Genomic DNA, 112,498 nt, shown 5'->3' with positions numbered 1-112,498 from the left:
CGTTCATGCGCGTCAAAACCAATTGCAAAATAAAATCAGTCGACCTAACCTAGACCGATTGCACAACGCAATCAGATCGCGCGAATCCATGTGAGGAGCAGGCAATGGCCAAGCTCGTGTTCGGAATGAACCAGTCGCTGGACGGCTATGTCGATCATACGGCGTTCGGGCCAAGCCCCACGCTCTTCCGCCACTTCATCGCGGAGGCTGAGCGGCAGTCGGGCAGCGTCTACGGTCGCCGCATGTACGAGATCATGCGCTATTGGGACGACGAGCATCCCGAGTGGGATGCCGAGCGGCTTGCCTACGCGGCGGCGTGGCGGCGCCAGCCGAAATGGGTCGTCTCGCGCTCGTTGAAGTCTGTAGGTCCCAACGCCACGCTCGTCGAAGATGATCTTGAGGGCGCAATGCGGAAGCTGAAGGCCGAGCGCGACGGCGAGATCGAAGTCGCCGGCCCGGACTTGGCGCGAAGCCTCGCCGAACTGGGCTTGATCGACGAATATCGGATCTACCTGCACCCGGTCGTGCTTGGTCACGGCAAGCCCTATTTCGCCGGACCCCGACCACCGCTCCGCCTGATGGCGCATGATCGGATCGGCGAAGATGTGATCAGGTTGACCTACGCTCCGGCCTGATCTCGCGACGTCCGGCGCGCCTCCGCTTGTCGAAAATTCGTAAGGTCTCAGCTCGCGCGCGGCGCCGTTCGGGCCTGCACGAGCAGCCAGCGTTCAAACCCCCACAAAAGCGTCGGACAGGCCATAAGTGCCGCCGAGCCGAGGCCGAGGGCTGCGCCTGCGTGGCCAGTCCAAAGCGCCAGCCTGCCGCCGAGCCAGGGCGCGATCAGCATCGTGGCGTAGTAGACCGTGTAGAAGAGTCCCATTCCCAGCGCTCGCGTCGCCGGCGCCAGCACCCGCGCCGGCAGGCTCATGATTGATCCGGCTGGGAGCCCGCAGACGAGGCCGAGCGCAACCAATGTGGGCGGCACCGGCGAGCCCCGCCACAACAGCACAATCAGCGCAGCGAAAGCCAGGCAGCTTGCGGCAAGCAGCGTATTGCGGCTTCCCGCGCGGTCCGCGAGGTAACCTCCAAGGGGAACGGATAGGGCCGCGAGCCACAGCACGATGCTGACGGCCGAGCCGGCGGCGGCCGTCGACCAGCCGCGCTCGACCAGCATCGACGGCGCGAAACTGAAGATCATGGCGAAGCCGACATTGTAGAAGGCCCATATCAAGCCTGCCAGCAGCACGGCCCAGACGGCCGGCAGCCCCAGTCGCGCGTCTTGCGCCGAAACCGGAGCGGCGGACTGGCCTGGCGGCCGGTAGAAAAGCCCCACCAGCGCCAGGGCTGTGCCGATAAGCGCCATGACCGCGATCTGCGCGCCCGCAATTCCGAATTCAGCCTGGATCAGCGGCAGCGCGACGAGCGTGAGGGCAATGCCCAGCGGCCATGAGTTGATGAAGATCGCCATCGCCGTGGCGATCTGCCGGCCCGCGAACCAGTCGACCATCATCTTGGTCATGAGCACGTTCAACAGCACGCCGCCTATGCCCGCGATCAGCCGGCCGGCGATTTGCACGCTCCATGAAGTCGAGATGCAAAGCAGCGCCTCGCCCGCCAGCATCATGACCAATCCGGCAAGCACGGTCGCCTTGTCGCCAAAGCGCCGTCCGATCGCACCGCCCGGCAGCGCCAGCGCGATGCCCGGCGCGAAATAGAGGCCTATGAGCACGCCTATATCGGCGAGATTGGCGTTCAGTGTCTTCCCCAGCTCCGGCGCGATGGCCGCGATACTCTGGAATTGCACCGCCATTGCGGCGCGAGCGGCAAAGAGGACTGCAAGGATCGTCCAGCGGCCACGCATGACGATCAGGTCCGGCGCGGAGGGCATGCCTGCCGGCGCATCGGTTGGCTCGTGCAAAAAGACCTGCTTTCGCCCGGCCTGCGCCGCCCGGCGGTCCGGCACTGCGTGCAGGCCAACGCCAACCCTGGCCATACGGCCGAACTGCCCCCTCCCATCTTTTGCCCCACCAAATCTGCGGGCGGCCGCTACGGCCGGCCTGCTGCCTGCGCAATCGAGCTTCTCGAATTTTGCGGCCCGGACCTCTCTTCGAAATCCTAGCACGGCTCGGCTCGCACTGAAAATGCGATTGCCGGGCTCGTCGTCTCCGTCAGCTGCGGGCGCCCGCCTTGCCGTCGAGCAGCGCGATCAATCCCTTGAGGATCTCGATCGGCGCCGGCGGGCAGCCTGGAATGTGCAGGTCGACGGGCACCACGTCCGCCACGCCGCCGACGACCGCGTAGCTGCCGGCGAAGCAGCCGCCGTCCCTGGCGCAGTCGCCGAGCGCGACCACCCATTTCGGGTTGGGGGTCGCGTCGAAAGTCCGCTTCAGCGCCTCGCGCATGTTTTTCGTGACGGGCCCGGTGACCAGAAGCACGTCGGCATGGCGCGGCGACGCGACGAAGCGGAAGCCGAAGCGCTCGATGTCGTAGAAGGCGTTGTTGAGCGCGTGCATTTCAAGCTCGCAACCGTTGCAGGAGCCGGCGTCCACGGCGCGGATCGACAGACTCCGGCCGAGCCGCTTGCGGGCAAGCCCGTCGAGGGCGCGTGCCAGCTCGTCGACGGCCGCGTCGCTCGATTGCGGCGGGCGCTCGGTCAAGGGCGGGCGGATCAGGCTTTCGAAGAGCAGTTTTCGCATGGCGGTGTGCCTTGGCCCGGCTTAGAGGTCGTGGCCGGAATAGGAGCAGTTGAACGATTTGTTGCAGAGCGGGAAGTCGGCGACGATGTTGCCTTCGACCGCCGCTTCCAGCAGCGGCCACTGGAACCATGAAGGGTCGCGCAGGTGGCAGCGCTCGATCGTGCCGTTCTCGCCGATGCGCAGCCAGGCCAGTATGTCGCCGCGGAAACCCTCGACCAGCGCCATGCCCTCACGCGGTCCATCCGCAATATCGCCCGCTGCAGCGATCTCGACGCCGATCGGGCCGGCGGGCAGCCGCCCGAGGATCTGCTCGACCAGCGACAGGCTCTGCTCGACCTCGCGCACGCGGATCCAGACGCGCGCGTTGACGTCGCCCTCCCGCAGCACCGGCACATCGAAGGCGAGCTCGTCATAGGGTGCGTAACCCGGGGCGCGGCGCGCGTCGAAATCGCGGCCCGACGCCCGCCCGGCATAACCGCCGGCGGCATATTGCCGGGCAAGCTCGACCGTGAGCCGGCCGGTCGCCACCGTGCGGTCCTGCAGCGATGCCGTGTTGTCGTAAAGTTCGGCCAGATGCGGGAAGCGCTGCCTGATCTCCGCGACCAGCGACCGAATGGCGCTCGTCCCCGCCTCGTCCAGATCGCTCGCCGTGCCGCCGGGTACGATACGGTCGCGCATCAGGCGATGGCCGAAGGCAGCGTCGGCGGCGCGCAGCACGCGCTCGCGCAGCACGCCGCAATGCGCGTGCATGATCGCGAAGGCGGCGTCGTTGCAGATGGCGCCGATGTCGCCGAGATGATTGGCAAGACGCTCCAGTTCGGCCATCAGCGCCCGCAGCCAGATTGCACGCGCGGGAACCTCGAGCCCGAGCGCGGCTTCGACGGCGCGGCCAAAGGCCAGCGAATAAGCGACCGTGCTGTCGCCCGACGTCCTGCCCGCGAGTTTTGCGGCCCGGTCGATCGGCGCGCCTGCCATCAGGCCCTCGATGCCCTTGTGCACATAGCCCAGCCGCTCTTCCAGCCGCACCACCGTTTCGCCGCCGGCCGTGAAGCGGAAATGCCCCGGCTCGATGATGCCGGCATGCACCGGCCCGACCGCGATCTGGTGCAGGCTTTCACCCTCGGCCGCGAGGAACCGGTAGGAGGCGGCGGTCGCCGGTCCGCCGGGCCGCACGGCCAGCGGATGCGAGACGCCCCATTGGCCATGATCGAGCCAGCGGCGGGTGTCGGGCAGGCCCTGCGGCGCCAGCCCGAACAGGTCCGCGGCGGCGCGTTCCAGCCGCAAGGCCGGCGGATGGTGCTGGCCGACCGACGGGTAGCGGCCGCCGCGGCAATCCAGGCTGACGACGCCGACGGTCTGCGCTTCGTCGAGAAGCGCCATATGCACCTTGTCCGGCTCCCCCCACAGGCCGAGCAGGCTCCAGCGACCATTGGCGAGCTGCTCGACCGCGAGGTTCCAGGCCTTCGCGGTCACCACGGCGCGCGGCCAGGGAACGTGATGCTCGATCCGACGACCGGCTTCGATGACATCGGCGAGCACGGGCGTTTTTTTCCTCACCATGCGCATCACCCCAGAATCCCGGCGACGTGCTGGAACCACGCCACCAGCGGCGCCGGCAGATAGATGCCGGCGGCAAACACCAAGGCGAGGTGCGAGTACATCGGCACGTAGGACGCCTCGACCGGCGCCATGCCGCCGCGCGGCTCGCCGAAGGCAAGCCCCGTCAGCCGCAACAGCAGCGCGCCGAAGGCGATCAGCAGCCCGAACACCAGCGGGATCGCCAGCCACGGATGCCTGGCGAAGGTCGAGCTGACGACCAGGAACTCGCTCATGAAGATGCCGAGCGGCGGCAGGCCAGCGATCGCCACGACGCCGATGACGAGCGCCCAGCCGAGGCCGGGATGGCTTTCGGTCAGGCCCCTGATCTCGGAGATCTTCTGCGTCCCCTTGACCTGCGCGATATGGCCGACGGCGAAGAAGATCGCCGACTTGGTCAGGCTGTGCATGACCATGTGCAGCAGGCCGGCGAAGTTGGCGAGCGGGCCGCCCACGCCGAAGGCGAAGACGATGATGCCCATATGCTCGATCGAGGAATAGGCGAACAGGCGTTTGATGTCGCGGCGGCGGTAGAGCATGAAGGCCGCGAAGATCAGCGAGGTCAGTCCCATCGTGACCATCAGCGGTCCGGGGCCGATCGCCTGCGGGCTTGCCGCGAGCAAAAGCTTGAAGCGCAGCACGGCGTAGAGCGCGACGTTGAGCAGCAGGCCCGACAGCACCGCCGAGATTGGCGTCGGGCCCTCGGCATGCGCATCGGGCAACCAGGCATGCAGCGGCGCGAGACCGACCTTGGTGCCGTAGCCGAGCAGCAGGAAGATGAAGGCGACGCTGAGCAGCGCTGGGTCGAAATGCGCCGCCTTCTCGATCAGCACCGACCAGACCATGGCGTTGGTGCCTTCGCCGACGACCGGCTGCGCGGCCATATAGACGAGGATGGTGCCGAACAGCGCCAGCGCGATGCCGACGCTGCCGAGGATGAAGTATTTCCAGGCCGCCTCCAGGGCCTCATGCGTGCGATAGATGCCGACCATCAGCACGGTGGTCAGCGTGGCGAGCTCCACCGCGACCCACATCAGGCCGATATTGTTCGACACGAACGCGAGGTTCATGCCGAACATCATGATCTGGTACATCGCGTGGTAGAATCTGAGGTTCGGCGCGGTCAGCCGGCCGGTCTCCAGCTCATGCGCGATATAGGAGGCGCTGAACACGCTGGTGGTGAAGCCGACGAATGTGTTGAGCACGATGAAGACGATGTTGAGATCGTCGACGATGAGATATTGCCCCGGCGCCGGCCGCTCGGTGACGAACAGCGACAGCGCGGCGAGCAAGGTGAGCAGGCTCGCTATCACGTTCACGATCGCCGTCATGCGGTAGTTCGGCAATGCCGCCAGAATGGCCGCGGCGGCGGCCGGAATGAAAAGGATCGCGGCCACGGCGTCGAAGGAGAACCCGCTCACCGGCGTTCTCCCCGATAGTCGTCGAGCGCGCCGACATCGACCGAATCGAACCGTTCCCGTATGCGGAACAGGAAGACGCCGATGACGATGAAGGCGATCAGGATCGAGAAGGCGACGCTGATCTCGACCACCAGCGGCATGCCCTTGGCGCCGGTGGCGGCCAGCACCAGGCCGTTCTCCAGCGACATGAAGCCAACGACCTGGCTGACGGCGTTGCGCCTTGTCACCATCACCAGCAGCCCCAGCAGGATGATCGACAGCGCGAAGGCGAGGTCCTCGCGGGCGAGCGGGTCGGCCTCGGGCGTCACCCGCAGCATCAGCACCATGGAGAGCGTCACCAGCCCGATGCCGGCGAGCATGGTCGGGCCGATGCCGACGGCGGTCTCGATGTCGCGGTGGATGCCGAGCCGCTGGATGATGCGATGCAGCCCGACGGGAATGACGATCGCCTTGAAGACCAGCGCGATGGCCGCCGTGATATAGAGATGATGCGCGTCCTGAATGTAGGCCTGCCAGGCCACCGAGAGCGCCAGCACCACCGCATGCAGCGCAAAGACGTTGATCAGCGCGAACAGCCGGTCCTGGTAGAGCATCATGAAGGAGATCAGCACCAGGCTGCCGGCGAGCAGATGGGCGATGTCGAAGGTGAGACCGTTCATCACAGGCTCCGTGAGACGAACAGCAGGAGCGTGCCGAGCAGCGCCAGCATCAGCGCAGCACCGAGGAAGTCCGGCACGCGGAAGACGCGCATCTTGGCGACCGCCGTCTCGAACACGGCGAGCAGGATGGCAAGCACGGCGAGTTTGCCGAGATAGGCGGCGGCGCCGATGGCCAGCGCTTGCGGCCCCGTCCCGGCGCTCGCCAGCCCCCAGGGCAGGAAGACGCAGGAGATCAGCGACATGTAGAGCAGCAGCTTGAGGAAGCTGGCGAGCTCGATCATCGCCAGATGGCGGCCGGAATATTCCAGGATCATCGCCTCATGCACCATGGTGAGCTCCAGATGCGTGGCGGGATTGTCGACCGGTATGCGCGCGTTCTCGGCGATCGCCACCATCACGAGCGCGATCAGCGACATGCCGAGCGACACCCGCAGCCCGACCTGCGGCGAACCCATGAAGGCGGCGACAGTCGAAAGCTGCGTGGCGCCGGCCACCAGTGCCAGGCTGAAGACGATGAGCAGCATCGCGGGTTCGGCCAGCGACGCGATCATGACCTCGCGGCTGGCGCCGATGCCGCCGAAGCTGGTGCCGACGTCCATCCCCGCCAACGCCAGGAAGAAGCGCGCGCTGCCGAGCAGCGCCACGATGACGATGAGATCGGCCGCCCAGCTGAACTGGAGGCCGGAGGCGAAGGTCGGAACGAGCGCCGCCGCGACCCATGTGGCGGCGAAAATCAGGTAGGGCGTCACGCGAAACAGCCAGGATGCGTTGTCCGCCAGCACGACCTCCTTGCGCATCAGCCTGACGAGATCGCGATAGGGCTGGATCACCGAGGGTCCCTGCCGCCGCACCAGCCTCGCCTTCACCTTGCGCACGAAACCGATCAGAAGCGGCGCCAGCAACAGCACCGAAAACATCTGCGCGCCCTGCACGGCAAACACCAGGATCACGGCCATAGCGCAAGCACCAGGAGCAGGATGACGAGGTAGAGGAAGACCAGCGTCAGATAGCGGCGGATGGTCAGGAACTGCAGGTGGTTCAGGCGCCCGGTGGCGAAATCGATCGCGCCGGCGATCGGCTGGTAGAAGATCTCCCAGGCCAAATCATGCATATCCACCTTGAGGCGCGCCGGTTCGAGGGAACCCGGCGCCGGCATGTCCACCGTCTCGCGGGCGCGGAACGCGAAGCTGCCGAAGACGCGGCGGATGGGCTGCGCGAAGCTGACGGCGGTGTATTGCGCGGCCGGCACCGGGTCGGCGAAGCCGCACCCCCATGCAATGCCCCTGCGCAGCGCATGCGAGGCGAAGCGGTGGATGAAGAAGGCCGCGAGCGACGCCGAAATGGCGATGAAGGCGAAGACCAGCAGGCCGTTATAGGAGCTGCGGCTCTCGGCGATCGGCACGATCGACAGCCAGGGCTCGGCCATCTGCACCGGCATGCGGTCGCCGATGAGCGAAAGCGTCACCGGCGACAGGCCGTCGATGACCAAGCCGGGCAGGATGCCGGCGAGCAGGCAGAAGGCGGCAAGCACGGCCATCGCCGCCAGCGACCAGCGGTCGACCTCATGCGCGCGTTCCACCACCGCCGATCGCGCCCGGCCAAGGAAGGTGATGCCGAATGCCTTGACGAAGCAGGCCGCGGCCAGCGCCGCCGCCAGCGCCAGCATGCCGCCGACCGCGGGCACGATGACCTTCAGCCCCCATTGCGGCAGTTCGGGGCTGCGCAATATGGCCTGGAAGACCAGCCATTCGGAGGCAAAGCCGTTGAAGGGCGGCAGCGCCGAGATCGAGACGCAGCCGACGAGAAAGACGAAGCTGGTGACCGGCAGGCGATGGATGAGGCCGCCGAGCTTTTCCATGTCGCGTTCGCCGGTTGCCGTCAGCACCGCGCCGGCGCCGAAGAACAGCAGGCTCTTGAAGAAGGAATGGTTGAGCACATGGAAGAGCGCCGCGGTGAGGGCCAGCGCCGCGGCCGAGGGCATGGCGTTCGCCTTGAAGGCGAGCGCAAGGCCGAGGCTGGCAAAGATGACGCCGATATTCTCGATGGTCGAATAGGCGAGCAGCCGCTTCAGGTCCTTTTCCATCAGCGCGTGAAGGATGCCGAGCACTGCCGTCACGCCGCCGATGAGGAGCACGGCGACGCCCGACCACCATGCCGGCGCGCCAAGCAGGTCGAACACCACGCGGATGAAGCCGTAGATGGCGACCTTGGTCATGACGCCGCTCATCAGCGCCGAGACGTGGCTGGGTGCCGCCGGATGGGCAAGCGGCAGCCAGGCATGCAGCGGCACCAGGCCGGCCTTGGAGCCGGCGCCGAGCAGCATGAGAACGAGCACCGCGCCTGCCGCGAATGGGCCCGGATGCGCCGTCCGCATCGCGTCGAACGCATAGGTTCCCGCCGGTCCCGCCAGCAGGCCGAAGGCAAGCAGCAGCGCCATCGTGCCGAAGCTCGCCATCATCAGGTATATGGTGCCGGCGCGTCGGTTGGCGTCGTCGCGGTGATGCGCCATGACCAGCGCCCAGGAGGCGAGCGACATGAACTCCCAGGACAAGAGGAAGCTGAAGGCGTCGTTGGCCAGCACCACGAGGTTCATGCCGGCGAGGAACGCCGGATAGAACGGCAGCACGCGATGTGGCGCGGATTCGTGCCGGCCGTAGCCAAGGGCATAAAGGCTGGTGACGGCGCCGCCTAGATTGACGACGATGAGGAAGAACGCCGACAGGCCGTCGAGGCGGAACCGGGCGCCGGTCCAGGGCAGGCCGAGCGGCAAGGTGGCGGACGCGTCGCCGGAATTGCCGGCGAGATGGCTGGCAACGATCACGATCAGGGCGGCTGAAATGGCAAACGCGGCGCCGTAGACCAGACGCGTCGCGGTGGTGTGCCGGCTGACGACCGCGGCAAGGATGGCTGTTGCCAGAAGCGCGGCAGGACCGCACAGCAGAAGAGCCACGGTCGAGATCACGGCAGGCTCCCGCCAGGCTCGACATCGCCGGCATCGGATGCCCTGGCCGGATCGAACCCGCTCTTCAGCCGCACGCCGCGACCGCCGCCCTGGCTGACCGCGCCTTCGCCGATCAGTTCGATGCCGGCCGCCTCGAGCGCGGCGATCAGCTTCATCAGCGAATCGACATTGCCCCGGATGATCGAGCCGCTGGCTTCCATGCGCTGGATCGTCGGCACCGACAGGCCGGACAATTCGGCAAGCCGGCGTTGATCGATGCCGAGCAGCGATCTTGCGGCGCGCAATTGCGGTGCGGTTATCACCGACGACTCTCTCGTTCAGTTCTGAGATATGAGGTGTCGGTGCTGCAGCCTACATTAAAATGTTCTATCGTCAAGGATTGATGTATAAAACATATATGTTGATGGCAACCGCAGCCGCAGGTCGGCTATGGGCATTTGCCAGCGGAAGATCGATTGCGAAGTAGCAAACGCGGTCCGGAGCCGTCATGCCCGCTCGCCAGAGGCGAGGAGAATATCCGCCTCCGCGACGCAATAAGGCGCGTGGCGGAAATCGCGGATGCGGACGACTTCATCGCCGCGCCAGTCGATCAGCACGAAGCCGCGCACCGTATCGCCGGCTCGCGGGTTGCGGATCAGGATCGCCGGCCGGGCCTCGACGAAGCCGAGTGACAACGCCCAGTCGCTCATGCGGTCGTAATTGCCGAAATAGGTCGAGGCTTCCTTCTTGCCGTTGAGGCGGGCGCGGTTGACGACGTCGACCTGGATGTCCTCGGCGATCAGCATCCTCACCCCATCGAAATCGCGCGCGTTGAACAGGTCGACATAGCGGCGCAGCCGACGCTCCTCCTCCGGGTCGAGCTTCGGCATGGTCATGTCGTCCGGCAACGCGGCCAATGCCTTCAACTCCGCCCGGCCGCGATGCAGCGCTGCCTTGACGGCGGCAAGCGTCGCGCCCGTCACCTCGCAGGTCTCATGCAGGCTGAGGCCGAGCACGTCGACCAGGATCACGGCGCTGCGCTGCGCCGGCGTCAGCCGCATGAAGCTGCGCAGGCTCATGGCAGTCGCGAGCCTCGTCTCGGCGCTGGCGGAGAGGTCCGCTACCGCGGTCATGTCGGCCTCGCTCATTCGCGAACGCTCCCGCTGGCGGCGGCGCAGATGATCCTGCGCCGCATTGTGGGCGATGCGGAACAGCCATTGCTCGGGACGCTCGACGCGCGCGCCGCCATCATGGGCGGCAAGCGCCTTCACCACCGCCTCCTGCACGATGTCCTCACCGTCGATCGCCGAGCCGGCCATGCGCGCCGCATAGCGGTGCAGTTTCGGCCGCAGGCCGACGAGCATGGCTTCAAGTTCCGCGCGGCCGAACCCTGCTGAGCTCATCGTCCTCTTTCTCGCCTCGCCGATCACAAGCCGTGCCCGGGTCAGGCGGGCACGGCTTCACCGGCTTTGGCCAGCATACGATAGTTGCCGACGATCTTCGCCGGCGACCTCGCCAGCGGCGTCGAACGCCGCCCGGCATGATCGGCGCCGAACGCCTTGAACGCGTCCAGCTCGGTCAGCGCCGAACTGTCCTTGTCGTAGCCGACGAGGTGGACGAATTCGCCATTCTCAAGTTCCAGCACCAGATAGCGCACCGATTGCGGCTGCGTTTCATCCAGCGCCTCGAACACCTTTGCCACCAGCGCCCGGTTCTCGGCGGTGCTGGCGTCCTTCACGCCGTAGCGGATGAGATTGTAGGTCATGGTCGTCTCCTGTTTGCGGATCAGCGTGAGGAAGACGTTCCATGGGCTCGAAAGGATTCCCGGGCGGGTTACTATCTTTCGATTCGTCTCCTGCGATCAGCCGCTTCCGCCGATCATGGAGACGATCGTGTCGTCGCCGGCCGATTGCGGTCGCATCCGGCCGCTGGCCAGCTCGATCGACAGTTTGCATAAGGCCGAGTTGACGGGTGTCGCCATGCCGTTGAGCCGCCCGAGAAGGACGATCTCGCCATTGAGGAAGTCCGTTTCGAGGGACCCAGTCCCGCGCACGATGCTTTGCAGCGTCGACGACCCGACGCGCACGCGGCCCGGGACCGTGCCGATTGTCAATTCTTCACGGGCCATGGCGTCGTTTTTGTCCCAGTCGATCCCGGCCGCGCTCAGCACGGCTTCGGCTTCGGCTCGCGCCTTCGCATACCATTTCCGCTGCAGCTCGGTATCCCCGAGCGCGGCGTCGATGATGTTTCGAAGGTTGGCCAGCAGCTTGCGATATTTGCTGCTCATCACATTGTCCCTGGGGTCGACGATGAAACCGGACGCGCTCAGAACCCCGCACAGTTTCTCGACTGTACCGTCGATTCCGGAAGGATAGCGGCCGATATCGAAGGCGCCGATCCTGGGCGCGAAATAGGCCGCTACCTGGCCAGGCGTGTCGTAATCGGCCGGCAGCATCACCGTCGCGCCATAGACATTGGCGAAGAAACGCAACGCCAGCGGCTCGTTGGCAACGCCGTTCTGGAAACAGAATACGGGTTGCGCCGTTACGCCGGCGGCGTTGAGCCGCTGCAGTGCGCCGAGTGTGTCGGGGGTCTTCATCGTCAGGAGCACGACATCGTCCGGCCTGAAGGAAATCTCCGTCGGGTCGGCATGGACGGGAAAGCGCGCGATCCTGGTGCCTTGCGGGGTGGAAAGCGACAGCCCCGCAGCGCGGATGGCATCGAGCTGCCTGCCGCGGGCGATGCCGATGACCACATGGTCGGAAAAGCTGAGCTGGGCCGCGATAGCGCCGCCGACCGCGCCGATGCCATAGACGATGATGCGCATTCTGTTCCCGCTGTGATTGGAGTTGGGACTTCGGTCGACAACGATTGACCGAAAAAGCCTACAGCTTTGTCGCTGAACCGGCGATCACCCTGGCGCTGCGTTCACGCAATCGTGGCTGCCGCCGCCCGCCCCGCGCTGCGCCCCGAAAAAATGCAGCCGCCGAGGAAGGTGCCTTCCAGCGCCGCGTAGCCGTGCACGCCGCCGCCACCGAAGCCGGCCACTTCGCCCACCGCATAGAGACCCGGCACCGGCTGGCCGGCGGCGTCGAGCACCCGGCTGTCGAGATCGGTCTGCAAGCCGCCCAGCGTCTTGCGGGTCAGGATGTTGAGGCGCACCGCAATCAGCGGGCCGTTCGCCGGATCGAGCATCTTGTGCGGCCTGGCTGTGCGGATCAGCTTGTCGCCGAGATAGGCGCGGGCGCCGCGCAGCGCGGTAATCTGCGCGTCCTTGGAGAATGGATTGTCGAGTTGCATGTCGCGGGCGCGGATCTCGCGCTCGACCTGGGTGACCTCCAGCAGCGGCGCGCCGCCGGCCAGCGCGTTCATGCGCGCCACCAGCTTTGCAAGGTCAGCCTCGACGATGAAGTCTTCGCCCTTTTCCATGAACGCCTTCACCGGCCCGGGAATGCCGCTTGTTGCGCGCCCCAGCACCTGCCGCCAGCTTTTCCCCGTGAGGTCGGGGTTCTGCTCGGAGCCCGACAGCGCGAACTCCTTCTGGATGATTTTTTTGGTCAGGATGAACCAGGAATAGTCGAAGCCGGTGCCCATGATGTGGCTGAGCGTGCCGAGCGTATCGAAGCCCGGGTAGAGCGGCACCGGCAGCCTTTTGCCGCGTGCGTCGAGCCAGATCGAGGAGGGGCCGGGCAGGATGCGGATCGCGTGATCCGTCCAGATCGGCGCCCAGTTCTTGATGCCCTCGACATAGTGCCACATGCGGTCGCGGTTGATGATCGAGCCGCCGGCAGCCTTGGTGATCGCCAGCATGCGCCCATCGACATGGTCGGGCACGCCGGTGATCATGCGCTTTGGCGGCGCGCCGAGGCGCTCAGGCCAGTTCCTGCGCACCAGCTCGTGGTTGCCGCCGATACCGCCGGAAGCCACGATCACCGCTTGTGCATGGAGCTCGAAGTCTCCGGTCACGGCGCGCGAGCTTTTGTGGCCGCGCTCGACGCTGCTCTGCTCCAGCACGTCGCCGCGCACGCCGGTGACGGTGTCGCCAGTGCGGACGATCTCGTTGACCCGGTGGCGGAACCTGAACTCCACCAGCCCCTTCTTCTGCGCCTCGCGCACGCGCAGCACGAAAGGTTCGAGCACGCCGGGCCCGGTTCCCCAAGTGATGTGGAAGCGCGGCACCGAATTGCCGTGGCCGGTCGCATTGCCGCCGCCGCGCTCGGCCCAGCCGACCACGGGGAAGAATTTCAGGCCGCGCTCGATCAGCCATGAGCGCTTCTCGCCGGCGGCGAAGCCGACATAGGCCTCGGCCCATTTGCGCGGCCAGAAATCCTCCGGACGGTCGAAGGCGGCCGTGCACATCCAGTCCTCGAGCGCGAGGTCGTGGGAATCGCGGATGCGCATGCGCCGCTGCTCGGGCGAATCGACCAGGAACAAGCCGCCGAACGACCAGAAGGCCTGGCCGCCCAGCGACTGCTCCGGCTCCTGGTCGACGATGACGATCTTCTTGCCGGCGTCAGCCAGCTCGGCCGCGGCGACGAGGCCCGCCAGCCCCGCGCCGACAATGATCACGTCCGCGTCAGCCATTTTTCCTCCGTGGCCGGCAAAGCAATTCCAGGAAAGGCGGTTTTCCGTCCGGAATTGCGTCAAACAAAAGAGCTAGACGTTCTCCCAGCCGTCCTTTTCTCCGGCGCGGAAAATAGCGTCGATGACTTTCTGGTTGAGCACCGATTCCTCCAGCGTGAAGACGCGGTCCTTGCCACCCTGCGCGGCACGCACGAAAGCCTCGCATTCCAGCCGGTACTGCTGCGTGCCCGGGAAGCGGAACACCTGCGCTTCGGTGTGGTTCTGGTTGTGCAGCTCGATGCGGTGATGCTCGTAGAGCCCGGCATTGAACGGGCCAAAAACCTCGATGAAGCCCTTCTCGCCATGGAACACCATAACCTGGCGGGCCGCCATCTGCGTCGACAGATAGAAGGACAGCTCGAAGTCGCCGAAATCCGCGCGGATCGAGGAATAGATGTCGGTTCCGAAGGTCTTGTCGCGCTCGATCGTCGCCTGCACGCGGATCGGCTCCTTGCCGGTCGAAAAGCGCGTCGACACCGTCGGATAAACGCCGATATCGGGCAGCGCGCCGCCGCCGAGATCGAGCTGGTTGCGCATGTTCTTGGGGTCGACATTGTAATAGGAAAACGCGCCCTGCACATGCCGCAGCCGGCCGATGGCGCCGCCGGCGATGAGGTCGCGCACCTTGATCCATTGCGGATGGTAGACGACCATGAAGGCCTCGCAGACCAGCACTTTCTTTTCGTCGCGCAGCTTGATCAGCGGCGGGATGTCCTTGGCGTCGAGCGCTAGAGGCTTCTCGACCAGCACATGCTTGCCCGCTTCGATCGCCTTCGCCGTCCATTCGACATGCTGCGATGTCGGCAGCGGGATATAGACGCCGTCGACGTCCTTGGAGGCGAGCAGCTCCTCGTACGAGCCGAAGGCATGGCGGGCGCCGAAACGCTCGCCCAATGCCTTGGCCTTCGACAGGTCGCGGCTGGCGATCGCCGACAGGACGCCGTTCTCCGAATCCACGATTGCCGGCAAAAGCTGCTCGCGGCCGATCTTTGCCGTCGACAGAACACCCCATCGGAACATCACGCTTCTCCATGTCGGTTTACAGGTAACGAGGTTTGCCCGAAATCGACGGAAAAGCCAATCGCAGACGCGGGCCACAAAACGCCTTCGTCATCCTCGGGCTTGACCCGAGGATCCATTCCGTAACCCTTGACGTAAAGTGCAGCGGCGCAGAATTCTGTAACCGTTGCAATGCTTTAGCGTCACGGAATGGATCCTAAGGTCTGCGCGCGTCGCTTCGCTCCTTGCTTCGCCCTAGGATGACGAACTCGAGGACGTGGGGCTTGGAACTACCCCCTTCTCCCCATCAGCGTCATGTCGAAGTCGACGATGTTGGAATAGAGCGGCGTGCCGACATCCATCCCGTAGCGCGACCGCAGCACCTTGCCGGTGACATGGAACCTGATGGTCCCACCCTTCAATCCACCGAGTTCAGCCGTGAATTTTTCCGAAAACGTCTTGCCGCGCGCCGTCAGCCGGCCGGTGACAAGCGCCGTCGTGTCGCCGGTGCGGGTGACGCTGGTCGAGCGGAACTGGATCTCCGGATTGTTGGCCGCGTCGAACACCGCGTCGGAGCGCAAGCTTCCGCCGGTGGTTTCGCTAATCTCAGAAGTCGCAGGAAAGGCGCCGGCCTGGCGACCAGCCCCTTCTCCCCGTTCAACGGGGAGAAGATGCCGGCAGGCAGATTAGGGGCGGTGCCGACGGTTGAAAATTTGCTTATCAACCTTGAAGCGTGATCTTGCCGCGCTCCTACCCGCTCACCTTGAAGAAATCCACGAACGCCCTCAGCGCCGGCCGCATCTGCCTGCGGCTCGGATAGTAGACGAAAAAGCCCTCGAAGGTCGGGCACCAATCCTCCAGCACGCGGATCAGCCGGCCGTCGGCGAGCGGCGCCCGCACATAGGGCTCGAAGACGAAGGCAAGCCCGGCGCCGTCGACCGCCGCCTGGGCGATCAGGTGATCTTCGTCGAGGATCAGCGGCCCCTCGGCCGCGATCTCGATTTCCTCGCCGTCCTTCTCGAATTCCCAGCGGTAGAGGATACCGCTGGAGAAACGGAAGCGGATGCAGCGGTGGTCGGCCAGCTCGCTCGGATGGCGCGGCTTCGGCATCACCGCGAAATAGGATGGCGCTGCGACCACCGCGCCGCGGATATTCGGCCCGATACGCACCGCGATCATGTCGCGCTGCAGGCTTTCGCCGAGCCGCACGCCGGCATCGAAACCGCCTTCGACCACATCGGTGAAGCGATCCTCGATGACGATCTCCAGCACGATGTCGGGATAGGCGGCGGCGAAGTCGGCAAGCCGTGGCGTCAGCACCAGATGCGCGGCGGTGCGCGGCACGGTCAGCCGCAGATTGCCAGCCGGCCGGTCGCGCGCCTCGACCGCCGTCTCCAGCGCCAGATCGATCTCCGACAACGCCGGCCGCAGCCGTTCGAGCAACTGTGCGCCTTCCTCGGTCGGCGCGACACTGCGGGTGCTGCGCGCCAGCAACCGCACGCCGAGCCGTGCTTCCAGGGTCGATACGGCATGACTGACCGCCGACGGCGCGATGCCGAGCTCGCGCGCCGCGCGGCGGAAGCTGGCGCATTGGGCGACGGTGGCGAGCACCGCGAGCTGGGAGAGGTTGGTTCGGTTCATTGTTCTATTTTATAGAGCAAGCCGTGCGAAAGAGAACCAATTATCGAACGGAGTGCAAGGCGTTATCTCCCTCCCATTGCAACAAGGAGACGCGTGATGAAAACCCGCAAGCTAGGAACTGAACTCGAAGTCTTCCCCGTCGGCCTCGGCTGCATGGGCATGAGCTTCGGCTATGGCGGCCAGCCGGAGGCGGAAGCCATCGTCACGCTGCGCCGCGCCGTCGAGATCGGCGTCACCTTCTTCGACACCGCCGAAGTCTATGGTCCGTTCGAGAACGAGATCCTGCTCGGCAAGGCGCTGAAGCCGGTGCGCGATCATGTGACGATTGCCACCAAGTTCGGCTTCAAGATTTCCGAGCACGGTTCGGGCATGGACCGCATGATCGGCGTAGACAGTCGCCCCGAGCACGTCAAGGCAGTGGCCGAAGCCTCGCTCAAGCGGCTCAATACCGACGTGCTCGACCTCTACTATCAGCACCGCGTCGACCCCAACGTGCCGATCGAGGACACGGTCGGCGCCATGGCCGAGCTGGTGCGCGAAGGCAAGGTGCGGGCGCTCGGTCTGTCGGAGGTGAGCGGCGCGACGCTGCGCCGGGCGCATGCCGTGCATCCGATCGCTGCGGTGCAAAGCGAATATTCGCTGTGGAGCCGCGATCCCGAGGACGAGATATTTGCCGTCTGCCGCGAGCTCGGCATCGGTTTTGTCCCCTACAGCCCACTCGGCCGCGGTCTGCTCACCGGCACGATCGGCAAGCCGGACGCGCTCGGCGCAGGCGACTGGCGCCGCACCCTGCCGCGCTTCAAGGCCGAAGCGATGGCAGCCAACAATGCGGTCATCGCCGTGCTGGAAAAGCTGGCGGCTGAAAAGGGCGTGACACCGGCGCAACTGGCGCTGGCCTGGGTGCTGCACCAGGGCGATTTCATCGTGCCGATCCCCGGCGCAAGGAAGATACGCCATCTGGAGCAAAACACGGCGGCGGCCGGCATCGAGCTGAGCGCGGCGGAAGTAGCGGCGATCGGCGATGCGCTGTCGCCCGACAAGGTGGTCGGCAAGCGCTACACGGAGGAACTGCTGGCGCTGGTGAATGGGTGAAGGTGGCAAGGGCGCTTCGGCGCCTCCTTCTCCATAAGCCGTGCAGTGCGAGAGATTTCGCGACGTTAGCGCGAGGCACCCCCCTCTGGCCTGCCGGCCATCTCCCCCGCAAGGGGGGAGATCAGATGTCGTCTGGCCTTTCGCCAATCACCAGCGCTGCAAGAAGGGGTGCCGCCGACGAAACTGCCAATCTCCCCCCTTGCGGGGGAGATGCCTGGCAGGGCAGAGGGGGGTGCTGTCCCGCCAGCGTCTCTCACCACGCCACCACACTAATCTCCGGCCAGTACTCCCGCGCCCTTTTCCCCTTGGCTTCATGCGTCCGCTGATTGTCCAGCACCCTGTTCGGCGTAATCCGAAACGAAAAAATGTCGTCGAGCCCGAATGGCGCCACCAGCTCCAACGCACCGTCCCGTCCGAACCGCACCCCGACCGCATGCGTCTTCGAGGCAAAATAGCTCACCGGCTCGCTCGCGCTCGCATAGCGCGGGCACTCCTGCCCGAATTTCTGCGGATACCACAGATGCACCCGTGCCTGGTTGCGCACCTCGACCGGCAGAGCCAACCCCGCGAAATGCTTCGCCGCCCGGCGGATCACCGCATCCTCGGCCTCGTAGGACAAATCGGCGTCGTCGAAATAGAACAGGTCGATATCCTTGATGCCGTATCCAGGCGGCTTGCCGGTCAGATGGTTCCAGACGCTGTTGTAGAGCGCGCCGGAAACCACCAGCCAATCCGGCAGCGCAAGCTGGCGCACCCGCGCCAGCGTCTCGCTGAGCAGCGGGTCGGCCGCAACGATCCTCAGGAACGCCGCGTGCTGTTCTTCAAAAGGCAGGCCGGAATAGCGGAGATGGTGCATCGCCCTTTGGAGGGCGATTCGCCATGCTCGGGCAATCCCGGAAAGCGTTAAGCCCTCAGCACGCCGCCCGTCTGCTTGTTGACGTTCTCGACGATGCGCTTTGCCAGCGCCTCGAAATCCTCGTCGGTCAGCGTCTTTTCGACCGGCTGGATCGACACTTCGATGGCGATCGACTTCTTGGCCGCCCCCAGCGAGGCGCCTTCGAACACATCGAACACCGAAACGCCGGTGACCAGCTTCTTGTCGGCGGCCAAAGCCGCACGCACCAGCGTGCCAGCCTCGACCGTCCGGTCGACGACGAAGGCGAAATCGCGCTTCACAGCCTGGAAGGGCGAGAGCTCCAGCTTCGGCTTGGTGCGCGTCGGCTTGGCCTTCGGCTCCGGCACGGCGTCGACGAAAACCTCGAAGCCGCAAAGCGGACCGGACACGTCCAGCCCGTCCAGCGTCTTCGGATGGAATTCGCCGAAGGTGCCGAGCACGGTCTTGGGCCCGAGCTTGATCGTACCCGAGCGTCCGGGATGATACCAGGCGGGACCGCCCGGCTCGATCTGCAGCCGGTCGACCGGCGCGCCGCAGGCCTCGAGCGCCGCGATCGCGTCCGCCTTGGCGTCGAACACCCCGACCGGCCCGGCATTGCCGGCCCAGCTGCGCCCCGAACCGTCGAGCTTGGCGGTGCCGCGCCTGACACCAGCGGCGACGCGCCGCTGCTGTTCGGGCGCATCGCCTTCATAGGTGCCGGAGACCTCGAACAGCGCCACGTCGCCGATGCCGCGGTCGGCATTGCGCTGCGCGGCCGCGATCAGCCCCGGCAGCAGCGACGGCCGCATGTCGGACATGTCGGCGGCGATCGGGTTGGCGAGCTTGAGCGCTGTCTGGCCGCCGCCGAACAGCTCGGCGTGTTTTGCCGGAATGAACGACCAGGTGACGGCCTCCATCATGCCGCGCACGGCCAGCGCGCGCTTGGCCGCGCGGGTGCGCACCTGCAGCGTGGTCAGGATCCTGCCGTTGACCGCGTCATGCGAGGTAAGCGGCTGGGCCAAGATGTTGTCGACGCCATGGATGCGCATCACCTCCTCGACCAGGTCGGCCTTGCCGTCGACATCCGGCCGCCAGGACGGCACCTCCACTTTGACGACGTCGCTCAGTCCTTTCGGCTCGAAGCCGAGCCGGGTCAGGATGCCGAGGGCTTCCTCTCTCGGCACCTCGATGCCGGTCAGCCGTTTCACTTCCGACAGCGGGAACGAGACGATCTTCGGCTTGTGGCCGGCATAGCCGGCCACCTCGATTTCAGAAGGCGTGCCGCCGCAGAAATCGAGCACCAGCTTGATCGCGAGCTCCACGCCCGGCACCATGAATTCCGGGTCCACGCCGCGCTCGAAGCGGTAGCGCGCATCGCTGATGATGCCGAGCGCGCGGCCGGTGCGGGCCGTGGTGATCGGATCCCAGAGCGCCGATTCGATCAGCACGTCGGTGGTGTTCTCGTCGCAGCCCGAATGCTCGCCGCCCATGATGCCGGCGATCGATTCCACGCCATTGTCGTCGGCGATCACGCACATTTCCGGCGTCAGCGTGTATTCGCGCCCGTCGAGCGCCAGCACCGTCTCGCCGTCCTTGGCGCGGCGCACCACGAGGTTGCCGGCGACCTTGGCGGCATCGAAGACATGCAGCGGCCGGCCGCGGTCGAAGGTGACGTAGTTGGTGATGTCGACCAGAGCGCTGATCGGGCGAAGCCCGATGGCGATCAGCCGCTGCTGCAGCCATTTCGGCGACGGGCCGTTCTTGACGCCCTTCACCAGCGTCAGCGCGAAGCCGGGGCAGAGCTCAGGCGCCTCGACCGTGACCTTGACCGGGCACAGGCCATCGCCGGCATGCGGCATGATCCCGCCACCGGTGAGCCGGCCAAGCCCGCTCGCCGCGAGGTCGCGCGCGATGCCGTAGACGCTGGTGGCGTCCGGCCGGTTCGGCGTCAGGTTGATCTCGATCACCGGATCGTCGAGATGCGCGTAGGCGGCGAAGCTGGTGCCGACCGGCGCATCCTGCGGCAAATCGATAATGCCGTTATGCTCGTCGGAGATTTCCAGCTCGCGCTCCGAGCACATCATGCCATGGCTTTCGACGCCGCGGATCTTGCCGACCGAGAGCGTCACGTCGATGCCGGGAACATAGGTGCCGGGCGCCGCGAAGGCGCCGATCAGCCCGGCGCGGGCGTTGGGCGCGCCGCACACCACCTGCACCGGCGGCTTGCCGTCGCCGGTGTCGACGGTCAGCACGCGCAGCCGGTCGGCGTCGGGATGCTGCACCGCCGTCAGCACCTTGGCGATGACGAAGGGCTTCAGACCGGCCTTGTCGTCGACATGCTCGACTTCGAGGCCGATCGCGGTCAGCCGCTCGACGATTTCGGCCAGAGAGGCGTCGGTCTCGAGATGGTCCTTGAGCCAGGAGAGGGTGAATTTCATGGTTCTGTTCCGTTTGGTCCTTGCCCGTCCGACCCTTGTTGGTTGGGGCGGGGCACGCTGGTCTTCAGATGTCTGGGCAGATCGTCCGGCATGTGCAGGAAGGGCAGCTGCTCACGCACATAGGCATGCAGCGTCGGCCTGAAATAAGCCGGCATGTCCATGGCGCCGAGCATCAAATAGATCTGGTTGTCGAGCCGTTGGTCGATATAGGCGATCGGCGAGCCGCAGATGCCGCAGAACGAGCGCTCCACCGGACCGTTGCGGTAGCTTTTCAGCGATTTGCCCTCGAGCGCGACCTTGTCGGCCATGAAGCCGACAAAGGCCGACACCGGCGCGCCCGTGGCGCGCCGGCAATCGCCGCAATGGCAATAGCTGATGTGGTGCGGCTCGGCCGAGGCCTCGAACCGTACCGCGCCGCAGCGGCAACCCCCGCTGTGGGGTGCGGTCATGTCGACAGCCCCCCGAACAGCGTCGGCAGGTCGAGCGGCCTGAAGCCGTAATGCGAAAGCCAGCGCACGTCGGCGTCGAAGAAAGCGCGCAGGTCCGGCATGCCGTATTTCAGCATGGCAATGCGGTCGATGCCCATGCCCCAGGCGAAGCCTTGATATTCGTCGGGATCGAGCCCGCCGGCGCGCAGCACGTTGGGGTGGACCATGCCGCAGCCCAGGATCTCCATCCAGTCGGAGCCTTCCCCGAAGCGCACTTCGCCCGGACGCGAACGGTCGCACTGGATGTCGACCTCGAGGCTGGGCTCGGTGAACGGGAAGAACGACGGGCGGAAGCGCATCTTAACCGACGGCACCTCGAAGAAGGCCTTGCAGAACTCCTCCAGCACCCACTTCATGTTGGCGACGTTGGCCGACTTGTCGACCACCAGCCCCTCGACCTGGTGGAACATCGGCGAGTGGGTGGCGTCGGAATCTTGCCGGTAGGTCTTGCCGGGGATGACGATGCGGATCGGCGGCTTCTGCCGCTCCATGGTGCGGATCTGCACGGGCGAAGTGTGCGTGCGCAACAGCTTGCGCTCGCCCTTCTCGTCCGGCTGGAAGAAGAAGGTGTCGTGCATTTCGCGCGCCGGGTGCCCCTCGGGGAAATTCAGCGCGGTGAAATTGTAGTAGTCGGTCTCGATATCCGGGCCTTCGGCGATGGCGAAGCCGAGGTCGCCGAAGATCGCCGCGATCTCGTCGATCACCTGGCTGATCGGATGGATGCGGCCGCGCTCGGCCGGCGACTGGCGCACCGGCAGCGTGACGTCGACCGTCTCGGCCGCAAGCCGTGCGGCGATTGCCACATCCTTCAGCTCTGCCTTGCGCGCGCTCAGCGCTTCGGTGATGCGGTTCTTCAGGCCGTTGATCGCCGGGCCCTTCACCTGGCGCTCTTCCGCGCTCATCGCGCCGAGCGTCTTCAGCATTTCGGAGACCGAGCCCTTCTTGCCCAGCGCAGAGACGCGCACTGCCTCGATCGCGGCCTCGTCCGCCGCCGAAGCGATTTCGGCCATCAGAGAATTTTCGAGTGTATCAAGGCCTGTATTTGCGTCGTTCACGATCAAAGCTCGCTACGTTGGAAGTCACGCTAAACGTGAAAGTCACGTCTAAAGTGAAAGTTCAGGCACAAAAAAGAACCCGCGCCAGCCGTGCCAGCGCGGGTTCCCCAAATCAGTACTAAAAATGCTTGGGAAGCGCTGGCTTAGGCGACAGCGCTCTCAAAAGCATTCGGCGTGGTGTTCTTCAGATATTCGAGCGCGACCTTGGCCTTCGCGACCAGCGCGGCGAAAGCCTGCGGCTCGTGGATGGCCATGTCCGAAAGAACCTTGCGGTCGATCTCGATGCCGGCCTTGTTGAGGCCGTCGATGAAGCGGCCATAGGTCAGGCCGTGCTCATGCGTCGCGGCGTTGATGCGCTGGATCCAAAGCGCGCGGAACGAGCGCTTGCGGTTCTTGCGGTCGCGATAGGCGTACTGCAGCGACTTCTCCACCGCCTGCTTGGCGATGCGGATGGTGTTCTTGCGGCGGCCGTAGAAACCCTTGGCGGCTTTTAGGACCTTCTTGTGCTTGGCGTGGGCGGTGACGCCTCTCTTTACGCGTGCCATGTCATGATCTCCTTAAAAAGCAATTCCAGGAAAAGTGTCTAGCGGTTTTCCGTTCGGAATTGCGTCAAACAAATGCGTCCAGGCCGAATGCTCAGAGGCCGTTCGGCAGAAAATTCTTGATGACCTTCTTGCCGTCCGGTTCAGCCAGAACCATCGTGCCGCGGGCATCGCGAATGAACTTGTTGGAACGCTTGATCATGCCGTGGCGCTTGCCGGCGGCAGCCGACAGCACCTTGCCGGTGGCAGTAATCTTGAACCGCTTCTTGGCGGCCGATTTGGTCTTCATCTTGGGCATTTTGCTACTCCGTATTGGTGGCGCACCATCGCGCTTCTTTTTTCGCTTCGAGCCGACCAAAGCCCGAAAAGCAAATGAAACCGCCACGGCATGCCCTGCCGGGCGGTTTTCTTGGAACGGCGGTCCTATAGATCAAAGACGGCCTGTACGCAACACCTCAAGCCATGCGACGCGCTGTCCTGGCTGCGCGCCGTTCCTACGGCAGCGTGAACCACACCGGCAGCATCCCCGACTGCTGCATGCCGTCGATCAGCTCGAAGGCCGGCAGCGCCACCAGGAACACCAGCCCGTCGAGCAGCGTGTTCAAGAGCAGGCGGGGCTTGAAGCTGCCGGTATCGCCTTCCTGGTAGAGCGAAAGGTTCGGGAAGAAGCGCGGCACCCTGGCGAGATAGGCCTGGTAGGGCGCGCCGAGCACTTCCTTGAGATACCGCTCCTCGCGCAGGATGACGATGTGGAAGGCGCCGGCGCAGAGCAGCGAAAACAGGACGATGCCGCTGAACGAGCCGATCTGCGCGCCGACGCCAGCGGCAGCGACGGTCGAAAACAGATAGAGCGGGTTGCGGGTGATCGAATAAGGCCCGCCGGTCACCACTTCGGCCGACTTGCGCCCGCCGATATAGAGCGTCGACCACAACCGTCCGACAATGCCGAGGAAGATCAGAAGCACGCCGAACATCTCGATCGACTCGTGCATCGAGGTCTCGGGCGGAAAGCTCGATTGGCCGAACAGCAATGCGCAGAACAGCACCACGATCAGCACCGCCAGCACGATCCGGCGCATGTGCTGATAGCCGCCCAACCCTTCATTCTGGTTGTCGGCCGGGACCTTCACTTCATCGACCATGACCCATCCGATCGTCGATTGGTTCGCGATCGGCAAAAGCCGATCGTCGATTGCTCGCGATCGCGAGTGATCGTCGAGGTGGCTGGCGATCGGATGGAAAACAGGCGCCCCGCCGATCGCCGGGACGCCGTGCCCGGCAATTCGGGCGGATTTTAGAGCGGGATACGAAGAGCCCGGCAACTCTCGAAACCGTGATGGACGCGACGCTTTGACGGCCGCGCCTTTCCCGGTCAGCGCGGCGCCAGCACCATCATCATCTGGCGGCCTTCGAGCTTCGGCTCCGCCTCGACCTTGGCGATCGTCGCAACTTCCTCGCGCACCTTGTTCAGAAGCTGCATGCCGAGTTCCATATGCGCCATCTCGCGGCCGCGGAAGCGCAACGTCAGCTTGACCTTGTCGCCTTCCTCGAAGAAGCGCCGCACGGCCTTCATCTTGGTCTCGTAGTCATGGCTGTCGATGTTCGGGCGCATCTTGATCTCCTTGATCTCGATGACCTTCTGATTCTTGCGCGCTTCGGCCGCCTTCTTCTGGTTGGCGTATTTCAGCTTGCCGAGATCGAGGATCTTGACGACCGGCGGTACCGCGTTGGGCGATATCTCGACCAGATCGAGCCCGGCCTCTTCGGCCAGCAGCAATGCGTCGTTGATGGAAACATCGCCTCGGTTCTGGCCGTCGGCGTCGATAAGCTGAACCCGGGGCACCCGGATGTCTCGGTTGGAGCGCGGCCCGTCCTTGGTGGGTGCCGCTGCTTTGAAAGGTCTGCGAATGGTCGTGGTCTCCTCGGCCGTTTCGTTCTGGGTTCTTTAGACAAAAAATAGGTGGACGCGCCTATGTGGTGAGCGCGGGGCGTGAGTCAATAGCATAGCCCCGCCGGAAAATCACCTGCCGCCTGGCAATTGTCTGCACCAAGCAAAGAAATGCCGCGAGCACTTTTCGTTGAACCACCGCCTGTGCCAAAAGACCGGCCGAGAGGACAAGCTCATGGCCGCCAGCGCTCCGGTTTTCATCGATGTGGACGGGTCGGACATCGCCGTCAGGCAGGCGCTTGGCGCTGCGCCCGGCGTGGTCTGGCTCGGCGGCTACAAGTCCGACATGCTGGGCACGAAGGCGGAGACGCTTGCCGCCTGGGCCGCTCGCGACGGCCGTGCCTGTCTGCGCCACGACTATTCCGGCCATGGCGAATCGGGCGGCGCGTTCGCCGACGGCACGATCTCCAGATGGCTGGCCGAGAGCCTTGCCGTCTTTCGCCGGTTCAGCCAGGGCAAGCAGATCTTGGTCGGCTCCTCGATGGGGGCGTGGATCGCGCTGCGCATGGCGCAGGAGCTGCGCAAGGCGGGCGACACAAGGGTTGCCGGCCTCGTTCTGCTTGCCCCGGCGCCTGATTTCACCATCGAGCTGATCGAGCCGATGCTGACCGACGCGCAGCGCCGCGATCTCGAGGAAAAAGGCTTCTTCGCTGAGCCGTCCGACTATTCGGACGAGCCTTATATCTACACGCGCGCGCTGATCGAGGATGGCCGCGCCAACCGGGTGATGACGGGGCCGATCGACACCCATTGCCCGGTGCACATCCTGCAGGGCCTGGCCGATCCGGACGTGCCTTCTGGCCATGCGCTGAAGCTGGCCGCGATGCTGCCCGCCGACGACGTGACGCTGTCGCTGATCCCGGACGGCGACCATCGCCTGTCCCGCCCCGAGGATCTCGATATGCTCAAGCGAGCTGTAGGCGACATGGTCAAGCGGGCCGCGGGATAATGCGCATCTCCATCCCGATATCCGCCTTCGTCGCGGCGATCGTCGGCTTCGGCGGCACGCTGGCCCTCGTCATCGCCGCCGCCAAGGCGGTCGGCGCCACCCAGATCGAGACCGCAAGCGGCGTGACGGCGATCTGCCTGGCCATGGTCGTGGAATGTCTGTGGCTATCCTGGCGCACCAAGATGCCGGTGATCACCGCATGGTCGACGCCCGGCCTGGCGCTGATCGCGGCCTCCAGCGGTTTTACCATGCCGCAGGCCGTCGGCGCCTTCATCGTCACCGGCATCCTTTTGATCGCCACCGGCCTGTTCGGACCGCTGACCCGGTTGATCGCGAAGATCCCGGCCTCGGTCGCGTCCGGCATGCTGGCCGGCATCCTGGTCAGCTTCGCCGTCAATGCGGTGAAGGCCATTCCAGCCGACCCCTGGCTGATCCTGCCCTTGATCGCCGCCTTCTTCGTCATCCGCCTGTTCAACCCGGCCTTATCGGTGCTGGTGGTGCTGATCGGCGGCGGCCTCGCCGCCTTCCTCACCGGCCGCGTCGGCAGCCTGCCGGCGCCGGAACTGTCGACATTGACGTTCATTGCGCCGCAATTCACCGCCTCGGCGATCATCGGCCTTGCCCTGCCGCTCTATCTGGTCACCATGGCATCCCAGAACCTTTCCGGTCTCGCCGTGCTGCGCGCCGCGGGCTATCATCCGGAGCCCGGTCCGCTGATCGGCGTCACCGGTCTGTTTTCGCTGCTCTCGGCGCCGTTCGGCGCCGCTACCACCAATCTTGCGGCGATCTCGGCCGCCATCTGCACCGGCCCCGATGTCCATCCCGACCCGGCCGAGCGCTGGAAGACCGGGCCGTTCTACGCGCTCGCTTATCTCATCTTCGCGATCTTCGGCGCCTCGCTCGTGGCGATCTTCGCCGTTCTGCCGCAAAGCCTGATCGTGCTGGTCGCGGGGCTTGCCTTGACGGCGCCCTTGGCCAACGCGCTGTCGATCGCGCTGAAGGACGAGGCCGAACGCATGCCGGCCACCGTCACCTTCGCCGTGACGGCTTCGGGGCTCACGCTCTTCGGCGTCGGCGCCGCATTTTGGGGGCTAGTCGCCGGAATGGCAGTGCTTTTCCTCGAGAAGCTCAAAAAGCGATAATCATTTCAGATGCTTCGCCGGTTTTGGCTGGGTTTGCCTTGAATAGCCGATTTCGCCTTCCCATTTCGATTCCACGCAGCCGGTTTGGCTGTCTCCAATGGAAGGATTGGGAGAAAATGAACACAAGTGCATTGATCCGTCCGGCCTGGACGCCGGCCACCATCGCGCTGATGGTCATCGGCTTCATGGTGTTCTGGCCGCTCGGCTTCGCCATGCTCGCCTACATCATCTGGGGCGATCGGTTGGAAGGCTTCAAGCGCGACGTCAACCGCGCCACGGACGGCATCTTCGCCGGCTGCCGCCGCGGTTCCGACAAGGCGGCCCGCTGGGGCCACGGCTCGGCCCGCACCGGCAACGTCGCCTTCGACGACTGGCGCGAGAAGGAACTCGAGCGCCTCGCCGAGGAGCGCCGCAAGCTCGACGAGATGCTGACCGAGTTCGACGACTACGCCCGCGAACTGCGCCGCGCCAAGGACCAGGACGAGTTCGACCGCTTCATGGCGAACCGCAACAAGTCGACCGCGCCGACCCCCACCGGCTCGACCGACAAGACCGCTCCCAAGCGCGGCAAGGGCACGACCCTGCTCGACGACTAAGATCCGGCGACAGGTCTTAGGCTGATAAAACGGCGTCGCGCGAGCGGCGCCGTTTCTTTTTTGTTCTCCATGTGCCTTCCCTCCACTGGCCGTTTTTTTCGAATCGCGTATCGTCCAGCCATGACCCTCGGCTTCTTTCGCAATCTGACCAAGCCAAAGCCCACGCCCGTCGTGGAGCGCGAACATTGCGTCGCCGGCCGCACGCTGCCGCTGAAAATCGTCGAAAGCGCCAGGGCCCGGCGGCTCACGCTGCGCATCGATTCGGGCGGCCAGGGCCTGCGCGTCACCGTGCCGCCGGGCCTGCGCCGGGGCGAGGTGGAGAAATTCCTCGACCGCCACCAGGACTGGCTGGAACAGCGGCTGGCCAAGGTGCCGACGAGGCCGCAGGTGCGCCCGGGCATCAGGATCCCGATCCGCGGCGTGCCGCACCGTATCGTGCATGAGTCTTCGAGGCGCGGCACCGTCACCGTCGCGCGCGACGAGCGCGGCCCGCTCCTGATCGTCCATGGCGAGCGCATCCACCTGCCGCGCCGCATCGCCGATTACCTCAAGCGCGAAGCCAAGAAGGAGATCGAGAAGCTGGTGGTGAAGCACACCGAGGCGATCGGCAAGCGCGCCAAGGCGATAAGGTATAAGGATACCTCCAGCCGCTGGGGGTCATGCACCTCGGAGGGCAATCTCTCCTTCTCGTGGCGCATCATGATGGCGCCGCCGGCGGTGATAAACTACCTGGTGGCGCATGAGGTGGCGCATCTGAAAGAGATGAACCACGGCCCGAAATTCTGGAAACTGTGCGAAAAACTCTGCCCCGACACCGATCGCTGCAAGGATTGGCTGAAGCGGAATGGTGGGGCGTTGCAGGCGATTGTTTTTGAGTAGCTACTCTGATGTTGCGCGCGGATGCGCGCGCAACATCTAGACGCTGAGTTCCTTCGCGCCCCCCTCTGCCCTGCCGGGCATCTCCCCCACAAGGAGGGAGATTGGCAGCTTCGGCGCCCCGCTCTTCCTGCCGCGCTGGTGATTGGCGAAAGCCGGCGTGACGTCTGATCTCCCCCCTTGTGGGGGAGATGTCCGGCAGGACTGAGGGGGGCGCTGTCCCGCCGACCTCCTGCTATTTTGCGCTTATACCCACGCCGGCGTTGATCGCTCAATCGTCATTTGCCGCATTCAGCTCCTCCGGCCGCAGTCCTTCCTCGGAATGCGGCCAGGGCAGGAAATTCCGATCGAACGCGTCGCCGCTGAAATACTCCAGCGCCCGGTGCGCCTCGGCGCCGTTATAGGCGGCCTTGTCCATCAGATGCGCGATCACCTCGCGCGCCTGCGCGATCTTCTGCTTGAGTTCGGCGACGGTCCGGTCGGCCATGCTTATCGTTCTCCCGCCTGTGGTTCCTATATCAACGTAGTGTTTTCCGCAGAACCGGCAACAGCATGCTTTTTCTCGACTCTTTGGCCGTTTCGTGCCAATCCCGCGCCATGACGCTCGACATCAAGATCTGCGGATTGAAGACCGACGCCGCGATGACCGCCGCGCTTGCCGGCGGCGCCAGCCATGTCGGCTTTATTTTCTTCGCCAAGAGCCCGCGCTATGTCGAGCCCGCCGAGGCCGGGCGCCTGCGCGAAGCGGCGCGCGGCAAGGCCAAGGCGGTCGCCGTCACCGTCGATGCCGACGATGCCTTCCTCGACGAGATCGTCGCCAAGATGCAGCCGGACATGCTGCAGCTGCATGGTTCGGAGACATCCGAGCGCGTGGCGGAGCTCAAGGCCCGCTATGGCCTGCCGGTCATGAAGGTGTTTTCCGTCAGCGAGGCAGCCGACCTCGAGCGGATAAAGCCGTTCGTCGGGATTGCCGATCGTCTCATGTTCGACGCCAAGCCGCCGAAGGGATCGCAGCTTCCGGGCGGCAACGGCGTCGCCTTCGACTGGCGCGTCCTTGCCGGCCTTGACGCCGGGCTCGATTACATGCTTTCCGGTGGGCTAAACGCCGCCAATGTCGGCGATGCCCTGAGACAGGCCAATCCGCCCGGAATAGACGTTTCGTCCGGTGTGGAAAGTGCTCCGGGCGTCAAGGATCCGGCGCTGATCGAGCAGTTTTTCCGGGCCGTCAGGGCCGCGCGCGACGACCGCGCCGCCTGAAGCACAATTCACACTAGGAGATCGGCGATGAACAAGCCGGCAATGCCCAATTCCTTCCGCACCGGCCCCGACGAGCAGGGCATGTTCGGCATTTTCGGCGGTCGTTTCGTCGCCGAAACGCTGATGCCGCTGATCCTCGATCTGGAAAGGAACTGGAACGAGGTCAAGAACGATCCAGAGTTCAAGGCCGAATTGCAGAACCTGTCGACCCATTATGCCGGGCGGCCATCAAAGCTCTATTTCGCCGAAGGGCTGACGAAGCATCTCGGCGGCGCCAAGGTCTATTTCAAGCGCGAGGACCTCAACCACACCGGCTCGCACAAGATCAACAATTGCCTCGGCCAGATCCTGCTCGCCAAGCGCATGGGTAAGAAACGCATCATCGCCGAGACGGGTGCGGGCCAGCACGGCGTGGCTTCGGCAACCGTCGCCGCGCGCTTCGGCTATCCGTGCGTCGTCTACATGGGCGCCACCGACGTCGCCCGCCAGAGCCCCAACGTCTTCCGCATGAAGCTGCTCGGCGCCGAGGTGCGGCCGGTCACCGCCGGCCACGGCACGCTGAAGGATGCCATGAACGAGGCGCTGCGCGACTGGGTCACCAATGTCGAGGACACCTATTACCTGATCGGCACCGCCGCCGGCCCGCATCCCTATCCGGAGCTGGTGCGCGACTTCCAGTCGGTGATCGGCACGGAAGCCCGCGCCCAGATGCTGGAGCAGGAAGGCCGGCTGCCTGATGTCATCATCGCCGCCGTCGGCGGCGGCTCCAACGCCATCGGCCTGTTCCACCCCTTCCTCGACGACAAGGATGTGCGCATCATCGGCATCGAAGCCGGCGGGCGCGGTCTCGACGGCATCGAGCATTGCGCCTCGATGAATGCCGGCAAGCCAGGCGTGCTGCATGGCAACCGCACCTATCTGTTGCAGAACTCGGACGGCCAGATCCTCGACGGCCACTCGATCTCGGCCGGCCTCGACTATCCGGGCGTCGGCCCCGAGCATTCCTGGCTGCGCGATTCCGGCCGCGTCCAGTATGAGCCGATCCTCGACGACGAGGCGCTGGAAGCCTTCCAGCTCACCACCCGGGTCGAAGGCATCATCCCGGCGCTGGAATCGGCGCATGCCATCGCCCACGCGATGAAGATCGTGCCCAAGATGGACAAGGACCAGATCGTCATCGTCAATCTGTCCGGCCGCGGCGACAAGGACGTGCACACGGTGGCGAACATGCTGGGCATGGAGATCTGACAATGACCACCCGCATCGACCGCCGCATGGCCAAGCTCAAAGCCGAAGGCCGCCCGGCTTTGGTCACCTATTTCATGGGCGGCGATCCGGACTACGATACCGCCTTGGCCATCATGAAGGCGCTGCCGGGCGCCGGCAGCGACGTCATCGAGCTGGGCATGCCCTTCTCCGATCCGATGGCCGATGGCCCGGCGATCCAGGCGGCGGGTCTTCGAGCGCTGAAGGGCGGCCAGACGCTGGCCAAGACGCTGAAGCTGGCGTCCGAGTTCCGCGCCGGCGACGACGAGACGCCGATCGTGCTGATGGGCTACTACAATCCGATCTACATCTATGGCGTCGACCGCTTCCTCGCGGATGCCAAGGCGAGCGGCATCGACGGCCTGATCGTCGTCGACCTGCCGCCGGAGATGGATGAGGAGCTTTGCATTCCGGCGCTGAAAGCCGGCGTCAACTTCATCCGCCTGGCGACGCCGACCACCGACGACAAGCGCCTGCCCAAGGTTTTGGAAAACACTTCCGGCTTCGTCTATTACGTCTCGATGACGGGCATCACGGGCTCGGCCTTGGCCGACACCGCCAAGGTCTCGGCGGCTGTCACCCGCATCAAGGGCCATACGGCGCTGCCGGTCTGCGTCGGCTTCGGCGTCAAGACCGCCGAGCAGGCGCGTGTCATAGGCGCCTCGGCCGATGGCGTCGTCGTCGGTACGGCGATCGTCAACGCGATAGCCAATGTGCTTGGACCGAAGGGCGAGAAGACCGCCGATCCGGCCGAGGCCGTCGCCACTTTGGTCAGCGGTCTTGCCCAGGGCGTCCGTTCGGCCCGCCTTGCCGCCGCCGAATAGCCTGACTATTTGTTCTTGAGCAATTCCAGCCGGAAAACCGCCACAGACTTTTCCTGGGATAGCTTGAAGTCCTTTCCAGGACAGGAGCCGAAGCCATGAACTGGATCACCAATTACGTCCGCCCGAAGATCAATTCGATGCTCGGCCGGCGTACTGACATGCCGGAAAACCTCTGGATCAAGGATCCCGAGACCGGCGAGATGATCTTCCACAAGGATCTCGAATCCAACCAGTTCGTCATCCCGGCTTCCGGCCACCACATGAAGATCTCGGCCAAGGAGCGGCTGAAATACTTCTTCGACGACGGCAAATACGAGGTGCTGGAAAACCCCAAGGTCGTCCTCGATCCGCTGAAGTTCCGCGACGAGAAGCGCTACACCGATCGCCTGAAGGAGGCGAAGGCCAAGACCAGCCTCGAAGACGCGATCCTCAACGGCGCCGGCACCATCGACGGCCTGCCGGTCATCGTCACCGTGCAGGATTTCGCCTTCATGGGCGGCTCGCTTGGCATGGCCGCCGGCGAAGCCATCGTGCATGCCTTCGAGGTCGCGCTGCAGCGCAAACGGCCGCTGATCCTGTTCGCCGCCTCCGGCGGCGCCCGCATGCAGGAAGGCATCCTGTCGCTCATGCAATTGCCGCGTACAACGGTCGGCGTCGACCGGCTGAAGGAAGCCGGCCTGCCCTATATCGTCGTGCTGACCAACCCGACCACCGGCGGCGTCACCGCCTCCTACGCCATGCTGGGCGACGTCCAGATCGCCGAACCGGGCGCGCTGATCGGCTTTGCCGGTCCGCGCGTCATCGAGCAGACCATCCGCGAAAAGCTGCCCGATGGTTTTCAGCGCGCCGAATATCTGATGGAGCACGGCATGGTCGACATGGTCGTCTCGCGCCTCGAGATGCGCCAGACCATTTCCCGGCTGTTGAAGATGCTGCTCAAGATGCCGGAGGCCGAGAAGCCGCTGGCGCCGGAGATCCTGCCGCCGGCGGTAGTCAATGCCGAGGCGCGGCCGCAAGCCTGACGCGATATCGGCCTGACGCGACATCGCTCGCCGCGAACCGCGATTTGCGCCGCCCGTTGCGTGCTGTAGCCTCTGATTTGCGCATGGCCGTTCTGAAACCGATTCCCGGTTTCGGGACCGTGCGCTAGGATCCATCATGACAACGCTTTCCGCCGAACGCGAAATCGAACATCTGATGACGCTGCATCCGAAAGGCTTCGACCTTTCGCTGGACCGTGTCACGCGGCTTCTCGAGCGCCTCGGCAATCCGCAGGACCGGCTGCCGCCGGTCATCCACATCGCCGGCACCAACGGCAAGGGCTCCTGCGCCGCCTTCTCGCGCGCGCTGCTGGAGGCGGCCGGCCATCTCGTTCACGTCCACACCTCGCCGCATCTGGTGAACTGGCACGAACGCTACCGGCTGGCGGACGAAGGCGGCGGCAAGCTCGTCGATGACGATATCTTCGCCGAGGCCATCGCGCGTGTCGCCGAGGCCAATGGCGGCCAGAAGATCACCGTCTTCGAGATCCTCACCGCCGTCACCTTCATCCTGTTTTCGGAGCACCCGGCGGAGGCGGCGATCATCGAGGTCGGCCTCGGCGGCCGCTTCGACGCCACCAATGTCATCAAGCGGCCGGCGGTTTCGGTGATCATGCCGATCTCGATGGACCACGAGGCCTATCTCGGCGACCGCGTCGAGCTGATCGCCGCCGAAAAGGCCGGCATCATGAAGCACGGCTGCCCGGTGGTGATCGGCGCCCAGGAAAGCGACACCGCGCTTCAGGTGCTGATCGAGACGGCCGAGCGGCTGGATTGCCCGACCGTGGTCTATGGCCAGGATTTCCTCGCTTTCGAGGAGAATGGCCGTATGGTCTATCAGGACGGGGACGGGCTGATGGACCTGCCCTCGCCGCGCCTGCCGGGGCGCCATCAATACGCCAACGCCGCCGCGGCGATCGCCGCCGTCAAGGCGGCCGGCTTCGAGATCGGCCACCGCGCCGCCGAGCGGGCGATGACCCAAGTCGCCTGGCCGGCACGCATGCAGAAGCTGACGCAGGGCAAGCTCGTCGACCTGGCGCCGAAGGGCGCCGAGATCTGGCTGGACGGCGGCCACAATCCAGGCGCCGGCATCGTCATCGCCGAGGCGCTGGCCGAGCAGGAGGAAAAGAACCCGAGGCCGCTGGTCCTGATCTCCGGCATGATCAACACCAAGGACCAGACGGGCTATTTCAGCGCCTTCAAGGGGCTGGCCCGCCATGTCTATACCGTGCCGGTGAACAACAGCGACGCCGGCGTGCCGAATGACGAGCTGGCCCTGCGTGCCGAAGAGGCCGGGCTGTCGGCCGAGCCGGTCAGCTCCGTCGCCAGCGCGCTGATGCTGTTGCGTGACAGTTGGGACGGCCCGGCGCCGCGCATCCTGATCGGCGGCTCGCTCTATTTCGCCGGCGCCGTGCTGGCCGAGAACGGCACGCCGCCGACCTGAAGCGATCGGCATGGCGCATTGGATTTCGGCGGGGGTCGAAAGGAACCGGCCATGATCAAGGTGAAGCAGCTTGCCCATGTCTGCATCTTCGCGCATGACTTGGAGGAGACGCGCCGCTTCTATCGTGACGTGCTCGGCATGGACACGCGGTTCAATTTCCTGCGTGACGGCAAGATCTTCGGCTTCTACCTCGATTGCAGTGGCCGCAGCCACGTCGAGGTGTTCGAGAAAAGTGAAGCCAGCTACAGCGACGCAAACCAGATCAACCACTTCTGCCTTGAGGTGGAAGACATCGATGCGGCGATCGTTCACATCCGGTCGAAAGGCGTCGCGGTGACGCCAAAGAAGCTTGCCTGCGACGACACGTTCCAGGCCTGGATCGCCGATCCCAACGGCGTGAAGATCGAGCTGTTCGAATACACCGCCAAGAGCGCGCAATTCGCCGGCGGCGACCGCATCGCCGACTGGTGATGGAGCTATGCATCGCCGGCGTGAGCAATTGAACTTAGACGGCAAGATGCATCGCGGCGGGCAGCGCCAGCGAGAGCCCTGACAGGAAAAGCAGAACAAAGACGATCTTTCGCATCGTCCCTTGCGACAATGACGGTGGCCAGCGGCGCGCGGCATAGGTCATCAGCATTACGGCCGGTATGGCGAGGACGAGCGCGACAGGCGACATGGTCGGGAGGTTGCCGCTTGCCATCACCAGGATGAGCCGGACCACCTGCGCGGCACCGAAGGCGGTGACGAGCGTTTCACGGACACGTATGTGCGCCATTGGCTGGCGAAAGAGATGATAAACGAGCGGTGGGCCGCCGGTCGCAAACAGCCCACTCATCAGGCCCGAAACGACACCGAAGCCGACGAAACTCGCATCCGACGACCGTTTTGCCAAGCCGGCGGGCCTGATGGCCAGTTGCAGGCTGGACACCATGATGACCAGGCCGAGTCCGATTTTCAGCAGGTCGGCCCGCGTGTCCGCCAGCCATTCCAACAGGGCATACCCCAAGAGCAGCGAAGGCAGGCTTGCTACCAGGATAAGCCGCAGCTCCCGGCGCGCAATCTCGCGCCAGCCGCCCTGGATCAGCATCTGCGTGGCGTTGACCAGGGTCAGCATGCCGACCATTGCGGCTGCGTCGGGCAGCGGCAGCAAGCCGACAAGCGTAATCGCGCCCATCATCACCAGGCCGAAGGCGAAGCCTGTCAGGGTCTGGACATATGCGGCCACCGCCGCAAAACCGGCAAAGGCGAGGAGAGATGCTACAGTCACGACATCCCGCACGGGGCCGAAATGGAACCGTGCAAGCCGGCAACCACGGCCGGCCTACTTCAGCTCGATCTCGATGAAAGCATACTCGCCGTCATTGGCGTTGATGACGTCGTGCTCGACGCCTTCCCGCCGGAAATAGGGCGCGCCTTGCTTCATCTCGGCAAAGGACTCGCCGTCCTTGGTCACCAGCTTCACCTTGCCGTCCATCAGCGGCACGACGACATAATCGTGGCCATGGCGGTGCCAGCCGGTGTTGGCGCCGGGCGCGAAGCGGTATTCGGTGACGATGACGCGCTCGTTGTCGACGTGCACTGTGGCCTTGGCTGTTCCGGTCATGGCGCTCTCCTTTTTCTGAAGCAGAGAGTATGACGTGCTCGCGTGCGAGGGCCAGAGCGCGCCGAGCCATGACGCCAAAGAAAAAGCCCGGCGCGATCGGCCGGGCTTGTTCTTGAACTTTTCGGATTGGCTCAGGCGAGGCTGCCGTTGATCCAGTGCGACAGCGCGGTCTTCGGCGCGGCGCCCACCTTCATGTCGGCCACTTCGCCACCCTTGAAGATCATCAGCGTCGGGATCGAGCGCACGCCGTACTGCGCGGCTAGCTCGGGATTCTCATCGATGTTGAGCTTGGCGACCTTGATCTTCGCGCCGAGCTCCTTGGCGATGTCTTCCAGCGCCGGGGCGATCATCTTGCAGGGGCCACACCATTCCGCCCAGAAATCCACCACGACCGGCTCCTTGGCGTTGAGCACATCGGCCTGGAAATTGCCCTTGTCGACCTTGACGGTGGCCATGCTGAAATCCTTTCGAAAACTCGGGTTGCACCAAATGTGGTGGTTGTGGCGGCGATGTTCAAGCAGTTCTTGTGTCACGCTGCCGTGAGTCGGGCAAGGGCGTCATCCATGGCGGGGGCGGGCAGCTCGATCAGTCGCGGCGCCTCGGTGAACAGCAGCGCCGCCGTCACCTCGCGGCCCGGATAGAGCGGTTGGAGCAGAGCGCGGTAGAGCGCAAGCTGCAGCACATAGGCCGGCGGCACCTCCGCCAGGTTCCCAGGCGCCGGTCGGTTGGTCTTGTAGTCGATGATCGACACCTTTTCGGGCGTGACCGCCAGCCGGTCGATCTTGCCGGAGATCGAGCGCAGCCTGCCCTTCACCTCAAGGCTGCCCATGACGGCGACCTCGGCGCGCGAGGACGACGAGAACAGCGTGCCGAAGCGGTCGTCGGACAGGATCGACAGCACCGCGTCCAGCGCCCGGTCGCGCTCGCTTTCCGGCCAATCGACACTGGCGCGTGCCAGATAGCGCTCCGCCGCGCCGCGCCTTTCATCTTCGGCGATCCTGGGCAGCATCTGCAGCAGTTTGTGCAGGGCCAGGCCGCGCATCACCGCAAAGCCGGGCTCGGCGGCGGCATCGAGCACCGGCGAGCGTGTGTCGGGCGCGGCATCTTTCGCCTCGTCGATCAGCGCCGAGGCGCCGGAAGGCGAAAGCGGCCGCGGCAGCTCCTCATAGGGCGGCAGCGGCCGGAACAGGCCGTCCGGCAATGGCGCGGTATGCTCGAACAACCCCGCCTTGTCGACGCCGGTCAGCGCCACCGGCGGCAATTTGGTCATGTGGAAGCGGTGCACGGCCACATCGTTCGTTGCCGGATGCCGGCGCTCCTCGCTTTCCGGCGCACCAAGCAGCGCGCGGCTGACGATCGAATGCCACGTGCCGGGGCTGGGCTGACGCTTGCCGTGATAGCCGCAGACGATCAGCCGGTCCTCGGCGCGCGTCATGCCGACATAGAGCAGCCGTCGGTATTCGTCGTCCGCCAGTTCGCGCGCCCGGATCGAAGCCGCCTTTGAGACGCCATTGGCGACATCGCTGGCCGAGCGCCACAGATAGCCCTTGCCCTTCCAGTGCGCGCCCGAGCCCTCGAACGGCATCAGCCGCGGCAGATGCTGGTCGCTGAACGGCGCCGAGCCGCCGTCGACCAGGAAAACCACCGGCGCCTCCAGGCCCTTGGCGGCGTGCACGGTCATGACGCGGACCTCGTCGCGCGTCTGGTCCATCTCGCGCTTGATCTCGGGACCGGCATTTTCCAGCGTCGACAGGAAGGACTCCAGCCCCGGCAGGCCAGTGCGTTCCTCGGCCAGGCAGAAACTCAGGAATTCGTCCAGGATGTCGCCGGCTTCGGGCCCCAGCCGCGCCGTCATCTTGCGGCGCAGGCCGTCACGCGCCAGCACCGCGGCATAGAATTCGAACACCGGCTTGAACGCCACTTCGCTCGCCCAGGCGTCGAGCCGGCTAACGACAGCGGTGAGCGCGACATCTTCCGCCGCATGGTGCCGCAGCGAAGCGATCAGCGACTGGCCTTTCGGCCTCGAGCCAGCGAGTGCCAGCAACGTCTCCTCAGAGACCTCGAAGATCGGACTGCGCAGCACCGCGGCCAAGGAAAGATCGTCTTCCGGCTGGATCAGGAAATGTCCGAGCGCGATCAGGTCCTGAACGGCTATATGGCCGGGCAGGCTCAGCCGATCGGCGCCGGCAACCGGGATTTGCCGGTTCTTCAGGCTGCGCGACAGCGCATGGACGAAGCGGTCGCGCTTGCGCACCAGGACGAGGATGTCGCCGGCAGTCAGTTTCCTGCCCTTGCCTTCGATCACCTCGCCGCTGCGCAGCCAGGTCTGGATGGTTGTAGCCACATGCTCGGCCAGGCGCACGGCCGGCGCGCTGGCATGGTTGACCGGCAAAGTCCAATCGTCGGGCTCCTCAACCATTTCGGCGCCGATCGAAGGCCACACCTCGACATAGCCCGGCGCATCGTTGCGGATCGCCTTGTGGCTCAGCGGATCGGGATCGTGGCTGATGCCGCGCCTTACACCCGGTTCTGCAAAGACGCGGTCGACCGCGGCAAGCACATCGTCGCTCGAACGGAATGACCAGGTGAGCTTGAGATTGGCGAAGGCGGCTTCGGCGCCGCGCACGCGGCCGGCGAACAACAGCCGGCTTTCGGCGAAGGAATCGGGTGCTGCTCCCTGGAAGGAGTAGATCGACTGCTTCTCGTCGCCGACGGCAAAGACAGTTCGGCGCACCGCTTCGCGCTGGCCAAGCCCGGCAAAGAATTCTTCCGTCAGCTTCTTCACCACCTCCCATTGGTCGGGGCTGGTGTCCTGCGCCTCGTCGAGCAGGATGTGGTCGATGCCCTGGTCGAGCTTGAACTGCACCCATGGTCCGGCATCCGGCCGCGACAAGAGACCGACCGTGCGTGTGATCAGATCGTTGAAGTCGAGAAAACCCCGCCCGCGCTTCAACTGCTCGTAGCGCGCGATCAGCCAGCCGGCGACGGTGAGCGCCGCCGCTGTCCCTTCCAGCATGCGGAACAGCGCCAGCCGGTCGGTTACCTCTAGGATCGTCTTGGCCGCGGCCAGATAGCGATCGGCCAAGTCCGGCAGCCGGTCGACCAACGCCTTCTTGAAGACCTTGGGCGGCTCATAGGGATCGCCGTCGGCCTTCAGGAAGGCCTTTGCCAGCAGCCGCAGCCGGCGGATCGGGTCGGTTTCGCCGAAGGCGCCCCGTGCATAGGGGATGACATTGTTCAGCACCTGCCGCGCGTCGGCGGTTTCGGCGGCCTGCGCGAATTCGGCAAATTGGCCGGGGGCGAAGCCAGGCAGCGGCCACAGCGAAGCGGCGATGCCCTCGGCCGTCTGTCCGGGCCTGAAACCGAATTCGGCGAACAACGGCCGGAAATCCCGATCCCTGCCGAGCTTGGCGATGAAATCGCGCAATTCGTCGCGCTTGCCGACGATTTCGCCAAGCAGCGTGTCGAGCCCGAACTCGCCGCCGCGTTCCAGCACGGTGGCGAAGGCCTCCGCCAGGCCTTCGATGCCGGCGCCCGCCCCCGAAATCATGTCGCGGCGGGCGTCGGCGAACAGTGAGGCCTCCATCGGCGGATCGAGCATCTCGAAACGCGCCGGGATGTTGGCTTCGAGCGGGAACTGGTGCAGCACCGATTCGCAGAAGGCGTGGATGGTCTGGATCTTCAGCCCGCCCGGCGTCTCGAGCGCCTCGGCGAACAATCGCCGCGCACGCCGCATCGTGTCGCGGTCGGCGCCGCGGCCGTCCAGCGCCGCGATCCTGACCACCAGCTCCGCATCGGGCAGCGCCGTCCATTCCGACAGGGTCGAGAACACGCGGTTCGACATGTTGGCGGCGGCGGCCCGCGTATAGGTGAGGCACAGGATCTTCGATGGGTCGGTGCCGTTGAGCAGGAGCCGGATGACGCGCTGCGCCAGCACATGCGTCTTGCCCGAGCCGGCATTTGCCGACACCCAGGCGGAATAGGCCGGATCTGAGGCGCGCGCCTGGCTGGCCGCGGTATCGGAGGGGATCGGATATTTCATCCGTCCGCCTCGTCTTCGCTGGCGCCGCCGGCCGACCATTCGAGCACACGCGCCAGATGGTCGTAGTCGCCGTCGGCTTCGCCCTCGCGGAATGGCAGGGCGCGCGACAGATAGCCGGCGGTCGGGTCTGCATAATGGAAAAGCAGCCTCTCCAGCCGCGCCCAGGCTTCCTCGGAAAGGTCGTTGGCGGTACGGGGCTTGCGGTTGTATTCGAGGATCGATTCCTCGAACACCTCGCCATTCGGTTTCAGCCGCACGAAGGCGAGTTGCGAGGGCTCGCGAATGCCGAGTTCCTTGAAGGCGCCGCGTCTCAGCAGCGCGCCCTCCAACGCAAGCTGCGGCGACAGCAGCGTGTGCGCCTGCGCTTTCGAGGGTGAGGAGCCGGTCTTGTAGTCGAGGATGTCGGCCATGCCGCCGGCAAGCAGGTCGACGCGGTCGGCATAGCCGGAAAGCGTCACGCCGGTGCGGCCGACCACTGTCTTCTCCGCGCGTTCCTCGGCATAGCGCCTCGCCACCGCATCGGCGCGGCCATGCTCCCATTCGATGATGTTTTCGGCGAGCTTTTCGAAGCGCGGCCACCAGATCGCCTCGATATCCGCCGGAAGCTTTGCCTCGGCAAAGCAGGCACGACCCGCTTCGATGAGGCTTTGCAGCGCGTTTGGTGCCCGAGGGTTTTCGACGCGGCGCGAAAACAAATGCAGGATTTCGTGGAACAACGTGCCGCGTTCGGCGGCGCCCGGATCGCGGATAAGCGGCTCCAGCGGCATCAGGCCGAGCATGCGCCGTGCGTAGATCGCGTAGGGGTCGCGGCGCAGCGTCTCGATCTCGGTGACCGAGAAATGCTGCGGGCGCATGCTGAGCGGCGGCTTCGGCTGCGGGCGGGAGGCAAAATCCTTCTTCTCGCCGGCATCGAGCGCGCGCGCCCAGGCAAGCAGCGCGTCGCCGCGCCCGCGAAGTGCTGCCGCCGGCTCCTTGCCGATGAAGGTCAGGATGCGCTGCAGCCAGCGCGACGGCACCGCCGGCGCGTCGCCGGAGCGCGCCGACCGCGTCAGCACCACTTCAGGGGCGCCCATCGCCATCTGGAAATCATGCGCGGCTAGGCCAATGCGCCGTTCCGGCGGTTCGAGGTCGATGCCGGTCTTCATCAGCCGCGACATGAAGCGGTCGCTCTCGGGTTTGCGCGGCCAGACACCTTCATTGAGTCCGCCGATGACCAGCGTGTCGACGTTCTGCAATCGGGCTTCCAGCGCGCCCCAGATGGCGATGTTGCGGTCGGTGCCTTGCGCCGGCTTCACCGTCTCCGGCGCGATTAGCGCTTCCATCACGTCGGGCCATTCCGAAGCGGCGAAGGTGAAGGGCGAGGACGCCGCCACCAGTCCGCGCAACAGCTCGGCGAGTTTTTCGCCGGCGTCGCCGGCATAGAGTTCCGCCAGACCGCCATCGGCCGCGCGGCCCAGATCCTCCAGCGCGACAACGCTCGCGCGCGTCAGCGTCGCGATGTCGGCGTCCTTCTCGTCGCGCATCGCGGTGAGCGGCGAGAGCGCCTTGGTAAGTCGGCTAAGCATCTCTTGCGCCTGCTCGATGCCGCGCACGGTCAGGCGCGAAAACCAGAAAGGCTGCCTGGTGTCGCCGCTCAGCTCCGCGAGTCGTGTCTCGAAAAGCGCGCCGAGCGAGGCGACATCGGGGCGCCCCGTGCCGCCGCGCAGCGCCACCAGTTCGACGAGCTCGGCCGCCTTGCGCACGCTCCGGCGTTCGAGACCGAGTCCAAGCAGCGGATGCTTGAGCAAGGACAGGAGGCTTACCGGATCGCCGGGCCGGAAAGCGGTGCTCAGCGCGAGCCTGAGCAGGCTGGCGGCAGGCGTGTTGACGAGCGGCGCACCGCCGGAATCGTCGGCGACGACACCGAAGCGCAGAAGCTCGGCCGAAACCCGCCGCGCCAGCGCCCGGTCGCCGGTGACGAGCGCCGCGCGCTTGCCTGGGATCTCCACCGCGCGCTTCAACGCGATGGCGATTGCCGCCGCCTCATCGCGTTCGTTCGCCGCTTCCACCAGCGTCACGCCGGCAAGCGCCTGTTCGATATCGTGCGCCGTGAAGCGCGGCCGCGTCTCGGTCCAGTACTCGGTGGTTTCGGCCGGCCGCAGCGCCTCGCCGACAAGGGCGGCGCGCAACGCAAGCGGCGGTGGCGCGGCGACGATATCCTCGACGTCGCGGCGCGGAATGCCAATGCCGCCGATCAGCTTGGCGAGGCCGTATTGCGGGTGGCCGAGCGTTGCCGGGCGCGCGCCGGGCGCCGTGATCGCCGCGAAGGATGCGTCGTCCAGCTCGCGGTCGAGCCCGGGCAGCACGACCGCGCCGTTGGGCAGGCCGGCGATGACGCCAAGCAGTTCGGCGGTGGCGGGAATCGAGCCGGTCGAACCGGCGACGATCACCGGTCCGGCCGGCGGATTGCGCTTCAGCCGCGCCGCTTCAAGCCGGATCAGCGCGCTGCGATGGGCGGCAGGATTGGAACGGTCGCGCTCCTTGAGCAGTGCCGGCCAGTTGTCGGTGACGATGCCGAGGAAATCGAGCGTCACCTGCCACCAGCCGGCAAGGTTGCCGGTGACCAGCGTCGCGAGTTTCGCCCAATCCGTGCCCTCGGTCTCGATCTCGTCCATCAGCCGGGCAAGGTCGCGCGCCAGCCAGATGGCGTCGGCGGCCGAGGTCGGCACGACGAATTCCTCGTTGAACCGGGCTCTGACATGCGCCGGGAGGCTTTCCTTCCAGGCGCGCACCAGCGGCGCCAGCAACAACAGCCGCTCCTGCGCGGCGATCGGCGGTGCGAGCTCGATGGCCGGCGCCGCCTCGGCGTCGAAGGCGGCCTCGTCCTCGTCGAATTCGCCGAGCGGCCGCACCGTCGGCAGGATGGCCGAGCGTCTGCCCCCTCCCGATTCAGCAAGCATGTCGACGAAGGCGCCGCGCAGCGCACGCGCCGCACGGCGCGTCGGCACATAGATGGTGGCGTCGGCGAGCGCCAGCGGATCGCCGTCGAAGCGGAAGCCGGGGATCAGGCGTCCATCGAGCAACGCTCCAGCCAGCGTCGGCAGGAACGGCGCTCCGGACGGGATGGAAAGGACGCGGCGCGCGCCGCTCATACCGCATTAGATCGCCGTGCGCCCGTTTGGGCGCACAAAGGACGATCTAACCCTTTGACTCTACGCATCGTGCTTTCCGAAAATCGGAGCCGATTTTCGGGCCGATGCGGATGCGAGCGCGCCGGCCACGGCTGCCTCGGCGGCTGGAATGGCGTCCGGGGTGCCGACGGTGATCCAGCTTCCGTTCATCTTCATGCCGAACAGGCGGCCGGCGGCGATCGCCTTGTCGAAATAGATGTTGAGCGAATGCGAGCCTGTGGGAGCATCCTTGAAGATACGCGGATGGATGATCGCGGCACCGGCATAGATCAGGCCCGTCGGATCACCCTTCGAGCGCCTGAGCGCGCCGTCATGCGCGATCAGGAAATCGGTGCCGACGCAGTGCCCGGTCGCTGAGTCGAGATCGGTAAGCATCAGCAGAATATCCATTCTGGCGGCGTCCCATGCAAGGGCAAGGCACTCGAGGCTGGGTTGGCCGCTGTCGATCCAGAACGTATCGGCGTTGATGATATAGAAGGGCTCGCTGCCCAAAAGCGGCAGCGCCTTGACGATGCCGCCCGCCGATTCCAGCAGCGCCTCGCGCTCGTCGGAGATGACGATCTTCGGTGCGCGCCTATGGGCGACATGGGCGACGATCTGCTCGGGCAGGTAGTGGACATTGACGACGGCCTTGGCGACGCCGGCGGCTTCCAGGCTGTCCAGCCCCCAGTCGAGCAAGGTCTTGCCGGCGATCTTCACCAGCGGCTTCGGCATCGAATCGGTAATCGGCCGCATGCGCTTGCCGAGCCCGGCCGCCAGCACCATCGCCGTCGTCGGCTTCATGGGACCCGTTCCTCGAGCAGGCCATGGGCCATGTAGAAATCCTTCAGGCCAGCCAGCGCCGGATGCGCCATCGCCCGCCTCAGATAGTCGCGGATGCGCGGCAGGTGCTTCAGATAGTAAGGCTTGCCGTCGCGCTTTTCGAGCCGCACGAAGATGCCGAGGATCTTCGAATTGCGCTGCGCGGCCATGATCGCATAGGCCTCGGCGAAGCCGGCCTCGTCGAAAGCGCCGGCGGTGCGGCGCGCCGCGACATAGGCCGCGACCGTCCGCCGCTCGATCTCGGGCGGGACGGTGACGCGCGCATCCATGGCCAAGGAGGCGACGTCATAGGCCGCCGGCCCGATCAGCGCGTCCTGCACATCGACGATGCCGAGCCGGTCGAGGCCGGAACGCTCCGCGCGCCAGATGATGTTGGGCGAATGGAAATCGCGCAGCATCAGCGTGTATTCGCTGCCTGCCAGGCGATCGAGAAGCGCGTTCCATACCTTGTGGTAGCCTGCCCGCAACTCGTCGTTTGCCGGTTCGCCGGTGATCCATGGCACATACCAGTCGACCAAAAGGTCGGCCTCGATCAGCATGGCTTCCCGGTCGAAAGGCGGCACGTCGTGGAATGCGCCCGGCGCCGCTTCCATGCGTGTGGGCCAGGTCTTGCCGTGCATCATGGCCAGCAACTCGGCCGCCGCCTCGTAGTGTTGAGCGATGGGCTGGCCGTCGTGACCGAGGAAACCTTCCGAGCCGAGATGCTCGATGAGCAGAAAACCCTGGTCGAGATCCTGGGCATGGATCGCCGGCACGCTGACGCCGGCCGCAAGCAGCGCCCGGTCGATGGCGACGAAGGCGGTGACGGACTGGGCCGTATGGGCGATCACCGCATAGGGCTTGCCGTCGCGCACGGGCGGCCCGAGCACGAGGCGCGGCGAGTTCATCAGCACGCGCGGCGCCTTGCCGGGCAGCGAGACGATCTCATAGGAGCGGGCGGAGGCGTCGCCGACGAAATGGCGGCGGCTGGCTTCGCCCCATCCGGCCGAGGCCAGGAAATCGCGCATCGCCAGCGATCGCGCCACGCGATCATAGACCGGCCCGTTTCCGGACAGCCTTGCCACGCGGCCCTCGCCATGTTCGGCAAGATCGACCCACAGCGCGCCTGCCGGCAACCGGTCTCCGGCCCGTTCCGGCCATTCGATCAGCGCCGCGCCCTGCGTCAGCGCGTCGTCGAGCCCGAGTTCGTTGAGCTCGTCCGGTGAGGAGAGGCGGTAGAGGTCGAAATGATGCACCGGAACGCGCGTCTCGTAGCTCTGCACCAGCGTGAAGGTCGGGCTCGGCACTTCGAGGCCGGTATCGTCGGCAAGCGCCCGGATCAGCGCGCGGGCCAGCGTCGACTTGCCGGCGCCGAGATCGCCTTTCAGCGCGATCGCGTCGCCGGCGCGCAATGCCATGGCGAGGTCCTCGCCAAGCCTTGCCGTTGCCGCCTCGTCGGCGAGAAAACGCTCCAGCGCCATCCCTGTCATATAGGCCGCGCTACTCGGCCGCGTCGCGGATGCCCGCCGGCGTATCCGGGATTCCGGAAGGCTTGTCCGGGAAGGTGCAGATGACAGTCGTGCCCCTGTCCTGGCCGGTCTCGATGCGCACGGTCCCGCCATGCAGTTCGACGAAGCTCTTGACGATCGAGAGTCCAAGCCCGGCGCCGCGCCGGCGTCCGCCATTGGCGCGTGGCTCGAAGCGGCGGAAGACCGATTCCAGCACGTCCGGAGGCATGCCCGGGCCGTCATCATGCACCGAGAACTCGACGCTGTCGGCCAAGCGGCGGCAGGTCAGCCGGATCGTGCTTGCCTCCGGCGCGTAGTTCGCCGCGTTGCTGAGCAGGTTGTAGAGAATCTGGCGGATGCGGATTTCGTCGCCATGGAAGCTCGCCGGCGCCTCCGCCGCGTCGATCTCGAGCTTGATCCGGTGCTCGTCCAGCCGGTCGGCGACCAGTTCGGCGGCGGCGGCGATCGTCCGGTCGATGTTCATTTCGGAGATGTCGAGCTGCATGATGCCGGCATCGACGGTGGCCAGGTCGAGGATATCGTTGACGATGGTGAGCAGCACCGAGGACGATGAGCCGACATGCTCGACATATTCGCGCTGTTTCGGCGTCAGCGGTCCGGTCGCGGGCAGCGACAGAAGCTCGGTGAAGCCGATGATGTTGGTCAGCGGCGAGCGCAGCTCATAGGACACGTGCTGAACGAATTCGTTCTTCAGCTGGTCGGATTTCTCCAGCGCCTCGTTCCTGTCCTTCAGCGCCCGTTCGACATTGACGGTGTCGGTGACGTCGACGAAGGTGATCATCACCTGGCCGTTGGGCAGGTGGATCACCGCGTAGCTCAGCACCGTGCCGTTGACCAGCTCGATCTGGCCGCGGCGGTCGCGGCGCTCGTCGTCGAAGCCGGTGACCGCGGCGACGAAGCCGCCCCACGGGCTGTTCGCGGCGCGCTGGTCGCAAAAGTCGCGGATCGCCGAGACATGGACTTTCGGCTTGACTGCTTCCACCGTCAGCCCCCACAGCGCGACGAAGGCTGGATTGGACAGGCGCAGCCGACCGTCCGGACCGAACACGACCACGCCTTCGGCGAGGTTGTCCAGCGTCTCGCCCTGCACGCGCACGGCGGTCTGGTAGCGGCTTTCGAGATCCATCTTCTCGGTCAGGTTCTCGAACACCCAGGTGACGCCGCCCTTCGGCTGCGGGTTCGCCACGACGCGGATCGTCTTGCCGTCCGGCAGATGCCACCAATGCTCCTGCGATTCGACGGCGCGATAGGCGCTGAGCAAGTTTTCCTTCCAGCGCCGCCATTCCGGCTGCTCGGCGATCCTGCCTTCGCTGCGCAGCCTGTCGAGCAGCAACGTGTTGGAGGGAGCGCTGAGCAGGAAGCCCGAGTCGAGACCCCACAGCTTCTGGAAGGCCTGGTTGAAGAAGCGCAGCTTTTCCTCGGTGTCGAAGATCGCTACCGCTGTGTTCAACTGGTCGAGCGTGTCGGCATGGCTGCGCACGGTCCGCTCATATTCGGCGCGGATCGTCTCGGCGGCACTGGTGTCGCAGGCAAGTCCCGCCGAACCGTCGGTGCCGGCGAAATCGGTGACCGCGAACATGCGGCGGTCGCCCTCGATCACGGTGGAAAGCGTCTGCTCGAAGACCGGGCGCGACTTGTGCTGCTCGGCGATCTGCTCGCGCGCCTGGCCGCCGAGGAATTCCTTCGCGTCGCGCACGGCCGCGGCCGTGCTTTCCGCCTCCACCGCCTCGGCATAGGCGCGGTTGACCCATTGCAATCGCCCGTCCGCGCCGCGCAGCCACGCCGGCATCTTCAACGCGTCGAGCAGGCCGACCATGGTGTCGTAGTCGGCGCTGAGCCGCTGGTTCTCGATCTTCAGCCTGGCCTGGTTGCGCAGCGTCTCCGACAGCGAGACGAAGCGCACCAGCACATGCGCCGCGCTCTTGCGGCCATGCACCTCCAGCGGCACGCCGGCCTGCGTTTCGATGACGAGATCGAAGGCCCTAGCCTGTTCGCGCAGCGCCGCGACCGCGTGCTCCAGCGCCGCCGCCGAGCGCGGCATCAGCCAGCGGCCGAAGGCGAGGAAAGCGGACCTGTCGTCGGGCGCGCCGCTTTCCAGCGGCAGGCTGCCGATGAGTTCGGGTTTCTTGTTGTCCGTGGTCCACACCACCAGGCGCTGGTCGCGCAGGTTGAGCAGAGCCTCGGAGCGCTGCAGCGCCGCGTTGACGTCCGCGATGCGGGCCCTGAGCTGTAGATTCTGCGAGGCGGTGCGTGCGCGCTCGCGGATCAGGAAGATGGCCGAAACCAGCGCCGCGCCCATGACGCCGACGAACATGGCGAGCTGCATGACCTCGACGGTGCTGACCGGCGCCGCGGCCTTTCCCGGAATGCCTGTCTCGGCGTGGGCGGCAAAGGCGAGCAGCGGGCCTGCAAGCGCCGAGGTGGCAAGCAGCGACGCCAGCCGCAAGCCGGCACCAAAACCGCCGCCGCTCACGGCGGGGCCGGCCTCGTTCGAATCCTCATGGCCGCCGGAAACGGCCTTTCCCGCGCGTGGCGGGTAATCCCCCGGCATGTCTTGGTCCTCTTCGCCGCTTGAATGCAAGACCGCCCTGAATGCGTCCCCGGCCCAACATGTCCCCGGACCGCGAATCACAACAATAACGCTTGCCGGAATCGACGTGAAGAATCATTGGCGCAAAAAATAAAGCCGGATGGAAAGTCAACCACCCGGCTTCAATATATGGTAGATAATTTCGTTTTGGTTAATAGCGGTAGTGTTCGGGCTTGTACGGGCCCTGCGGCGTCACGCCGATATAGGCGGCCTGTTCGCCGGACAGCTCGGTGAGCTTGGCGCCGAGCTTGTCGAGATGCAGCCGCGCGACCTTCTCGTCGAGGTGCTTGGGCAGCACATAGACCTGGTTCTCGTACTGGCCGTGCTTGCTGAAAAGCTCGATCTGCGCCAGCACCTGGTTCGTGAACGAGGCCGACATGACGAAGCTCGGATGACCAGTGGCGTTGCCGAGGTTGAGCAGGCGTCCCTCGGACAGAAGGATCATCCGCTTGCCATCCGGGAAAGTGATAAGGTCGACCTGCGGCTTGACGTTGGTCCATTTCAGGTTGCGCAGCGACGCCACCTGGATCTCGTTGTCGAAGTGGCCGATATTGCCGACGATCACCATGTCCTTCATCGACCGCATATGGTCGAGCGTGACGACGTCCTTGTTGCCGGTGGTGGTGATGACGATGTCGGCGTTGGGGGCCGCGTCTTCCAGCGTTACCACCTCATAGCCGTCCATCGCCGCCTGCAGCGCGCAGATCGGGTCGACCTCGGTGACCTTGACACGGGCGCCGGCGCCGCGCAGCGAGGCCGACGAGCCCTTGCCGACGTCGCCATAGCCGCAGACCACCGCGACCTTGCCGGCCATCATCGTGTCGGTGCCGCGGCGGATGCCGTCGACCAGCGATTCCTTGCAGCCGTATTTGTTGTCGAACTTCGACTTGGTGACGGAATCGTTGACGTTGATCGCCGGGAAGGGCAGCAGGCCCTTCTTCTGAAGCTGGTAGAGGCGGTTGACGCCGGTGGTGGTCTCCTCGGTGACACCGCGGATCGCTTCCCGCTGCTTGGTGAAGAAACCGGGCGAGGCCTTCAGGCGCTTCTTGATCTGCGCGACGAAGTATTCCTCCTCCTCGCTCTGCGGATTGGACAGCACATCCTCGCCGGCCTCGGCGCGCGCGCCGACCAGAATATACATGGTGGCGTCGCCGCCATCGTCGAGGATCATGTTGGAGAGGCCGCCATCGGCCCACTGGAAGATCCTGTCGGTGTAATCCCAGTAGTCCTCCAGCGACTCGCCCTTGACCGCGAACACCGGGATGCCGGCCTCGGCGATCGCCGCGGCCGCATGGTCCTGCGTCGAGAAGATGTTGCAGGAGGCCCAGCGGATGTCGGCGCCCAGCGCCTTCAGCGTCTCGATCAGCACCGCCGTCTGGATGGTCATGTGCAGCGAGCCGGTGATGCGCGCGCCCTTCAGCGGCTTCTTGGCGCCGAACTCCTCGCGGCAGGCCATCAGGCCCGGCATTTCGGTTTCGGCGATCTCGATCTCCTTGCGGCCCCAGCCGGCAAGCGAGATGTCGGCGACCACATAGTCCTTGCTACCCGTCATGGCAGTGCTCCGGTGTGATTTTTTCTCAAAGACGCGCCGGCGCCGGGAGGCGCGTGGAAGGGCGCGGTTGCCGGCTTGACTAGCAGATCGGCCGTCGCCCGACAATGGGATATAAAGAAATCTTTATGCGCGCATGTCTCTGCGGGCGGTGCATGTCGCCCAAAAAGTGCGCAGCGGTTTTGGGATCACGACATGCACAAGCAGAAATCATGTCGCCCAAAAAGTGCGCAGCGGTTTTGGGATCACGACATGCACAAGCAGAAATCATGTCGCCCAAAAGTGCGCAGCGGTTTTGCGATCACGGCATGCACCAAAGCAAAAATTTCAGATTTCCTCGCCGAAACGCGAGGCGACCAGCTGCTCCAGCGCATCCATGGCCGGCACGGCTTCCGGGCCGCTGGCGATGACGCGGATCGAATAACCCGGGCTTGCCGCCAGCATCATCAGGCCCATGATCGAGGTGCCGCCGACCTTCACACCGTCCTTCTCGACATGAATGGTGGCGTCGAAGCCGCTGGCGATCTGGACGAACTTGGCCGAAGCGCGCGCATGCAGGCCGCGCTGATTGATGATCGGGAACTCCCGCACCACCTCATCCGTACGCGGCGCCGGTGCGTTCATTTGCTGCTCAGGAGCTGGCTGGCGACGTTGATGTATTTGCGGCCCGCCGCCTGCGCCTCGTCGAGCGCGGCGGCCATGTTGTCGCCCTTGCGGATCGAGGAGAGCTTGATCAGCATCGGCAGGTTCATGCCGGCGATCACCTCGGTGCGGCCCGATTCCATCACCGAGATGGCGAGGTTGGAGGGCGTGCCGCCGAACATGTCGGTGAGCACGATGACGCCGGCGCCGGTGTCGACGCGCGCCACGGCGTCGACGATGTCGGCCCGGCGCTGCTCCATGTCGTCATCGGCGCCGATCGCCACGGTTTCGAAATTGTCTTGCGGCCCGACGACATGCTCGACGGCATGCCGGAACTCGGTAGCGAGTTGACCGTGCGTCACGAGCACGAGTCCGATCATTCTCTGGTGGCTCCCGTCATCGCCTCTTCACAGGCGTATCTTATGTTCGCCAGCCATTCCAGGCGGCGGGAGCGCTATCTTGTCGACGCACGGCCGGTTGACAAGCCCAAAATTGCGGCAGCCCGGGCCATTTTGACGCATCGCAGCAAAAAACCCGGGGCGGATCATGAAAAAGGCTGGATCGACAGCCGCGCCACCAGCAGGGGCAGCGCGGCGGTGACGTTTTGCCGGGCGACGTCGACGCGGGGCAGCCGGCATCCGTCGATCGTCTCCGCTGCTTCGTCCTGCAGGCGCGGCATGTCGGCCGCCTCGACCAGCCGCACCATGAGGTCGATCACGGCGGCCGGTTCGAAAGCCAGCGGCCGCGGGCCGATGCCGTGCACCTCGGCGAGACCGGCGATGCTCGCCGGCGCGCGGCACACCAGCCGGCCGCCATGGGCCACCGCAAACAACTGGTCGTCGCCCACCAGCCGGGCAAAAAGCCCCCGCGCGCGGCAATGATCGATTAGCGCCAGCGCCAGCGTCGTCTTGCCGGCGCCCGACGGCCCGGTGATCAGCACGCCGCGCTCGCCGACCAGTATGGCCGTGCCATGGATGTTGCGGGGCTTTGCGGCGGCGTCCGGCATGTTCGGCTCGGCGGTCAGCCTTCCGCCGGCAGCGTCACCACGAAACGCGCGCCCTTGATCTCGCCGGGCTTGGTGCCGGGGATGTTTTCGGCCGTCAGCGTGCCACCATGCGCCTCGACGATCTGGCGGCTGATCGACAGCCCGAGGCCGGAGTTCTGGCCGAATGCCTCGCCGGCCGGCCGGTCGGTGTAGAAGCGTTCGAAGATGCGATCGATCTTCTCCGCCCGGATGCCCGGGCCGTTGTCGTCGACGGTGATGATGTTGAACTTGCCCGCGCGCGCCAACGAGATCGCTATGTGGCCATGCTCGTCGGGCACGAAGGAGCGCGCGTTCTCGATCAGATTGGTGATGACCTGGCCGATCCTGAGGTCATGGCCGACAACGAAATAGCCTTTGGCGCCGGCCGGCAGCTTGGCGACCTTGAGCTCGATCTCGACGGCCTTCTTGTTGCGCGTCGCCTCGCGCGAGACCGCGATGAGATCGGTGGTGAATTTCTTCAGATCGACGGTTGCGGCATCCTCGCGCGCCAGCTCGGCATCGAGCCGCGAAGCGTCCGAGATGTCGGTGATCAGCCGGTCGAGCCGCCTCACATCGTGCTGGATGATTTCCATCAGCCGGCCACGCGAGTTCTCGTTCTTCGCCAGAGGCAGCGTCTCGACCGCGCTGCGCAGCGAGGTCAGCGGGTTCTTCAATTCATGCGAGACATCCGCCGCGAAACTTTCGATCGCCTCGATTCTCGCGTACAGCGCATTCGTCATGTCGCGCACGGCAATGGACAAATTGCCGATCTCGTCCTGGCGATCGGAAAAATCGGGGATTTCCTCGCGGTTCTTGACGCCGCGCCGCACCCTGACGGCGGCCGCGGAAAGCCGGCGCAGCGGATTGGCGATGGTGGAGGCGAGCAGCATCGACAGGATCGCGGTGACGAGCGCCGCCACCCCGAACACGCGCAGGATCGCCTTGCGCTCGGCCGCGACGATCTTGTCGATGTCGCCGCCTTCGGTGGACAGCATCAGCACGCCGAGCACGGCGCGGAAGCGCTGGATCGGCACCGCGACGGAGACGATCTGTTCGCCCTGCTCGCTCACCCGCACGATGGTCGAGGGGCTGCCGGTCAGCGCCTTGACCACTTCGGGGAAGGCCGCGCCATTGCCGCCGGGTTGCTCGTGGTAGACCGGCAGGTCCTTGTTGCGGAAGAAGTCGAAGATGAATTTCTCGACTTGCTCCACGACGCCGGGCTGTTCGTCGTCGACGGGCGGCAGGTCGTAGCGCAGGATCTGGCCGCGCGAATAAAGATGCCGCGAATCGAGCAGCAGGTTGGCGTCGCGGTCATAGATGCGGGCGCGGGTGCGCGTCGGCGAGATCAAGCGTCGCAGCACCGGCGCCACGCGCTCGGGATTGATCGGGAAATCGAGGTTGTCGAGCTGGTCCGACCCCGGCCCCAGGCTTTCGCCCGCCTGCAGCTCAAGCAGCTTTTCCGGGTCGATGCTGATCGAATCGGTCTCGACGGTCGCCGAGGCCGCGATCGCGCCGGCGATGATCTCGCCCTGCGTCATCAGGCTTTCGACGCGCGCGTCGATCAGCCCGTCGCGGAAGGTGTTCAGGTAAAGGATGCCGGTGACCAGCACGGCGAGGCCGGCCAGGTTGAGGAACAGGATGCGCCGGGTCAGGCTGGAGAAGATGTGATGGCCGAGAAACCGGCGCATCGGCACCGTGAATTTCGACACGAAGGCGGGCACGATCCGCGACGGGCGCCTTGCCGCGCCCGCCCGTCTGCCTCGCTCTGCTTCCACTGCCATCGACTAGCAGGCCCTGCTTAGTTAGTGGGTAGTGAGTGGGCAGTAGGCAGTAGGAGCAATGATTGGCTGACCGCGGCTATGCACGAATGGCCGCTCGCATCATTCAAAACTGACTACGGACTATTCCCTACTGCCTATTCTCATGCCTCGCGGAACCGGTATCCGACTCCGTAAAGGGTTTCGATCATCTCGAAGTCGTCGTCGACGGCCTTGAACTTCTTGCGCAGCCGCTTGATGTGGCTGTCGATGGTGCGGTCGTCGACATAGACCTGCTCATCATAGGCCGAATCCATCAGCGCATCACGACTTTTTACCACGCCGGGGCGCTGCGCCAGCGAATGCAGGATGAGGAACTCGGTCACCGTCAGCGTCACCGGCTCGCCCTTCCAGGTGCAGGTGTGGCGCTCCTGGTCCATCACCAGCTGGCCGCGTTCGAGCGAGCGGGCCTGCTGGCTCGGCGCCTTGGCCGCCGCCTCGCGGGCGCTGGTCCGGCGCAGCACGGCGCGCACGCGCTCGACAAGGAGGCGCTGCGAGAAGGGTTTGCGGATGAAGTCGTCGGCGCCCATCTTGAGGCCGAACAATTCGTCGATCTCGTCATCCTTCGACGTCAGGAAGATGACCGGCAGGTCCGACTTCTGGCGCATGCGGCGCAACAGCTCCATGCCGTCCATGCGCGGCATCTTGATGTCGAGGATGGCGAGGTTCGGCGGCCGCGCCGCCAGGCCTTCCAGCGCCGAGGCGCCGTCGGTGTAGGTTTCCACCCGATAGCCCTCGGATTCGAGCGCGATCGACACCGAGGTCAGAATGTTGCGGTCGTCGTCGACAAGCGCGATTGTTGCCATTTCAAGCGGCTCCCTCATGAGCTGTCCCTTCTGTCGTCGAGAAGGGGCTTTTGCAGGACAAATTGGGTACAAAATGTGGCACGGGCCTTGTCCGAAGTCACGAGCGGCCTGCCGTCACACGACATCGCACCCTAATTGGGATTGGACGCACTAAGCCTGCCAATCCTTTGGGCAACCTCTGCGATTTTTTGCACATATAAACGATTTAAACAACTTTCAAATTTTTTAAATCGATTAATGATTTGATATCATTCGGCTTTTCTGGTTTTGAACCTGACGGCCCCAGCGCGGGCTCCGGGAAGTCACCCGTCAGATGCGGCCAAATCCAGAGAGGAAATTTGATGTCGGAAGCCGGCAAACGCAACCCCGACTGCGCCATCGACGCGATCGGCCTGAAGACAGCGGGCATGGTACGCTATAATTTTGGCGCGGCGGAACTCTACGAGGAAGCGATCCGGCGCGGCGAGGCGAGGTTGACCGCGCAGGGCGCGCTGGTCGCCGAGACCGGCCAGCACACCGGGCGTTCGCCGAAGGACAAATTCGTCGTGCGCGACGAGGCGACCGGCGGCCAAGTCTGGTGGGACAACAACAAGGCGATCTCGCCAGCACAGTTCGAAGCGCTGCTCGCGGATTTCAAGGCTCACGCAACCGGCAAGGACCTCTACGTGCAGGACCTCGTCGGCGGCGCCGACGCCGATCTCAAGCTGCCGACCCGGGTCGTCACCGAATTCGCCTGGCATTCGCTGTTCATCCGCAATCTTCTGATCCGCCCTGAAGCCGCGGAGCTCGAGCGTTTCGTGCCGCGGATGACGATCGTCGACCTGCCCTCCTTCCGCGCCGATCCGGCACGTCACGGCACCCGCACCGAGACGGTGATCGCGGTCGATCTCACCCGCAAGATCGTGCTGATCGGCGGCACCTCCTATGCCGGCGAGATGAAGAAGTCGGTGTTCACGATGCTGAACTACCTGCTGCCGGCAAAGGGCGTCATGCCGATGCACTGCTCCGCCAATGAAGGTCCGGACGGCGACACGGCCGTCTTCTTCGGGCTGTCCGGCACCGGCAAGACGACCCTTTCCGCGGATCCGTCGCGCACGCTGATCGGCGACGACGAGCATGGCTGGGGTCCGCAGGGCATCTTCAATTTCGAGGGCGGCTGCTACGCCAAGACGATCAGGCTGTCGGCAGAGGCCGAGCCGGAGATATTCGCCACCACGCAGCGCTTCGGCACGGTGCTGGAGAACGTGATGCTCGACGCCAGCCGCGTTCCGGATTTCAACGATGGCAGCCTGACCGAGAACACGCGCTGCGCCTATCCGCTGGACTTTATCCCCAATGCCTCGAAGACCGGCCGCGCCGGTCATCCGAAGAACATCATCATGCTGACCGCCGATGCCTTCGGCGTCATGCCGCCGATCGCCAGGCTGACGCCGGCGCAGGCGATGTACCACTTCCTGTCGGGCTATACAGCCAAGGTCGCCGGCACGGAAAAGGGCGTCACCGAGCCGGAAGCGACGTTCTCGACCTGCTTCGGCGCCCCGTTCATGCCGCGCCACCCGTCCGAATACGGCAATCTGCTGCGCGAGCTGATCGCCAGCCATGGCGTCGACTGCTGGCTGGTCAACACCGGCTGGACCGGCGGCGCCTATGGCACCGGCCGCCGCATGCCGATCAAGGTGACGCGCGCCTTGCTGGGCGCCGCGCTCGACGGTTCGCTGAACGCGGCCGAGTTCCGCACCGACGCCAATTTCGGCTTCGAGGTGCCGGTGGCGGTCCCGGGTGTCGACGGCGCCATTCTCGACCCGCGCTCGACCTGGGCGGACAAGGCCGGTTACGATCGCCAGGCCGCAAAGCTGGTCAACATGTTCGCGACCAATTTCGAGAAGTTCGAACGCCATGTCGACGCCACTATCCTCGGCGCCGCGCCGCGCTTGCAGGAAGCGGCTGAATAGCGGTCGCCTCTCATATCTTTCCTCCAGGGCCCGGCTCGCGCCGGGCCTTTTCTTTTTGCCGTCATCGCGTCATGAGTGCGTGCATGGCAAGCGACGACGACATCATCATCTCCGGCGAAGCGGTCATTCGCGCGGGCGACCTGCATGAGGACTTCATCCGCTCGTCCGGTCCGGGCGGCCAGAACGTCAACAAGGTGGCCACCGCCGTGCAGCTGCGCTTCGACGCGGCGAACGCTTCCGGCCTGTCCGAGCGCGTGCGCGAGCGTGCCATCAAGCTTGCCGGCCAGCGCGCCACCAAGGACGGCGTCATCGTCATCGAGGCCGGCCGTTTCCGCACCCAGGAGCAGAACCGGGCCGATGCGCGGGCGCGGCTGACGGCGTTGATCGCCAAGGCGGCCGAGCCTCCACCGCCGCCGCGTAAGAAGACCAGGCCGTCCAAAGGCGCCGTGGAGCGCCGCCTCAAGAGCAAGGCGGGCCGATCGACGGTGAAAAAGCTGCGCGGCCGTGTCGAGAACGATTAAGCACGGTTGAATCGGCTGCTTCCAATTCTGGGTTGCAGGTGGCAAGCTCCGATTGCTGCAACAGCGAGGAGACCAGCCATGGGTATTTTCGATTTCGTCAAAGGCGTCGGCAAGAAGCTCGGCATCGGCGGCGACGACGAGGCATCGCCAAACGCGGATACGTTGAAGAAGGAGCTCGATTCCCACAAGCTGGGCACGGACGGCGTCGAGGTTGCCGTCCAGGGCGACACCGCGGTTTTGAAGGGCACGGTCAAGGATCAGTCGGTCTTCGAAAAGGCGGTGATCGCCGTCGGCAACACGCTCGGCGTCTCCAAGGTGCAGGCGGACGAGTTGAAGGTCGCGCCCGAGGCCGGCAGGGCGGCGCCGGCCAAGGAACCGACGCTCTATACCGTCCAGAAGGGCGATAATCTCTGGAAGATCGCCGAGAAATATTACGGCAAGGGGAAGGGCGCCAAGAACAACGTCATCTTCGAGGCCAACAAGCCGATGCTGACGCATCCCGACAAGATCTATCCCGGCCAGGTGCTGCGCATACCGGATATCGACCAGGCCTGAGGGGCATATCGCCGAGATTGAACGAACGGCGGCTTTCGGGTCGCCGTTTTCTTTTGCCGGTGGCATGCTGGAGCCGGATGATTTCAGGTCTGTTCGATCTGAAATCATCCGGCTCTAAATCAAAAAGATAGAGCATGATGTCGTCCGAAAGCCGCTTCACGCTTTTCGGCATCACGCTCCAGGGCGGATAAACCGGATCGACCCATGCTCGTTCTTCCCAAAGGCGTCCGCCATATGCCGGGCTACATCGCCCGGCCGGCCCAGGAAGCGCTGGTCGAGGAGATCAGGCGCGTCGTGCAGGCAGCACCCCTCTACGTGCCGGCCATGCCGCGCACCGGCAAGGAGATGAGCGTGCGCATGACCAATTGCGGCGCGCTTGGCTGGGTCACCGACAAGGAGCGCGGCTATCGCTACCAGCCCACGCATCCGGTGACGGGCGAGCCCTGGCCGCCGATCCCGGAAGCCTTGCTGCAACTGTGGCGCGAGGCCTCGGCCTATCCGCATCCGCCCGAGGCATGCCTGGTCAACTTCTATTCGGCGGACGCCAGAATGGGCCTACATCAGGACCGCGACGAGCAGGACTTCGCCGCGCCCGTGGTATCGGTCTCGCTGGGCGACGACTGCCTGTTCCGGGTCGGCCAGGACAGGCGCGAAGACGGCACGAATTCGTTCAGGCTGAAGAGCGGCGACGTCGTCGTGCTTGGCGGCGAGGGACGCCTGAGCTTCCATGGCGTCGACCGCATCTATCCCGCGACATCGGCCCTCTTGAAGAATGGCGGCCGCATCAATCTGACGCTTCGGCGGGTGACGGTGCCGGGCTGACACGAGTATCGCGAAGCAGCACCCGCACGGTCTCGTCCTCGGCGATTGGCCGGTAGTCTTGCATCAGACGGACATAGTCCTGGTGGCGCGACAGCTCTTCGGCCGAGGCTTGGTTGTTTTTCTGAATGATGAGTATCGTCGGTCGTTTCGTCTCGAGCTCGGCAAGCTTGCCGTCGATGTAGCGGTCGGCCATCTCACGATAGTGAGAGGCCGCCTCTTTGTTGCCGTCCCGGGTCGCGATCGCCGAAAGGTAAAGCGCCGTATCACTCAGCCAGTCGCTGCAATAGCGTGAGATCCATGTTCCGCCGAGCATGCGGGTAAGCGGATGGCCCGCCGCGATGTCTGAGCCGACCAGCGCGACGGTCGGTTGATGAACCGCGGCCTTGACCTTGGCGACGAATTCAGCGCCCGGCTTTTGTGTTTTCATGAACGGAATGGCCGCGGCGACGACGATGGCGGCCAACAATAGCTTTTGCCCCGGTTCCATCGTCCTGCCCGCCGACGAACGTGGCGCCTGATCGATTTGCGCGGTTCTCATCAGCAGCGCCGCCAGCAGCAGGCTAAACGCCGGGAATGCGTGATAGGGCCAACCCTTGGCCTGGTAGATCAACGGCGCCGTTGCCGCCAGCGAAGCGAGCGTGAACACGCTGACCAATGGCGACGGGGTTAAGCCCGGCCGAAGAAAATGCAGCATCAGGAGCGCGATAAGATAGACCGGGGCATAGTCGATCAGCAGCGCCTGCATGTTCCCCATCCGCATGTAGGTGTCGGCCAGTATCGGATAGATGACGCTGAGGAATTCCGGATAGCAAAGCATCACGGCCACGGCATAGGCGACGCAGATCAGGCCGATCACCCAATATTCGACCGCCAGCAATGGCAAAATCGACCGGCGCCGCCAGGCCACGTACAGCGCCGGGACGAACACCACCAGCGCGTAGTAAGGTTTCACCAACAACAGGACGCTGCCGCCAAGCCCGGCAAGCACCGCCACCAGCAGGCTTGGTCGTGTCTCGTTCGCCGGCGCCGCGCGCCAGGCCATCAGCACCAGCAAAGGCAGGAACAACGCAACGCCCAGATGCTCCCGCTCGCTGAAGGCATTGCCGGGAAAGATGACCAGCAGCGCCAGGAACAGCGGCAGCATGGACAACAGCGCGCTGTTCTCCGCAAAGCCAGCCTGTCTGGCGATCAGCGCGGCAAAGCCGAGACCAATCAGGCAGACCGCATAAGCGTAGACATGGATCACCACTTCCGGCGACAGGCCGAGAGCCTGCGCCAGGGCCACGGCCGGCATGAACAACCAGGGCGTGAACGGCGGATTGACCTCGAACAGATCGACATAGAGCCGGGAGCCGGAAAGCACCCGTTCGGCCATGGTGATTGCCCAGCTGGTGTCGGGTATGACACCCCATCGCATTTGCCAGGGCACCGCCGCCGCCAAGACGAGCAGGCAGAGGACCAAGGTCCGTGTCACCACGCCGGCGCTGGACACGCCGGCCGGCGAGCGGTCCAGGATCGGGGTCATGGCCGACCTCTCGGCAAGCGAAGCGCGGGTTTCCATGTTCATCGGACCACCGCCGTGAAGACGAATTGGCGCAGGATAATGAAGTTCAGGACCGGAACCAGCGTGCAGGCCATTGCCACCGGCACCAATGCCGGCAGCCCGACGACGTCGGCGAGCACTACGGTCAGCCCGACCGTGAGCAGGAAGCCGATCGCCGTGGCGCAGGCAAAGCGGATGATCTCGAAGCCCACCGCGCCGTCAGACATGAACGTCACGAAGCGGTGCCCGCAGTAGGAGAACACCGCGCCGGTGCCGTAGCCGGCGATCGAGGCGACCGCCGCCGGCATGCCGAAGCCATCCCGGTCCGATAGCGCCAGCGTCACTCCCGCATAGATCAGGGTCGATACGCCGCCGATCGCGGCAAACCGCAGGATTCGCGCCGACTCCGAACGACCCATGGCCCATGATCGTAATCGCTGGCCGGGCGAGGGAGCTCCTGCAGCCACGATCTTCTGCTGATTGAGCGCCTGCAGCAAAGTCAGCCGAGCCGCCGTTCGCGCTCTGCAGGCGCGTACCTCGGCGCTTCGGCATTTCTCATCGCGGCGATCGCTTCCTCAAAACCGGTTAATCGATCGACCACATAGAGCGGTCTCCGCTTCACCTCGGCATGGATACCGCCGACATAGAGGCCGATGATGCCGGTCATGAAGAGATTGATGCCGGACAGGAAGGAGATGATCACCACCGTCGATGTCCAACCATGGACGACGTCGTTGGTGAAGAGCCAGGAAGCCAGGGCGTAAAGGCCGAGCACGGCCGCAAAGCCGGAAATGGCGAGGCCCGACCACAGCGCCAGCCGCAAGGGCTTGTCGGAAAAGCTGATGACGCCATGGACCGCTAGCCGCACCATTTTCCAGAACGGATATTTGGTTTCGCCGGCCGCGCGCTCGGGCCGTTCGAACGACACCGCAGTTTGCTTGAAACCCATCCAGCCGAACATGCCGCGCACGAAGCGGTCGCGCTCGGGCATCTGCTTGAAGGTTTCCAGGGCCTTTCGTCCCACGAGCCGGAAATCGCCGACGTCGCGGGGGATGGTCACGGAGGTCATCTGCTCGAGAGCGCGGTAGAAGAGGCTGGCGCTCGCACGCTTGAAGAGCGTTTCCCCCTCGCGTTTGGTGCGGCGGGCATAGACGATCTCATAGCCTTCCTTCCATTTGGCGACGAGGTCGAGCACCACTTCGGGCGGATCCTGCAAGTCCGCGTCCATGACGATCACGGCGTCGCCGGCTGCGGCGTCCATGCCGGCGGTGATCGCGATCTGGTGGCCGAAATTGCGCGACAGTTCGATCAGCCGGAAACGTGGGTCCGAGGCCGTCATGCCGCGCAGGAAGATGACGCTTGTATCCCGGCTGCCATCGTCGACGAAGATCGCCTCGGCGCTGGCGTCGAGCTTGTCGAGCAAGGCCGTGATCCGTCGCACGAGCAGCGGCAGCACCGCCTCCTCGTTGAAGATCGGAATGACCAGTGAATAGACCGGGGCCTCGCGGCCGGCGGCATTGCCCGCATTGATCACCGGTTGCCTCCCGACACCGCTGGAGTTTGGCTCGCAAAGCTAGTCGGGATTGCCTAAGGCGCCGTTAAGGGGTCACAATTTCCTTAACGCCACTTCCTCGATCAGGTGGTTGGCGCCCTTGCGCAGGATGAGATCGGCCCGCGCCCTGGTCGGCAGGATGTTCTCGCGCAGGTTCTTCAGGTTGATGTTGGCCCAGAGCCCTTCGGCGATGGCCCGCGCGGCATCCTCGGAGAGCTGCGAATAGCGATGGAAGAAGGAGTCCGGATTGCGGAAGGCGGTTTCACGCAGCCGCATGAAGCGCTGGATGTACCATTGATGGATCAGCTTCTCGTCAGCATCGATATAGATGGCGAAGTCGAAGAAGTCGGACAGGAACGGCACGATCTTGCCGTCCTTCGGCAGCTTGCCCGGCTGCAGGACGTTGATGCCTTCGAAGATCAGTATGTCCGGACGGTCGATGGTGACGAACTCGCCGGGGATCACGTCGTAGGTCAGGTGCGAATAGACCGGCGCGATGACGCTGTTTTGCGCCGACTTGATGCCGGACAGGAACCTGAGCAGCGCGCCGACGTCGTAGCTCTCGGGGAACCCCTTGCGCTCCATGAGGTTCTCGCGGCGCAGGATCTCGTTGGGCAACAGGAAGCCGTCGGTGGTGATTAGGTCCACCTTCGGGCTCGACGGCCAGCGCGCCAGAAGCTGCTTCAGCACGCGCGCCGTGGTCGACTTGCCGACCGCGACCGAGCCGGCGATGCCGATGATGAAAGGGGTCTTGACGACATCCTGCGCCTTGAAGAAGGCTTGGCGCTGCCTGAACAAAAGCTGGCTTGCCTCGACATGCGCCGAAAGCAGGCGGGACAACGAAAGGTAGATGCGCTTGACCTCTTCCAGGTCGACCGGGTCGTTGAGCGAGCGCAGCCGGTCGATCTCTTCCCCGGTCAGCGTCAGCGGCGTGTCGGCACGGAACTGCGACCATTGCTCGGCGGAGAAGAATCGATAGGGGGAATACTTCTCGGTCGGAGCAAGCTGGTCCATCGGGTTTCCTACCCTCCTCGCCGTCAGCCCCGGGCCATCAACCGCGGGGACGGGACGCCTTTTCGGCGATGCCCGAGCGGCCGGTTCGGCTCTCGAGCTCCTTCAGCACGTCGTCAAGCGGAATGCCCGCTATGCTAAGGACGACCAGCCAATGATATATAAGATCGGCGCTTTCCGAAACGAGGGCCTGCCTGTCGCCGCGGATGGCGGCGATCACGGTCTCGACCGCTTCCTCGCCGAGCTTCTGCGCCGCCTTGTCCATGCCTTTGGCGAACAGCTTCGCCGTCCATGAGTCAGCGTCGCCGGAATGGGCGCGCTGATGGATGATCGTTTCCAGCTCGGCGAGCGAAAATTGAGCCATAGCAGTGATTTAAGTCCGATATGCCGACGAGTCCAGCCGCATCGGCAGGCCGGCTCTGGCCATGTGCGCCTTGGCCTCGGCGATCGTGAAGGTACCGAAGTGGAAGATCGAGGCGGCAAGCACCGCACCGGCATGGCCGTCGCGGATGCCTTCGACCAGGTGATCGAGCGTTCCGACGCCGCCGGAAGCGATCACCGGCGCGCGCACCGCGTCGGCAATCGCGCGGGTGAGCGCAATGTCGTAGCCGGCCTTGGTGCCGTCGCGGTCCATCGAGGTCAAAAGGATCTCGCCGGCGCCGCGATCGACCATCGTCTTGGCGAATTCGACCGCGTCGATGCCGGTCTTCTCGCGTCCGCCATGAGTGAAAATCTCCCAGCGATCGGCTTCGCCGGCCGCAGACACCTTCTTGGCGTCGATCGCCACGACGATGCACTGGTTGCCGAACTTGTCGGCGGCTTCCGCGACGAAATCCGGGTTCTTCACCGCCGCAGTGTTGATCGATACCTTGTCGGCGCCGGCCAGCAGCAGCTTGCGGATGTCGGCCACCTGGCGCACGCCGCCGCCGACGGTGAGCGGCATGAAGCACTGCTCGGCCGTCCTGGCGACCACGTCGAAGATCGTCTCGCGATTGTCGGACGATGCGGTGATGTCGAGGAAGCAAAGCTCGTCGGCGCCAGCCGCATCATAAGCCTTGGCGGCTTCGACCGGGTCGCCGGCATCGATCAGGTCGACGAAATTGACACCCTTGACCACGCGGCCGTTCTTGACGTCGAGGCAGGGGATGACGCGGGCCTTGAGCATCACTTGCCTTCCAGGGTCGAGAGCAGGTCGACCACCAGCTCGCCGACCAGCGGCGGCACGTCGCCCTTGGGGTCGAAGGCCGGATCATAGGCGGAAATGGTCAGCCCGGCGATGGCGAGCGGACCGGCGAGACCGCACATCGCGGTGCGCACCTGTTCGGGCGCCGGACCGCCGGGCGTGGTGTAGCGGTTGGCCTGCAGCTTCTCGGGATCGTGCACGTCGAGGTCGACATGCATGTGCACCTGGTTTGCGCCATCGGCCTTCAGCCTTTGCGCAGCAGCCTTCCAGTCCGGGCACTCGGTCCGGATGACGGGCAGCGTTTTCAGCAGCTCCTTCTCGGCCTCGTCGAGGTCGCGCGCATTGACCAAAACACAACGCGACGGATCGACCGGCTTGAAGCCGGGAATCTGGTTGGCCATCGGCCGCCAGCACAGGCCGAGTGCGACAGCCAGCGCCATGCCGTCGAGGAAGCCGGTGGTGGAGGTCTCAGGCGTGTTGAGGTCGCCATGCTGGTCGGCCCAGATAATGGCGTCAGCGCCGGCACCGGCCACGGCGCCCGCGGCGGTCAGGCAGTTGCCCGCCAGCACGATCGGAAACCGCTTCTTGTCCATCGCGATGCGGACCTGGCCCGAAACGGCATTGCAGACGGCGAATCCGGTGCTGATCTCGCGCTCTTCTTCGTCCTCGACCACCTTGCCGATGTCATGCACCTCGACGTCGTGGCCGGCGAGCTTCAGCGCCTCGGCCAGCCCGCCCGAGATCAGCGCGTCCGGGCCCTGGCCGCAGCCGCCGTGGAAATGGCCGCTGTCATAGGATGCCAGGATGATGGAAATGTTCACGCTCTTGCCTCCGCCCGCTCGCCGCGCAGGATCGCCAGCGCTTCGGCCGGGTCGATACGTCCGTCATATAGGGCGCGGCCGGAGATCGCGCCTTCGAGTTTGTGCGCGTCGGGCATGGTCATGCGCACGATGTCGGCGATCGAGGCGAGGCCGCCGGACGCGATCACCGGAATGGACACCGCCTCGGCGAGGTCGATGGTCGAATCCCAGTTGATGCCGGTCAGCACGCCGTCCCGATCGATGTCGGTGTAGATGATGGCGGCCACACCTGCGCCCTCGAACTTCTTCGCCAGCTCGATGACGCCGAGCTCGGAGGCCTCGGCCCAGCCCTCGACGGCGACCTTGCCGCCCTTGGCGTCGATGCCGACCGCTATTTTTCCGGGAAAAACCTTGCAGGCTTGCTTGACCAGTTCGGGTTCGCGCACCGCCACCGTGCCGAGGATAACGCGCGTCAGGCCGCGGTCCAGCCAATCCTCGATCTGCGGCAAGGTGCGGATGCCGCCGCCGAGCTGCACCGGATTCTTTGTCGCCTTCAGGATGGCGCCGACCGCCGCTGAGTTGACACTCTGGCCCTTGAAGGCGCCGTTGAGGTCAACGACATGCAGCCACTCGAAACCCTGGTCCTCGAAGGCCTTCGCCTGCGCGGCGGGATCGTCGTTGTAGATGGTGGCGGTGGCCATGTCGCCGTGCTTCAGGCGCACGCACTTGCCGTCCTTGAGGTCGATCGCCGGAAACAGGATCATGGGTCAGGCGCCCTCGACGATGACGAAATGGCCGGTCGAGGCGGCGAGCCGGAACTTCGAGGCATGCTGATATTCAGGCGAGTGATAGCATTCGATCGCCTTGTCGTAGGTGTCGAACTCGACCAGCACGTGACGGTTGCCGGTCGCTCCTTCCGGGCTCTCGTAGCGGCCGGCCCGGACCGGGAACTTCGCGCCGTATTTCGCGAAGGCGACGGCATTCGCTTCGATATACTGCTTGTAGACGTCCGGATCGCGGACATCGATCATCGCCATCCAATAGCCCTTCTTGCTCATTTTCAGGGCCTCCACTTCAAGAAATTGGTGATCAAGGCCAGGCCGAGCGCCTGGCTCTTTTCAGGATGAAACTGCGTGCCGGCGATATTGTCGCGCGCAACCGCTGCCGTCACCGCGCCGCCATAGTCCGCTGTCGCCACGATCTCGGCCGGGTTCTTCGCTTCCAGATGATAGGAATGGACGAAATAGGCGTGCAATCCCTTCGCCCCGGTCTCGATGCCGGAAAACAGCGGATGCGGGCGGGTAAGCTCGATCGTGTTCCAGCCGATCTGCGGGATTTTCAGCGCCGGATCGGACGGCGTGATCTCCTTGACGTCGCCGGCGACCCAGCCGAGGCCCTTGGTGACGGTCTTTTCGAGGCCGCGTTCCGACATCAGCTGCATGCCGACGCAGATGCCGAGGAAAGGCCGCCCCTTGGCGATTGCCGCTTCCTCCACCGCCTCCCACATGCCTGCCACCGCGTGCAGGCCGGCGGCGCAGTCGGCATAGGCGCCGACACCCGGCAGCACGATGCGGTCGGCGGAACGCACCCGCTCGGCGTCGGCCGTCAGCTCGATCGTCGCCGCAAGGCCCGCCTCATGCGCGGCGCGCTCGAAGGCCTTGGTGGCCGAGCGCAGATTACCCGAACCGTAGTCGATGATGGCTACCCGCATGTCAGGGCCTTCCGGGCGTATGGGTCAGTCCCAGCGCCATGCCTGTCTGTGGCGGACGGGCCAGCGACGCATCCGGCACGATGCGCGGCATTGGCGCCTCCTGCTCGACATCGTCGGCGGTTTCCAGCGCATGGCGCGTCTCGGCATCGCCGAGATTGCCGGCCTCGACCACGCCCCATTCCCGCCAGCCGCGCCGGCGAAGTGCCGCGATGCGCAGGCCCCGGCCTTCGAACCCGACATAGAGCGAGACCAGCAGCGACAGCAGCGATCCGGCCGCTTCGAGCCCGAGCCTCTCGCCGAGCACCGACAGGAGCGCCATGACGATGAAGGTCAGGGCCGCCTCGATCCACAGCTGGTGCCAAGCGAGCCAGAGCGGCGCGGCCAGGAAGCCCAGCCAGGTGAAACTGTCGCGCACGAAGATCGCGTCCTCGGCTTTGTTGCCGCCAGCCGGCGGCTGCATCACCACATAGATCGCCATAGGGCTATCCTTTCAGGGATCCCTTGGTGGAAGGCACCGCGTCGGGCTGGCGCGGATCGCGCTCCAGCGCCGCGCGCAGCGCCCGCGCCACCGCCTTGAAGCAGGTTTCGGCGATGTGATGGTTGTTGGCGCCGTAATGGTTGGTCACATGCAGCGTGATGCCGGCATTCTGCGCCAGCGCCTGGAAGAACTCGCGCACCAGTTCGGTGTCGAACGTGCCGATCTTCGGCGACGAGAAGGCGACATTCCAGACCAGGAAAGGCCGGCCGGAGACGTCGATCGCCGCCCTGGTCAGCGTCTCGTCCATGGCGAGGTCGATCGAGGCGTAGCGCATGATGCCGCGCCGCTCGCCCAGCGCCTTGCTCAACGCCTGGCCGATCGCGATCCCGGTGTCCTCGACCGTGTGGTGATCGTCGATATGCAGGTCGCCCTTGGCCTTGATCGTCATGTCGATCAGCGAATGCCGCGACAGCTGGTCGAGCATATGGTCGAAGAAGCCGACACCGGTCGAAATGTCGGATTTTCCCTTGCCGTCGACATGGACGGAGACCGAAATCTCGGTTTCCTTGGTCTTGCGGCTGACTTCGGCCGAACGCGTCATCGCTCTGTCCTTGTTGCCCTGTTCGGAGGCGCCAGGGCTTGAAAACGAAAGCCTTCTATCAGCATGATCCGGCGATTGCCAGTTGCCATTCCTAGCGGTATCGGCCTCGGCTGAGGGGCGGTTTGCAATCGTTGGCCCTATGCATACATATGGCCGATCAAACTCACTCGTACCGCGCCAATCGCCTTTTCAAGGGATAGCGCGCATCGGAGCTCAAATGTCGAACGAACTCACCATGCACGCCACGACCATCATCAGCGTGCGCAAGGGCAATAAGGTCGTGATCGCCGGCGACGGCCAGGTCAGCCTCGGCCAGACGATCATGAAGGGCAACGCCCGCAAGGTGCGCCGCATCGGCAAGGGCGGCAGCGTCATTGCCGGCTTCGCCGGCGCCACCGCCGATGCCTTCACCTTGCTCGAGCGGCTCGAGGCCAAGCTCGAGCAATATCCCGACCAGCTGACGCGCGCCTGCGTCGAGCTCGCCAAGGACTGGCGCACCGACCGCTATTTGCGCCGCCTGGAAGCCATGATGCTGGTCGCCGACAAGTCGGTCTCGCTGGCGCTGACCGGCAATGGCGACGTGCTGGAGCCCGAGCATGGCGTCATGGCCATCGGTTCCGGCGGCAACTACGCGCTGGCGGCTGCCCGCGCGCTGATCGACACCGACAAGGATGCCGAGGAGATCGCCCGCAAGGCGATGCAGATTGCGGCCGACATCTGCGTCTATACCAACAACAATTTTGTTGTCGAAACGCTCGATGCCGCCTGACGACCATGATCCCGAACCGAAGGACCGCGAAAGCGAAAAGTGGCCGCCGGTTTTCGGACAGGATCATGGTCGAACCAGCAGACACATATGATTTTCGGCCGGTCACGCAAAAAGACCTGCCGATGATCGCCAGTTGGCTGCGCGAGCCGCATGTTGCCGCATGGTGGGACGATCCGACCAAGGAAATCGCCGAGATCCGCGAGCATATCGATTCGGTCTCGGTGGAACCGCTCATCGTCGAGCTCGACGGCAGGCCGATCGCCTATCTGCAGAGCTATGACCCGCATATGGAGGACGATCATCCCTATGCCGATCAGCCCTTCGGCACGCTTGGCATCGATCTGTCGATCGGTCCGCCGGAGCTGGTCGGCATCGGCCACGGCTCGGCCATCCTGCGCCAGTTCGTCGAGGAGCTTTTCGAGGAAGGCGCGCCGCGCGTCATCATCGATCCGCATCCCGACAATGGCGGCGCCATCCGCGCCTATGAGAAGGCGGGCTTCAGGCCGATCGGCCGCAGGCATTCGCAATATGGGGACGTCGTGCTGATGGCTGTCGATGCGGCCGAAGACGACGAAATTTTGGGGGACTGACTGAATGACCGCATCCGAACAGGATAAGACGCTATCGGCCTATGAGGACAGCTGGCGAATGGGCCTGCTGCTCGTGCTTGCCCTGGTCATCTTTCAGGCGGGCGCCTTGTACGGCATGGGCCATCCGCCGATCTGCACCTGCGGCTACGTCAAGCTCTGGCACGGCGTGGTCAACAGCTCGGAGAATTCCCAGCACATCGCCGACTGGTACACCTTCTCGCATATCATCCACGGCTTCCTGTTCTATGCGCTGGCGACGTTCCTGCTTCCACGTTCGCCGGTCGGGCTGAGGCTCGCTTTCGCGGTCCTGATCGAGGGCGGCTGGGAGCTTCTGGAAAACAGCCCTTTCATCATCGACCGCTACCGCGCCGGCACGATCTCGCTCAACTATTACGGCGACTCCATCATCAACTCGGTGTCCGACACGCTGTTCATGGCGCTGGGATTTGTGATGGCGCGAAAGCTACCTATATGGGTGATCGTGGCCCTGGCGCTCATCTTCGAGCTCGGCACGGGCTACATCATCCGGGACAATCTGACGCTCAACGTGATCATGCTGCTGCATCCGTTCGAGTCCATCAAGCAGTGGCAAAGTGGAATTTGAGTCTTATGAGCACCTTTTCTCCCCGTGAAATCGTTTCGGAACTCGACCGCTTCATCATCGGCCAGAAGGACGCCAAGCGCGCCGTGGCGATCGCCTTGCGCAACCGCTGGCGCCGCCAGCAGCTGGAAGGCCAGATGCGCGAAGAGGTGATGCCGAAGAACATCCTGATGATCGGCCCGACCGGCGTCGGCAAGACCGAGATCTCGCGCCGCCTGGCGCGGCTTGCCGGCGCGCCCTTCGTCAAGGTCGAGGCGACCAAGTTCACCGAGGTCGGCTATGTCGGCCGCGATGTCGAACAGATCGTGCGCGACCTCGTCGAGGTTGCCATCGGCCTGGCGCGTGAAAAGATGCGCGGCGATGTCAATGCGCGCGCCCAGGTCAATGCCGAGGAACGCGTGCTGGAAGCCCTCGTCGGCAAGACGGCGAGCCCGGCGACCCGCGATTCGTTCCGCAAGAAGCTGCGCGACGGCGAGCTTGACGACAAGGAGATCGAGATCGAGGTGGCCGACACCGGCACCGGCGGCATGCCCGGCTTCGAGATTCCCGGCATGCCCGGCGCCAATGTCGGCGTGCTCAACATCAACGACATGCTGTCGAAGGCGATGGGCGGCCGCAAGACCAAGACCCGCAAGACCACGGTGCGCGATTCCTACGCGCTGCTGGTCAATGACGAGTCCGACAAGCTGCTCGATCAGGACGAGGTGGTGCGCAAAGCGCTGGAATCGGCCGAAAACGACGGCATCGTCTTCCTCGACGAGATCGACAAGATCGCGGCCAGGAGCGACATTTCGGGCGGCCCGTCGCGCGAAGGCGTACAGCGCGACCTGCTGCCGCTGGTCGAAGGCACCACGGTCGCGACCAAATATGGGCCGATCAAGACCGACCATATATTGTTCATCGCTTCGGGCGCCTTCCACGTCTCCAAGCCGTCCGACCTGCTGCCCGAGCTGCAGGGCCGCCTGCCGATCCGTGTCGAGCTGCGCGCGCTGGAGAAGGCGGATTTCATACGCATCCTCACCGAGACGGAGGCGAGCCTCATCAAGCAGTATATCGCGCTGATGAAGACCGAAGGCGTCGAGCTGACCTTCACCGACGACGCCATCGATTCGCTCGCCGGCATCGCCGTCGACCTCAACGCCAGCGTCGAGAACATCGGCGCGCGGCGCCTGCAGACGGTGATGGAGCGCGTGCTGGACGAAATCTCCTACGACGCCCCGGACCGCAACGGCACGGCCGTCACCATCGACGCCGCCTATGTCGAGAAGCATGTCGGCGACTTGTCTCGCAACACCGACCTGTCGCGGTTCATCCTTTAAGCCTGTCTTGGTTTCGGGGCTCAAGCTCGCCCCGAAACGCCCTCGCCAATGCCCGATTTAGAGCCGGGTTCAGGCCGGCCTGAAACGCCCCTCCAATGCGAAGTGTGGCCAAATGGAAGCATCTGGCCACCATTCTGGTGGGTGGCTCGAAGCCTTCTCTCGACTCTGCCACGCGCTTTACCTAGTTTGCCGCGCATTCGAAAGCGGCGGCGTATGAAGAAACTTATCCTGCTTTTTCTCGGCATGGCCTTGGCGACGGCGGTGGCAACCGCCGATGCCGCGACAATGGTGCCGCCGGGCAACCGCTACAGCGTACAGCCGGATATTCCGGGCGCCTCCAGCCGGCGCACCCAAGCCACCAACACCACCTTTCAGGCCAAGTACCGCAAGGTCTACGCGCTGTTGCAGAACGACGCCGAGCTGCGCGGCAAGATCAGGAAGGTGGCGGCGGCCTACGGCATAGACCCCATGCATATCGTCGGCGCCATCGTCGGCGAGCACACCTACAATGTCGACGCCTATGACCGCCTGCAGACCTACTACGTCAAGGCGATCTCATACCTGTCGAGCAAGCTTTCCTTCGCCTATCACGGCGAGGACGTCAGCGATTTCATCCAGCGGCCGGAATTCAAGAAATGCGCCGGCATGGACGACAGCTACGACCTTTGGGAATGCCGCGAGCAGGTCTGGAACCGCTCCTTCCGCGGCAAGAGCGTCGGCGGCGAGGATTTCCCCGACGACCGCTTCGGCGCCACCTTCTTCCAGCCTTATTATGCCGGCCAGACGTTCGGGCTCGGCCAGTTGAACCCGCTGACGGCGCTGCAGATGAGCGACCTGGTGCACAAGGTCTCCGGCCTGCCCAGGCTCGACGTCAACGACCCCAACGCGGTCTACAAGACCATCATGGACCCGGACCTGACGCTGCCTTACGTCGCCGCGACCATCAAGAAGTCGATCGACGCCTATCGCGGCATCGCCGGCTTCGACATCTCGAAGAACCCGGGCCTCACCGCCACGCTCTACAATGTCGGCAATCCCGAGCAGCGCGCCTATGCACTGAAGGCCGAGAACGAGAAGCGCAGCGCCGCCGGCGAGCCGGAAAAGCTGCCGGAGGAGAATTATTACGGCTGGCTGGTCAACGACAAGCTGGACGAGCTGAAGGCGCTTTTCTAAAAAACCTCACGCCGCCAGCAGCGACTTCAGCTTGACCGCCTGCGAGCCGAGCGCTTCCGGCGCCGGGCTCGCTCTCTTGGCGATCAGCATCTCCGCCAGGCGGATGTCGCGCGCCACCGAATTGCCGGGGCCGATGCCGCTGGCGGCAACCAGCCTGCCGTCCTGCGCCAAATGGAACAGGATGAAGGCGCCGTCATCGAGGTCGCGCCGCACGATGCTCTTGCCTTCGTCCGACAGCCCGGCGATTTGCAGGGTAAGCACGTACTGATCCGACCAGAACCACGGCACGGCGGCATGCGCCGCATCGGCGCCCAGCATGTTCTTCGCAGCCAGTGCGCCCTGTTCCTGGGCGTTGCGCCAGGCCTCCAGCCGCACGCGCCGGCCGCCATAGACAGCGAGCGGGAACGAGCAGCAATCGCCGGCGGCGAAGATATCCGGGTCGGCGGTGCGCAAATGCTCGTCGACGGCGATGCCGTTGTCGATTGTTAGTCCACCTTCGGCGGCAAGCGCCGTCACCGGCACGGCGCCGATGCCGATCACCGTGAGATCGGCGATGACCTTCTGTCCGTCGGCCAGCGTGATGCCGACCTCCGCGCCGTCATCGTCAATCGCCGCGATTCCCTGGCCGGTGCGGATCGCAACGCCCTCGGCTTCATGTGCCTTGTGGATGATTTCGGCGATCTCGGCCGGCACGCCGCGCATCAGGATGCGCGGCTGCGCCTCGATAACCGTGACGGTGGCGCCGAGCTTGCGCGCCGAGGCGGCGAGCTCGAGGCCGATGAAGCCGCCGCCGATGATGGCGACGCGGTTGCCGGCGCTGAGATGGGCGCGAATGGCTAAAGCGTCGTTGAAGGTCCTGAGATAGACGCAGCGGCCGCCAAGCCCCGGCATCGGCAGCTTGCGCGGCACCGATCCGGTCGCCAGCAAAAGCTTTTCATATGGCATGGAAGATCCGTCCGACAGCCGCACGACGTGCGCGCCGCGATCGATCGCGACGGCCCGGACCGAATGGATGTGGCGGATCGAGCGTTCGGCGAAAAGCGCGTCGCTGGCGATCGCCTTGATGGCCGGCGCCTCGCCGGTCATCGCTTCCTTCGACAGCGGCGGCCGCTCATAGGGAAGATGCGGCTCGTCGCCGACCAGCGTGACCGGCCCTTCGAAACCGAGATCGCGCAATGCAAGCGCGGCGCGTCCGCCGCATTCGCCTGCTCCGATGATCACCATCCCCGCTTGCATGATGTCACCCGATCTGGATCAGGACTTTTCCGGCATCGACCTTGACCGGATAGGTCTTGAGGTTGACGCAGACCGGCGCGCCGCGCGCGTCGCCGGTCTTGTAGTTGAAGCGGCCGTTGTGCTTGGGGCATTCGATGATGTCGTCCATCACCAGCCCGTCAGCCAGATGCACCTTTTCATGCGTGCACAGGCCGTCGGTCGCGAAATATTCGTCGTCCGGGCTGCGGTAGATGGCAAAGGTGCGGCCGGCATGGTCGAACCGCATCACGTCCTCTTCGTCGATTTCTCCGGCCGCGCAGGCCTCGACCCAGTCGCTCATCTCGTCCTCCAGCGAATATCCTTGAATTTCCTTGGGCCTCACTCCGCGGCGGCAGCCATCGGAATATCGTTATGCAGTTCCTCGCGATAGGGCTTCGCCGTCGGCGGCAGCGCGCGCTTGAGGAAATAATCCTCGTTGCGCAACTGGCGCAGGAAGGCCGGGACCATCTCGCGATAACCGGCCAGGATCGAAGGCGTCGGCGCCGGCAGGTCGTGCTTGACCATCTCATGCAGCTTCGGCAGCGCGTGATAGGGCACCATCGGGAACATGTGATGCTCCACATGGTAGTTCATGTTCCAGTAGATGAAGCGGCTGATCGGGTTCATCAGCACCGTGCGGCTGTTCAGGCGGTGGTCGATGACATTGTCGGCGAGGCCGCCATGCTGCAGCAGGCCGGTCATGACGTGATGCCAGGCGCCATAGAGCCGGGGCAGGCCGATCAGCATCAGCGGCAGCCAGGAATACAGGTAGAGGGCCAAGGCGATGGTCGCGACGTAGATGGCGAGCCATATGCGGGCCACCCGGATCGCCTTCGGCTGTTCCCGCTCTGGAATGAAGGTTTTTTCAGCGGCGCTGATGACGCCGGCGGCGTTGCGCACCATGTCGACCACCGCGTGCCAGGCGTCGAGAATGCCGAAGAAGTTGAGCACCACGCGCAGCAGGTCCGGCGGCCGCATGACGGCGATCTCCGGGTCGCGGCCGACGATGATGGTGTCGGTGTGGTGGCGCGTGTGGCTCCAGCGCCAGGTCACCGGGTTGCGCATGATCATGAAGCAGGCGAGCTGGTAGACGGCGTCGTTCATCCACTGCGTGCGGAAGGCCGTGCCGTGGCCGCATTCGTGCCAGCGGGAATCGGTCGAGGAACCGTAGAGCGTGCCGTAGACGAACAGGAACGGCACGCACCACCAACTGCCCCAGAACCAGATGCCGCCCGCGCCGCTGAGAAGCATGGCGCCGAGCCAGATGAGCGTGTCGCGGATCGCCGGCTGGTCCGAGCGCTGCATCAGCTCCTTCATCCGCTTGCGTGGGATTTCGGTGTGGTACCACTCGGCCGCCGCCAACCCGTTCTCGACAGCGCGTTTTGCATCGCGGCCGGTCAAGCTGTAGTCGCGTGGCGGCGCCGCCGAAGATGTCATGGCCGTCATTGAGGTTCCTCCAACAGCGCCTGGTGAACGGCTCCGGCAGGTCCGGGCTCGTCCATGGCCAGCTTCCACTTCAACATACCGCCAGCCTATGATAGTCTCAACGTCAGAAAGATAGTTTCTATCATTTTCTATCAGAATGAGATATCCTCAGCCGGATAAGCGATGGAGCATTCATGGCAAAGCGGCCGACCATTACCGATCTCGCGCGCGTCTCGGGCGTCAGCGTCGCTACCGTCGACAGAGTGCTGAACAGCCGCCTGCCTGTGCGCGAGGAGACGGCGCGCCGGGTCTACGAGGCCGCCACCGAGATCGGCTATCACGCGGCGGGACTGATCAAGCAGCGCATGCGACAGGAACTGCCGGAATACCGGCTCGGCTTCCTGCTGCTGAGGGGCAATGACGTCTTCTATGGCGATTTCGCCAGGGAGCTCGAGCTGGCGGTCGCACAATCGCAACGCTTTCGTGGTGTTGCGACAGTCGATTTCGCCGCCTCGCTGGCGCCCGACGAGATTGCCGCCCAAATGCGCGGGCTGGCGGCGAAGTCGAGAGCCGTTGCCGTCGTCGGCCCGGATCATCCGACGCTGACGGCGGTCGTGGAGGCGCTGAAGGCGAGGGGGCAGCCGGTCTTCTCGCTGCTGTCCGATTTTGCCGCCGGTATCCGCGAGGGCTATGTCGGTCTCGACAACCGCAAGGTCGGGCGCAGCGCCGCCTGGATGATCGCCAAGGCCGCCAGGAAGCCAGGCAAGGTCGCGCTCTTCGTCGGCAGCCATCGCTTCCACGGCCATGAACTGCGCGAGATCGGCTTCCGCTCCTATTTCCGCGAGCACGCGCCGGACTTCACTGTGATGGAGACGCTAGTCAACCTCGAGGCCAATGACGTCACGCATGACGCCATGCTCGATCTTCTGGCGCGCCATCCCGATCTTGCCGGTTGCTACGTCGCCGGCGGCGGCATGGAGGGCGCGGTCTCGGCGCTGAGGGTGGCGCGCCCGGCCGAGATGCCGATCGTCATCTGCAACGAGATCAACGCCGTCTCGCGCGCCGCGCTCGCCGACAACATCCTCACCATGGTCATCTCGACACCGCTCGCGGCGCTCTGCCGGGAACTCGTCGTGCTGATGGCCCATGCCATCGAAAGTGGCGCGGCCAATGCGCCGGGACAGACCTTCCTGCCCTTCGACATCTACCTGCCGGAAAATATCTAGCGTCCGCCGTGAAAGAATCCATCAGCCTGATGGATTCTTTCACGGCGGTTTGCCGCGATTCTGGCCCATGCGGCGATGATCGTGGGTCTTCGCCGCGACGATCGCGATCGAAAAACCGACTGCCCCAGTCGGAATCACCCTTGACGTTTCCAAACGAAATGGAATAAATATTTCACTAACTAGGCTTTTTGGTTCTTTCGTTCCGGAGTGTCTGTTTCGAACGGAGGACGAGGCGTTCCATCGAATGGGCAACGCCGTGTAGCCGCAGGGAGAGATTCCCCGGGCAAACCGGGGATTCCGGTTCCAATGGGTGCAGCCGGACACCAAGTGGAGGAGAGATAAAATGAAGAAACTGCTTTTGGGCGTCGCGCTTTCGGCGCTGATGTGTTCATCCGCCTTCGCCGCCAAGATCGGCGTTTCGATGGCCAAGTTCGACGACAACTTCCTGACCGTGCTGCGCAACGGCATGATCGCGCAGGCCAAGGGCATGGACGGCGTCGAGCTGCAGGTCGAGGACGCGCAGAACGACGTGGCCAAGCAGCTAGACCAGATCAAGAATTTTGCCGCATCGGGCGTCGACGCCATCATCGTCAATCCGGTCGACACCTCGGCCACCCAGGCGATGTCGGATGCGGCCGCCGCGGCCAAGATCCCGTTGGTCTATGTCAATCGCCAGCCGGTCAATGTCGACTCGCTGCCCGACAACCAGGCCTTCGTCGCTTCGAACGAGTCCGAATCCGGCACGCTCGAGACCAAGGAAGCCTGCCGCCTGTTCAAGGAAGCCGGCAAGAAGGAAGCCAATGTCTATGTGATCATGGGCGAGCTTTCCAACCAGGCCGCGGTGCAGCGCACCAAGGACATCGAGGAAGTGATCGCGACCCCGGACTGCAGCTTCATCAAGATCATCGACAAGCAGACCTCGAACTGGGATCGTGACCAGGCGCAGAACCTGATGACCAACTGGCTGTCGTCCGGCAAGCCGTTCGACGGCGTCATCGCCAACAACGACGAGAGTGCCATCGGCGCCATCCAGGCAATGAAGGCCGCCAATGTCGACATGAAGTCGGTGGTCGTCGGCGGCGTCGATGCCACCCAGGACGCGCTGGCCGCGATGCAGGCCGGCGATCTTGATGTGACGGTGTTCCAGGACGCCGCCGGCCAGGGCGCCGGCGCGCTCGACGCGGCGCTGAAGCTCGCCAAGGGCGAGAAGGTCGAGCACAAGGTCTATGTGCCCTTCCAGCTTGTCACCCCGGCGAACATCGACAAGTTCCTGAAGAAGAACTGAGGCCGCACTTCTCGATGAGCGGCGCGCCGACGCATCGGACCGGCTGAAATCGGCTGCTGTTAAAGCGGCACCGCTCCCTTCGTTCTCCCGCCCCACCGGGCGGGAGAACCGGTGTGGTCATTCGGAGGAAGAAGACGTGTCACAGACATCGCATGGCATTGGCGGGCTGAGCTACGACGCCAAGAAGCGCCCATGGCCCGCCGAATTCAACGTGTTTCTGGCGCTGGTCATCCTCGTCGTCGCCTTCGAGCTGATCGGCCGAGTCTTCCTTGGCGACAGCTTCCTGTTCAACACCCGCGAGAATGTCAACGCGATCTTCAACCAGCAGCGTCTGGAAATCATCATCCTGCAGGTGTCGATCGTCGGCATCATCGCCATCGGCGTCACCCAGGTGATCATCTGCGGCGGCATCGACCTCTCCTCGGGCTCGATCGTCGGCGCCACCGCCATGATCGCCATGAGCTTCGCCCAGGTCGCGACCGTCAACGGCAATCCCAATCCCAAGGCGATGTTCATCGACTATGGCTGGACCGACCTGCCGGTCATCGTGCCGCTGCTGGTCGCGATCGGCTGCGGACTGATCGCCGGCCTGATCAACGGCCTGCTGATCGCCTACACCCGCATTCCACCCTTCATCGCCACGCTCGGCATGATGGTCACCGCTCGCGGCATCGCCAAATGGTGGTCGAAGGGCCAGCCGATCTCGTTCCCGACCGAGAGCTTCGCGGCCATCGGCAAGGGCCTGATGCCTGTCGTCATCTTCATCTCGCTGGCAATCCTGTTCCAGCTTATCCTGACCTACACGAAATACGGCAAGCACTGCTACGCCATCGGTTCCAACGAGGATGCCGCGCGCATGTCCGGCATCAAGATCGCCAACCACAAGGTGCTGGTCTATGCCATAGCCGGTATCCTGGCAGCGATCGCCGCGGTGGTTCTCTCCTCCAAGAACCTCACCGCCCAGGCCGGCATGGGCGTCATGTACGAGCTCGACGCCATCGCCATGGCGGTCATCGGCGGCGTTTCGCTGTCGGGCGGCCGCGGCTCCATCATCGGCACCGTGATCGGCTCGCTGATCTTCGGCGTCATCATTTCCGGCTTCACCTTCCTGCGCCTCGATGCCTACTATCAGGAGATGGTCAAGGGCGTGATCATCGTCGGCGCGGTCGTTCTCGATCAATGGCGCCAGCGCCGCCGCGCGATAGGAGCTTGACCATGTCCGACATCGTTCTGAAGACCGAAAACCTCACCAAGCACTATGGCGGCGTGCACGCGCTCCAGGAGGCGAATTTCGAGCTGCGCAAGGGCGAGCACGTCGCCATCATGGGCGACAACGGCGCCGGCAAGTCGACCTTCGTGCGCCAGATCACCGGCGTCGAGCAGCGGACCGACGGCAAGATCTGGTTCGACGGCAAGGAGGTGAATTTCGCCGGCCCGATCGAGGCGCGCGAGGCGGGAATCGAGACAGTGTTCCAGAACCTCGCTCTGGCCGACGACCTCGACGTGCCGTCGAACCTGTTCCTTGGCCGCGAGAAGGTGCTGTTCAATCTCGGGCCTTTCTCCATCCTCGACCGCAAGGCGATGCGTAAGGCGACGGAGGCAGCACTTGTCCGCACGGCGGTGAAGATCCCGAACCTCTCCAGCACCATTCGCCACATGTCGGGCGGCCAGCGCCAGTGCGTGGCGATCGCCAGGACCGCGACCTTCGCCTCCAAGCTGATCATCATGGACGAGCCGACGGCGGCGCTCGGCGTGCAGGAGACGGCGCAGGTCGAAAACATCATCCGCACGTTGAAGGAAAACGGCGAGCCGCTGATCCTGGTCAGCCACAACATGCGCCAGGTGTTCGACCTGGTCGACCGCATCGTCGTCTTCCGTCGCGGCAAGATCGTCGCCAATCTGCGCAAACAAGACACCGACGGCAACGACATCGTCGCCTACATCACCGGCGCCAAGACCGGACAGGCGGAGCTGCAGGCCGCCTGACGGGCGCTACGACGGGATCAAACCAGTCATCCGCGCCGGAAGGCGCGGATATGCCTACAAAACCCACCCTCGAAGGACATTCCATGACACTCCGCTTCGCTCTCCTCGGCGCCGGCCGCATCGGCAAGGTGCATGCCCGCGCCGTCGCCTCCAACCCGCAGGCCAAGCTGGTCGCCGTCGCCGATGCGTTCGAGAAAGCGGCGATGGAGCTCGCTTCCGCCTATGGCGCGGAAGTCCGCACGATCGAGGCGATCGAGAAGGCCAAGGACATCGACGCCGTCATCATCTGCACGCCGACCGACACCCACGCCGATCTGATCGAGCGCTTCGCCAAGGCCGGCAAGGCGATCTTCTGCGAGAAGCCGATCGATCTCTCCGTCGAGCGCGTCGAAAAATGCCTGGCCGTGGTCGAGAAGACCAAGGCCACGCTGATGGTCGGCTTCAACCGCCGCTTCGATCCGCATTTCGCCGCCGTCCGCAAGGCGATCGACGACGGCGCCATCGGCACGGTCGAGATGGTCACCATCACGTCGCGCGATCCCGGCGCCCCGCCGCTCGATTACATCGCCCGCTCGGGCGGCATTTTTCGCGATATGACCATCCATGATTTCGACATGGCGCGCTTCCTGCTCGGCGAGGAGCCGGTTGCGGTGAGCGCCCATGCCTCCGTGCTGGTCGACAGGAAGATCGGCGAAGCAGGCGATTTCGACAGCGTCAGCGTCATCCTCGAAACCGCCTCCGGCAAGCAGGCCGTCATCTCCAACTCGCGCCGTGCCACCTATGGCTACGACCAGCGCATCGAGGTGCATGGCTCCAAGGGCATGGTCGCGGCCGAGAACCAGCGGCCGGTGTCGATCGAGCTCGCCAACGACAAGGGCTACACCCGCCCGCCGCTGCACGACTTCTTCATGACCCGCTACATCGACGCCTATGCCAATGAGATCGCCTCCTTCATCGCCGCGGCGACTGCCGGCAAGAAGGCGGCGCCGAGCGGCAAGGATGGGCTGATCGCGCTGAAGCTGGCGGACGCGGCGCTGAAGTCGGCCAAGACGGGCAAGACCGTCCGCGTCGACTAGTCCGGCTGGGCGAACGCTTTGAAGGATGGTCGGTTTGTTGGTCTGCAAGGGTGGCGAGTAGCCGGAACATCCATCGCGTCGTCATCCACGGGCGGAGCAAGGAGCGAAGCGACGCGCGCAGACCCGAGGATCCATGCCGTTACATCGGAGCGGTGCGCAACGGTCCAGAATTCTGCGCCGCGGCATTCTTCGGCCGGGGTCACGGCATGGATCCTAGGGTCTCCGCGACGGAGCTTCGCTCCTGCTTCGCCCTAGGATGACGAAGTTGGGGACGCCTCGGCCAAGTTGTGAACGTCGCGACAAGGCACCGGGAAGCTGATCGGAACGTCAATGAACCTCGAAAATCCATTGGTCATTCAAAACACAGGAGCAGAGCGATGAACGGTTTGGCCGGTCGCAATTCAGAAACGCGCGCCATCGTCACCGGCGGCGCGCAGGGCATCGGCTTCGCGGTTGCGGAAGCCTTGGCCGACGAGGGCTGCCGCGCGCTGGCCCTGATCGGCCGCTCGCAGGAAAAGGGCGACAGGGCGGTCGCGGCGCTGAAGAAGAACGGCGTCGACGCCATCTTCATCAGCGCCGATGTCGCCAAGGTCGCCGATTGCAAGCGCGCCGTGGCAACGGCCAGCGCGCATTTCGGCACGCTGAACGCGCTGGTCAACGCCGCCGCCACGTCCGCGCGCGGCTCGCTGGTCGAGACCTCGGAAGAGCTTTTCGACCAGATCTTCGACACCAATGTGCGCGGCCCCTTCTTCCTGATGCAGGGCCTCGTCGCGCATCTGCTCGAACGCAAGGCGCCCGGCTCGATCGTCAACGTGCTGTCGATGTCGGCGCATGCCGGCCAGTCGTTCCTGACGCCCTATTCGACCAGCAAGGGCGCGCTGATGACGCTGACCAAGAATGTTGCGAGCTCCTACCGGAAGAACCGCATCCGCTGCAACGCGGTGCTGCCCGGCTGGATGGACACCGAAGGCGAGGCGATCGTGCAGAAGAAGTGGCACGACGCCCCCGACGATTGGCTGGCAAAGGCCGAGGCAGCGCAGCCCATGGGCCAACTGGTCAAGCCGGCGCAGCTTGCCCGGCTGATCACCTATATGCTGAGCCCCCAGGCCGGCGTCATGACCGGCTCGTTGGTCGATTATGACCAGAACATTGCTGGCGTGATCGGGGAGTAGTGACGGCGAGCCCGGTGGAAACCGTCACTTCGTCATCCACGGGCGGAGCAAGGAGCGAAGCGACGCGCGCAGACCCGAGGATCCATGCCGTTACTTTGAAGCGGCGCAGCGGCGCAGAATTTGCTCCGGTGCAACCCTCGGCCAAGGTCACGGAATGGATCCCAGGGTCTCCGCGACGGAGCTTCGCTCCTGCTTCGCCCTGGGATGACGAAATCGCGAGATTCGGCCATTCCGAATTGGCTCTCATCACCCGCGTGACAAACACTCCCGCATCGACTATATGAGCCGCATGATCAACCTGACCGCCACCTATTGGTACTTTAGCAGCTCGCTGGCGGCGGGAGGATTGCGCTCGATCTGAAGATTTGCAGATCAAACATCCGACAAGCCGCCAGACCTGGCGGCTTTTTTGTTTCAGCCGGCAGGTCTCCTAAACCAGGAGCAGAAAGCCGTGTTGACCACCACAGACGACCTTCGGGTCACCGAAATCAGAGCCTTGAGCACGCCGGACGAGGTGATGCGCGAAATATCGCGCACGCTGACGGCGACGCGCACCGTCGCCACCGCGCGCAACGCCATCCATTCCATCCTCTCGGGGGCCGACGATCGACTGCTTGTCATCGTCGGCCCTTGTTCCATCCACGATCCGGTCGCCGCCGTTGACTATGCCAGCCGTCTGGCGGCGCTGCGCGAAACCTTGGCCGACCGGCTCGAGATCGTCATGCGCGTCTATTTCGAGAAGCCGCGCACCACGGTCGGCTGGAAGGGCCTGATCAACGATCCCGACCTCGACGGCAGCTTCAACATCGAAAAGGGGTTGCGCATGGCGCGCAACGTGCTGTCGGCCGTCAACAATCTCGGCCTGCCGGCGGCGACCGAGTTCCTCGACATGACCATCCCGCAATACATCGCCGATCTCGTCGCCTGGGGCGCCATCGGCGCGCGCACCACCGAAAGCCAGATCCACCGCGAACTGGCCTCGGGCCTGTCCTGCCCGGTCGGCTTCAAGAACGGCACCGACGGCAATTTGCGCATTGCCGCCGAGGCGGTGAAGTCGGCCGCTCAGCCGCATCATTTCATGGCGGTGACCAAGGGTGGACGCAGCGCCATTGCGGCAACCACCGGCAACGAGGATTGCCACGTTATTCTGCGTGGCGGCGTCCAGCCGAACTATGATGCGGCGAGCGTGGAAGCGGCCGCTGCCGAGCTTGGCCGGATCGGCATAGCGCCGCGGCTGATGATCGATGTCAGCCATGCCAACAGCGCCAAGAAGCCGGAGAACCAGCCAAAGGTCGCGCATGACGTGGCGGAGCAGGTTGCCGCGGGCGACGAGCGCATCGTCGGCGTCATGATCGAGAGCAATCTCGTCGCCGGCCGTCAGGATGTCGTGCCCGGCAAGCCGCTGGTCTACGGCCAGAGCATCACCGACGGCTGCATCGACTGGGCGACCACCGAAACGGTGCTGCACGGCCTCGCCGGCGCCGTCGAATGGCGCCGGTCGGTGAAGCGCGAGATGCTCGCCACCCGTCAGGGCGCGGCTTGAGCGAAAAGGCGAGGGCGGCGATCACGCCGCCCTCAACCCTTCCCACGCCGTGAATACCGAAACGGCAAACAAAAGCAGTCCGGCGCCCCGTCCGGCCAGGATTGTCGCTTGCGGATTGTCGACCAGCAGCCCCCGGCTGCGGCCGGCGGTGACGGCGAGCCCGCCATAGATTGCCGCCTGCGTGGCGACCGTCAGCAATCCCATGATTGTCGCCTGCACCCAGATCGGGCCGTAAGCCGGCTTCAGGAATTGCGGATAGACGGCTAGGATGAAGAGATAGGCCTTCGGATTGATCAGGCAGGTGACCAGTCCCTGGCGAAACGCCTTCCAGGCCGAGCGGCTGCCCGTAGGTCCGTCGTCGCCGACGGTGATCGAGCTGCGCATCAGCGAAATGCCGATATAGGCCATGTAGGCGGCGCCGGCGATCAGCAGCGGCGTGAACAGGATCGGCGCGAAATGCATGAGCAGGCCGACGCCGATGGCGCCGTTCAGCGTGTGCACGGCGCCGCCGAGCATGATGCCGCCGGTGGCGGCGAGACCCCTGTTGCTGCCGCCGGTCAGCGCATTGGCCAGCACGAACAGCATGTCCATGCCCGGAACGGCGATGATGCCGAACAGAAGCACGAAGAACAGCCAGAGGTTTTCGGAGTAGCTCATGTCAGTTGCTCGTCACATTACCCGCTTGCGCAGAAAGGAACCTGTTGATTTTCAAGTCGGTAGGCGGCCCTATAGGCGATCCCAACTGACGGGGATATGTCAGTTGCGTTTCGGCGGGGAGAGAAAAAATGCGCAAGGCCTCGCGCCTGTTCGAGATCATCCAGATCCTGCGGCTGGCCAAGAAGCCGGTGACGGCGGCGACGATCGCCGGGCGGCTGGAGGTCACGGTCCGCTCGGTCTATCGCGACATTGCGGCGCTTCAGGCCATGCGCGTGCCGATCGAGGGCGGGCGTGGCATCGGTTACATACTGCGTCCCGGCTTCGACCTGCCGCCGCTGATGTTTTCCATCGAGGAGATGGAGGCGATCGTGCTGTCGCTGGCGCTGCTCGAACGCACCGGCGACGATGAGCTCAAGCAGGCCGCGAAGCGCGTTGGGGCCAAGATCGCTGGCGCGGTGCCGCCGCCCTTGCGGCAGACGCTGGACGCCAACGCTCTTCATGCCTGGGGTTTTGCAGCGCCTTCCGCTTCCGCCGTCGATCTCGCTCTGGTCCGCCGCGCCATCCGCGACGAGGAGAAGCTCGACCTCTCCTATCGCGACGAGGCGGGGCGGGCGACCGGCCGTGTCATCCGCCCGGTCGCGCTGATCTACTATGCCGAGACCGCCAACATCGTCGCCTGGTGCGAACTGCGCCAGGCCATCCGCAATTTCCGCAGCGACCGCATCGAGGATTGCCGGCCAGCGGGCTTGTGGTTCAAGGGCGAGGGCGACCGGCTGCGGCAGGTCTGGGTGGACGGCTGGGAGATCAATGCTTCGGCCGCTGCCGGCAACCGAGGCGCCGCCCCGCCGCGGTCGAGGTGACTTTCAGGGCACGATGCCCCGACAGGCCCAGGCGACATTGGCGAAGGACCGCGGCCCGTCGGGCCGGCCGGCCTGATAGGCATCGCGCACGGCGGCCTCGACGCGCCCCCGCTCGGTCGGATCCAATGTGGTCATGTATTTGCCGAGCGGGCCTTCGCCGGCGCCGATCGGCGCCCAGAAGTCGTCGAAATCCGCGTAGTCCATGCGGATCATGAGCTCGGCCTCGCTGACGTCGATGAGATCTTGCTCGACAAAGGTCCGCTTCATCTCGCCCGGCTGCATCATCGGCTGGAAGCAATAGCGGCCGCGCATCTGGCGCCCGCTTTCGCTGAGCGCCGCGACGGTGTCGATCATCATGCGCATGCCAGGCATGCCGCCGTAATGATCCCAGACCACGGCCGCGACCACGCCGCCCGGACGCACCACGCGGCGCATCTCTGCCACCGCCTTGCCGGCCTCCGGCACGAAGTGCAGCACCAGCAACGCCAATGCGCGGTCGAACGCGTTGTCGGCGAATGGCAGCGCCGTGGCGTCGGCCTGACTGATGGTGACGCGCGGATCGCTGTTGCGCTGTCTGGCCGCGTCTACGAAGACCGGCGAAAAGTCGATGGCCTGGATCTCGGCGAGATCGGCCGATTTTGCCAATTCGAAGGCCAGGCTGCCGGTGCCGCAGCCGACATCGAGGATCTTTTCGCCACCGGCCAGACCGGTGAAGTCGATGAACTTGGGCGCGAGCCTGCGGCTCCATCGCCCCATGAGTTGCTCATAACCGGACGCGGCATGAACGGTGAAGTTGGATGTCATTGGAGCCTCCCATATGAGCCCAAGCTAAACCTCGGCGGAATTGCTGCCAAGACGCAGAGCGATCGTAATCGGAGCAAGGATAGTGTGGTGCACACAGGTGTTTATGTGGGCGATCTCACGCTCGCCTGGCTGATGGGATCAGGCTCAAACGTTCGAGAATAACGCCTGAGCGGTTTCGATTGGCAGCAGCATGATCCGCTCGCCAAGCAGAGACGCGATGAAGCCATGCCGTTGATAGAAACCCATCGCTGCATCATCTATCGCATGTGCCACCACAGCACGAACCCCGGCAATGTCCGAAACCGCGAGGCAACGCCGCAGCGCGTCGGAAAGCAGGTCGCCTCCGAGTCCCATTCCCTGGAACGTCTGATCGACCGCAAGGCGACCGATCAGCAACAGGGGCACTTGCTCGGGCATGCCTCGCCGAAGCTTTGCGCTTGGCAGCGCGATCCGTTCTTCCATCGCCGTCGAGATCGCATAATAACCGACGACGCGATTTTTAGTGCCCGCGTCACAGACGACATAGGTTCGGGCGGACAGTCCTTCGGCAACCAAGGCGCGGTTTCGCAGCCAGTCATCGAGAGATGAATGCTTGCCATTGTGAAATTCAGATACGTCGTGGCTAATGGTCAGCCGTTCCGGAGCGCGGACTCGCCATCCTTGCGGTCGGCCAGCGGACATCAGCGCTCCCAGGCCGGCTTACGCGTCATACGCGCGCGAAGCTCCTCCGACGGTTTGTTCGGAGCATCAAGCAGATCGAGAAATTTCTCATGCGCATCCGTATCGAGAAAGAAGGCGCGCTGGTCGAGAATCGTCTCCTCGGCCTGCCTGCGGGCACTGTCCAGCATGAACTCCGACAGCTTCTGCCCGCGCAAACTCGCAGCGCGGTTGAGAATAGCCTTCATCCCCGCCGAGGCGCGGATCTGAATCACGTCGTCCTTGCGCGCTTCGTCGCGATTGCTGCCGACATGACTGGAACGCGCCATCGAAATCCTCCTATGTCAGGATCAGATATCTAGCGACTGTCAATACAATGTCAATACGTACCGGCTTTGAAGTGGTGATCTGGGTACCTATTCCTTCACACTGGCCACGCTCTCCCGCTCCACCAGCGGGCATTCGAGCTTGGTGATGGGATAGCGGCCGCGGCCGGGCGTTGGCGGCGTCTCCAGTTGTTCGATCGCCCATTGGCCCATCGCCAGATGCGGCAGGATGGAGGTGGTCAGCGGCGGGAAGAGATGGCGGGCGATCTCCTCGTCGTCATAGCCGACCACCGAAATGTCCTGCGGGATATGCAGGCCCGCTTCCTTCAGCGCTTCGTAGCAGCCGATCGCGGTGCGGTCGTTCTGGCAGAAGATGGCGGTCGGCCGCTCCTTGAGCCCGAGCAGCTTGACCGTCGCGGCATAGCCGGCGCTGGCCGACCAGTCGCCCTCGACCACCAGTTCCGGGTCGAACGGGATGTCGGCGGTGGCCAAGGCGCGGCGATAACCTTTCAGTCGATCCTGCGCGGCTTGCATCCAAGGCTCGCCGGTGACGGTGGCGATGCGGCGATGGCCGTGGGCGATCAGGTGCCTTGTCGCGCTCTGGCCGCCGGCGATCTCGGAGGGAACCACGGCCGGGAAGGCATAGTCGGCGGTGTAGCAGTTGAGCAGGATCACCGGGATGTCGAGGCTGTATAGGAAATCCGGCGCGGCGATCTCGCGGGTGAAGATGGTCATGTAGATCAGCGCCGAGATGCCGCGCCTTGTCAGTGCTGAAACCGCGCGCGGCTCCATCACCGCGTCGCCCATGGTCTGCGCCACCAGAAGCACATTGCCGGCGTTCCAGGAGGCTTGCCGGGCGCCCTCGATGGCGACCACCGCCTCGGGGCTGGTGGCGAGCTGGTCGACCGCGAAGCCGATGACGCCGTCGAGGCCTTCGAACGGCGTCACGGGCGGCCGCAGCGCTGAAAAGACCGGCGGCGAATAGCCCAGCGCTCGGGCTGCCTCGATCACCCGGTCGCGTGTCTGCTGCGACAGCCTGATGCCCGGCGAATTGTTGAGCACGAACGACACCGTCGCCTGCGAGCAGCCGGCGGCGCGCGCGATGTCGGTCATGGTGACGCGTCCCTTGGGCTTGGCGGCCGGCTTGCGGCGCTTGGAAGCTCCGGGGGGATCGCTCAGTTCCGTCGGTTCGCTCATGGTCGTTTCCCAAACCCAGCCGGCTCTAAAGCAAAGGCCGACGGCAACGGCAAGATGGTCGAGGTCGGTGCGTTTATCGACATTGCGCTCGACTAATACATATTAGCAAGCGCGACAGGCAAATCGCCGGCTGCGCCGCTTCGCGACGAAACCGCCAGACAAGGTCAGCAATGCTGACGATTCCCGTATTTTCCGCGCGGTTTCAAGCGTTGCGGCGTTCGCTCCCCTCACTCCCGGCGCGCCCTTCGACCAGCGTCTCCTCCGCGTCGAAAGCGCACCTCGCGGCCTCATAACTAATACTCTTTACTAATAGCTGTTAGCGTTCTACTGTCAACTCGTCGTAACCGTCTGGGCTTCCGTTCGGTGCCGGCAAAGTGCGAAGGATGCTTGCTTGGAACCCGGCGGCATGCCGGATTGGGTGTGCACTCCGTCTCACGAAAATGTCAGACAAATCGGACTATTTACGAACGCCACATGAGTGTCTAGTGTCTCGACCGCGGCCGGATCGGCACCGTTCTTAAGTCGGCGGACCTTTGCGCCACACCCTTGAGGAGGAGGGTTGTCCGCGCCGCAGCCGAGACATCAGCGATGAGTTCTACAAGGCAAGTTCTACAAGGGAGGTTGAACTATGAAATCCATGATCCGTAACGCATCTGTCGCCGCGGCGGCCCTGCTTGTCGGCCTGTCGGTAAGCGCCAGCGTGCGCGCCGACGACAAGCCGACGCTGGCCTTCGTCGTCAACGGTGCGTCAGACTTCTGGAAGGCGGCGGAAGCCGGCGTGAAGAAAGCGCAGGGTGAACTGCCCGACTACAATCTCGAGCTCAAATATCCGGAACAGTCCTCGGTCGCCATCCAGCAGCGGCTGATGGACGACCTGGTGACGGCAGGCGTCAAGGGCATCATGGTCTCGGCCGTCGATCCCAAGACCTCGACCGACGGGTTGAACAAGATCGCGTCGGAAACGGCGCTGTTCACCACCGACTCGGACGCGCCGCAGACCAAGCGTGTCGCCTATATCGGCTCGTCCAATGTCGATGCCGGCAAGCAGGCGGCCGAGATCGCCAAGAAGGCGATGCCGAACGGCGGCAAGTGCCTCGGCTTCGTCGGCCTGCTCGGCGCCGACAATGCCAAGGAGCGCATCCAGGGCATGAAGGACGGGCTCGCCGGCAGCAAGATCGAGCTGGTCGACGTGCGCGGCGACGACATCGACCAGGCGCGCGCCAAGAAGAATGTCGAGGACGCGCTGGTCGCCAGCCCCGACATCACCTGCATGGTCGGCTTCTACTCCTACAACACGCCGCGCATCTACGAAGCGCTGCGCGATGCCGGCAAGCTCGGCCAGATCACCGTCGTCGGCTTCGACGACGATCCGATCACGCTGGGCGGCGTCAAGGAAGGCACTGTCGCCGCGACCGTGGTGCAGCAGCCGTTCGAATGGGCCTATCAGGGCATGAAGCTGATGGCCGCCTACCTCAAGGGCGACAAGTCGGGCATCCCGGCCGGTAACCTGATCATCATCCCGACCAAGATCATCGGCAAGGATGACGTCGACACCTACGCCGCCAACCTCAAGGCGATGGCGGGCAAGTAAGCCCAAGACAGTTGCGCCGGCTCGAGGGTCCCACCTTGAGCCGGCGTTCGTATTGACGGACTTGCCAAGGCCCGTCAGTCTGTGGCCCACCGGCTGCTGCCCCGTGCGGTAAACTATGGCGCGATGACCTCTACCGACACCACTCAACCGATCGCCGCTCCGTTCCTGGGCCTGGAGGCCGTGCGCAAGACCTATCCGGGTGTTGTGGCGCTGGACAGGTTTTCGATGGAGGTCCGGCCCGGCGAGGTCATCGGCCTCGTCGGCGAAAACGGCGCCGGCAAATCGACGCTGATGAAAATCCTCGGCGGCGTGACGCGGCCGGACAGCGGCACCGTTGCCGTCGACGGCGCGGCGCATGACGGATTGACCGTCGAGCAAAGCATCGGCTCTGGCATCGCCTTCGTGCACCAGGAGCTCAACCTCTTCGAAAACCTCGACGTCGCCGCCAACATCTTCTTCGGCCGCGAGCCGCTACGCGCCGGGCCGCTGAAGCTGGTCGACCGCGCGAAACTGCGCGAGATGGTGGCGCCGCTCCTGAAGCGCGTCGGCGCCAATTTCTCGGCCGACGCGCCAGTGGCTTCGCTGTCGCTCGCCCAGCAGCAGATGGTCGAGATCGCCAAGGCGCTGTCGATCAAGGCGCGGCTGGTCATCCTCGACGAGCCGACCTCCAGCCTGCCGATCGCCGAGACCGAAAAGCTGCTCGACGTCATCAAGGGCCTGAAGGCGGAAGGCATTAGCGTCATCTTCATCTCGCACCGGCTGCATGAGATCGAGCGCGTCGCCGACCGTGTCGTGGTGCTGCGCGACGGCACGCTGGCCGGCACGCTGGCAAAGGACCAGATCAATCACGACGAGATGGTCAGGCTGATGATCGGCCGTATGCTGAAGGAGCGCGAGAAGGCCGGCGAAGCTGCCCGCGCGCCGGGCAGCGTGGCCCTGTCGGCGGACGCGATCCGCACCAGCACCTATCCCGACCGGCCGGTCAGCCTGGAATTGAGACACGGCGAGATCCTCGGCCTCGCGGGCCTGGTCGGCTCCGGCCGCACGGAGCTGGCGCGCGTGCTGTTCGGCATCGACGAGCGGTTGGCAGGCAGTGTCACGCTCGACGGCAAGCCGCTCGATGTAGGCTCGGCGGCGGACGCGGTGGCGAACGGCATCTTCCTGGTGCCGGAGGACCGCAAGCTGACCGGCATATTGCTCGACCTGTCGATCGCCCAGAACATCTCGCTGCCCAATCTGCCTGCGCATGCCAGGCGCTCGCTGGTGTCCGCCAGCGCTGAACTCGCGACGGCCGAAAAGCAGAAGAAAAACCTCGGCATCAAGGCACCATCGGTCCTGACCCGCACCGGCACTTTGTCAGGCGGCAACCAGCAGAAGGTGGTTCTGGCCAAATGGCTGGCGATGAACCCGAAGGTGATGATCCTGGATGAGCCGACGCGCGGCATCGACATCGGCGCCAAGGCCGAGATCTACGGGCTGATGCGGGCGCTGGCCGATGCCGGCGTCGCCGTGCTGATGATCTCCAGCGACATGGAAGAGGTGATCGGCGTGTCGGACCGCATCGCGGTCATGCATGAGGGGCAGATCTCCGGCATCCTCGACAAGGACGATTTCAGCCAGGAGAACGTGCTCTTGCTGGCGGTCGGCAAGAAGCCGAAATTGCTGCAAGCGGCGGGAGGAGCGCAATGAGCAAGAAAGATCTCGGCCTGCTGATCCTGATCCTGGTGGTCGGCGCGGTGGTGACGGCCATCAACCCGCGCTTCCTGTCGGCGATCAACCTCGCCAACACCTCCAACCTGGTTGCGCTGTTCGGCATCCTGTCGATCGGCCAGGCCTTCGTCATCATCACCGGCGGCATCGAATTGTCGGTCGGCTCGCTGGTCGCCCTGCTCGGCACGCTGTTCATCGACTTCATCGCGGTGCGCGAGGTGAGCTGGCCGCTGGCCTTCGTGCTGATCCTCGTGCTTGGCGCCATCATCGGCTTCGTGCATGGCTGGCTGATCACGCGGCTGAAACTGCAGCCCTTCGTGGTGACGCTGTGCGGCCTGCTCATCTATCGCGGCGTGGCGCGCTTCTACACCGCCGACGGCACGGCGGGCTTCGCCTTCGGTCAGAATTTCCCGACGCTCGAATTCCTGACCGCGGGTCGCTCCTATGGCCTGCCGAACTCCTTCATCGCGCTGATCGTCATCGCCATCGTCATGTGGGTGGTGCTGCACCGCTCGGTGTTCGGCCGCTACCTCTATGCGATCGGCAAGAACGAGGAAGCGGCGAAATATTCCGGCATCCGCACGGGCCGGGTGATCATCGCGGCCTATGTCATCTGCGGCGTGCTGACGGCGCTGTCTGCAGTCTATTTCGCCATGTACACGCGCTCGATCTCGCCGGCGAGCCACGGCCAGTTCTACGAGCTCTATGCCATCGCCGCGGCGGTGCTGGGCGGCTTCTCGCTGCGCGGCGGCGAAGGCTCGCTGGTCGGCGTCATCCTCGGCACCGTGCTGCTGCAGGAGTTGCAGAACCTCGTCAACCTGCTCGGCATTCCCTCCTCGCTCAACTTCGCCGTGATGGGCGGCGTGATCCTGATCGGCGTGCTGGTCGACCAGCAATGGGGCGTCTTCCGCGCCCGCCGCCGCATGATCGAAGCGACGCGCCAAAACGTTGCGGGCGCGCCGGCGGAATAGCCTCGCTTTAACATTCACGGTCCTGATTGGATCGGTGCTCGCGGGAAAACCCACCGGGCAGGCCCGGATTCGCGGGCGGATTGCAACAACGCGTGAACCGGAAAACTGCCCTTGTCGCAGAATTGGGGCTGGGCTAAGCAATTGGCATCTGAGGGTTCCAAGAACAGAATATGGGAGAAATTACCGTGACATCAGCACGTTGGATCGCGCTCGCCGCGCTGGCGTTGACCTGCTCGACCCCGGCAATGGCCAAGGACTGGAAGACCGTGACGGTCGCCATGGAGGGCTCCTATGCCCCCTGGAACCAGACGGATGCCAGCGGCAAGATCGTCGGCTTCGAGGTGGACATCCTGAACGACGTCTGCGCCCGCGCGAAGCTGGAATGCAACATCGTGGCGCAGGATTGGGACGGCGTCATTCCCGGCCTCACGGCCGGCAAGTTCGACATCGTCATGGATGGTATGTCGATCACCGAAGAGCGCATGAAGACGATTGACTTCTCGATCCCCTATGCCTCTTCGCCGGTCGCCTTCCTTGCCGACAAGAACGGTCCGCTGGCGCAGCTGTCCAACAGCGGCAAGATGATCGATCTGTCGAAGGACGACGCCGAATCCAAGGCGGCGCTCGACACGCTCCGCAAGGAGCTCACCGGCAAGAATGTCGGCCTGCAGGTTTCGACCACGGAGGCGACGTTTGCCGACAAGTATCTCAAGGACGTCGCCAACGTCCGTGAATACAAGACCACCGACGAGCATGACCTCGACCTGATGGCGGGCCGCATCGACGTCGCTTTCGCCGACACCACCTACTTCCTCGGCACGCTGGCCAAGCCGGACGCCAAGGACCTGGAATTCGTCGGCCCGCAATTCAAGGGTGGCCCGATCCTCGGGCCGGGCATCGGCGCCGCTTTCCGCAAGACCGACAAGGACCTGCAGGACATTTACAACAAGGCGCTCAAGGCCGCGCTCGATGACGGCTCGGTGTCGAAATATTCCATGCAGTGGTTCAAGATCGACATTACCAAGTAATGTCGCAACGGGAGCAGCCAAGGCTGCTCCCGTTTGCTTTGCATGTCGCCCAAAAGTGCGCGGCGGTTTTGGGAGAACGACATGCATCAAGGCAAGGCCTTAAAGCGCGTCGCCTAACCCGTTTTGACACGCGCTTTAAGGCGGGCAACCCGTCGACGCCCGCAGGAGCCGTACGTGGAGTTTCTCAACGATCTCAAGGACCAGGTGTCGACGGCCTATGGGCTGTTGGCCGCCGGCTGGGGCGTGCAACTGCTCTGGGGCATCGGCTGGACACTCGCCGTTACCGTCGTCTCGATGCTGATTGGTGCCGTGCTGGGCTCGCTGGTGGCGGCGGCCAAGCTCTCGCATCGCGGCGGGTTGAGGTTCATCGGCGAGAGCTACACCACCGTGTTTCGCGGCGAACCGGAACTGCTGATCATCTATCTGTTCTACTATGGCGGCACGCAGGTCCTGACCGGCGTGGCAAGGTCCACCGGATCGATCGGCTCGACGGATATCTTGAACATGCCGAGCTTCCTCGGCGGCGTGCTCGCGGTCGGCATCATTTCCGGCGCCTACCAGGCCGAGGTTTTTCGCGGGTCGTTCCTGGCGATCCACCGCGGCGAGCTGGAAGCGGCGCGTGCCTATGGCATGTCGGCCTGGTTGCGGTTTCGCCTCGTGATCATGCCTCAGGTCCTGCGTCTCGCGGTGCCGGGGCTGGGCAATGTCTGGCAATTGACCATCAAGGATTCGGCGCTGATCTCGGTCACCGGCGTCGCCGAACTGATGCTCACCGCGAACAAGGCCGCGCGCTCGACGCATCATTCGCTGCTTTTCTACACGGTCGCCGGCATTCTTTACCTGGTGATGACCTCGATCTCGACGCCGATCTTCGAGAAGGCCGAGCGTTACACCTCGCGCAGTTTCACCCGGCCGAAATAAGAGGTGGCGGTGGATTTCGACTTCTACCTTTCGACCATGTGGAGCGTGCTGAAGGCGCTGCCGCTGACGCTCGAGATCTGGTTCTTCGGCATCGCCTTCGGCCTCCTCATCGCCACCGGCCTGACCTGGTTGCGGGCTTCCGGCTATAAGTTCGGCGAATATTTTACCCGCGCCTATGTCTTCGTCTTCCGCGGCTCGCCGCTGCTGGTGCAGCTCTATCTGATCTATTTCGGGCTCTCCCAGTTCGATTTCGTTCGCCACAGCCCGATCCTGTGGCCGATCCTGCGCGATCCGATGTATTGCACGATCGTCGCCATGGCCTTGAACACAGCCGCCTATGAGAGCGAGATCTTCCGCGGCGCGCTGCGGGCAGTACCTGTCGGCCAGATCGAGGCGGCCAAGGCGTTCGGCATGTCGGCCTTCACCCGCTTTCGCCTCGTCACGCTGCCGATCGCGCTGCGGCTTGCCCTGCCGGCCTATTCGACCGAAATCATCCTCATGACCAAGGCGACCGCGCTCGCGTCCGTCGTCACCATCATGGAGATGATGGGAACGGCGCAAAAGATCCAGCACGACACGTTCCGGCCGATCGAGGTGCTGACCTGCGCCGGTGTGATCTACCTGCTTCTCAACCTGTCGATCGCCCGGCTGTTCGCCTGGGTCGAATACCGGCTTTCACCGCATCTGCGTCCCCCGCCCGAGCAGAGCCAGCAAATCAAATCCGTACCGGAGGTGTTGTGATGTCGGCAAATGTCGCCGCTGCCGCGCAAGCGGCATCGTCCCCGGACGACAAGGCAGCCATCAGCGTCAAGGACCTGCGCAAATGCTTCGGCGATCACGAGGTGCTCAAGGGCATTTCTCTGGAAGCCCACAAGGGCGATGTGATTTCGATCCTCGGCTCCTCGGGGTCCGGCAAGAGCACGATGCTGCGCTGCATCAATCTCCTGGAGACCCCGGATTCCGGCGAAGTGCGCGTGGATGGCGAGCTCATCCGGATGAAGCGGGGCCGCGACGGCCACCAAATGCCGGCTGACATCCGCCAGGTGGAGCGGATCCGCGCCAACCTCGCCATGGTTTTCCAGAGCTTCAATCTCTGGTCGCACATGACCGTGCTGGAAAACCTCGTCGCCGCGCCGACGCATGTGCTGAAGCGGCCGCGCGCGGAGTGCCTGGAGCAGGCCGAGGCATTGCTGAAGCGCGTCGGCATCTGGGAGCGCCGAAACTACTATCCGCCGCATATGTCGGGCGGCCAGCAGCAGCGCGCTGCGATCGCCCGCGCGCTGGCGATGAATCCCAAGGTGATGCTGTTCGACGAGCCGACATCCGCGCTCGATCCGGAACTGGTCGGCGAGGTGCTGCGCGTCATGCGCTCGCTTGCCGAAGAAGGGCGCACCATGCTGGTCGTGACCCATGAAATGGGCTTTGCCCGCGACGTGTCGAGCAAGGTGATGTTCCTGCACAAGGGCGACGTGGATTCGGCCGGCGAGCCGAAGGAGATGTTCGCCAGGCCGCCGACGCCCCAGTTCAAGCAGTTCATCGCCAACTTCAACAAGTGAGGACGGACCTTGCTCGGCACCAAGATGCGCTGAGATTCAGGTCAGGCCGAGCCGAAAGTGGTGGCTTCCGAGAACCGGAGCGGAGCGTACTTAAGTACGTGAGCACCGGAGCCGCTACTTGTAGGCCGGGCTCACCTGAATATCAGCATATCTTAGATCATGTCCGACAGGTCGGAGAACGCCATCGCCTTGCGCAGCACCTCGGCAAAGCGTTCGCCGGCGACCTCCTTGTCGCCGCCATTGTCGATCGACGTGATGTCCGGTCCTGTCAGCTTGACGTTTGTGCTGCGCGCCAGGCGGGCAAGCACTTCGCCGCGTGATTCGCGGCCGCGCGCCGCCAGCCGTTCCGCGAGAATCTCCGGCGCCGCGGTGATCTCGACCACGGCCAGATTGGCGTAGCGTTCGCGCAGCGCCGGGATGACCGCGCGCGACACGTTGGCGACCGCCACGTGGCCGTTCGCCACGGCCCAGTCGACATCGGCCGGCAGGCCATAGCGCAGGCCATGCGCGTCCCAGCACAGCGAGAAGGCGCCGTCGGCCTCCGCTTCGGCAAAGGCGGCGTCGGCCAGCGTGTCGTGGTCCTCGCTTGCCGTGTCGCTCGGCCTGGTGATGACGCGGCGCACGAATTCCAGCCGCGTCTCGCCGGCGAAGCGCTGCTTGGCGTAGCCGATCAGCGTATCCTTGCCGGCGCCGCTCGGTCCCACCACCGCGACGAAGACGCCGTTGCGGATCGGCAGGCTCTCGGCCAGCTCGCGCTCGATGAGGGCCGAGACCATCATGCGACCCGGCGGCCCTGGCGCCACACGGTGCGCACGACCGGCACATGGTCGTCGACGCGCACCCGCACCAGGTCGGCCCGGCGGTCGAGCTCGATGACGCCGCGGTCGGCGAGGCCGATCGCTTCGGCCGGGTTCTTCGAGACCATGGCGACCGCCTGCGGCAGCGAGATGCCCTCGACGACATCGCCGAGGAAGAAGGCCGACTGGATCAGGCTGAAGGGGATGTAGTCGGACGACAGGATGTCGAGCAGGCCGTCAGCGGCAAGCGTGCGCGCCGAGACATTGCCGGAATGCGAGGCGCCGCGCATGACGTTCGGCGCGCCCATCAGCACCCCGAGGCCTGCGGCTTTCGAAGCCTTGGCCGCCTCTTCCGTCGTCGGGAACTCGGCGACGCGCACGCCCTGCTCGATCGCTTCGTCCACATGGCCGGCGGTCGCGTCGTCATGGCTCGCCAGCACGATGCCGCGCTCCTGGCAGGCGGCCGAGATGAAGACGCGGTTCGGACCGGAATTGCGGGCCGATTCGGCCATCCGCTTCTCGCAGAATTTCTGGAAGTCGCGGTCCGTCAGCTTCAGCTTGCGCTGGTAGTAGTAGGCATAGGTCTCGAGGTTGACGAACTGGCGCTGTCCGGGCGCATGGTCCATCAGCGAGGCGAGCTTAACCCGCTCGTCGGTCTCGAAATTAGCGAAAGCCTCGAGGCAGTCCGGCGCCGAGACCTCGCAGCGCAGATGGATGAAATGGTCGGCCCTGAGCCGGTCCTGGCGCACGCTGTCCTCGATCGCGTCGGCCAGCTTGCGAACGTCGTCGGATTTCAGGTCGGCATCCTCGTCCATGCCGACGCGCAGGGCGTCGAGCACCGTGGTGATGCCGGCGGTCGCCACCTGGGCGTCATGGGCAAGCACGGCGGCGATCGGGTTCCAGCGCACTTTCGGGCGCGGCGCGTAGTGGCCTTCGAGGTGATCGGTGTGCAGCTCGACGAGACCCGGGATGATGTAATCGCCGCCCATGTCCTCGCCGGCGCGGGCAGCCCCCGGCTCGACGGCGGCGATCAGGCCGTCGCGCAACAACAGCGAGCCCTCGACAATTTCATCGGGCAGCACGATGCGGGCATTGGTGAGAACGGTTTCGGCGGTCATCTCGGGCGGTCCTATCTCAAGCAGTCGTTTCAGAGCAATTCCAGGAAAAGTGCTTTGCGGTTTTCCGTCCGGAATTGCGTAAACAAAAAGATAGGGCGGTTCAGCGTTTCCGCTGATCCGTCCTATGCGGTCTTGCGGGCAGGCCTGCGGCCAAGCGCATGATGGGAAAGCACCATGAACGGGGCGCCGGGCTCGCTTTCGACGAACAATGTCAGCGCATCCACCGGCACCGGCTGCCGCAGCACGTCGGCGAACAGGCCGTCGATCGCCGCACGAAGACGTGGGCTTTCCTGTGGCCCGACCCGCCCCGACAGCGTCATGTGGAAGCGGAACGTGTCGAAGACGTAAGGATAGCCCCATTGGCAAAGGTTGCGGAACTCGTCCGGCTTCAGCGCATCGGGGCTGCGGCGCTCGATCTCGGCCTCGGTCAGCGGCGCGCGGAACGGATCGAAGGCGCGCACCACCTCGCCGGCGAAATCGTTGAGCGGGGCAAACTGCGTTTCCGGAACCAGCGCGAAGAAGCCGTCGATCTGGCCGACGACGAGACGCGGGATGATCACAGGCGGCGTCGCCCCGGCGAAAGCGTCGAGCGCGGCGCGCAGCGAAGCTTCCGTCTCGTTCGGCGCCAGCCGGAACGGGGCTTTCAGCGTCGCATGGAACCCGTAGCGCCTGGCGGAGGCGGTATGGAAAGCGACTTCCGCGGCCGAAAGATCGCCCACGGCCTCGACCGGCCGCGTCGCCGCGCCGAACGGGTCGCGGCCTAGCCAGTTGGCGGCAATGCGCGCCAGCTTCTCGTCCTGCCCCGGGGTGTAGTAGATCGCGTAGCGCATGGGCGTTCCTTGTCAAGCGCGCTGCGCGCCCCGAAGGAATATGCGACGCGCTTCAAGTCATTGTCTTGGCAGGTCGTGGCCCAAAACGCCGGAGCGCTTGCGGCGACATGCACCGGAACCGCTGCCATAGGTGATTTCCATGACGGATTGACGAAGCTTTCGTGGGTTTTCGAAGGCAAGTCCAGCACGGAGCTCGTTAGCCGACGATTTTTCCGGGCTGGACCAACGGCTTTGCCGGCGTGCCGATCAGGCCTTCATCAGCCACTCGTGCTCGGGCGCGTTGTGGAATTTCCACGTCCGCTTCGGTCCGGCCATGACATTGAGGTAATAGAGGTCGTAGCCGTGGCAGGCCGCGCAGGGATGATAGCCCTTCGGCACCAGCACGACATCGCCGTCCTCGATCGCCATCGCCTCGTCCAGCTCGCGCACGCCGTTGCGGTCGGCATCGGTGTAGACGCGTTGGAAGGCAAAGCCCTGCGGCGGGTTGAGGCGGTGATAATAGGTCTCCTCGAGATAGGATTCGGCCGGCAGATTGTCCTGGTCGTGCTTGTGCGGCGGATAGCTCGACGTGTGGCCGCCGGGCGTGATCACCTCGACCACCAGCAGCGAATCCGCCGGCTTGCCCTCGGGCAGGATGTTGGTGACGTAGCGCGTGTTGGTGCCCTTGCCGCGCACCTCCTGGCCGAGATCGTCTGGTCCGATGACGCGCACCGGCAGGCCGCCGCTTAAGCCCGGCGCCGAGCAGACGGCAAGCTCCAGTTCGGTATCGGCCGTCACGGACCAATCAGCGCCTTCCGGCACATAGACCGACCAAGGCTTGCCTTCGAAGGGCGACATGCGCTTGCCGAGCAGGCCGAGGTCCTTGCCGCCGGCCGACGCCTTGCCCTTGCCGGTGACGAAGACCAGGCAGACCTCGCGGTCGCCGGTCTTGCCGGACACCGTCTCGCCCGGACGAAGCCGATGCAGATCGAAACCGACATAGGTCCAGCCGGCGCTTTGCGGCGTGACATGAGCGACATGGCCGTGGCCCTTGTCGGCCTTGACGAGCAGTTTCGACATTTTTGTCTCCTAATTCCTGGGCGCTTCGATTTTCAGGCCTGCTTGCGGTCAGGATTCACCATTCGATCGCGAACCTCGGAGATTGGCCGGATCCCTCCAAACTTCGTCATTCTAGGGCGAAGCAGGAGCGTAGCTCCGTCGCGGAGACCCTAGAATCCATGCCGTTACCTCAGTCGAAGGGCGCAGCTGTGCAGAGTTCTGCACGGTCGCAACACTTCAAAGTCACGGCATGGATCCTAGGGTCTGCGCCGCGTCGCTACGCTCCTTGCTCCGCCCTAGGATGACGACGCGACGGGCGTTTCGGCCAATTATCGACGCATGTGACCCTCTAGACACGCAACATCCGAACTGTAACAACCTATGCGCCATCGATGCTTCATTCCTTTGGCTCGGTCGGAGGCTTAGCCTCTTCCGCCGGCTTGTAGAGGCAGAAAAACTGCCACACGGCATACCCGGCGAAGCCGAGCGCGATGACGCCCCAGAACGGCGTGCCGGAGGCGAACTCGATCACCGACCAGACCAGGCAGACCGCGACGACGGCGATGCGGCGCCACAGCGGCCGGAAGAAGGGGTGCTCATAGTCTTTCATCGCGCCAATCCAGGATTTGCCCAAAGCGCATCAGATAGACCGAGTGCCCGGACTAATCCATCATTCATGACCAATCCACCGTTCAGGCCGGAAAACCCTGCGTTTCGACCGTGTAGCCGGCGGCCGTCATCACCCGCATCAACTCCTTGTGGCCGACCTGAGCCATCTTGAGCGGCGGGTTCTTCTTCGGATCCTGCTCGGCTTCCACGACGAACCAACCCTCATAGCCATGATCGGCGAACCGCTGGACGATGGCGCCGAAATCGAGCGAGCCGTCGCCCGGCACGGTGAAGGCGCCGAGCGCCACGGCATCGAGGAAGGACTGTTTTGAGCGGTCGAGCCCTCCGATGATGCCCATTCGTACGTCCTTCACATGGACGTGGTTGATGCGCTTGTGGTGGTTGTCGATGGCGCGCAGCACGTCGCCGCCGGCAAAGGCCAGATGGCCGGCATCGAGCAAAAGCGGAATTCCTTCGCCGGAATGGCGCATGAAAGCGTCGAGCTCCGGCTCGGTCTCGACCACCGCCGCCATGTGATGGTGGTAGGAAAGCGGCATGCCTTGGTTCGCGCACCATTCGCCGAATTCGGTGACGCGGCGGCCATAGGCCTTCATCTCGTCGCCGGTAAGCGTCGGCTTGGTGGCCAAGGGTTTTGAACGATCGCCCTGGATGGAGCGGCCGACCTCGCCATAGACGATGCAGGGCGCGTCGACCGCCTTGAACAGGTCGATCATCGGCTGGATGCGGTCCTTGTTCCTGGCCATGTCCTCATTGACCAGCGTGCCGGAGAACCAGCCGCCGCAAAGCGTGACGTCGGCCTCTCTCAGGATCGGCAGCATCACCTTCGGGTCGTTGGGGAAGCGGCGGCCCATCTCCATGCCGGTGAAGCCCGCCGAGCGCGACTGGCGCAGACACTCCTCCAGCGACACGTCATCGCTCAGTTCCACGAGATCGTCGTTCCACCACGCTATGGGGGACATGCCCAGTTTGGCTTTCAAGTCTTCGCTCCGATGTCAGTTCATTATGAGGCGGACGCCGGCTCAGCCTTGCCGGCCGTCCACGGCTTCCTCGTATTTCTTGCGCGCGGCGTTCACCTGGGGCCGCGCGGAGACTTCCGGCACGGCGACATCCCACCAATGGCCGCCGGCATCGGTCGACACCAGCGGATCGGTGTCGATGACCAGCACCGTCGTCTTGTCATTGTTTTTGGCCTTGGCCAGCGCCGTCTCCAGTTCCGCGATCGACGCCACCTTCTCGGCGACGGCGCCGAGGCTCGCCGCATGGGCGGCGAAGTCGACGTCGGGCATCACCTCGTGGCGGGCGTCCTTCAGGAGATTGTTGAAATTGGCACCGCCGGTCGCCATCTGCAGCCGGTTGATGCAGCCATAGCCGCGATTGTCGAGCAGCACGATGGTGAGCTTGAGGCCCAGCATCACCGAGGTGGCGATCTCGGAATTGAGCATCAGATAGGAGCCGTCCCCGACCATGACGACGACCTCCTGGTCGGGCTTGGCCATCTTGACGCCGAGCCCGCCGGCGATCTCGTAGCCCATGGTCGAGAAGCCGTATTCGGCATGGTAGGAGCCCGGCGCGCCGGCCTGCCAGAGCTTGTGCAATTCGCCGGGCAGGCCGCCGGCGGCATGCAGCAGCGTCACATCGGAGCCCATCGCCCGCTGCACGGCGCCGATCACCTGCGCGTCGGAAGGATAGGCCGCGTTGGTCGAGGCCGTCACCTTGGCGGCGGCGGCCTGCCATTCTGTCTTGCCCTTCAGCGCATTGTCGGTCCAGGCGGCCGGCGCCTTCCAGCCCTTCAGCGCGGAAGCCAATTCGGCCAGACCCTCGGCGGCATCGGCGACCAGCGGCAAGGCCCAATGCTTGCCGGCGTCGAAAACCTGGGTGTTCAGGCCGATGATGGTGCGGCCGGCATTCTTGAACAGCGCCCAGGAGCCGGTGGTGAAGTCCTGCAGCCTGGTGCCGACGGCAAGCACGACATCGGCTTCCTCGGCCAGCCGGTTGGCGGCGGAGGTGCCGGTCACGCCGACGGCCGCCATGTTGAGCGGATGATCGTCCGGCAGCGAGGATTTGCCGCCCTGCGTTTCGCAGACGGGGATGCCGGCGCCCTGCACCAGTTTGGCCAGTTCGCTTGAAGCCTGCGAATAGAGCACCCCGCCGCCGGCGATCACCAGTGGCTTCTTGGCGCCCTTCAATGCCGCGACGGCGGCGGCCAGTTCATTGCGGTCCGGGCGCAGCCGGCGCGGCGTCCAGACGCGTTCGGCAAACAGGCTTTCGGGATAATCATAGGCCTCGGCCTGCACGTCCTGGCAGAGCGAGAGCGTGACCGGGCCGCATTCGGCCGGATCGGTCAGCACCTGCAAGGCGCGGTTCAGCGCCGGGATGATCTGCTCCGGCCGGGTGATGCGGTCGAAATAGCGCGATACGGGCCGGAAGCAGTCGTTGACAGTCGCCGTACCGTCGGAAAAATCCTCGGCCTGTTGCAGCACCGGGTCGGGCAGGCGGTTGGCAAAGACATCGCCGGGCAAAAACAGGACGGGCAACCGGTTCACATGCGCCAGCGCCGCCGCCGTCACCATGTTGAGCGCGCCGGGGCCGATCGAAGAGGTCGCGGCCATGAAGCGGCGGCGGAAATTCGCCTTGCCATAGGCGATCGCCGCATGCGCCATCGCCTGCTCGTTATGGGCGCGGAAGGTCGGCAACTCGTCGCGCACCTGATAGAGCGCCTCACCGACGCCGGCGACGTTGCCATGGCCGAAGATCGCCCAGACGCCGCCGAAGATCGGCACCGTCTTCCCGTCGATCTCGGTCATTTGCCGGCTGAGAAAGCGGGTTAGGGCCTGCGCCATGGTCAGGCGAACGGTCTTGCTCATTGTCGTTTCCTCCGGCTTTCGTTGACGCCGTTTTTCTTATGCGGCCTTGCGGCCGCGCGCGGCAAGCCACGCCTCGGTCAGCTGCTCGAAGCGCGCGGCCATGTCGGCCACCGCTTCGTCATCCGACATCCTGCCGGCCAGCCATTGTTCGGCGGCGTTGATGAAGATGGTGCGGCCGACGGCAAAACCTTTGACGATCGGCGCGTTGGCGGTTGCCGCGAAGGCCGCGACCAGCTCGTCCTGTGGCGCTTCGAGCCCGAGCAGCACGACGCCGCGGCACCAGGGATCGTTCCTGACGATCACCTGTTCGATCTTCGCCCAGGCGCCCGCCGAAGCCTGCGGCTCGAGCTTCCACCAGTCCGGCTTGATGCCCAGCACATAAAGTTCCTCCAGCACGCGCGGAATGGTGGTGTCGTCGAGCTTGCCATGCTTGCCGGCGATGATCTCGACCAGCAGTTCCCGGCCTACCTTCCTCGCCGCCTCGAACAAAGCGCGCAGCTTCTGCTGCTGCTCGACTTTGAGCGCTTCCGGGTCGTCCGGGTGGTAGAAGCACAGGCATTTGATGCAATGGTCGACCGGCCATTCGGTGAGCTGCGAGCCGATATCCTGCGAGAACTCGAAGCGCAGCGGCCGCGATCCGGGCAATTCGACGGGACGCCCGAGCCAGGCGAAGGGATGGCGTGCGAATTCGAACATCGCGTCGCGCCCGTATTTCTCGTCGATCAACATGCCGTAGCCGTCGCGGCCGGCGGCGGCTTTTGCCGCCGCCTTGACGGTGAGCACCTTGAAGTCTGGGATGCGCGAAACGTCGGCGCCGACCTTGGCGGCAACGTCTTCGAGCTGGACACGATGGTCACAGGCCAAAGCCATCAGCGAGGGGATATCGCGCCGCCGCGTCGTCGCCCAATGGATGTGGTTGATCGCCTCGTCCTTGCGCAGCGCCAGGTGCTTGCTGCCGTGCTTCAAAAAGAACTGCAGCTCCTCGAAGGTCGGGTATTCCGGCGCGCAAAGCAGGCGCGACACGGCGAAGGCGCCGCAGGCATTGGCCCAGGTCGCGGCGGTGGCAAAACTCTCGCCGCCCAGCCAGCCACGCAGGAAGCCCGACATGAAGGCGTCGCCGGCGCCCAGCACATTGTAGATCTCGATCGGGAAACCCTTGCCGACGATGCCGTCCTCGAGGTCGTCGCTGATCGGGCCGTCATAGACGATGCAGCCCTTGGCGCCACGCTTGAGCACGATGGTGGCCGACGACAGCGCGCGGATCGTCTTCAGCGCGCTCAGGCAATCGTCGGCGCCCGACGCGATCATGATCTCCTCCTCGGTGCCGACGATGAGATCGCAATCCGGCAGCACCGTCTTCAGCTGCGCCGAGACGCGGTCGGATTTGACATAGCGCTCGAAACCCTCGGCATGGCCGGCAAGGCCCCAGAGGTTCGGACGGTAATCGATATCGAACACGACCTTGCCGCCCTTGGCCTTCATCAGGCGGATCGCCTTGCGCTGCGCGGCATCCGAATTGGGCCGCGAGAAATGCGTGCCGGTGACGACCACGGAACGTGCCGAGGCGATGAAGGCTTCGTCGATGTCTTCTTCGGCAAGCGCCATGTCGGCGCAGTCGGAGCGGTAGAAGATCATCGGCGAGACGCCTTCGCTCTCGACCGAAAGCAGCACCAGCGCCGTCAGCCGTTCCTTGTCGGTCTTCAGCCCGTCGACCGACACGCCCTCGCGCCGAAGCTGCTCGCGGATGAAGCGGCCCATCTGCTCATCGCCGACGCGCGTCAGCAACGCCGAGCGCAGGCCGAGCCTTGCCGTGCCAACGGAAATATTGGCCGGACAGCCGCCGACCGACTTGGCGAAGGAGGCAATGTCCTCCAGCCGCGAGCCGATCTGCTGGCCATAGAGATCGACCGAGGCGCGGCCGATGGTGATGACGTCGAGCGGCGGGTATTTCCCTTCCACGGCTTCGCCCATTCGAACCTCCCATCGGCCTTGTTGGATAGAGCAGCGTCGTTTTGGACAGCACGCGCCAGCGACGGCGTGGTGTCGTCAATATGAAATATTAATTCCAATCTACAGTCAATATGGAATGAGCGTTCCCATGCCGAAAAGCGCTCCTCGGCGAGGCTCAGCCCTTGCGCCGGCGCCCGGCTTCGCGGCGCTTCTCGCCGACGGCGACGGTCAGCGCCATGGCCAGCGCCATCGTCGCCGAGATCGAGCGGAAACCGCCGAAATCGGCCTCGGCGACCTCGAACCAGACCTTTGCGAATTGCGCCAGCGGCGAGAAGGACGAGTCGGTGATCGCCACGATCGGTACGCCCTGTTCCGCGATCGAGCGCGTCTCGTCGATGGTCGCCGGCGCATAGGGCGAGAAGCTGATGGCGATGACTGCGTCGCGCGGCGTGGCGAAGCCGATCATCTCGGCATTCAGGCCGGCGGCCGATTCCACCAGCTGGTTGCGGATCTTGAGCTTGCCCAGCGCATAGGCGATGTAGGACGCCACCGGATAGGATCGGCGTTTGGCCAGCACATAGATCGTCTCGGCCTTCGCCAGAAGCGCCACCGCCTCTTCGAAATGCCCGTCGTTCAGCGCGCGAGAAATATCGCCCAGCGAGGTGCTGGCGGCGGCGACGAAGCCGTCGAAGATCGCCCGATGCCCGCCGCCGTCCTCGGCCTTGGCGCGCAGCGCCGCCAGCCGCTCGTCATAGGAGGAGTTGCGTTCGCGCAGCCGCTCCCGGAAAACCTGCTGCAGGCTGGTGAATCCGTCGAAGCCGAGCTGCTGGGCAAAACGGATCAGCGTCGAGGGCTGAACGCCGGCCGAGGCGGCGATGCTTGCCGCCGTGCCGAAAGCGATGTCGTCGGGGTTGTCGAGCGCATAGGCGGCGATCTGCGCAATGCGCTTGGGCAGGCTCGCGCGCCTGTCCAGGATCGTCGCGCGCAGCGTTTCGAAATCGCGAGGCACCCGTTCGTCCATCGTCGCTCCGCCCACGCCCATAAGGTTTGCCCCTCTCCTGCCTCATCATAACGAGTTCGCGCAAGAACACCATAAAAAATGATTTGGATGTTCCATTCTTTACCAAAATGGACTAATTCATCCACATCAGTATTTCCCCGGAGCGATTCCGCTTTCACGCAACCGCTCCATCTGTTTGTTGACGCAATTCCGGACGGAAAACCGCTCGGCACTTTTCCTGGAATTGCTCTGGCGCGGAGACAATCGACATGGTCGGAGTGGGCCTCATCGGCACGGGCTTCATGGGCAAGTGCCACGCCATCGCCTGGAATGCGGTGGGCACGGTCTTTCCCGATGTCGAGAAGCCGAAACTGGTGCATCTGGGCGAGGTGAATGACGAGCTTGCCCGGCGCAAGGCCGGCGAATTCGGCTTCGCAAAAGGCTCCGGCGACTGGCGCGCCGTGGTCGAGGATCCGGACGTCGAAATCGTCTCGCTGACCACGCCCAACCAGTTCCACCCCGAAATGGCGGTCGCCATCCTCCAAGCCGGCAAGCATCTGTGGTGCGAGAAGCCGATGGCGCCGAGCTTCGCCGAGGCCGAGACCATGGCGGCCGCGGCGAAGCAATCCGGCAAGGTCGCCGTGCTCGGCTACAACTACATCCAGAACCCCGCCATCCGCCATATCGGCGCGCTGCTGGAGGAAAAGATCATCGGCGACGTCAACCTCGTGCGCATCGAGATGGACGAGGATTTCATGGCCGACTCGGAAGCGCTGTTCTTCTGGAAGCACGAGGCTTCGTCCGGTTATGGCGCGCTCGACGATTTCGCCGTCCATCCGCTGTCGCTGATCAAGGTGCTGTTCGGCCGTGTTTCCCGTGTCATGTGCGACATGGTCAAACCCTATGCCGACCGCAAGACCGCTTCCGGCGCCCGCCGCGCGGTCGAGACCTACGACATCGCCAGCGTCTTGATGCGTCTGGAAAACGGCGTTGCCGGCACGCTCATGGTCAATCGCTCGGCCTGGGGCCGCAAGGGCCGCATCGCCATCCAGATCTTCGGCTCGAAGGGCTCGATCCTCTACGACCAGGAGCGGATGAACGAATTCCAGCTCTACCTCACCGCCGACCGGCCGACCGAACAGGGCTACCGCACCGTCCTGGTCGCGCCGCACCACAAGCCCTACGATTCCTTCCTGCCGGCGCCCGGTCACGGCCTCGGCTTCAACGACCTCAAGATGATCGAATGCCGCGAGCTCTTGATGCGCATCGCCGGCAGGCCGGCCCGCATCATCGACTTCGACGAGGGGCTGGAGATCGAGCGCACCGTGCATGCCATGGCGCGTTCGTTCCAGGAGCAGCGCTGGGTGGATGTGAGACAGGGCAGCGGGCAAGGCGTCACGCCTTAGAATCGAACCGGCTCGAAGCGGCCGGACTTGGCCGAGGCAAGTGCTGCCTCGCACAGGATCATCGCCTTGCGCCCGTCCGCCGCGCCGACCACCGGCTTCCGCCCTGCGGCGACCGACTGGATGAAATGGTCGATCTCCGCCTCGTAGGATTGGGCATAGCGCTCGACGAAGAAATAAAGCGGCCGGTCTGCGGTGATCCCGTTCTCGCCGCTGAGACTGACAGAGGTCGGCGTGCGGTTGCCGGCCTGCAGCATGCCCTTCGAGCCATGCACCTCGATGCGCTGGTCGTAGCCATAGACGGCGCGCACGCTGTTGTTGATGTGGCACTGCCGGCCCGACGCGGTGCGCAGGATGAACATCGCCGTGTCGTAATCGCCGAGCGTGGCATAGTAGGGTTCGACCAGCGAGGAGCCGGTCGCGAAGAGCTCCACCGGCTCTTCGCCGAGCAGGAAACGCGCCATGTCGAAATCATGGATGGTCATCTCGCGGAACACGCCGCCGCCGCCGGCCAGCGCCTCCTCGGTCTCCGCCTCCGGGTCGCGGCTGGTTATGATCACCTGCTCGACCGCGCCGATCTCGCCGGCCTCGATCCTTCGCTTCACGGCGGCGAAGGACGGATCGAAGCGCCGGTTGAAGCCGATTTGCAAGGGCACGCCAGCCTTCTCGACCGCCGCCAGACATGCGTCCGTGCGTGCGATGTCGAGGTCGATCGGCTTTTCGCAGAAGATCGCCTTTCCCTTGGCGGCGGCCTCGACGATCAGGTCGGCATGGGTGCGGGTGGCGGAAGCGATCACCACCGCCTTGATCGACGGGTCGTTCATCACGGTTGCGGTGTCGGCGATCTCCGCGCCTGCTCCGGTGGCGATGCGCTCAGCCGCGTCGCGGCGCGGGTCGACGATAGTGCGCAGGCGCACCCCCGGATGCCGGGCAAGGTTTTTCGCATGCACCGAGCCGATCAGCCCGGCGCCGAACAATGCGGCGTCGATCATTTTTCTACCTTCTGTAATGCCTCAGAGCAGGACGACGTTTCATTGAATCGTCATCCTGCTCTAACTCTTTGTTGGAGCATGATCTTTTCAGAAAACCGGTTCCCACTTTTCGGGATCATGCTCTAGTGGGCAGCCGCTTCCGCGCCGGATCCCGGCTTGCTGAAGCGCTCCAGTTCCTGCTGCAATTCGCGGATCTCGCGGCCGCCGGCCATCATGTCGAGCACCTCCTTCTCGGTGATCTCGCCCTTGCGGAACGTGCCGAGCGAACGGCCGCGGTTGAGCATGGTGAAGACATCGCCGATCGGATAGGCGTGGTGGATGTTGTGGGTGATGAAGATGACGGCGAGCCCACGCTGGCGCGCCTGCGCCACATAGCGCAGCACGATCGAGGCCTGGTGCACGCCGAGCGCCGAGGTCGGCTCGTCGAGGATCAGCACCCGCGCCCCGTGATAGACGGCGCGCGCGATCGCCACGCACTGCCGCTCGCCGCCGGAAAGCGTGCCCACCGCCTGCTGCGGATCGCGCACATTGATGCCGATCTTGCCGAGCTCGTCATAGACGATCGCATCGGCCGCCTTCATGTCGATACGCCTGGCGGGTCCCCAGCCCTTCACCGGCTCGCGTCCGAGGAAGAAGTTGCGGGTGATGCTCATCAGCGGGATCATCGACAGGTCCTGGAAGACGGTGGCGATGCCGGCATCCAGGGCCTGCCTTGGCGAAGAAAAAGTTACCGGCTTGCCGTCGACATACATCTGGCCTTCGCTCGGCGTGTGCACGCCCGACAGCGTCTTGATCAGCGTCGACTTGCCGGCGCCGTTGTCGCCGAGCAGGCAGTGGACCTCGCCCGCATGCGCGGCGAAAGACATGTCGCGCAGCGCCGTCACCGAGCCGAAGCGGCGGGTGACGTTGCGCAGTTCGATGAGCGGAACGGGCTCGGCCATCTGTCAGCGCGCCTCCGTCGCCTTGCGGCGCACGTAATTGTTGACCAGCACTGCGATCAGCAGCATCGAGCCGAGGAAGACCTGGAACCAGTCGGTGTCGATGCCGGTGTAGAAGATGCCCATCTCCACCGTGCCGAAGATCAGCGCGCCGAACATGGCGCCGATCGCCGAGCCGTAGCCGCCGGTGAGCAGGCAGCCGCCGATCACCGCCGCGATGATCGCCTGGAACTCCTTCTGCGTGCCGCGCAGCGTGTCGGCGGAGCCGGCTTCCAGCACCTGGATGACGGCGAACAGCGTCGCCGACAGCGCCGTGCCGATGAACAGCAGGATCTTCACCCGGTCGACCGGCACGCCGACATTGCGCGCCGCGCGGTCGTCGCCGCCGACGGCGAACACCCAATTGCCGAAGCGCGTCTTGACCAGCAGCCATGTGGCGAAGGCCGTCACCGCCACCCACCACAGGATCGACATCGACAGGCCCTGCACCATCGCCGAGCCGTCGGGCCGGGCGTCGATCACGCCATGCGAGGCGAGCCAGGCGAAGACCGGCGCGCCGAACTTGCCGCCGAACAGCCAGACCACGAAGCTGCCTTCCTGGCCGTCGGTGATATAGGGGATCTGCGTGCGCCCGGTGACGGTGCGCGTGATGGCCAGCGTCAGCCCGCGCAGGATGAACAGGCCTGCTAGCGTTACGATGAAGGAGGGCAGCCTTGTGCGCACCACAAGGATGCCGTTCAAAGCGCCGACGATGATGGCGATGACGAAGGCGATCGCCACCGCCGCGGGGATCGACAGCCCGAACTGGGTGACGCAAAGCCCGATTGTGACGCTGGCAAAGCCGATCATCGAACCCAGCGACAGGTCGAACTCGCCGCCGATCATCAGAAGCGCGACCGCCGCGGCAAGGATGCCGAGCTGCGCCGACACCTGCAGGAAATTGGCGATGCCGGCCATCGAGAACAGGCCGCTATTGCCGGCGGTGATGCCGAAAGCGAGGAAGACGATGACCGTGCCGGTGATGGCGCCGAGCTCCGGCCGCCGCATCAGGCGCACCAGGCGTCGCGAAACGGGCTTCGGCTCGGGTGGATGGGCCGGGTTCAGTGCATCGGTCACGATCGTCATCCCAATAAGCGTCCAGGGCACCCCAGGAAAAATCCGAAGCGGCAGGTTCGGCGGCCGCGCCTTGGCTTCCGTCCGGATTCCGTGTCCAACAAGTGCCCGCCGGCCAGAGCATGATGCCGAAAAGTGTGAAGCGGTTTTCGGACGACATCATGCTCTATCTTAGAGCGCCAGCGGGCCATTATAGCATCAGCGGATGCCGGCCTTGCTGAGATCGCGTACGGCGGCCGCGTCATCCTTCATGATGAAGGACGGACCGGTGCGCACGGCCGATGTCGGGAAGGTCTTGTACATCGCCTTGTTGGTCAGGAAGACGACGGGATAATAGCCCATCATATATTGCTGGTTGTCGATGCCGAACATCATCGTGCCCTTGCTGACGGCATCGAGGATCTCGGGCGACAGGTCGAAGGTGCCGATCTTGTAGTTGCCGATCGTGCCGGCATCCGAAAACATCTTGAGCAGCGGCGCCGCGACGGTCGGGCCGAGCGTCAGCACGCCGGTGACGTCCGCATGCGCGGTGAGATAGCCTTCGACACGGCGCGTCACGTCGGTCGGGTCCATGGTGGCCGCCACCACGTCGGAGGAGCCGCCGCTCTTCTTCAGCCCGTCATTATAGCCTTCGCAGCGCTTGTCGAGGCTGACATTGCCGACTTCGTGGTTGATGCAGATGCCCTTCTTGACGCCGGCCTTGGCCATGATCTCGCCGGCCTTGACGCCATTGTCGTATTCCGAGCCGCCGCCGACGAAGAGGTCGAGGCCCCAGGGCTCCACCGCTTCCTCGCCGCTGTCGATGACCACCACCGGAATGCCGGCCGCCTTGGCCGCTTCCACCGGCGCCTTCAGCGCGTCCATGTCGGGGATGGAGACGACCAGCCCGTCCGGCTTGGACGCCGTCGCCGCCTCGATCATGCGCGCCATGCGCACCACGTCGAAGGTTTCCGGCGCCTGGTATTCGACCTTGACGCCGAGCTGCTGGGCGGCGGCCTGCATGCCGTTCTTCACCACGCTCCAATAGACGTCGTTGGCCTGGCCGTGGGTGACGAAGACGATGCGCACATCGCTTTCCTTCTTCACCTGGGCTGGCGCAGGCAGAATGCCGACGCCGGCCAAAGCAAGCGAGAGCGCCGCGGCGCCGAGCACATTCCGGATCGAGAATAAGGCACTCATAGTGGTTCTCCTCAGTTGTTGTTGTGTTCCCAAGTATTGGCCTCGACCCCCTCCCTGGTCAGGCCATTTCGTCATGATTGCAGGTCTCTCCTTGCGGGCATGATCATGCCCGGAAATCCCGGAGCGAGCCGCGGCGGATGGACAATCCTTCCACGAAGGCCATGAAGTCCGGGTCTGGAAGCAGGTCGAATTCATCGATGCGGATCTGCGCCGAATTCGGCTCGATCTCCTCGATCTCGCCGGGCGCATTGGCATGCAGGCAAAGGAAATTGAGCCCTTCGCCAATCTGGTTGAACAGCGCCTCATAGCGCGCGCGGGCCGGCTGGTTGCGATGCCAGGGCGTTTCCAGCACGGCGCTCGCCAGCGTCTGGCCGGCTTGCTCCAGCCGTTTCCCCGGCGCGGCATAGACGACGTCGTCCAGCTTGCCGAGATTATGGATCGGTCCGTAGACCGCAATGCTTTTCGGAAACAAAGTCGGCAGGCCGTAGTCGATGCCGACCGCCGCATAGCGGTCGACGAATTCCGGCGAGAACACCGCGCCCATATGGCCGTCGATATGGGTGAGCGAGAGCCCGGCGACCAATGCCGCGTCGATCTGCGCCCGCATCTCGGCCTCGACCGCGTCCGGCTCGCCCCTGGCGCGCAATTCCGGCACGGAGCGGAACAGATAGCCGTCGCTATCGACGATGCCCGACGCCTGGCTCGCCTTGGTCAGCGGCCGCCAGCGATAGTATTTTTTCTCCGACGTGAGCGTGATGTGGACGCCGAGATTGAGCGAAGCGTCTTTCGCGCCTTCTTCGGCGATCTCGAGGAACCACGGGCAAGGCACCATCACCGAGCCGCTGTCGACCGCGCCGGCGCGCTTCAGCTTCAGATAGGCGACATTGGCGCCGTGGCACATGCCGACATCGTCGATGTTGATGACGACCTTGCGTTCAGCCGGCATGGCGGACCTCCTGTGCGCGCTCGTGCACGTAGAAGCCCGCGTCTTGCGCCAATCGCTTCAGGTTGCGGTAGCCCATCGTCGCATAGGTCAAGGGGTGCGCCTTGGCCGGATCCTGCTCGGCTTCGACCACCAGCCAGCCGGAATAGCCCTGGTCGGCGAGGATCTTCAGCAGCGTCGGATAGTCGATCGCGCCGTCGCCCGGCACGGTGAAGATGCCTTCCATCACCGCGCCCATGAAGCTCATGTCGGCGTCGCGCGCCTTCTTCAGCGCTGCCGGGCGCACATCCTTGCAATGCACATGCACGACGCGCTCGACATGCCGGCGCAGCAATTGCTCCGGGTCGCCGCCCGAAAAGGCGCAGTGCCCGGTATCGTAAAGCAGGCCGACCGCCTCGCCGCTTGTGTGCATCAGCCTGTCGATCTCCGCGTCGGTCTCGACGATGGTGCCCATGTGGTGGTGGAAGGCCATGCCGACGCCGAAATCGGAAAAACGCTCGGCGAGCCGGGTGATCTTGGCGCCATAGGCCTTCCATTCCCCATCCATCAGCTTCGGCCGCTGCGAGATCGGGTCGTGGATCGCGCCATGCCGGCCGCGCGAGGTGTCGGCATAGACGACGCGCCTGGCGCCGAGGTCTCGAAGCAGCGTCAGATGCGGCCGGATCGCCTCGAATTCCTCGTCCACATCGTTCTCGCAGATGCGCCCGTCATACCAGCCGGAGACCAGCGCCAGCCCGTAATGGTCGAGAATGGGCCTGAGCGTCCGGCTGTCGCGCGGGAACTTGCCGCCGAGCTCGGTGCCGGCATAGCCGGCCTCGGCGGTTTCGCTCAGGCAGGTCTCGAGCGGCGTGTCGCCGCCCAGTTCCGGCACGTCGTCATTGGTCCAGGTGATCGGGTTTATGCCAAGTCGAACTGTCGTCATTGCTCGCTTTCCGCCCCGCAGCCGGGGACGGCTGCGGGGTGTCTGATCTCGGGAGGAGATGGCTGCGATTGCTGGCGACAGGGCGCGAAATCCTGCCGTTTCGTTTGGCAGGACGCCCTCCCAGCGCACCCCGCCCAACTTGCCTCGTCTTCGACGTCTTACCCCAACGTCAGTGCGGGAAGTCTATCCCGCTCTGTCTCCCCCGCGAGGGCCAGTTTTCCGGAAAATGAAGGAACCAGTTTGTGCCGGCGTGCGGCTGTGGCAGGATGGGGGATGGGAGATTTGCAAGCGCTCACGCAGCACCGGCGGCCATCGTCGGCGCGAGGCACCCCCCTCTGTCCTGCCGGACATCTCCCCCGCAAGGGGGGAGAT

General features: G+C 64.7%; 109 protein-coding genes and 1 pseudogene. 37 read left to right on the top strand and 73 right to left on the bottom strand.

Annotated elements, in window-relative coordinates; all coding sequences use genetic code 11:
- Positions 1-104: 104 nt before the first annotated feature.
- On the top strand, positions 105-635 hold the full coding sequence (locus FJ414_RS04755) for a dihydrofolate reductase family protein (protein ID WP_140641834.1): 531 nt from the start codon (positions 105-107) through the stop codon (positions 633-635).
- A gap of 47 nt (positions 636-682) precedes the next feature.
- On the opposite strand, the gene FJ414_RS04750 is transcribed toward FJ414_RS04755, so the two are convergent.
- The 15 genes and pseudogenes from FJ414_RS04750 to FJ414_RS04680 form a co-directional block, all read right to left on the bottom strand.
- Positions 683-1,918: an MFS transporter gene (locus FJ414_RS04750; protein WP_246672299.1), complete on the bottom strand. Its 1,236-nt coding sequence runs from the start codon at positions 1,916-1,918 to the stop codon at positions 683-685.
- Positions 1,919-2,168: 250 nt separating this feature from the next.
- The gene (gene nuoB, locus FJ414_RS04745) at positions 2,169-2,696 is read right to left on the bottom strand and encodes an NADH-quinone oxidoreductase subunit NuoB (protein WP_140641832.1); all 528 of its coding nucleotides are present in this window, start codon (positions 2,694-2,696) and stop codon (positions 2,169-2,171) included.
- Between the two features lie 21 nt (positions 2,697-2,717).
- On the bottom strand, positions 2,718-4,256 hold the full coding sequence (locus tag FJ414_RS04740) for an NADH-quinone oxidoreductase subunit C (protein WP_140641830.1): 1,539 nt from the start codon (positions 4,254-4,256) through the stop codon (positions 2,718-2,720).
- 5 nt (positions 4,257-4,261) lie between these two features.
- Positions 4,262-5,713: a hydrogenase 4 subunit F gene (locus tag FJ414_RS04735; protein ID WP_140641828.1), complete on the bottom strand. Its 1,452-nt coding sequence runs from the start codon at positions 5,711-5,713 to the stop codon at positions 4,262-4,264.
- Complete coding sequence (locus FJ414_RS04730) at positions 5,710-6,372, bottom strand: hydrogenase-4 component E (RefSeq protein WP_140641826.1); 663 nt, start codon at positions 6,370-6,372, stop codon at positions 5,710-5,712. The genes FJ414_RS04735 and FJ414_RS04730 overlap by 4 nt, the downstream gene beginning before the upstream one ends.
- Positions 6,372-7,328, bottom strand: a complete 957-nt coding sequence (locus tag FJ414_RS04725) for an NADH-quinone oxidoreductase subunit H (protein WP_140641824.1) — start codon at positions 7,326-7,328, stop codon at positions 6,372-6,374. Before FJ414_RS04725 ends, FJ414_RS04730 begins: the two co-directional genes overlap by 1 nt.
- Positions 7,319-9,331: a hydrogenase 4 subunit B gene (gene hyfB, locus FJ414_RS04720; protein WP_181181534.1), complete on the bottom strand. Its 2,013-nt coding sequence runs from the start codon at positions 9,329-9,331 to the stop codon at positions 7,319-7,321. Before hyfB ends, FJ414_RS04725 begins: the two co-directional genes overlap by 10 nt.
- Positions 9,331-9,636 carry a helix-turn-helix transcriptional regulator gene (locus FJ414_RS04715; RefSeq protein WP_140641820.1) on the bottom strand — a complete coding sequence of 102 codons (306 nt, stop codon included), beginning with the start codon at positions 9,634-9,636 and terminating at the stop codon, positions 9,331-9,333. Before FJ414_RS04715 ends, hyfB begins: the two co-directional genes overlap by 1 nt.
- Before the next feature lie 183 nt (positions 9,637-9,819).
- Positions 9,820-10,716: an RNA polymerase sigma factor gene (locus FJ414_RS04710; protein WP_140641818.1), complete on the bottom strand. Its 897-nt coding sequence runs from the start codon at positions 10,714-10,716 to the stop codon at positions 9,820-9,822.
- A 41-nt stretch (positions 10,717-10,757) separates the two neighbouring features.
- On the bottom strand, positions 10,758-11,078 hold the full coding sequence (locus tag FJ414_RS04705; RefSeq protein WP_246672298.1) for a hypothetical protein: 321 nt from the start codon (positions 11,076-11,078) through the stop codon (positions 10,758-10,760).
- A 96-nt stretch (positions 11,079-11,174) separates the two neighbouring features.
- On the bottom strand, positions 11,175-12,140 hold the full coding sequence (locus FJ414_RS04700) for a 2-dehydropantoate 2-reductase N-terminal domain-containing protein (protein WP_140641816.1): 966 nt from the start codon (positions 12,138-12,140) through the stop codon (positions 11,175-11,177).
- A gap of 101 nt (positions 12,141-12,241) precedes the next feature.
- Positions 12,242-13,897 carry an FAD-binding dehydrogenase gene (locus tag FJ414_RS04695; protein WP_140641814.1) on the bottom strand — a complete coding sequence of 552 codons (1,656 nt, stop codon included), beginning with the start codon at positions 13,895-13,897 and terminating at the stop codon, positions 12,242-12,244.
- A 72-nt stretch (positions 13,898-13,969) separates the two neighbouring features.
- A complete protein-coding gene (locus tag FJ414_RS04690) occupies positions 13,970-14,956 on the bottom strand; it encodes a Gfo/Idh/MocA family oxidoreductase (protein WP_140641812.1) in 987 nt (328 codons plus the stop codon).
- 269 nt (positions 14,957-15,225) lie between these two features.
- Positions 15,226-15,516, bottom strand: a pseudogene (locus FJ414_RS04685) (YceI family protein); the annotation flags it as partial.
- A gap of 169 nt (positions 15,517-15,685) precedes the next feature.
- Entirely contained in the window at positions 15,686-16,576 is an 891-nt protein-coding gene (locus FJ414_RS04680) for a LysR family transcriptional regulator (RefSeq protein WP_140641810.1), read from the bottom strand.
- A gap of 96 nt (positions 16,577-16,672) precedes the next feature.
- Here FJ414_RS04680 and FJ414_RS04675 point away from each other — a divergent pair, with 96 nt between their 5' ends.
- Complete coding sequence (locus tag FJ414_RS04675) at positions 16,673-17,668, top strand: aldo/keto reductase (protein ID WP_140641808.1); 996 nt, start codon at positions 16,673-16,675, stop codon at positions 17,666-17,668.
- Positions 17,669-17,921: 253 nt separating this feature from the next.
- Here FJ414_RS04675 and FJ414_RS04665 read toward each other — a convergent pair whose 3' ends face one another.
- The 8 genes from FJ414_RS04665 to infC all read right to left on the bottom strand — a co-directional run bounded on the left by FJ414_RS04665 (position 17,922) and on the right by infC (position 24,974).
- Entirely contained in the window at positions 17,922-18,524 is a 603-nt protein-coding gene (locus tag FJ414_RS04665) for a nucleotidyltransferase family protein (protein WP_140641806.1), read from the bottom strand.
- A 47-nt stretch (positions 18,525-18,571) separates the two neighbouring features.
- A complete protein-coding gene (gene pheT, locus FJ414_RS04660) occupies positions 18,572-20,980 on the bottom strand; it encodes a phenylalanine--tRNA ligase subunit beta (protein WP_140641804.1) in 2,409 nt (802 codons plus the stop codon).
- Positions 20,977-21,429 carry a GFA family protein gene (locus FJ414_RS04655; protein WP_140641802.1) on the bottom strand — a complete coding sequence of 151 codons (453 nt, stop codon included), beginning with the start codon at positions 21,427-21,429 and terminating at the stop codon, positions 20,977-20,979. The genes pheT and FJ414_RS04655 overlap by 4 nt, the downstream gene beginning before the upstream one ends.
- The gene (gene pheS, locus FJ414_RS04650) at positions 21,426-22,478 is read right to left on the bottom strand and encodes a phenylalanine--tRNA ligase subunit alpha (RefSeq protein ID WP_246672297.1); all 1,053 of its coding nucleotides are present in this window, start codon (positions 22,476-22,478) and stop codon (positions 21,426-21,428) included. The genes FJ414_RS04655 and pheS overlap by 4 nt, the downstream gene beginning before the upstream one ends.
- Before the next feature lie 188 nt (positions 22,479-22,666).
- Positions 22,667-23,068, bottom strand: a complete 402-nt coding sequence (gene rplT / locus FJ414_RS04645; RefSeq protein WP_042637600.1) for a 50S ribosomal protein L20 — start codon at positions 23,066-23,068, stop codon at positions 22,667-22,669.
- Between the two features lie 91 nt (positions 23,069-23,159).
- Entirely contained in the window at positions 23,160-23,363 is a 204-nt protein-coding gene (gene rpmI / locus FJ414_RS04640) for a 50S ribosomal protein L35 (protein WP_027166935.1), read from the bottom strand.
- A gap of 196 nt (positions 23,364-23,559) precedes the next feature.
- Positions 23,560-24,207 carry an isoprenylcysteine carboxylmethyltransferase family protein gene (locus FJ414_RS04635; protein WP_140641798.1) on the bottom strand — a complete coding sequence of 216 codons (648 nt, stop codon included), beginning with the start codon at positions 24,205-24,207 and terminating at the stop codon, positions 23,560-23,562.
- Positions 24,208-24,437: 230 nt separating this feature from the next.
- Positions 24,438-24,974: a translation initiation factor IF-3 gene (gene infC / locus FJ414_RS04630; protein ID WP_095767981.1), complete on the bottom strand. Its 537-nt coding sequence runs from the start codon at positions 24,972-24,974 to the stop codon at positions 24,438-24,440.
- A 214-nt stretch (positions 24,975-25,188) separates the two neighbouring features.
- On the opposite strand from infC, the gene FJ414_RS04625 reads away from it, so the two are divergent.
- From FJ414_RS04625 to FJ414_RS04610, 4 genes are all read left to right on the top strand, one after another.
- Positions 25,189-25,962 (top strand): alpha/beta hydrolase, encoded by a 774-nt coding sequence (locus FJ414_RS04625; RefSeq protein ID WP_140641796.1) that lies wholly within the window; start codon positions 25,189-25,191, stop codon positions 25,960-25,962.
- Positions 25,962-27,104, top strand: coding sequence for a benzoate/H(+) symporter BenE family transporter (locus tag FJ414_RS04620; protein WP_140641794.1), 1,143 nt, complete (start codon positions 25,962-25,964; stop codon positions 27,102-27,104). Before FJ414_RS04625 ends, FJ414_RS04620 begins: the two co-directional genes overlap by 1 nt.
- A gap of 116 nt (positions 27,105-27,220) precedes the next feature.
- Positions 27,221-27,700, top strand: coding sequence for a DUF2852 domain-containing protein (locus tag FJ414_RS04615; RefSeq protein ID WP_140641792.1), 480 nt, complete (start codon positions 27,221-27,223; stop codon positions 27,698-27,700).
- Positions 27,701-27,820: 120 nt separating this feature from the next.
- Positions 27,821-28,579 (top strand): M48 family metallopeptidase, encoded by a 759-nt coding sequence (locus FJ414_RS04610; RefSeq protein WP_140641790.1) that lies wholly within the window; start codon positions 27,821-27,823, stop codon positions 28,577-28,579.
- A 268-nt stretch (positions 28,580-28,847) separates the two neighbouring features.
- Here FJ414_RS04610 and FJ414_RS04600 read toward each other — a convergent pair whose 3' ends face one another.
- On the bottom strand, positions 28,848-29,063 hold the full coding sequence (locus FJ414_RS04600; RefSeq protein ID WP_140641788.1) for a hypothetical protein: 216 nt from the start codon (positions 29,061-29,063) through the stop codon (positions 28,848-28,850).
- A 110-nt stretch (positions 29,064-29,173) separates the two neighbouring features.
- Between FJ414_RS04600 and FJ414_RS04595 the strand changes: the two genes are divergently transcribed.
- From FJ414_RS04595 to FJ414_RS04570, 6 genes are all read left to right on the top strand, one after another.
- Positions 29,174-29,833, top strand: a complete 660-nt coding sequence (locus tag FJ414_RS04595) for a phosphoribosylanthranilate isomerase (protein ID WP_140642063.1) — start codon at positions 29,174-29,176, stop codon at positions 29,831-29,833.
- Between the two features lie 27 nt (positions 29,834-29,860).
- Positions 29,861-31,081, top strand: coding sequence for a tryptophan synthase subunit beta (gene trpB / locus FJ414_RS04590; RefSeq protein WP_140641786.1), 1,221 nt, complete (start codon positions 29,861-29,863; stop codon positions 31,079-31,081).
- Positions 31,082-31,083: 2 nt separating this feature from the next.
- Positions 31,084-31,923 carry a tryptophan synthase subunit alpha gene (gene trpA, locus FJ414_RS04585; protein WP_140641784.1) on the top strand — a complete coding sequence of 280 codons (840 nt, stop codon included), beginning with the start codon at positions 31,084-31,086 and terminating at the stop codon, positions 31,921-31,923.
- A 95-nt stretch (positions 31,924-32,018) separates the two neighbouring features.
- Entirely contained in the window at positions 32,019-32,945 is a 927-nt protein-coding gene (accD, locus tag FJ414_RS04580) for an acetyl-CoA carboxylase, carboxyltransferase subunit beta (protein WP_140641782.1), read from the top strand.
- Positions 32,946-33,081: 136 nt separating this feature from the next.
- Complete coding sequence (locus FJ414_RS04575) at positions 33,082-34,407, top strand: folylpolyglutamate synthase/dihydrofolate synthase family protein (protein ID WP_140641780.1); 1,326 nt, start codon at positions 33,082-33,084, stop codon at positions 34,405-34,407.
- A gap of 51 nt (positions 34,408-34,458) precedes the next feature.
- The gene (locus tag FJ414_RS04570) at positions 34,459-34,878 is read left to right on the top strand and encodes a VOC family protein (RefSeq protein ID WP_140641778.1); all 420 of its coding nucleotides are present in this window, start codon (positions 34,459-34,461) and stop codon (positions 34,876-34,878) included.
- A 34-nt stretch (positions 34,879-34,912) separates the two neighbouring features.
- Here the strand turns inward: FJ414_RS04570 and FJ414_RS04565 are convergent, their stop codons facing one another.
- The 14 genes from FJ414_RS04565 to FJ414_RS04495 form a co-directional block, all read right to left on the bottom strand.
- On the bottom strand, positions 34,913-35,677 hold the full coding sequence (locus FJ414_RS04565; protein ID WP_140641776.1) for a sulfite exporter TauE/SafE family protein: 765 nt from the start codon (positions 35,675-35,677) through the stop codon (positions 34,913-34,915).
- Positions 35,678-35,731: 54 nt separating this feature from the next.
- Positions 35,732-36,013, bottom strand: a complete 282-nt coding sequence (locus FJ414_RS04560; protein WP_027166948.1) for a cupin domain-containing protein — start codon at positions 36,011-36,013, stop codon at positions 35,732-35,734.
- A 131-nt stretch (positions 36,014-36,144) separates the two neighbouring features.
- A complete protein-coding gene (trxA, locus tag FJ414_RS04555) occupies positions 36,145-36,468 on the bottom strand; it encodes a thioredoxin (RefSeq protein WP_140641774.1) in 324 nt (107 codons plus the stop codon).
- A gap of 74 nt (positions 36,469-36,542) precedes the next feature.
- A complete protein-coding gene (gene addA, locus FJ414_RS04550; protein ID WP_140641772.1) occupies positions 36,543-40,055 on the bottom strand; it encodes a double-strand break repair helicase AddA in 3,513 nt (1,170 codons plus the stop codon).
- On the bottom strand, positions 40,052-43,186 hold the full coding sequence (gene addB, locus FJ414_RS04545; RefSeq protein WP_140641769.1) for a double-strand break repair protein AddB: 3,135 nt from the start codon (positions 43,184-43,186) through the stop codon (positions 40,052-40,054). Before addB ends, addA begins: the two co-directional genes overlap by 4 nt.
- Positions 43,187-43,246: 60 nt before the next feature.
- On the bottom strand, positions 43,247-44,008 hold the full coding sequence (locus tag FJ414_RS04540) for a nucleotidyltransferase family protein (RefSeq protein WP_140641767.1): 762 nt from the start codon (positions 44,006-44,008) through the stop codon (positions 43,247-43,249).
- A complete protein-coding gene (gene tsaE / locus FJ414_RS04535) occupies positions 44,005-45,516 on the bottom strand; it encodes a tRNA (adenosine(37)-N6)-threonylcarbamoyltransferase complex ATPase subunit type 1 TsaE (RefSeq protein WP_140641751.1) in 1,512 nt (503 codons plus the stop codon). The genes FJ414_RS04540 and tsaE overlap by 4 nt, the downstream gene beginning before the upstream one ends.
- Positions 45,517-45,526: 10 nt before the next feature.
- On the bottom strand, positions 45,527-48,106 hold the full coding sequence (locus FJ414_RS04530) for a PAS domain-containing sensor histidine kinase (RefSeq protein WP_140641749.1): 2,580 nt from the start codon (positions 48,104-48,106) through the stop codon (positions 45,527-45,529).
- 190 nt (positions 48,107-48,296) lie between these two features.
- Positions 48,297-49,697: an adenosylhomocysteinase gene (gene ahcY, locus FJ414_RS04525; RefSeq protein ID WP_140641747.1), complete on the bottom strand. Its 1,401-nt coding sequence runs from the start codon at positions 49,695-49,697 to the stop codon at positions 48,297-48,299.
- 324 nt (positions 49,698-50,021) lie between these two features.
- Positions 50,022-50,318, bottom strand: a complete 297-nt coding sequence (locus FJ414_RS04520) for an HPr family phosphocarrier protein (protein WP_140641744.1) — start codon at positions 50,316-50,318, stop codon at positions 50,022-50,024.
- Positions 50,315-50,716 carry a PTS sugar transporter subunit IIA gene (locus FJ414_RS04515; RefSeq protein WP_027166957.1) on the bottom strand — a complete coding sequence of 134 codons (402 nt, stop codon included), beginning with the start codon at positions 50,714-50,716 and terminating at the stop codon, positions 50,315-50,317. Before FJ414_RS04515 ends, FJ414_RS04520 begins: the two co-directional genes overlap by 4 nt.
- A gap of 164 nt (positions 50,717-50,880) precedes the next feature.
- Entirely contained in the window at positions 50,881-51,342 is a 462-nt protein-coding gene (locus tag FJ414_RS04505) for an HPr kinase/phosphorylase (protein ID WP_140641740.1), read from the bottom strand.
- A gap of 14 nt (positions 51,343-51,356) precedes the next feature.
- On the bottom strand, positions 51,357-53,141 hold the full coding sequence (locus FJ414_RS04500) for a sensor histidine kinase (protein ID WP_140641738.1): 1,785 nt from the start codon (positions 53,139-53,141) through the stop codon (positions 51,357-51,359).
- 140 nt (positions 53,142-53,281) lie between these two features.
- Positions 53,282-53,983, bottom strand: coding sequence for a response regulator transcription factor (locus FJ414_RS04495; RefSeq protein WP_006201274.1), 702 nt, complete (start codon positions 53,981-53,983; stop codon positions 53,282-53,284).
- A gap of 341 nt (positions 53,984-54,324) precedes the next feature.
- On the opposite strand from FJ414_RS04495, the gene FJ414_RS04490 reads away from it, so the two are divergent.
- The 4 genes from FJ414_RS04490 to FJ414_RS04470 all read left to right on the top strand — a co-directional run bounded on the left by FJ414_RS04490 (position 54,325) and on the right by FJ414_RS04470 (position 57,833).
- Positions 54,325-55,935 (top strand): phosphoenolpyruvate carboxykinase, encoded by a 1,611-nt coding sequence (locus FJ414_RS04490; protein WP_140641736.1) that lies wholly within the window; start codon positions 54,325-54,327, stop codon positions 55,933-55,935.
- Between the two features lie 83 nt (positions 55,936-56,018).
- Complete coding sequence (gene arfB, locus FJ414_RS04485) at positions 56,019-56,456, top strand: alternative ribosome rescue aminoacyl-tRNA hydrolase ArfB (protein WP_140641734.1); 438 nt, start codon at positions 56,019-56,021, stop codon at positions 56,454-56,456.
- Between the two features lie 78 nt (positions 56,457-56,534).
- Entirely contained in the window at positions 56,535-57,011 is a 477-nt protein-coding gene (gene lysM, locus FJ414_RS04480; RefSeq protein ID WP_140641732.1) for a peptidoglycan-binding protein LysM, read from the top strand.
- 204 nt (positions 57,012-57,215) lie between these two features.
- The gene (locus tag FJ414_RS04470; RefSeq protein ID WP_140641728.1) at positions 57,216-57,833 is read left to right on the top strand and encodes an alpha-ketoglutarate-dependent dioxygenase AlkB; all 618 of its coding nucleotides are present in this window, start codon (positions 57,216-57,218) and stop codon (positions 57,831-57,833) included.
- On the opposite strand, the gene FJ414_RS04465 is transcribed toward FJ414_RS04470, so the two are convergent.
- From FJ414_RS04465 to hisB, 12 genes are all read right to left on the bottom strand, one after another.
- Entirely contained in the window at positions 57,796-59,358 is a 1,563-nt protein-coding gene (locus FJ414_RS04465; RefSeq protein ID WP_140641726.1) for a glycosyltransferase family 39 protein, read from the bottom strand. The two genes, FJ414_RS04470 and FJ414_RS04465, sit on opposite strands and share 38 nt — an antisense overlap.
- A gap of 38 nt (positions 59,359-59,396) precedes the next feature.
- Positions 59,397-59,795, bottom strand: coding sequence for a GtrA family protein (locus FJ414_RS04460; protein WP_140641724.1), 399 nt, complete (start codon positions 59,793-59,795; stop codon positions 59,397-59,399).
- An 80-nt stretch (positions 59,796-59,875) separates the two neighbouring features.
- On the bottom strand, positions 59,876-60,910 hold the full coding sequence (locus FJ414_RS04455; protein WP_246672296.1) for a glycosyltransferase family 2 protein: 1,035 nt from the start codon (positions 60,908-60,910) through the stop codon (positions 59,876-59,878).
- Positions 60,911-60,982: 72 nt separating this feature from the next.
- Complete coding sequence (coaA, locus tag FJ414_RS04450; RefSeq protein WP_140641722.1) at positions 60,983-61,942, bottom strand: type I pantothenate kinase; 960 nt, start codon at positions 61,940-61,942, stop codon at positions 60,983-60,985.
- Between the two features lie 37 nt (positions 61,943-61,979).
- Complete coding sequence (locus FJ414_RS04445) at positions 61,980-62,303, bottom strand: phosphoribosyl-ATP diphosphatase (RefSeq protein WP_140641720.1); 324 nt, start codon at positions 62,301-62,303, stop codon at positions 61,980-61,982.
- Between the two features lie 9 nt (positions 62,304-62,312).
- Complete coding sequence (gene hisF / locus FJ414_RS04440; RefSeq protein WP_181166883.1) at positions 62,313-63,107, bottom strand: imidazole glycerol phosphate synthase subunit HisF; 795 nt, start codon at positions 63,105-63,107, stop codon at positions 62,313-62,315.
- Complete coding sequence (locus FJ414_RS04435) at positions 63,104-63,943, bottom strand: arginase family protein (protein ID WP_140641716.1); 840 nt, start codon at positions 63,941-63,943, stop codon at positions 63,104-63,106. The genes hisF and FJ414_RS04435 overlap by 4 nt, the downstream gene beginning before the upstream one ends.
- Positions 63,940-64,686: a 1-(5-phosphoribosyl)-5-[(5-phosphoribosylamino)methylideneamino]imidazole-4-carboxamide isomerase gene (gene hisA / locus FJ414_RS04430; protein WP_140641714.1), complete on the bottom strand. Its 747-nt coding sequence runs from the start codon at positions 64,684-64,686 to the stop codon at positions 63,940-63,942. Before hisA ends, FJ414_RS04435 begins: the two co-directional genes overlap by 4 nt.
- Before the next feature lie 3 nt (positions 64,687-64,689).
- Positions 64,690-64,980: a DUF1330 domain-containing protein gene (locus FJ414_RS04425; RefSeq protein WP_140641712.1), complete on the bottom strand. Its 291-nt coding sequence runs from the start codon at positions 64,978-64,980 to the stop codon at positions 64,690-64,692.
- A gap of 2 nt (positions 64,981-64,982) precedes the next feature.
- Positions 64,983-65,633: an imidazole glycerol phosphate synthase subunit HisH gene (gene hisH, locus FJ414_RS04420; protein ID WP_140641710.1), complete on the bottom strand. Its 651-nt coding sequence runs from the start codon at positions 65,631-65,633 to the stop codon at positions 64,983-64,985.
- Between the two features lies 1 nt (position 65,634).
- Positions 65,635-66,111 carry a DUF2628 domain-containing protein gene (locus tag FJ414_RS04415; protein WP_140641708.1) on the bottom strand — a complete coding sequence of 159 codons (477 nt, stop codon included), beginning with the start codon at positions 66,109-66,111 and terminating at the stop codon, positions 65,635-65,637.
- Positions 66,112-66,115: 4 nt separating this feature from the next.
- A complete protein-coding gene (gene hisB, locus FJ414_RS04410) occupies positions 66,116-66,712 on the bottom strand; it encodes an imidazoleglycerol-phosphate dehydratase HisB (RefSeq protein ID WP_140641706.1) in 597 nt (198 codons plus the stop codon).
- Positions 66,713-66,929: 217 nt separating this feature from the next.
- Between hisB and hslV the strand changes: the two genes are divergently transcribed.
- From hslV to FJ414_RS04385, 5 genes are all read left to right on the top strand, one after another.
- Entirely contained in the window at positions 66,930-67,481 is a 552-nt protein-coding gene (gene hslV / locus FJ414_RS04405; protein WP_140641704.1) for an ATP-dependent protease subunit HslV, read from the top strand.
- 65 nt (positions 67,482-67,546) lie between these two features.
- On the top strand, positions 67,547-68,071 hold the full coding sequence (locus FJ414_RS04400) for a GNAT family N-acetyltransferase (RefSeq protein ID WP_140641702.1): 525 nt from the start codon (positions 67,547-67,549) through the stop codon (positions 68,069-68,071).
- Positions 68,072-68,075: 4 nt separating this feature from the next.
- Positions 68,076-68,675, top strand: a complete 600-nt coding sequence (locus FJ414_RS04395) for a DUF2585 domain-containing protein (RefSeq protein WP_140641700.1) — start codon at positions 68,076-68,078, stop codon at positions 68,673-68,675.
- A gap of 5 nt (positions 68,676-68,680) precedes the next feature.
- Entirely contained in the window at positions 68,681-69,991 is a 1,311-nt protein-coding gene (gene hslU / locus FJ414_RS04390; RefSeq protein ID WP_140641698.1) for an ATP-dependent protease ATPase subunit HslU, read from the top strand.
- A 213-nt stretch (positions 69,992-70,204) separates the two neighbouring features.
- Positions 70,205-71,164: a DUF1402 family protein gene (locus FJ414_RS04385; protein WP_140641696.1), complete on the top strand. Its 960-nt coding sequence runs from the start codon at positions 70,205-70,207 to the stop codon at positions 71,162-71,164.
- Between the two features lie 6 nt (positions 71,165-71,170).
- Here the strand turns inward: FJ414_RS04385 and FJ414_RS04380 are convergent, their stop codons facing one another.
- The 3 genes from FJ414_RS04380 to FJ414_RS04370 are packed head-to-tail and all read right to left on the bottom strand — an operon-like array spanning position 71,171 to position 73,864.
- A complete protein-coding gene (locus FJ414_RS04380; RefSeq protein WP_140641694.1) occupies positions 71,171-72,400 on the bottom strand; it encodes an FAD-dependent oxidoreductase in 1,230 nt (409 codons plus the stop codon).
- Between the two features lie 4 nt (positions 72,401-72,404).
- A complete protein-coding gene (locus FJ414_RS04375) occupies positions 72,405-72,719 on the bottom strand; it encodes a MocE family 2Fe-2S type ferredoxin (RefSeq protein ID WP_140641692.1) in 315 nt (104 codons plus the stop codon).
- 38 nt (positions 72,720-72,757) lie between these two features.
- Positions 72,758-73,864 (bottom strand): fatty acid desaturase family protein, encoded by a 1,107-nt coding sequence (locus FJ414_RS04370; RefSeq protein WP_181181520.1) that lies wholly within the window; start codon positions 73,862-73,864, stop codon positions 72,758-72,760.
- A 173-nt stretch (positions 73,865-74,037) separates the two neighbouring features.
- On the opposite strand from FJ414_RS04370, the gene FJ414_RS04365 reads away from it, so the two are divergent.
- From FJ414_RS04365 to FJ414_RS04335, 7 genes are all read left to right on the top strand, one after another.
- Positions 74,038-75,069: a LacI family DNA-binding transcriptional regulator gene (locus FJ414_RS04365; protein WP_140641690.1), complete on the top strand. Its 1,032-nt coding sequence runs from the start codon at positions 74,038-74,040 to the stop codon at positions 75,067-75,069.
- 343 nt (positions 75,070-75,412) lie between these two features.
- On the top strand, positions 75,413-76,354 hold the full coding sequence (locus FJ414_RS04360) for a sugar ABC transporter substrate-binding protein (RefSeq protein ID WP_140641688.1): 942 nt from the start codon (positions 75,413-75,415) through the stop codon (positions 76,352-76,354).
- Between the two features lie 136 nt (positions 76,355-76,490).
- A complete protein-coding gene (locus FJ414_RS04355) occupies positions 76,491-77,567 on the top strand; it encodes an ABC transporter permease (RefSeq protein WP_140641686.1) in 1,077 nt (358 codons plus the stop codon).
- Between the two features lie 2 nt (positions 77,568-77,569).
- Positions 77,570-78,340, top strand: a complete 771-nt coding sequence (locus FJ414_RS04350; RefSeq protein ID WP_140641685.1) for an ATP-binding cassette domain-containing protein — start codon at positions 77,570-77,572, stop codon at positions 78,338-78,340.
- An 83-nt stretch (positions 78,341-78,423) separates the two neighbouring features.
- A complete protein-coding gene (gene iolG / locus FJ414_RS04345) occupies positions 78,424-79,416 on the top strand; it encodes an inositol 2-dehydrogenase (protein ID WP_140641682.1) in 993 nt (330 codons plus the stop codon).
- Positions 79,417-79,793: 377 nt separating this feature from the next.
- On the top strand, positions 79,794-80,588 hold the full coding sequence (locus tag FJ414_RS04340) for an SDR family oxidoreductase (RefSeq protein WP_140641680.1): 795 nt from the start codon (positions 79,794-79,796) through the stop codon (positions 80,586-80,588).
- A gap of 451 nt (positions 80,589-81,039) precedes the next feature.
- Positions 81,040-82,131, top strand: coding sequence for a 3-deoxy-7-phosphoheptulonate synthase (locus tag FJ414_RS04335; protein ID WP_140641678.1), 1,092 nt, complete (start codon positions 81,040-81,042; stop codon positions 82,129-82,131).
- Positions 82,132-82,152: 21 nt separating this feature from the next.
- Here FJ414_RS04335 and FJ414_RS04330 read toward each other — a convergent pair whose 3' ends face one another.
- Entirely contained in the window at positions 82,153-82,788 is a 636-nt protein-coding gene (locus tag FJ414_RS04330) for a LysE family translocator (RefSeq protein ID WP_140641676.1), read from the bottom strand.
- 128 nt (positions 82,789-82,916) lie between these two features.
- On the opposite strand from FJ414_RS04330, the gene FJ414_RS04325 reads away from it, so the two are divergent.
- Positions 82,917-83,648: a YafY family protein gene (locus FJ414_RS04325; protein ID WP_140641674.1), complete on the top strand. Its 732-nt coding sequence runs from the start codon at positions 82,917-82,919 to the stop codon at positions 83,646-83,648.
- 3 nt (positions 83,649-83,651) lie between these two features.
- Here the strand turns inward: FJ414_RS04325 and FJ414_RS04320 are convergent, their stop codons facing one another.
- The 4 genes from FJ414_RS04320 to FJ414_RS04305 form a co-directional block, all read right to left on the bottom strand.
- Positions 83,652-84,452: a class I SAM-dependent methyltransferase gene (locus FJ414_RS04320; RefSeq protein ID WP_140641671.1), complete on the bottom strand. Its 801-nt coding sequence runs from the start codon at positions 84,450-84,452 to the stop codon at positions 83,652-83,654.
- A gap of 144 nt (positions 84,453-84,596) precedes the next feature.
- Entirely contained in the window at positions 84,597-85,133 is a 537-nt protein-coding gene (locus FJ414_RS04315; protein ID WP_140641655.1) for a GNAT family N-acetyltransferase, read from the bottom strand.
- Entirely contained in the window at positions 85,133-85,438 is a 306-nt protein-coding gene (locus FJ414_RS04310) for a DUF1778 domain-containing protein (protein ID WP_140641643.1), read from the bottom strand. The genes FJ414_RS04315 and FJ414_RS04310 overlap by 1 nt, the downstream gene beginning before the upstream one ends.
- An 87-nt stretch (positions 85,439-85,525) precedes the next feature.
- The gene (locus FJ414_RS04305; protein WP_181175513.1) at positions 85,526-86,632 is read right to left on the bottom strand and encodes a LacI family DNA-binding transcriptional regulator; all 1,107 of its coding nucleotides are present in this window, start codon (positions 86,630-86,632) and stop codon (positions 85,526-85,528) included.
- 628 nt (positions 86,633-87,260) lie between these two features.
- On the opposite strand from FJ414_RS04305, the gene FJ414_RS04300 reads away from it, so the two are divergent.
- The 7 genes from FJ414_RS04300 to FJ414_RS04270 all read left to right on the top strand — a co-directional run bounded on the left by FJ414_RS04300 (position 87,261) and on the right by FJ414_RS04270 (position 94,409).
- Positions 87,261-88,223 carry a sugar-binding protein gene (locus FJ414_RS04300; protein WP_140641641.1) on the top strand — a complete coding sequence of 321 codons (963 nt, stop codon included), beginning with the start codon at positions 87,261-87,263 and terminating at the stop codon, positions 88,221-88,223.
- Between the two features lie 123 nt (positions 88,224-88,346).
- Positions 88,347-89,912 carry a sugar ABC transporter ATP-binding protein gene (locus tag FJ414_RS04295; RefSeq protein ID WP_140641639.1) on the top strand — a complete coding sequence of 522 codons (1,566 nt, stop codon included), beginning with the start codon at positions 88,347-88,349 and terminating at the stop codon, positions 89,910-89,912.
- Positions 89,909-90,904 carry an ABC transporter permease gene (locus tag FJ414_RS04290; protein ID WP_140641637.1) on the top strand — a complete coding sequence of 332 codons (996 nt, stop codon included), beginning with the start codon at positions 89,909-89,911 and terminating at the stop codon, positions 90,902-90,904. Before FJ414_RS04295 ends, FJ414_RS04290 begins: the two co-directional genes overlap by 4 nt.
- 185 nt (positions 90,905-91,089) lie before the next feature.
- Positions 91,090-91,932, top strand: a complete 843-nt coding sequence (locus FJ414_RS04285; RefSeq protein ID WP_210239636.1) for a transporter substrate-binding domain-containing protein — start codon at positions 91,090-91,092, stop codon at positions 91,930-91,932.
- A 222-nt stretch (positions 91,933-92,154) separates the two neighbouring features.
- Positions 92,155-92,853 carry an ABC transporter permease subunit gene (locus FJ414_RS04280; protein ID WP_246672304.1) on the top strand — a complete coding sequence of 233 codons (699 nt, stop codon included), beginning with the start codon at positions 92,155-92,157 and terminating at the stop codon, positions 92,851-92,853.
- A gap of 3 nt (positions 92,854-92,856) precedes the next feature.
- Entirely contained in the window at positions 92,857-93,594 is a 738-nt protein-coding gene (locus tag FJ414_RS04275; protein ID WP_319022997.1) for an ABC transporter permease, read from the top strand.
- Positions 93,594-94,409, top strand: a complete 816-nt coding sequence (locus FJ414_RS04270) for an ATP-binding cassette domain-containing protein (RefSeq protein ID WP_140641633.1) — start codon at positions 93,594-93,596, stop codon at positions 94,407-94,409. The genes FJ414_RS04275 and FJ414_RS04270 overlap by 1 nt, the downstream gene beginning before the upstream one ends.
- Before the next feature lie 152 nt (positions 94,410-94,561).
- Here the strand turns inward: FJ414_RS04270 and phnN are convergent, their stop codons facing one another.
- The 9 genes from phnN to FJ414_RS04225 form a co-directional block, all read right to left on the bottom strand.
- On the bottom strand, positions 94,562-95,188 hold the full coding sequence (gene phnN / locus FJ414_RS04265; protein ID WP_181166885.1) for a phosphonate metabolism protein/1,5-bisphosphokinase (PRPP-forming) PhnN: 627 nt from the start codon (positions 95,186-95,188) through the stop codon (positions 94,562-94,564).
- Positions 95,185-96,324: an alpha-D-ribose 1-methylphosphonate 5-triphosphate diphosphatase gene (locus tag FJ414_RS04260; protein WP_140641631.1), complete on the bottom strand. Its 1,140-nt coding sequence runs from the start codon at positions 96,322-96,324 to the stop codon at positions 95,185-95,187. The genes phnN and FJ414_RS04260 overlap by 4 nt, the downstream gene beginning before the upstream one ends.
- A 122-nt stretch (positions 96,325-96,446) precedes the next feature.
- Positions 96,447-97,154, bottom strand: a complete 708-nt coding sequence (locus tag FJ414_RS04255; protein ID WP_140641629.1) for a DUF1045 domain-containing protein — start codon at positions 97,152-97,154, stop codon at positions 96,447-96,449.
- Positions 97,155-97,400: 246 nt separating this feature from the next.
- A complete protein-coding gene (iolB, locus tag FJ414_RS04250) occupies positions 97,401-98,213 on the bottom strand; it encodes a 5-deoxy-glucuronate isomerase (RefSeq protein ID WP_140641627.1) in 813 nt (270 codons plus the stop codon).
- 376 nt (positions 98,214-98,589) lie between these two features.
- Positions 98,590-98,802, bottom strand: a complete 213-nt coding sequence (locus FJ414_RS04245) for a DUF3329 domain-containing protein (RefSeq protein WP_140641625.1) — start codon at positions 98,800-98,802, stop codon at positions 98,590-98,592.
- Positions 98,803-98,884: 82 nt separating this feature from the next.
- Entirely contained in the window at positions 98,885-99,799 is a 915-nt protein-coding gene (iolE, locus tag FJ414_RS04240; protein WP_140641623.1) for a myo-inosose-2 dehydratase, read from the bottom strand.
- Positions 99,800-99,841: 42 nt separating this feature from the next.
- A complete protein-coding gene (gene iolD / locus FJ414_RS04235) occupies positions 99,842-101,686 on the bottom strand; it encodes a 3D-(3,5/4)-trihydroxycyclohexane-1,2-dione acylhydrolase (decyclizing) (protein WP_140641621.1) in 1,845 nt (614 codons plus the stop codon).
- 36 nt (positions 101,687-101,722) lie between these two features.
- Entirely contained in the window at positions 101,723-103,657 is a 1,935-nt protein-coding gene (gene iolC / locus FJ414_RS04230; RefSeq protein ID WP_140641619.1) for a 5-dehydro-2-deoxygluconokinase, read from the bottom strand.
- 154 nt (positions 103,658-103,811) lie between these two features.
- Positions 103,812-104,657 (bottom strand): MurR/RpiR family transcriptional regulator, encoded by an 846-nt coding sequence (locus FJ414_RS04225; RefSeq protein ID WP_181175512.1) that lies wholly within the window; start codon positions 104,655-104,657, stop codon positions 103,812-103,814.
- A gap of 248 nt (positions 104,658-104,905) precedes the next feature.
- On the opposite strand from FJ414_RS04225, the gene FJ414_RS04220 reads away from it, so the two are divergent.
- Positions 104,906-106,042 carry a Gfo/Idh/MocA family oxidoreductase gene (locus FJ414_RS04220; protein ID WP_140641615.1) on the top strand — a complete coding sequence of 379 codons (1,137 nt, stop codon included), beginning with the start codon at positions 104,906-104,908 and terminating at the stop codon, positions 106,040-106,042.
- Here the strand turns inward: FJ414_RS04220 and iolG (FJ414_RS04215) are convergent.
- From iolG (FJ414_RS04215) to iolE (FJ414_RS04190), 6 genes are all read right to left on the bottom strand, one after another.
- Entirely contained in the window at positions 106,039-107,031 is a 993-nt protein-coding gene (gene iolG, locus FJ414_RS04215; protein ID WP_140641613.1) for an inositol 2-dehydrogenase, read from the bottom strand. The genes FJ414_RS04220 and iolG (FJ414_RS04215) overlap by 4 nt on opposite strands.
- A gap of 122 nt (positions 107,032-107,153) precedes the next feature.
- Complete coding sequence (locus tag FJ414_RS04210) at positions 107,154-107,972, bottom strand: ATP-binding cassette domain-containing protein (RefSeq protein ID WP_140641611.1); 819 nt, start codon at positions 107,970-107,972, stop codon at positions 107,154-107,156.
- A 3-nt stretch (positions 107,973-107,975) separates the two neighbouring features.
- Positions 107,976-109,085 (bottom strand): ABC transporter permease, encoded by a 1,110-nt coding sequence (locus tag FJ414_RS04205; RefSeq protein ID WP_226892047.1) that lies wholly within the window; start codon positions 109,083-109,085, stop codon positions 107,976-107,978.
- A gap of 195 nt (positions 109,086-109,280) precedes the next feature.
- On the bottom strand, positions 109,281-110,261 hold the full coding sequence (locus FJ414_RS04200) for a sugar ABC transporter substrate-binding protein (protein WP_140641607.1): 981 nt from the start codon (positions 110,259-110,261) through the stop codon (positions 109,281-109,283).
- Between the two features lie 103 nt (positions 110,262-110,364).
- Positions 110,365-111,207, bottom strand: coding sequence for a polysaccharide deacetylase family protein (locus tag FJ414_RS04195; protein WP_140641605.1), 843 nt, complete (start codon positions 111,205-111,207; stop codon positions 110,365-110,367).
- Positions 111,197-112,126 (bottom strand): myo-inosose-2 dehydratase, encoded by a 930-nt coding sequence (gene iolE, locus FJ414_RS04190; protein WP_140641603.1) that lies wholly within the window; start codon positions 112,124-112,126, stop codon positions 111,197-111,199. Before iolE (FJ414_RS04190) ends, FJ414_RS04195 begins: the two co-directional genes overlap by 11 nt.
- Positions 112,127-112,498: the final 372 nt, after the last annotated feature.

Origin of the sequence: Mesorhizobium sp. B3-1-6, assembly GCF_006439555.1 — a bacterium.
Taxonomy (GTDB): Bacteria; Pseudomonadota; Alphaproteobacteria; order Rhizobiales; family Rhizobiaceae; genus Mesorhizobium.
This window is presented reverse-complemented; position numbering and strand designations above follow the sequence as displayed.

Excerpts from the sequence above, each read along its gene's own strand:
- FJ414_RS04755 (WP_140641834.1), top strand. The coding sequence starts at position 105 with ATGGCCAAGCTCGTGTTCGGAATGAACCAGTCGCTGGACGGCTATGTC.
- nuoB (WP_140641832.1), bottom strand. The coding sequence starts at position 2,696 with ATGCGAAAACTGCTCTTCGAAAGCCTGATCCGCCCGCCCTTGACCGAG.
- FJ414_RS04740 (WP_140641830.1), bottom strand. The coding sequence starts at position 4,256 with ATGGTGAGGAAAAAAACGCCCGTGCTCGCCGATGTCATCGAAGCCGGT.
- FJ414_RS04730 (WP_140641826.1), bottom strand. The coding sequence starts at position 6,372 with ATGAACGGTCTCACCTTCGACATCGCCCATCTGCTCGCCGGCAGCCTG.
- FJ414_RS04725 (WP_140641824.1), bottom strand. The coding sequence starts at position 7,328 with ATGGCCGTGATCCTGGTGTTTGCCGTGCAGGGCGCGCAGATGTTTTCG.
- FJ414_RS04710 (WP_140641818.1), bottom strand. The coding sequence starts at position 10,716 with ATGAGCTCAGCAGGGTTCGGCCGCGCGGAACTTGAAGCCATGCTCGTC.
- FJ414_RS04705 (WP_246672298.1), bottom strand. The coding sequence starts at position 11,078 with ATGACCTACAATCTCATCCGCTACGGCGTGAAGGACGCCAGCACCGCC.
- FJ414_RS04700 (WP_140641816.1), bottom strand. The coding sequence starts at position 12,140 with ATGCGCATCATCGTCTATGGCATCGGCGCGGTCGGCGGCGCTATCGCG.
- FJ414_RS04695 (WP_140641814.1), bottom strand. The coding sequence starts at position 13,897 with ATGGCTGACGCGGACGTGATCATTGTCGGCGCGGGGCTGGCGGGCCTC.
- FJ414_RS04690 (WP_140641812.1), bottom strand. The coding sequence starts at position 14,956 with ATGTTCCGATGGGGTGTTCTGTCGACGGCAAAGATCGGCCGCGAGCAG.
- FJ414_RS04680 (WP_140641810.1), bottom strand. The coding sequence starts at position 16,576 with ATGAACCGAACCAACCTCTCCCAGCTCGCGGTGCTCGCCACCGTCGCC.
- FJ414_RS04675 (WP_140641808.1), top strand. The coding sequence starts at position 16,673 with ATGAAAACCCGCAAGCTAGGAACTGAACTCGAAGTCTTCCCCGTCGGC.
- FJ414_RS04665 (WP_140641806.1), bottom strand. The coding sequence starts at position 18,524 with ATGCACCATCTCCGCTATTCCGGCCTGCCTTTTGAAGAACAGCACGCG.
- pheT (WP_140641804.1), bottom strand. The coding sequence starts at position 20,980 with ATGAAATTCACCCTCTCCTGGCTCAAGGACCATCTCGAGACCGACGCC.
- FJ414_RS04655 (WP_140641802.1), bottom strand. The coding sequence starts at position 21,429 with ATGACCGCACCCCACAGCGGGGGTTGCCGCTGCGGCGCGGTACGGTTC.
- pheS (WP_246672297.1), bottom strand. The coding sequence starts at position 22,478 with ATGGCCGAAATCGCTTCGGCGGCGGACGAGGCCGCGATCGAGGCAGTG.
- rplT (WP_042637600.1), bottom strand. The coding sequence starts at position 23,068 with ATGGCACGCGTAAAGAGAGGCGTCACCGCCCACGCCAAGCACAAGAAG.
- rpmI (WP_027166935.1), bottom strand. The coding sequence starts at position 23,363 with ATGCCCAAGATGAAGACCAAATCGGCCGCCAAGAAGCGGTTCAAGATT.
- FJ414_RS04635 (WP_140641798.1), bottom strand. The coding sequence starts at position 24,207 with ATGGTCGATGAAGTGAAGGTCCCGGCCGACAACCAGAATGAAGGGTTG.
- FJ414_RS04625 (WP_140641796.1), top strand. The coding sequence starts at position 25,189 with ATGGCCGCCAGCGCTCCGGTTTTCATCGATGTGGACGGGTCGGACATC.
- FJ414_RS04620 (WP_140641794.1), top strand. The coding sequence starts at position 25,962 with ATGCGCATCTCCATCCCGATATCCGCCTTCGTCGCGGCGATCGTCGGC.
- FJ414_RS04615 (WP_140641792.1), top strand. The coding sequence starts at position 27,221 with ATGAACACAAGTGCATTGATCCGTCCGGCCTGGACGCCGGCCACCATC.
- FJ414_RS04610 (WP_140641790.1), top strand. The coding sequence starts at position 27,821 with ATGACCCTCGGCTTCTTTCGCAATCTGACCAAGCCAAAGCCCACGCCC.
- FJ414_RS04600 (WP_140641788.1), bottom strand. The coding sequence starts at position 29,063 with ATGGCCGACCGGACCGTCGCCGAACTCAAGCAGAAGATCGCGCAGGCG.
- FJ414_RS04595 (WP_140642063.1), top strand. The coding sequence starts at position 29,174 with ATGACGCTCGACATCAAGATCTGCGGATTGAAGACCGACGCCGCGATG.
- trpB (WP_140641786.1), top strand. The coding sequence starts at position 29,861 with ATGAACAAGCCGGCAATGCCCAATTCCTTCCGCACCGGCCCCGACGAG.
- trpA (WP_140641784.1), top strand. The coding sequence starts at position 31,084 with ATGACCACCCGCATCGACCGCCGCATGGCCAAGCTCAAAGCCGAAGGC.
- accD (WP_140641782.1), top strand. The coding sequence starts at position 32,019 with ATGAACTGGATCACCAATTACGTCCGCCCGAAGATCAATTCGATGCTC.
- FJ414_RS04575 (WP_140641780.1), top strand. The coding sequence starts at position 33,082 with ATGACAACGCTTTCCGCCGAACGCGAAATCGAACATCTGATGACGCTG.
- FJ414_RS04570 (WP_140641778.1), top strand. The coding sequence starts at position 34,459 with ATGATCAAGGTGAAGCAGCTTGCCCATGTCTGCATCTTCGCGCATGAC.
- FJ414_RS04560 (WP_027166948.1), bottom strand. The coding sequence starts at position 36,013 with ATGACCGGAACAGCCAAGGCCACAGTGCACGTCGACAACGAGCGCGTC.
- trxA (WP_140641774.1), bottom strand. The coding sequence starts at position 36,468 with ATGGCCACCGTCAAGGTCGACAAGGGCAATTTCCAGGCCGATGTGCTC.
- addA (WP_140641772.1), bottom strand. The coding sequence starts at position 40,055 with ATGAAATATCCGATCCCCTCCGATACCGCGGCCAGCCAGGCGCGCGCC.
- addB (WP_140641769.1), bottom strand. The coding sequence starts at position 43,186 with ATGAGCGGCGCGCGCCGCGTCCTTTCCATCCCGTCCGGAGCGCCGTTC.
- FJ414_RS04540 (WP_140641767.1), bottom strand. The coding sequence starts at position 44,008 with ATGAAGCCGACGACGGCGATGGTGCTGGCGGCCGGGCTCGGCAAGCGC.
- tsaE (WP_140641751.1), bottom strand. The coding sequence starts at position 45,516 with ATGACAGGGATGGCGCTGGAGCGTTTTCTCGCCGACGAGGCGGCAACG.
- FJ414_RS04530 (WP_140641749.1), bottom strand. The coding sequence starts at position 48,106 with ATGCCGGGGGATTACCCGCCACGCGCGGGAAAGGCCGTTTCCGGCGGC.
- ahcY (WP_140641747.1), bottom strand. The coding sequence starts at position 49,697 with ATGACGGGTAGCAAGGACTATGTGGTCGCCGACATCTCGCTTGCCGGC.
- FJ414_RS04520 (WP_140641744.1), bottom strand. The coding sequence starts at position 50,318 with ATGAACGCACCGGCGCCGCGTACGGATGAGGTGGTGCGGGAGTTCCCG.
- FJ414_RS04515 (WP_027166957.1), bottom strand. The coding sequence starts at position 50,716 with ATGATCGGACTCGTGCTCGTGACGCACGGTCAACTCGCTACCGAGTTC.
- FJ414_RS04505 (WP_140641740.1), bottom strand. The coding sequence starts at position 51,342 with ATGCCGGACGCCGCCGCAAAGCCCCGCAACATCCATGGCACGGCCATA.
- FJ414_RS04500 (WP_140641738.1), bottom strand. The coding sequence starts at position 53,141 with ATGGCAGTGGAAGCAGAGCGAGGCAGACGGGCGGGCGCGGCAAGGCGC.
- FJ414_RS04495 (WP_006201274.1), bottom strand. The coding sequence starts at position 53,983 with ATGGCAACAATCGCGCTTGTCGACGACGACCGCAACATTCTGACCTCG.
- FJ414_RS04490 (WP_140641736.1), top strand. The coding sequence starts at position 54,325 with ATGTCGGAAGCCGGCAAACGCAACCCCGACTGCGCCATCGACGCGATC.
- arfB (WP_140641734.1), top strand. The coding sequence starts at position 56,019 with ATGGCAAGCGACGACGACATCATCATCTCCGGCGAAGCGGTCATTCGC.
- lysM (WP_140641732.1), top strand. The coding sequence starts at position 56,535 with ATGGGTATTTTCGATTTCGTCAAAGGCGTCGGCAAGAAGCTCGGCATC.
- FJ414_RS04470 (WP_140641728.1), top strand. The coding sequence starts at position 57,216 with ATGCTCGTTCTTCCCAAAGGCGTCCGCCATATGCCGGGCTACATCGCC.
- FJ414_RS04465 (WP_140641726.1), bottom strand. The coding sequence starts at position 59,358 with ATGACCCCGATCCTGGACCGCTCGCCGGCCGGCGTGTCCAGCGCCGGC.
- FJ414_RS04460 (WP_140641724.1), bottom strand. The coding sequence starts at position 59,795 with ATGGGTCGTTCGGAGTCGGCGCGAATCCTGCGGTTTGCCGCGATCGGC.
- coaA (WP_140641722.1), bottom strand. The coding sequence starts at position 61,942 with ATGGACCAGCTTGCTCCGACCGAGAAGTATTCCCCCTATCGATTCTTC.
- FJ414_RS04445 (WP_140641720.1), bottom strand. The coding sequence starts at position 62,303 with ATGGCTCAATTTTCGCTCGCCGAGCTGGAAACGATCATCCATCAGCGC.
- hisA (WP_140641714.1), bottom strand. The coding sequence starts at position 64,686 with ATGATCCTGTTTCCGGCGATCGACCTCAAGGACGGCAAGTGCGTGCGC.
- FJ414_RS04425 (WP_140641712.1), bottom strand. The coding sequence starts at position 64,980 with ATGAGCAAGAAGGGCTATTGGATGGCGATGATCGATGTCCGCGATCCG.
- hisH (WP_140641710.1), bottom strand. The coding sequence starts at position 65,633 with ATGCGGGTAGCCATCATCGACTACGGTTCGGGTAATCTGCGCTCGGCC.
- FJ414_RS04415 (WP_140641708.1), bottom strand. The coding sequence starts at position 66,111 with ATGGCGATCTATGTGGTGATGCAGCCGCCGGCTGGCGGCAACAAAGCC.
- hisB (WP_140641706.1), bottom strand. The coding sequence starts at position 66,712 with ATGACGCGTTCGGCCGAAGTCAGCCGCAAGACCAAGGAAACCGAGATT.
- hslV (WP_140641704.1), top strand. The coding sequence starts at position 66,930 with ATGTCGAACGAACTCACCATGCACGCCACGACCATCATCAGCGTGCGC.
- FJ414_RS04400 (WP_140641702.1), top strand. The coding sequence starts at position 67,547 with ATGGTCGAACCAGCAGACACATATGATTTTCGGCCGGTCACGCAAAAA.
- FJ414_RS04395 (WP_140641700.1), top strand. The coding sequence starts at position 68,076 with ATGACCGCATCCGAACAGGATAAGACGCTATCGGCCTATGAGGACAGC.
- hslU (WP_140641698.1), top strand. The coding sequence starts at position 68,681 with ATGAGCACCTTTTCTCCCCGTGAAATCGTTTCGGAACTCGACCGCTTC.
- FJ414_RS04385 (WP_140641696.1), top strand. The coding sequence starts at position 70,205 with ATGAAGAAACTTATCCTGCTTTTTCTCGGCATGGCCTTGGCGACGGCG.
- FJ414_RS04380 (WP_140641694.1), bottom strand. The coding sequence starts at position 72,400 with ATGCAAGCGGGGATGGTGATCATCGGAGCAGGCGAATGCGGCGGACGC.
- FJ414_RS04375 (WP_140641692.1), bottom strand. The coding sequence starts at position 72,719 with ATGAGCGACTGGGTCGAGGCCTGCGCGGCCGGAGAAATCGACGAAGAG.
- FJ414_RS04370 (WP_181181520.1), bottom strand. The coding sequence starts at position 73,864 with ATGACGGCCATGACATCTTCGGCGGCGCCGCCACGCGACTACAGCTTG.
- FJ414_RS04365 (WP_140641690.1), top strand. The coding sequence starts at position 74,038 with ATGGCAAAGCGGCCGACCATTACCGATCTCGCGCGCGTCTCGGGCGTC.
- FJ414_RS04360 (WP_140641688.1), top strand. The coding sequence starts at position 75,413 with ATGAAGAAACTGCTTTTGGGCGTCGCGCTTTCGGCGCTGATGTGTTCA.
- FJ414_RS04350 (WP_140641685.1), top strand. The coding sequence starts at position 77,570 with ATGTCCGACATCGTTCTGAAGACCGAAAACCTCACCAAGCACTATGGC.
- iolG (WP_140641682.1), top strand. The coding sequence starts at position 78,424 with ATGACACTCCGCTTCGCTCTCCTCGGCGCCGGCCGCATCGGCAAGGTG.
- FJ414_RS04340 (WP_140641680.1), top strand. The coding sequence starts at position 79,794 with ATGAACGGTTTGGCCGGTCGCAATTCAGAAACGCGCGCCATCGTCACC.
- FJ414_RS04330 (WP_140641676.1), bottom strand. The coding sequence starts at position 82,788 with ATGAGCTACTCCGAAAACCTCTGGCTGTTCTTCGTGCTTCTGTTCGGC.
- FJ414_RS04325 (WP_140641674.1), top strand. The coding sequence starts at position 82,917 with ATGCGCAAGGCCTCGCGCCTGTTCGAGATCATCCAGATCCTGCGGCTG.
- FJ414_RS04320 (WP_140641671.1), bottom strand. The coding sequence starts at position 84,452 with ATGACATCCAACTTCACCGTTCATGCCGCGTCCGGTTATGAGCAACTC.
- FJ414_RS04315 (WP_140641655.1), bottom strand. The coding sequence starts at position 85,133 with ATGTCCGCTGGCCGACCGCAAGGATGGCGAGTCCGCGCTCCGGAACGG.
- FJ414_RS04310 (WP_140641643.1), bottom strand. The coding sequence starts at position 85,438 with ATGGCGCGTTCCAGTCATGTCGGCAGCAATCGCGACGAAGCGCGCAAG.
- FJ414_RS04305 (WP_181175513.1), bottom strand. The coding sequence starts at position 86,632 with ATGAGCGAACCGACGGAACTGAGCGATCCCCCCGGAGCTTCCAAGCGC.
- FJ414_RS04300 (WP_140641641.1), top strand. The coding sequence starts at position 87,261 with ATGAAATCCATGATCCGTAACGCATCTGTCGCCGCGGCGGCCCTGCTT.
- FJ414_RS04295 (WP_140641639.1), top strand. The coding sequence starts at position 88,347 with ATGACCTCTACCGACACCACTCAACCGATCGCCGCTCCGTTCCTGGGC.
- FJ414_RS04290 (WP_140641637.1), top strand. The coding sequence starts at position 89,909 with ATGAGCAAGAAAGATCTCGGCCTGCTGATCCTGATCCTGGTGGTCGGC.
- FJ414_RS04270 (WP_140641633.1), top strand. The coding sequence starts at position 93,594 with ATGTCGGCAAATGTCGCCGCTGCCGCGCAAGCGGCATCGTCCCCGGAC.
- phnN (WP_181166885.1), bottom strand. The coding sequence starts at position 95,188 with ATGATGGTCTCGGCCCTCATCGAGCGCGAGCTGGCCGAGAGCCTGCCG.
- FJ414_RS04260 (WP_140641631.1), bottom strand. The coding sequence starts at position 96,324 with ATGACCGCCGAAACCGTTCTCACCAATGCCCGCATCGTGCTGCCCGAT.
- FJ414_RS04255 (WP_140641629.1), bottom strand. The coding sequence starts at position 97,154 with ATGCGCTACGCGATCTACTACACCCCGGGGCAGGACGAGAAGCTGGCG.
- iolB (WP_140641627.1), bottom strand. The coding sequence starts at position 98,213 with ATGTCGAAACTGCTCGTCAAGGCCGACAAGGGCCACGGCCATGTCGCT.
- FJ414_RS04245 (WP_140641625.1), bottom strand. The coding sequence starts at position 98,802 with ATGAAAGACTATGAGCACCCCTTCTTCCGGCCGCTGTGGCGCCGCATC.
- iolD (WP_140641621.1), bottom strand. The coding sequence starts at position 101,686 with ATGAGCAAGACCGTTCGCCTGACCATGGCGCAGGCCCTAACCCGCTTT.
- iolC (WP_140641619.1), bottom strand. The coding sequence starts at position 103,657 with ATGGGCGAAGCCGTGGAAGGGAAATACCCGCCGCTCGACGTCATCACC.
- FJ414_RS04225 (WP_181175512.1), bottom strand. The coding sequence starts at position 104,657 with ATGGACGAACGGGTGCCTCGCGATTTCGAAACGCTGCGCGCGACGATC.
- FJ414_RS04220 (WP_140641615.1), top strand. The coding sequence starts at position 104,906 with ATGGTCGGAGTGGGCCTCATCGGCACGGGCTTCATGGGCAAGTGCCAC.
- iolG (WP_140641613.1), bottom strand. The coding sequence starts at position 107,031 with ATGATCGACGCCGCATTGTTCGGCGCCGGGCTGATCGGCTCGGTGCAT.
- FJ414_RS04210 (WP_140641611.1), bottom strand. The coding sequence starts at position 107,972 with ATGGCCGAGCCCGTTCCGCTCATCGAACTGCGCAACGTCACCCGCCGC.
- FJ414_RS04200 (WP_140641607.1), bottom strand. The coding sequence starts at position 110,261 with ATGAGTGCCTTATTCTCGATCCGGAATGTGCTCGGCGCCGCGGCGCTC.
- FJ414_RS04195 (WP_140641605.1), bottom strand. The coding sequence starts at position 111,207 with ATGCCGGCTGAACGCAAGGTCGTCATCAACATCGACGATGTCGGCATG.
- iolE (WP_140641603.1), bottom strand. The coding sequence starts at position 112,126 with ATGACGACAGTTCGACTTGGCATAAACCCGATCACCTGGACCAATGAC.